This is a genomic window from Polaromonas sp. P1_F8 (assembly GCF_056405635.1).
The window spans coordinates 1-110050 of sequence record NZ_JBFUBS010000006.1 but is presented as its reverse complement, the minus strand read 5'-3'; the positions used below and the strand labels follow the sequence as shown (position 1 = coordinate 110050).

The following is a 110050-nucleotide window of genomic DNA, read 5'->3' as shown; positions in this document are numbered from 1 at the left end:
TGATGGCTTTCATCTTGACGAGGTCGACCACGCCCTGGAAGTGGTCCTCGGCGCCGACCGGAATCTGCACCGGGACAGCCACGCCCTTCAGGCGCTCGCTGATCTGGCGCTGCACGCGGAAAAAGTCCGCGCCCACGCGGTCCATCTTGTTGACGAATGCCAGGCGCGGCACCTTGTATTTGTTGGCCTGGCGCCAGACGGTTTCTGACTGCGGCTGCACGCCGCCCACGGCGTCATATACCATCACCGCGCCGTCGAGCACACGCATGGAGCGCTCCACCTCGATGGTGAAGTCCACGTGGCCGGGAGTGTCGATGATGTTGATGCGGTGCTCGGGGTAGTTGCCGGCCATGCCTTTCCAGAAGGCAGTGGTCGCTGCCGAGGTGATGGTGATGCCGCGCTCCTGCTCCTGCTCCATCCAGTCCATGGTGGCCGTACCTTCATGGACTTCGCCGATCTTGTAGTTCACACCGGTGTAAAACAGGATGCGCTCGGTCGTAGTGGTTTTGCCGGCATCAATGTGCGCACTGATGCCGATGTTGCGATAACGCTCGATAGGGGTGTGGCGGGGCATGACGAACTCCTTTTTGTGCCGGCCAGCGCGTGTTGGAGTTGTGGCGTGGCCGGGCTCGCCAGTTTGCGCCAAAGCGCCGGTTTTTGCTCGGTTTTCCCCGAGCACCCACGTCAGGTGTGGGCCCTGCCGTCAGCCCGCAGCAGCATTTGCGCCATAAAGGCAGGCAAAGGCCTGCCGTCGGACAGCAGGTATTTCGCCATGGGGATCACCGTGCTCTGTACCGAAGGCCGCGCACTCATCCTGTCGCGCCATGCCAGCAGCAGCGGCGTAGCCGGTGTGAGGGGCGCGCCCTGGCGTTCGCCAAACACCATCGCCATATACAGCGCGATGTCGGCGAACGAGAAGGTTTCCATCATGAACTCCCGGCCAGCGAGGAGCTTCTCAAGCCGTGTGTAGAAGTCCTGCGCGCCGGCAATCGCAGTGACGGCTTGCGGGTCGTTCAGGTCGTGCTGCAAGCCCATGAGCCGGATGATATGGGGAAAGTAAACCTCGTCCGACATATGTTCCATCTGCCGGGCTCGCGCACGGGCGGCAATGCTGACGGGCCACAGCGCAGGCTCGGGCTGCAGGTCTTCCAGGTACTCCAGGATCTGCGTCGAGTCGAACAGCTCCAGGTCGCCATGGATCAGTACAGGTACCTGCTTTTTGGGATTGATGCGCACTACCTCCGGGTGCTTGGGCGAGTAGCCCTCGGTCTGCGTGAAGGGCACCATGACGATATCCAGCGGTATGCCTTTTTCAAACGCGGCGATCTGCACCTTGGCGCCGAACATGCTGAGGCGGGCTGAATAGAGACGAATCGCGGGCGTTTTTTCTGTAGGAGTGTGTGGCATGGGTGGGTGAGTTTCGTGGTGATGGGCGTTTGTTCAATGACTATGACGTGGAGGGCGGCGGCTCTCGGTCAAACAGGCCGGGTGCGCCGCCGATCTCGGCGCCTTCAATCAGTAGCATGCGCAGCTTGGTCGAGACACCACCAGGTGCGGAAAAGCCGCCCGACTGCGCGCCAGCCGCCAGAACGCGGTGACAGGGCACGATGATGGGAAACGGGTTGTGCCCCAGCGCCTGACCCACGGCACGCGCCGAGCCGGGTTCACCAAGCTCGGTGGCGATGTCGCCGTACGTGCGGGTCTTGCCTGGAAGAATCTCCTGCGCAATCGCGTACACCCGTCGGTTGAAAGAGGGGACGTGACGCAGATCCAGTGTGCAAAAGCGCAAGTCACGGGCCTCACCCGCCAGCAGGGCTGTCATGGCATCTATGGCCAATTGCATGCCGCGCGGCGGCGCGGCAGGAGCCAGCTGCGCAAACTCCCTGTGCAAACGGGACAGCATGCGACTCTCCGATGTTTCGGGCAGCCGCACGGCTGAAATCCCGTGTGCATTCCACACCAGCGCGCACTGCCCAACGGCAGTGCCAAAAAGTGCGAAGGCGTGAAGTTCACTGTCAGCGGCCATGGTGTCCGACATGCTACACGCGACCGGTATCTGGGGTTTGAGGCGTTTCGACATTGGAAGATCGGCGCTGCGACGGCAGCAAAAAAATCCATCGCATGTACCGAAACGAAGTGAGCGAATCTCCAGCGCCAATTGGATGGAGTTTCCTCATGTGTTGCTGGCCAGACGTAGGCGCGCGTAAGGTCTGTTGTTCTTGCCGCATCGTCAATGCAAACTGGTGAATGTAAGAATTAATTTCGTTACCTATCTTGCACACCACTGAAGCTTTTAATTTTCTGCAGACGTACCATGCGTTCTTTTTGAAGGAACTCACAATGGCAACACCGTTCTTTGGCAAGCGAGAAAACGAGACACCAACGGGCTTGCGTCATGGCCCGGGAAATGGTTATGGGACCACGGGCACGTCCAGTGCTTCCGGCGCGCTGCAGTCGGGTGCATCGTCCTCAAATGTGAACCAGCAAAACACCGCCAAGGCGGTCAATGAAGCGCCTGCGAGCACGGGAAAAGAAGGCGGCAGCAAGTTGACGGTCGGCCCCAACATCAAACTCAAAGGCGTGGAGATCACGGACTGCGATACGCTGGTGGTCGAAGGCCTGGTGGAGGCCACCATGGATTCGCGTGTGATCCAGATTGCCGAGCAGGGGGCGTTCAAGGGCTCCGCAGAAATCGACGTGGCGGAAATCCGTGGGGAATTCAACGGCAACCTTACAGTGCGGCAGAAACTGGTGATTTACTCGACCGGGAAAGTCACGGGCATCATCCGCTACGGCAAGCTGGTGATTGAAGAGGGCGGCCAGCTCTCAGGCGAAATCCTGTTCGGTGCGCTGGCTGCGGCCAAGCCGGCGAGCGTGGTCAAACCAGGTTTGCAGGCGGTGTAGGAGACTTAAAGCAACAACAGGGCGCGTTTCTAACGCGCCATCGAAACCTCCACATCACCTCCCTGTTGCTCGCGGCAGGAAGGTGATGCGGAGTTTTTGTATTTGCGGTTCGGGCTACAGCCACCGGAACGCCAGCGGTATCAGTGCGGACGCCAGAACCACCTGCAGGCCCAGCGCCAACCCGGCGTAAGCGCCTGCGTCGGCGTTGACCTGCAAGGCCCGCGCGGCGCCCAGCCCGTGAGATGCCGTGCCCAGCGCAAAACCACGCGCGGCCCAGCCCGCTGCGTCTACGGGAATTCGCAGGGCGTCAAACAGGTATTTGCCGCAGAGCGCACCCACGAGGCCAGTGACCACGGCAAACACAGCCGCCAGGGCGGGGATCCCGCCGATCTTTTCCGCAATACCCATGGCGACCGGTGCGGTGACAGATTTGGGCGCGAGCGACAAGGTAACTTCGGCGGGCAAGCCTGCGGCCCACCCCAGCAACAATGCCGATCCGCTGGCCGCAGCACCACCGGCCAGGGCGGCAAGCAGCAGCCGGCCCCAGCGCCTGCGCAGTTCTTCGCGCCGCAACCACAGGGGCCATGCCAGTGCCACCACCGCAGGGCCGAGCAGAAAATGGATGAACTGGGCGCCCGCAAAATAGGTGGGGTAAGGCACGCCGGTGGCCAGCAGGGTGCCGGCCAGGCAAATGACCGTCCACAACACGGGATTGGCCCAGGGCGCTTGTCCGAGACGAGCGTAAACGGCTTGCGCGAGCACATACACCACGAGCGTCGCGGTCAAGCCAAACAGGGGTGTGGCCGACAGGTAGACCCACAACTCCACAAATTTAGGCATGTGGAGGCTCCTGGGGAGGTGTGTCGCTGCGGTCCCGCAGCAGGTGCAGCATTAGCACAGTCACGAGCAAACCCGCCAAAGTGGACGCCACCACGACCAGCAGCATGCGTGCGCCGTACTGGCTGACCAGTGAAAGATGGGTCATCACCCCAACGCCGACAGGTACAAAGAGTAACGAAAGGTGCGAGAGCAGGAAGTCTGCGCACACTGCCACAGGGCCGCGCACCGTGTCTGACTGGAGGCCGAGCAGAAGCAAAACCATGCCAATCACGGGGCCCGGAAACGGCAGGGAAAAACCGCGAGAAAGAAGTTCCCCCGCGGACTGAAAGACGAGTAACCAGGCCAAACCCCGCAACGCTGTCATGGCATGGTTTCCACGGCAGGTGAGTGCACTCCCGATGCGAGGGCATCGCCCGGAATTGCCGGAATGGTCATGGCAATATTTATTCTGGAAAGTTTAAGGACTGGCAAAAAGATCCCCTTGCGGCCACTCCCGTACCGCATTGGCTGCGCCCCACAGTGCCTGGTCGATATCTTTGAAGAAGGCGCGGCGCCCGGATGGGTCCGGCCTGGAATTGAAGGCCACCACCCATGCATAGCCTTGCCGGGTCCGAAGTGCCAGGGTCTGCAGGCCCGGCTGGCTGCCTGTGTGCCACCAGTTATCGCCCTTGTCACTCCTGACGACGTGGATGCCTGCCGCATAAAAGCTGCGCGGATTGCCATCTTTTTCCAGCGTCGGCTCGCTGCGCATGGTTTGCAACGATTCCTCATTCAGAAGGCGTTTTCCCCGTGCACCGTCGATCGCCAGGAAAAACTTCAGCACATCTGTTGGCGTCGCGATCCAGGCGCCAAGTGCGTCCATGTTTTCGACGGAGTAGGAGCCGTAAGGACTGGGTACATTCGCGTTCGTGACACCCGGTGCGCCCCGCTGCAGCGGCTCTCCGGGATACGCGTAGTACTTCGTCTCGCCCTGCCGGCTCTCGGTGCTGCTTGCGACCTGGAAGCCTTTGCCGGTGGACGGCATCAGAAACTCCCGGCTGCTGAAGGCGCGGTAGGATTCGCCGGTGACGATTTCCACAACCCTTCCGAGCATGCAGTAACCGGTATTGGAATAGGCGAAGCGCTCGCCGGGCGTGAAGTCCAGCTTGTCCTGCAGGGAATCCCGGATGATCGCATCGCAGGTGACGGGCGCAACGCCTTGCCGGCGGGCTACGTCCCTGAGCCGGGGCTGAAAAAACGGATCACCCGAGCGCTCGCGATCGAACCCGCCTGAATGCTGAAGCAGGTGCCGGATGAGGATGTCCTTGGCGCGCGGGTCAGCGGGGGAGCCGGACGCTATCCCGGCTCTCTCGAAAAGGGGCAGCACCGGGTCGTCCAGTTTCAGCTTTCCATCCTCTGCCAGCTTGAGCACCATGACCGCCGTCAAGGTCTTGTTGATGCTTCCCATGCGGAACAGGGTTTGCGGCGTCATGGCGTCCGGCTTGTCCCTGTCGGCATAACCGTAACCTTTGGCAAGGAGCAGCTTGCCGTCCTTTGCCACGGCCAGGCTGGCGCCCGGGACATCGTGTTTTTTCATGACCTCCAGCATGGCCCTGTCGAAGGGTTCGAGGTGGGGCAGTGACTGCCCTGCCTCGAGGCACCAGCCCCACTGCGGGACGAACGCCAGCAAGGCGACCGACAGGCCGCGAGAGAGTTGGCGGCGTATGGTGGGAAAACCGCTGGACGGTACTGCATGCATTTTTTTTGCTTGGGTTGTCCGCGCAATCTACGAGGTTGCCAGGCGACTGCGTCGTTCGCCTAAAAGCGCGGTAAGTCGGGGTGCTTGATCTGCCCGCCGCGTACCAGCATTTTTCCGTATTCGGCGCAACGGTTCAGCGTCGGGATCACCTTGCCTGGGTTGAGCAGGCTTTTGCTGTCGAACGCGCGTTTGACACCGAACATCTGCTCGTTTTCTTCAGCGGAGAACTGCACGCACATGGAGTTGAGCTTTTCCACGCCCACGCCGTGTTCGCCCGTCACGGTGCCGCCCATCGCGACACTGGTTTCCAGAATGTCTGCGCCGAAGAGTTCGCAGCGGTGCAACTGGTCGGGGTCGTTGGCATCGAACAGGATCAAGGGGTGCAGGTTCCCGTCGCCCGCGTGGAACACATTGGCGCAGCGCAACTGGTATTTCTTTTCCATCTCTGCGATAGCCAGCAGGATGTCGGTCAGGCGCTTGCGCGGGATGGTGGAGTCCATGCACATGTAGTCGGGGCTGATGCGTCCCGATGCGGGGAAGGCGTTTTTGCGGCCGCTCCAGAAGCGCAGACGTTCAGCTTCGTTCTGGCTCACGGCAATGGCCGTGGCGCCACAGCGGCGCAGCACATCGGTCATGCGGCCGATTTCTTCTTCAACTTCTTCCGGCGTGCCATCGCTTTCGCACAGCAAAATGGCTTCGGCGCTGAGGTCGTAGCCGGCGTGCACAAAGTCTTCCACTGCGGCCGTCATCGGTTTGTCCATCATTTCGAGGCCGGCTGGAATGATGCCCGCGGCAATCACGGCGGCCACCGCATCGCCGGCTTTACGCAGGTCGTCAAAGCTGGCCATGATGCAACGCGCCAGTTGGGGCCTGGGTATCAGTTTCACCGTCACTTCAGTGGTCACGGCCAGCATGCCTTCGCTTCCGATGATGATGCTCAGCAGGTCATAGCCTGCTCCATCGAGTGCATCACTGCCGAATTCAACTTCCTCTCCTTCAATGGTGAAGCCTCTGACCTTGAGCACGTTGTGTACCGTCAGCCCGTACTTGAGGCAATGCACGCCACCCGAGTTCTCGGCCACGTTGCCGCCTATGGTGCAGGCTATTTGGCTGGAAGGGTCGGGCGCGTAATAAAGGCCCAGCGGCGCGGCCGCTTCGGAAATGGCGAGGTTGCGCACGCCGCCCTGCACCACGGCCGTGCGGCTGATGGCGTCGAGTTTGAGAATCTTGTTGAACTTGGCCAGCGATAGCGTGACGCCCAGCTTGTGCGGCATGGCGCCGCCGGAAAGCCCGGTGCCGGCGCCGCGCGCGACCACAGGCACTTCCAGCGCATGGCAGCTCTTGAGCACGGCCTGCACCTGGTCATAGGTCTCGGGCAAAGCCACAACCAGCGGCCGCTGGCGGTAGGCGGTCAGGCCGTCGCACTCGTAAGGTGTGGTGTCTTCGTTGTTCCACAGCAGGGCATGAGCCGGCAACACCGCCCGCAGCGCTCGCACGACCTGCGACTGCCGTTCCGAGCGTTCAAGCTGGCTTTGCTGTTTGAGCGAGGCGGGGGCGTTCATGGTCTGTCTGGCTCCGGGGTTGAAACCAGACTGTAGGGCAAGCGGCGGCGGCCGGGTTGAAGAAATTTAATGCCGGGTGTGAAATGCCGGCCGCCAGAATCCGCTCAAAACGGGAAGAGCTTCAAGACTTCGTTCCCGGAGCCTTGCCGGCGCCGGGCGTGTCGTAAAACTTGACCTTGCCGGTCTTCACGTCGTACATGGCCCCCACGATCAGGATTTCTCCCTTTTGCTCCATCTCGCGCAGGATGGGGCTCTTCTCGCGAATCGTTTCCACTGTGAGATGCACATTGCTCTCCGCCACCATCTCGACAAAGGCATAGTTCTTGGACGTGCGGTCCTTGATGTCGGCGGAGACCAGGTTCGCGGCCGGCTTGATTTTGCCGATGAGTCCCGTCAGGTTGCCCAATTGGGCGTCGTCGCAAGCACCCTTGATGGCGCCGCAGCTGGTGTGACCCATCACCACCAGCAGTTTGGCACCCATGACTTTGTGCGCGAATTCCAGGCTGCCCAGGATGTCTTCGTTGACGATGTTGCCTGCCACGCGTGCGTTGAAAAGGTCACCTATGCCCTGGTCAAACACAATCTCGGCCGGTGCGCGCGAATCAATGCACGACACCACGCTGGCCAGCGGAAATTGGCCGTCCGCCGTGGCCTTCATTTCCTTGAGGTAGTTCTGGTGGCGCGGCTTGCCGGAAACGAAACGCGAATTACCGGCCTTGAAGCGCGACAGGATTTGCGTGGGCGTCACGGCTTCCTGGCATGCCTTGGCGTCCTGGATGGTACAGAAGGTGCCGGGTTTGACAGCCTTGGCTGCGGCGGCCTTGCCTTCGGCGTGAACCGCAGGCGAAAGTGCGAGCATGGAGAACAGGATGCCGGCCACGCCGGCGGCCAATTGATTTTTCCTCATAAGAATTTCCCTCGTTGAACAGGTTGGTTTTTTTGACTATGTGCAGTCGGCCGGACCCTCACCCGGTATCACTGCCAGCCCATCATAGGCATGAGCCGGTACGGACGCAAAACCACCTATCGGACGGCGTCAGGAGCGTTAATGCTGTTGCAAGTCAAAAGGCCTTGAGCAAGGCACAAAACGCTGGCGGGTACGTCCCCGTCAAGGCATTTGAAATGCCGAGTGGCGGCTTTCTCGCTAACGGCCCTGGGGTTCTAACCCAGGCTTTTGCGCAGCCAGTCGGCAAAAGCCGCGCATTCCCAGCGGTCCATGGTGCCGGTGCGCCAGCACAGGTAATGTGCGTGCGGGCTGGGAATATTACCGGCGAACACGGCGTTGCTGCCCAGCCGCACCAGCGAGCCGTTTTCCAGCCAGGGCGCGCCCAGTTTGAGACGTATCAACGCGATGCCCATGCCGGCCGCGGCGGCATCGCACATCAGACCGATGTCGTTGAACTGGGAGCCGTCGGCGGGTTCGGGCCAATCAAGTTTGTGGGCGGCAAACCAGGTGCGCCAGGGTTCCAGCGGCGAGCGCAACAGGCTTTCGCCTTCGAGATCTTCAGCCGCCTCAAAGGGGCCGTGTTCGCGCACAAAAGCCGGTGAGGCGAGTGGCGCGACCTCGTCCTTGCTGAGGCAGACGTGCTCCAGGTCCGCATAGCGGCCGGTGCCGAAGCGCACGATGAGGTCGGCATCCTCGGCCACCACGTCCAGCAGCGGGATGGACACCTGCAGCGTCAGGTCGATTTCAGGATAGGCATCGGTGAACTGGCGCAGGCGCGGAATCAGGATGGAACGTGCGAACGTGGGCGTGACCGCCAGCCGTAACTTGCGCTTGCCGGCGGTAGTACTTTGCCCGGCCGCACCGGGAAATTTCTGCAGTGTGGCCAGGCCTTCGCGCACATGCGCCAGGTATTCGCTGCCTTCGGTGGTCAATGAAAAATCGGCACGGCCAAACAGCTTGGTGCCTATGATCTGCTCCAGCTGCTTGACGCGGTGGCTGACCGCGCTGGGCGTGACGCAAAGCTCCTCGGCCGCCTGCGTCACGCTGCGCAACCGCGCCAGCGCTTCAAAGGTCAGCAGGCACTGAATGGGCGGGATTCGGGCAGGAGTAGCCATGTCTACTGGTGAACGCTACACGTCGTTTGCGACGCTTCTTTGCAAGCAGGGGCCGCGGGACCGGCTTTGCCGGACCGCAGGCGTAGCGGCCCCGGAGGGGCTGGAGCCTGCGGCTCCAAAGCTGCTTGAGCAGCTTTGGACAGGCGACAGAGGCGAAGCGTCTCGCGAGCCGCGGCCTGCAAGGCCTCGGAAGCTACACGCAGTGAGCGACCGTGGGGGCTCATGGTTATTTAAAGATGACAGTCTTGTGGCCGTTCAAAAGCACACGATGTTCACTGTGCCACTTGACGGCGCGTGCAAGTACCCGGCTTTCGGTGTCCTTGCCGCGGGCGGTCAGGTGTTCGACGGTGTCCTTGTGATCAACCCGGGTCACATCCTGTTCGATGATCGGGCCTTCATCAAGGTCTGCCGTGACGTAATGCGCCGTCGCGCCTATCACCTTCACACCGCGTTCATGTGCCTGGTAATACGGTCTGGCGCCCTTGAAGCTCGGAAGCATGCTGTGGTGGATATTGATGGCACGCCCCGAGAGTGATCCGCACATCTCGTTGCTGAGTACCTGCATGTAGCGCGCCAGCACGACCAGCTCGGCACCTTCTGCCTCGATGATCTCAAGCTGCTTCGCCTCGGCCTGCGCCTTGGTGGCCGCCGTCACCGGGATGTGATGGAAAGGAACGTTGTAGCTTGCAGCCAGCTGGTAAAAATCTCGGTGATTGCTGATGATGGCGCGCACATCCAGCGGCACCATGCCGGACTTCCAGCGAAACAGCAGGTCGTTGAGGCAATGGCCGTCGCGGCTGACCATGATCACGGTACGCATGGCTGCTTCTGTCGAGTGAAGCTTCCACTTCATGCTGAAAGGTGAGGCGAATGCTTCGAGTTGCGTCTTCAGTTCTTCCTGGGTCAGCTGGTCGCAGGCAAACTGAACCCGCATGAAGAAAAGGCCGGTGTCATGGTCGTTGTATTGCGCGGCTTCTTCAATATTGCCGCCGTTCTGCAACAGGAAACCAGAGACAGCGTGAACAATGCCCATACGGTCCGGGCAGGACAGGGTAAGGATATAAGCGTGATTCATAGGGGGTGAATTGTCGCAGGTGAAGGCTGTGTCTGCCCGGCCGGCGGGCAATTGAAGGTGCAGGGCGGCGGCAAGAGTGCCAGAATGCAAGATCAAGCGCTGCTATCCCAGCTTCACACCTTTCGACGCAGGAAACCACCATGGCCTACCAGAATTTCAACATGGAGCACCAATGGCTCCCGTTCACGCCCAACCGCAGCTTCAAAAAAGACCCGCGCGTGTTTGTGGCCGCAGACGGCATGCATTTCACGACGCACGACGGGCGCCAGGTGATCGACGGTATTTCCAGCCTGTGGTGCGTGGGCGCCGGCCATAACCGAAAGCCCATCAACGAAGCCATCAAGAAGCAGCTCGATACGCTGGACTACGCGACCGCTTTCCAGGCCAGCAACGATCAGGCCTTCAAGGCCGCCGAGATCATCGCGGGTATGGCGCCCGGCGACCTCAACAAAGTGCTGTTTTGCAATTCGGGCTCGGAGGCCGCGGACACGTCGTTGAAGGTCGCGCTGGCTTACCACCGTGCGCGGGGCGAAGGCCACCGTAATGTATTCATCGGCCGTGAAAAGGGCTACCACGGCGTTGGCTTCGGCGGCATGAGTGTGGGCGGCATTCCGGCCAACCGGAAGGTGTATGGCGCCGCGCTGCTGCCTCGCGTGGACCACATGCGCTTCATCCATGACCCGGTCAACCACGCCTATATCAATGGTGCTGAGCCCGTGTGGCAGGAAGACCTGCTGCTGGAGCTGGAAAATCGCATCCTGCCGCTGCACGACCCGAGCAACGTGGCTGCCGTCATCGTCGAGCCGGTGTCAGGAAGCGCCGGATGGTACCTGCCGCCCAAGGGCTACCTGAAACGGCTGCGCGAAATTTGCGACAAGCACGGAATCCTGTTGATTTTTGATGAAGTCATCACGGGCTTCGGCCGCCTGGGTACCGGTTTCGGGGCGGACTATTACGGTGTGGTGCCCGACATGCTCAACTTCGCCAAATGCGTGACCAACGGTGTCATCCCGCTGGGCGGTGTGATCTGCTCCGACCGCATCTATGACGGCATGATGAACGCCAATGCCGGTGCGCCCGAGCACGCCGTGGAGTTCTTTCACGGCTATACCTACTCCGGCCACCCGGTCGCTTGCGCGGCCGCTATTGCGACGCTGGAGCTGTTCAAGGAAGAACAGCTGTATGAACGTGCCGGCCAGATGGGCAAGGTATTGGGCGACGCGATGCACAGCGGCCTGAAGGGCCTGCCCAATGTGATCGGTATTCGCAGTCTGGGGCTGGCCGGCGCGGTCGAGCTGGCGCCGGTGGCGGGTGTGCCGGGCAAGCGCGCCTATGACATCTTCATGGACTGCTTCCACAACGGTGTGCTGGTGAGGCCGGCGGCTGACAACGTCGTGGTCTGCCCGCCCTATATCGTCGAAAAAGAACATATCGACCGCATCGTCAATGTGGTCGCCGACGCCATCCGAAAAAACGCCTGATTCACCGATGGAAGAGCCTCAAAAGGCTCTTCAGGGTTTGGGTGCCAGCTGCTTCTGCAGGCCCGCGCAATAGTCGGTCTCCGGGAGCGGGGCCGTTGCCCACACAGCATCGAAAGCGTCTGCCCTCTCAGCATTGGCAGGGTTCCCGGCAAGCAGGCGCACTGCTTTGGCCTTTACGTCCGTCGGCAGATGTTGCGGCACGCCCAGTTGCCGGTTCGCATGGCCGCTTCCGGCCAGCAGCAGCACTGTCTTGCCGGGCAGCACGGCCTGACCCAAGGTATTGGCCATGGTGATGTCTTTGGCAATCTGGATGCGTGTCATGGGCGTGATCTGGCTCTCGGGCAACAGGTTGCAGTGGCCGAGACGGATCAACTGCTGCTGGGCCTTGAGGGCGGGGCCTGGCAAGCGCGTGTCAAGCCGGCTGTCAGCCATACTGTCTGGCATCTGCACCCGGGGCAGATTGGCGCCCATCACGGGGACACCGGCGCGCACGGCGGTCATCACGGCAGGCCCGTAGGCTGTCCAGGGCCAGCCCTTGTCGTTCCAGTTGAGCGCATTGCGCACCTGCTGCTCGGTGGCGCTGGGCCTGAGCGCGGAAGTGCTTGCACCCGTGTCGGCCATCTCAAGGGCTACCGCAGCCAGCGCCCCTTTGGCCGCCAGGGCGGCGACCACCTGCTGTTCGATTGTCTGGTGCTCAGCGGCGTCGTGCTGCTCCCCGAGGATCAGGACGTCGGCAGGGAGCAGCGCCTCCAGCCGGGTGGATGTCTGTGCGGCTTCGCTGCCCGGCGCCTGCAGGATGGGCGCTTCGGGCCGTCCCGCGCAGCCTCCCGCCAAAGCCGTCGTGGCGGCGCAGACAAGGCATGCCAAAGCACGAGGGGTGAGGAGATGGGGCATCGGTGGATACTACCGCTTCCAGGCCTTCCTTGCCCCATCGCACCGCCCAGTCCCGCCCGTGCGTGTCGTCCTGACCTTGTTGCCGGCCTGGGGTGCCGCTTCTCTGTGTATTGCGCTGCGCACGCCTTTGGCCTTTGCCCTGGATGATCGGCCGCCTTGCTGGCGGCGACGATGGTTTCAGTGCTGAGTGGAACCACGGCCCACTGGACGCCGCTGCGGAACGTCGGGCAATGGATCATCGGCTGCGCACTGGGCTGCACCTCACGCCGCTGGTGGTGCAGGCAGAAAGCCCACCAGGCGATTGATTGGGCAGAAAGACACACCCAGCGGGGGACTCTCTTTCAAGTAGGGGCCGCGGGACTGGTTTCGCCAGGCCGCAGGCGCGGCGGCCCCCTCGGGGGCAGGGAGCTACACGAGGTGAGCGATCGTGGAGGCGCTACTTCTAATGAAGCGATATCGGCGTGTTGGCAAGGCCGCTGTAGCCTTCCAGCGTGTCTTCGATTTCTTCCTGCGTGGGAGTATTTTGCGCCCAGGCGCTCAGGCGCAGCTGAAACATTTCAGCCCAGGAGCCGTCCAAGTAGACCTCTTTGCCGGAGCGCTTGTCCACAATTTCAAAGCCGTGACGGGCCAGTTGAGGCACTGCGGGCGCGGGCGCGGATTCTTCCGGTGCGTTCGCGTGAATCTGCATCACCACAAAAGAGTCTGAGTCGTATAGCATTTGCATGATTTTGTCCTTTCTCCTTACATAGCAACGATGGTGCCAAGTTCAAGAGGACAGGGTAAGCCGCAATACGCCGTATAAACAGGCAGAAAGTCACGTGAGGGCATTTATGGCAACTTGCGCAGCCGTTTTCAGAATTTATTCACGGCATTGTGTTGCTGGGCGACAAAATCGCCGTTGTGCTGCGTGATTTGTTGCGAACCGGCAAGCCGCCCAGGGGGCATACCAGACTTCGACTTTTTGGTCGAATTCGCGACGGGGTTGTCGGGTCAGCTAGAGGCGCCGAGCCGGCGCATAGCAGCGCAAGGGACGCAAGTTAAAGCAGGGGCGTGCGGACGTTGAGGAAAGAAAAGTCGATTTGGCGTGCCCCGCCCCTCTCATGGTTTGCTTAGCTCCGAAAGTTGCTGGTCGAGGAACTCCCCGTTGGACTGGGTGATCTTGTTGCGAACCGGCAGGTAACCCAGCGACGGGGCATACCAGACCTCGACTTTGGTATCGAACTCCCGCCGGGGCTGTCGGGTGAGTTTGAGGGTGTCGGTTTCGCCAAAAGGCAGGCGGAGTTTTTCTTCGGTCTCCACCAGGAAAGTCCAGGTATCGGCATCGCGTGGCCCGACGGTGTAAAACGAAATGGTGGATCCCACCGGAAACGCCGGTGGATTGGCGGCCAGCATGCCGGCCATTTGGAAAAATACGCTGGTGCGGTCCTGCGCACCCTTTACCCAGGGCGCCGTGGGTGTGTTGGCGCTAAAGATGATCAGGCCCTTGTCGGGTTCGAAATGCGCGGCGACCTCGCTGCGTGATTTCTCGAAATAGCGTGTGGGGGCGAGCCCCTCGGTATTGATCTGGCCGGCGCTGCCCACGCTGCGCGAGCCGAGACCCCAGGCACTGGCGTCGATGCGGGCTTCGTAACTGTCGCCGCGGTTTTGCCAGTTCAACTGAGCGGTCGCATGCCACGACAAGCCCCGCGCATTGCTGGTCATCTTGTATTCCAGGATGGTGCTGGCAGGCAGCGTCATGGCTGTCGCCGGCGTCAGGGCAGGGTCGCCGGTGGGCATAGACACAGGGGCACTGGCCGCCGCGATTGCGGGCGTTGGCTGGCCGGGCGTGCTTTCCGGACTTTCCGCCTGAGGCATGCTCGGTGCCACCGCATCAGGAGGCAGGTTTGCTATTAAATCAGTAGCTGGTTGCGTCGGACTTTCTTGGGCTACAGCGGGTTTCCTCTTCAAAGTATCTGGTTTCGGAGGTGGTAGGGAAGGCGTGGGGGCAAGCGCGGCCGGTGCAGGAGTTGATGTGATGCTGCGCGTTGCGAAAACCTGGCTGCGGGCGAAGGCGGCAGTTTGCTCGGGGCCGAATCGTACCGGCGATGACTTCAGCATCAGCGTGTGGACCGCCAGCACCCCTGCAGCCAGTGCTGCAAGCACACGCCAGCGAGGCGCCGAAGGATAGCGGTCGGTGGACGTGGTCACGCCTGTGTGAATCCAAGATCACCGGAAAGTTGCCGGGCGGCGGCGGCCAGCGGCCGTGCCACCGCGCCGTCCCAGTCCGGATCAAACGTTGCAAGCGAACCCAGCGCCACAATGCCGAGTGCGAGGTGGCCGTCGGCATCGAACACCGGCGCACAGAAGCCGGCTACGCCGGGCAGCAGGGTATTGACTGCGCGCGCCATGCCGCGGCGGCGGATATCTTCCAGCAAGGCATTCAGTTCGGCCATGGTGGCGGGAACATCTTTGCGCGCCAGCTTCTGGTTGCGTGCCAGTTCAGCCCTGACCAGCAGCGCCAGCCTCCCTTGTGGTTTGGCTTTGGCCTTGGGCAGGTTCGAAGACAAAAATGCGGCAAAGCACAAGCCCGTGGCGGACGACAGCAGCGGCATGACATCGCCCAGCCGCAGGTTGACCGTCACAGACTGCGGCGATTCTTCCCAGTGGACGAGGGTCGGTCCCTGGTTGCCCCAGACCGCCAGTGCGAGGGTCTGGCCGGTTTGCATCATCAGGCGCGGCATGAGCTGGCGGGCCAGCTTCACGCTGTCCAATCTCGAAAGGGAAGCGAGTCCTAACTTGAGCGCAGCCGGGCCGAGGTCGTATCGGGCGGTTGCCTCGTCCTGGACGACCAGCGCCAGCCGCTGAAAACTGACGAGATAACGGTGCGCCTTGGCCGCGCTCATGCCCGCGGCGGCTGCCAGGTCGCGAAGCATCAGTGGGCCGGGTGAGGTAGAGAGTGCCTCCAGCAAGCTGAAGCCGACCTCGACCGACTGGATACCCGCGCGTTGCGGCGGCAGGCTGCTGCGTGCTGTGGCGGGGGCGCCTGGGCTTGCTTTCATGGCTTGTCTAGAATTTCGGGTTAGCCGTCGGTCAATGAATGCAGGGATCGTAACGCGAGGGGGGCGCAATGCCGGCCGGTCGCCAGCCACGGCACAATTGGCCCTTCGGTAACACCGACAGCCACCAATCAGGATATTGATGAAACTTGCCACTTACAAAGACTCTTCACGCGACGGCCAGCTGGTCGTGGTGTCGCGCGATCTTTCAACAGCCCATTATGCGACGGGCATCGCGGGCAAATTGCAGCAGGTGCTGGACGACTGGAACTTCATGTCGCCGCAGTTGCAGGACTTGTACGAAACATTGAACCAGGGAAAGGCGCGGCACGCCTTTCCGTTTGAGCCATCGCGCTGCATGGCACCGCTGCCGCGCGCCTACCAGTGGGCCGACGGCTCGGCCTATATCAACCACGTGGAACTGGTGCGAAAGGCGCGCAATGCCGAAGTGCCGGAAAGTTTTTACACCAACCCGCTGATGTACCAGGGCGGCAGCGACGATTTCATTGGGCCCTGCGACGATGTGGTGGTGGCGAGCGAGGAGTTCGGCATTGACTTCGAGGCCGAGATCGCCGTGATCACCGGCGATGTGCCCATGCGCGCCACGCCCGAGCAGGCACTGGAAGGCGTGCGCCTGCTGATGCTGGCCAACGACGTGTCCTTGCGCAACCTGATTCCCGATGAGCTGGCCAAGGGTTTCGGCTTCTTCCAGAGCAAACCGGCAACCGCTTTCAGCCCGGTGGCAGTGACGCTGGACGAAGTCGGCGACGCCTGGGACAAAGGCCGCCTGCACATGACCCTGCAAAGCACCTGGAACGGCCGCAAGGTCGGTATGTGCGAAGCCGGCCCAGAGATGACATTCAGTTTCGGCCAGCTGATCGCCCACATCTGCAAGACCCGCAATGTGCGCGCCGGCAGCATCATCGGTTCAGGCACCGTCAGCAACAAGGACTGGAGCCACGGCTACAGCTGCATCGCCGAAAAGCGCGCCATCGAAACCATCGAGGATGGCAAGCCCAAAACCGAGTTCATGAAGTTCGGCGACACCATCCGCATTGAAGCCAAGGGCAAGGATGGGCTCTCAGTATTTGGCGCCATCGACCAAAAAATTGTCGAGAACGTCTGAGCTACCCCGAATAAAACCAGCAGGGGCCGCGGAACCGGCTTTGCCGGGCCGCTGGCGCCGCCCCCTCGAGGGGGGAACAGGCTACACGCAGTGAGCCTGGACGGGGGTGTTATCTTGAATAGGCCTTGCGTGAACCGTCTTCGAACACGGCGTCGTCACGTGAGGGCTTGCCCTCGTCGTCCCAGGTTCTCTCGCGCGTGATGCGGCCGCGCTCGTCGTAGCTCGATTCGGCCACCAGCCTGCCGGCTTCGTTAAAGCGCTGGTGCGTACCCTGGGGCAGTTGCCGGTAGCGGTTGGAGGCTGTGTAGCGGCCGGTGGCGGCGATTTTTCCGCTGTCGAAGAAGTCGGTAGTTTGCAGCCAGGCGGTGTCGCCTTCGCCACCGTACTCGGTTTTGCTGCGCGGCTGGCCGTTCAGGTAGTAAGTCTGGTCGCTGACCGGCTTGCCGGCCGACCAGCGCCTGTCGCGCGTCAGGGCGCCGCTGTCGGCGAACTCCTGCTCGCGTTCCTTGAACGAGGTTTTTGACGGGTTGGTCTCCAGCAGCCACTGGATTTCGCGGCGTTTCACGCCAGCGTTAGTGAAATAGCGTTCAGTGCGAATGTTGCCCGACACTTCATCCAGGTAATCTGGTTTTCCACCGTCACCCAGCGTTTCATGGCGAATGCGTTTACCGGCCAGGTAACTGCTGGTGCCGTTCAGCACGCCCTTGCTGCTGAAGAGTTCGATTTTTGAGGCGCCTCCCGAAAAACCGCACCAACGGGCGTCCTCGGCCGGCGCTGCCAGCAAAGGCTTGTCGCCGCAGCGCAAGGCCTGGAGCTGGCCGCGGTCATTGAATTCGGCATAGGCTTGCTCGACGCTGCCGCCTGCGCGCGGCCCGTAAAACACGATGCGCCGCAACTGCCCATTGGTGTGAAAGCTGCGCGCCAGGCCGGCCTCGGTGCCGTTGTCGTAGATGGAGTCGCGCAGCACCTGGCCGTCCGGTGCGAATTCACGCGCGCGGCCATGGCGGTTGCCGCGCTCGTTTTCGCCGTATTCCCGCTGTAGCTTGCCATTCTGGTAGTAGCGCATCAAGCCCATGAACTTGCCGCCCTGCAACTCCTGTTCACGTGTCAGCTGGCCCGAATCGCGGTCCTTGCAGCGCATGATGCCGGTCTTGCCGGCGGTGGTGCCACCGTGGTTGGGGTTGACGCTTTCGCCGTTGACTTCGCAGTCCTGCACCGCATGTGCCCAGACCGGGGCCAGCAGGCAGAGGCAGAGCAGGGCCAGCCGGTGCGCGGCAATCATGCGGCTCCCCCGGTCTGGGTGATGAACAGCCGTATGCCGCGCAGCAACATTTCAACTGAAATGGCCACGAGGATGAGGCCCATCAGGCGCTCGAAGGCCATCATGACGCGGTCGCCCGCCACCCGCTGGATCCGCTCGGACAGCACCAGCACCACAGCGCACACCGCCATGGTCACGCACAGCGCCGCGATCCATTCGAGCCGCCGTGCCGGCGCCTGGGACACCAGCAGCATCACCGTGGCCAACGCCGAGGGGCCGGCTAGCGCGGGAATCGCCAGCGGCACAATCAGCGGCTCGCCCTGCAGCGGCGCGGCCTCGGGCTGGTCCGACGGGAAAATCATGCGCAGCGCGATCAGGAACATGACGACGGCGCCGGCGATCTGCAGCGACAAATCGCTGAGGTTCATCAGGCGCAGGAAACCGTCGCCGACAAACATGAAAGCCAGCAGCAGCAAAAACGCGATCAGCACCTCGCGCAGGATGACGCGCATGCGCCGCTCCGGCGCCACACCCTTCAGGGCATTGACAAAAATCGGGATATTGCCGAACGGATCGGTGATCAGCAGCAGCAACACCGTAGCGGAAGCAAAGGTATAGGCCATATATATCTCAGGCCGGGTTGGCCGAGTAAAGGGCTTCAAGTGATTTGAAACCCTTGATCTCGATGGGGTTGCCAAAGGGGTCGCAGAAAAACATGGTCCATTGCTCGCCGGCTTCTCCTGCAAAGCGCACTTGCGGCTCCAGCACAAACTCCATGCGGGCCGCTTGCAGGCGCTGCGCCAGGGCCTGCCAATCGGCCAGGGCAAGCACCAGGCCGAAATGCGGCATGGGCACGAGCTTGTCGCCGACATGGCCGGTGCGCTCTGTCTTGAACGGTTCGCCCAAGTGAAGCGACAGCTGGTGTCCGAAAAAGTCGTAGTCGACCCAGGTAGGGGCCGAGCGACCTTCCGCGCATCCCAGGACCCCGCCATAAAACCGGCGGGCCACGTTGAGGTCTCTGACATTGAAGGCAAAGTGAAAGAGGCTTTTCATGGTGCAAGCTTATCAGGGCATTGCCCGAAAGAGACGCTTTTGCAACCTGGCCGGCAACAGGCATGGCGTCAGGCTTGCCGATGAATGCTATGAAATGGATAGCTGCTTGCGCCCGTCAATAAAGGTTCGTGGGCTTTTTTTGCTTGAATCTATATCGAGATCGATTCGACGCCGGTGTTTGCTTGCTGAAAACACAAAAAGCGGTTGACGCGCTGCTGCGGCGTTGCACAATGAAGGCGTGCGCTGGATCATCCAGCCGCCCGATGCAAATCGTGCACAACCTGCCAGGAGACATTCATGAGTGACGCGGACAATCCTTCCTTCCCCGGTTTCGGCAAGCTGGTGCCCGGCTTTGACTTTTTGCAGAACCTGGCCAAACAGGCGGCAGGCAGCGCCACACAAAGCATTCCGCAGTTGCCCAACCTCGGCAACTGGGTAGCGCCCACGCTGAATGTCGAAGAGCTCGACAAGCGCATCGATGAACTCAAGGCCGTCCAGTTCTGGCTTGACCAGAACGCCACAGCGCTCAAGGCGACCATCCAGGCGCTGGAGGTGCAGAAGATGACGCTGGCTACCCTGAAAGGCATGAACTTCAACATGGGCGACGTGGCCAATGCCTTCAAGCTCAAGGTGGCCGACAGCGTGGCCGGTGGCGTGCAGCGTGTGGCCGACAAGGCCCGCACGTTTTCGGGGCTGGAGGTCCCGCCAACGAGCTTTGGCGCGGACAAGCCGGCCGCCAAATCCAAGGCACCCGCCGCAGCCAAGGACGGCGCGCCGCCGGCCGGCGTGGTCGACCCGATGCAGTGGTGGGGTGCCCTGACCCAGCAGTTCCAGACGATTGCGGCAGATGCCATGAAGGATGCCGCCAAAAAAACGGCCATGGACACCACCAAAAGCCTGGCGACCGGCCTTGCCAAGGACGCGATGAAGACCGCCACCGGCATGGCAACGGGCATGGCCCGCAACATGGCGGAGTCCGCCGGTAAAACCGTGGCGGGCGGCGCACGCGCGGCCATGAACACGGCCCTGCGCAGCAGCCAGGCCTGGCCTACACCGGTCGCCGGCAAAACTGCCGCCAAAACGAAACCCAGGGCCAAGGCGCCAGCGCGTAAGGCTGCAACTAAAACCGCACGCAAAACCACGCGTTGATACAGGCTGGCTTTTCGCTGAATTTCACCAGGACCCCATGAAGCTTTTTCCCTACGGGCACGCCACCCATCCGCAATGGCAGATGGCGGCAGGCCTTGTGCTGGCGCAGCTGCGCGCCTACCTCGCATTGCCCGGCTACGCCAAATCGCCCACGCTGGCGCTGCTCTACATCACCGATCACTATGCGGCACATGCGCAGGACATTCTTGACCATCTGAGCGCCGAATTGCCCGACATCACCGATTGGAGTGGCACGGTGGGTGTGGGTATCGCCTCCAACAATGTCGAGTACTTTGACGAGCCGGCGCTCACGGTCATGTTGTGCGAGCTTCCGCACGACCAGTACCGTGTGTTCTCTGGAGTCTCGCCCTTGCCCCCGGCCAGCCTGGGAAGGTTCAAGGCGCATACGGCGCTGGTGCATGCGGACGCCACGACGCCCGACGTCGCCGAATTGATCGACGAAATGGCGCAGCGCACCGGCAGCGGTTATGTGTTTGGCGGCCTGGCCTCCAGCCGTTCCAGTACGGTGCAGTTTGCCCTCAGCGGGCATGGCAATGTCAAGGGGCAGGGTGCGGCCGGCGGTGTCTTCACGGGTGGTCTCAGCGGTGTGGCTTTTGGCCAGGGTGCGGCGCTGATGTCGCGCATTACCCAGGGGTGCAGGCCCGTGTCTGCGCATCATGAAATCACGGCCTGCGAGTCCAATGTGGTGACGGAGCTCGATGGACAGCCGGCACTGGAGGTGATGCTGGCAGACCTGGACGTGTCGCTTGATGAGCCGCGGGAGGCCCTGGCCAAAGTGCGGACCACGCTGGTCGGCCTGAGCCGCCCGGCAGACATTCCCCATGACGGCGCCGGGCGGCACGGCCAGTTTGGCGCAGAGGTGCTGGTGCGTCACCTGATCGGGCTGGATCCGGCGCGCAAGGGGATTGCCATTGCGGAGGTGCCCGTCGTGGGCATGAAGCTGGCTTTCTGCGAACGCAACATGGAAGCCGCGCGCGCCGACCTGGTGCGTGTGTGCGCCGAGATCCGTGAGGAACTGGAACCGGAAGAAGTCACGCTGGAAGTTGCCAGCGCCTTGAGCGCGTCAGAGGCCGAGTCCGCGCCGCATGCGGCCCGGCGCATTGCGGGCGCGGTGTACGTCAGTTGCTCCGGCCGTGGCGGCCCGCACTTCGGCGCGCCCAGTGCCGAACTGCAGATCGTGCGGAGGGCCTTGGGCGATGTGCCGCTGGTTGGCTTTTTCGCCGGCGGCGAGATCGCCCGGCACCACCTTTACGGCTACACCGGCGTGCTGACGGTGTTTACGGCGCCTGGATAGGCTTACCCCTATCGGACGCTCACTGCGTGTAGCGCCTTTTCCCCTTCCAGGGGACGGCGCTTGCGGCCCGGCAAAGCCGGTTCCGCGGCCCCCACTTGAAGTTGCCGTGGGACGCTATAAAACCTGAGCTTCCAGCAATTCAACAGGGTCGCCATAGCGCGCTGCCATCGCCACCACCGACGGGTCGCGCAGCGCGCACAAAAAACCGTCCTTGATCAAGGTCTGATTGCCTGCGGTCACGGTGCCGTCCAGCGTGATGAGGTCCATGTGTACGGGCGGCTCTTCCCAGTCAGGCATGACGCGGCGTATGTAGTCGCTGGGTTGCGCCAGGTCGATGCCGAAGTGCAGCGCGCCGGGCGCGTTCGAGCCGGCGGGGTACACCGTGTGGCGCGGCGCCTTGGGGTTGAAGCCGCAGCCGCCGCCTTCGATCATGCGGCCGCCGACCAGCATCTCGCGCAGGATCACCGCTTCTTCTGAAATTCCGTCGACCGAGGAAATCGTGTCGCCTTCAAAATGCACGGCGATTTTTTCCTCAAACGGTTTGGCAAAGCCGACAGCCCATTGCGGGTAAAGCACGCCCGCCATGGGCACCACGGCCTTGAAGTCGTTTTTGACCGAGTTGTGGTCCCACAGGTTGGGGCCGTGTGTCGGCAGGTAGTGCACATAGCAGCCGTCTTCCTCGGCCGTCATCTGGCCGCGCCAGCGGTTGGTGGCGAGCTGGTTCGCGCGCATCGCCTGCGTGAAGCTGATGCGGAAGTCGCTGCCCCGCGGATCGGTGAAGCGCAAGTCAAAATCGCCTTCGGCCGGGTAACGGCTGGCCGTTTGGCGGATGATCTCGCCGATGAGGTCGACCGGAAAGCGCGCCTGCGGCGTGTGCAGCAGATCCAGGTTGCGAAAATAGGTGATCTTGACCCAGCGCTGGCCGGCGCGGCGCAGGTTGATGCACAAAGGGTCGAGGATGGAGCAGAACCAGGTTGAGACCACAAAGGTGGCCTTCTTCAGCATGGCGTGTACTTCTTCGGGCACGGCAGTCACCTGCGTGCTCGGCTCCATGTAAATGCGCACTTCGGCGCCGCGTGACTTGGCAATGCCGATCACGGCGTCGATCACACGCGGGTCCAGCAACGGATCAGCCAGTATCAGGACCCGGTCCCCGGGGCGTATCGCCATCACGCGCGAGAAGTTGTCCAGCGCCTGGAAGAAGTACTTGGTGTCGGTCAAATTGACCGCAACCGGGATGGGAAGGCCAACGTAGGTGGAGATGGGGTTCATCGTGCTTCTGATGGAAATTGCATGCATAAATCAGTCTTGCAGGCTGAAATTCGCTGAATATTACCAGTAAATTCCGTTTTTTCTTAGCCAACTAATATAATTGCGTGCAATGGGCTCGGGCGGCGACCTGAACTGAATACCAGCAGGCCCCGCGGAACCGGCTTTGCCGGGCCGCAGGGGTCGCCCCCTTGAGGGGGGAGCAGACTACACGAAGTGAGTCTGAACGGGGGTGCTACCTACGGAGCGCAGCGAAGGCCTCGAACTCCCAGCTCCGCATCGCCAGCAGCAAGGTGAATCCTTCGCGGTCCTTGTCGCCCAGCTTCTGGTCGGTCTGGTGCTGTTGGGCAAAGTCCTGCGCCACTCGCTGCATGCGCTCAAGGAACGAAGGCGCCAGGCCGCGGCTGATGGAGCCATGTACCAGCAGCAGGCCTTCGCCATTGCCGTCAAATCCACCGGAAAAATAGTCAAGAAGGGCGTTTTCGCGGAAGTAGTCCATGACCGGCCCGTGCGGTCGCCAGCGGAAGGTCTTGGCGAGCTTGAGCCGGTAGCGGTTCAGCGGCTTGAGCTCGATGATGCCGATGCGGTCGAGTTGCGCGAGGTATTTGATGCACTCGGCTTCGGTCAGCCGGTAACTGGTGGTGATTTGCTCCAGCGTCCATTGCGACAGCACGCAGATGGCGGCCAGCAACAGCTTCTTGTCGGCCACCACGGCTTTTTCCTGTGCTTCGGTCAGTTCGGCCAGCAGGGGCTGGGTGTCGGCGATGCGCCTGGCCAGGTCGGCAAAGTCCAGCTTGAGCGCGCGGCAGATCGCGTCGATACGCGAGAGGGGCATGTCGCCCCTGGCCAGCATGCGCTTGACGCTTGACTCGGCCATGCCAAGTTTGACGGCCAGGTCGGCGTACGTCATGCGCGCCGCCTTGAGCTCTTTTTTGAGGGTGGTGATCAGATCTGCGGTAGTGCTCATAAGTATCGATTATCGGTACTTTAAGGCTGAGCGGCGAGAACTGGTTCTAATTTCGGTGCTTTTTCGGAAGATGGCCTGCACAGTGCGGCTTCATTCACACAGGAGCTGCCCATGCCAATCAGCCTGAAAACCGCCCACCGCCGCGTTGTGCCACCACCTTCCTGGTTCGCGCAGATGAAGGTATCGGGCTGGAAAGGACCGGCCTGCCGCCGCGAATGCGCGCTCGCCGGCGTGTTGCTTGCGATGCTGGCGGCGGCATTGCTGGGGCCGTCGGTGGCGCAGCCTTTGCACTATCACGACTTCGCCGACCAACGAGCCTGGGGATGGTTGCCGCATGCGATGGACGTCCTCAGCAACCTGCCGTTCGCGCTGTGGGGTATGGCGGGTGCCTGGGCCCTTGTGCGGGCGGTGAAGGCGCGGGCTGTCAGCGCCGCAGCCGCAGGTTTCGCAGGGCTGTTCTTTGCCGGCCTGGCCCTCACCTCCGTGGTTTCTGCGGCCTACCATCTGCAGCCGGGAGATGCCGGGCTGGTCTGGGATCGCGGCGGCATGGTGTTTGCCTTCGCCGGCCTGCTCGGGCTTGGCACCATGCAGGCCGTCAGCACCCGTGCCGGTATGGCGGTTGCTGCAATGGTCCTCGTTCTCGGACCGTTGTCCGTGCACCTGTGGTCGCAGACGGGCAATGTGCTGCCCTGGGCCGTTTTGCAACTCGGTGGCATGTTGCTGATTGTCGGCGTCGCCTGTTTGCGGCCCACGCTGGCAGGGCGGGTGTTGCCCATCCGCTGGATGCTGGTGGTGGCCATTTATGCGCTGGCCAAGCTGCTCGAGCTGGGTGACCACGCGGTGTTCGAATGGACGGGCCAACTGGTTTCGGGCCACACCCTGAAGCACATGGTGGCCAGTTGTGCTGCCTGGCCCGTCGTTGCGGCGCTTCTGGACGCCCGAAAATTCAAGGCAGAATCCACAGCAGCATTAAAAAACAGAGCAGGCAGGCCATCTCGCCACAGCTTGCCGCACAACAACTGAAAAGAGGAGTCAAGCATGCCTGTTGATATGGCCGCCGCGGTGTCGCCACCCCCCGTTCACGAGCATCCGAACCAGTTCGCGCTCCTCAAGCAGCGCCGCTTTGCCCCTTTCTTCTGGACGCAATTTTCAGGCGCCGCCAACGACAACCTTTTCAAGTTTGCCTTCACCGTGATGGTGACCTACCAGCTCAGCGTGAGCTGGCTGCCTCCCGCGCTAGCGGGGCTGGCCATCGGGGCATTGTTCATCTTGCCGTTTTTGCTGTTCTCTGCTACCAGCGGGCAGCTCACGGACAAGTTTGAGAAGACGCGCGTGATCCGCTTTGTCAAGAATCTGGAAGTGGTGATCATGCTGATCGCTGCGGTCGGCTTCATGAGCAGCAATGCCAATGTCCAGGTGCCCGTGCTTTTGGGTTGCACGTTTTTAATGGGGTTGCATTCCACGATATTCGGCCCGGTCAAATTTGCCTACCTGCCGCAGGCGCTCAACGAGCGCGAGCTGACCGGCGGCAACGGCATGGTTGAGATGGGCACCTTTGTGGCCATTTTGCTGGGCCAGGTGGTGGGCGGGCTGATGGTGGCCGTACCCCAGGTCGGGCCGGACTATGTGGCCATTGCATGCATCGGCCTCGCACTGGTTGGCCGGCTTGTCTCGCAGTTCATTCCGCTGACGCCTGCGACTGACCCGGGCCTGAAAATCAACTGGAACCCGGTGACAGAAACCTGGCGCAACCTCAAGCTTGCCAACGGCAACCTGGTGGTGTTCCGCTCCATGCTGGGTATCAGCTGGATGTGGTTTTTTGGCGCGGTATTCCTGAGCCAGTTTCCGAGTTTTGCCAAAGAGGTGCTGCACGGCAATGAACAGGTGGCGTCTTTGCTGCTGGTGGTGTTTTCCATCGGCATCGCGACCGGATCGCTGCTCTGTGAGGTGCTCAGCAAACGCCACGTCGAGATAGGGCTGGTTCCTGTGGGAGCCATCGGCATGAGCGTGTTTGCGGTTGACCTTTACTTCGCCTCGCGCGGCTTGCCGTCAGCGCCCGTCATGACCTTGGGCGCCTTCATGCCGCAGCCTGCGCATTGGCGCGTAATGATCGACCTGGCCTTGCTCAGCCTCTTTGCCGGCCTTTACAGCGTGCCGATGTACGCGCTGATCCAGCTGCGCAGCCAGTCCACGCACCGGGCGCGCATCATCGCGGCAAATAACATTCTCAATGCGCTGTTCATGATCGTCAGCGCTATCCTGGCCGGCGCCCTGCTCAAGGCCGGGTTCAGTATTCCGCAAATATTCCTGTTCGTTGGACTGGCCAATGCGGTGGTGGCGTTCTACATCTTCATGCTGGTGCCCGAGTACCTGCTGCGTTTTATCGCACTGATTGCTTCGCGCCTGGTCTACCGCTTCAAGATCACCGGCGACGACAACATCCCTGCCGCCGGCGCCGCCGTGCTGACCTGCAATCACGTCAGCTTTGTCGACCCGGTGCTGCTGATGGCCGCCAGCCCGCGCCCCATCTACTTTGTGATGGACCACCGCATCTTCAAAATGCCGGTTCTGGGCTGGCTCTTCCGGCTGGCCAAGGCGATCCCGATTGCACCGCGCACGGAAGACCCGGCGTTGTACGAGGCGGCTTTCGAAGCCGCCGCCAAGGTGCTGCGTGACGGCGACTTGCTCGCAATATTTCCCGAGGGCGGCATTACAAAAAATGGCGAACTGCAGGAGTTCAAAGGCGGCGTCATGAAGATTCTGGAGAATGCCCGGCGTGATGGTGTGCAGGTCAATGTGGTGCCGATGGCGCTGACCGACTTATGGGGCTCCTTTTTCAGCCGCGCCGAAAAAGGAGTCGCCATGACCAGACCCTTTCGGCGCGGGCTCTTCAACCGGGTGGGCCTGAATGTAGGCATGCCAATTGCTGCGGACAAAGTGGAGCCTTCGGATCTGAGGGCGAAGGTGGAACAACTTCTGGGACAGGACAAGACATGACTGCGCTTCAATTTTTCAAGGCTGGCGGCAGGCTTTCTCGCGGTGGCTTCTGGCTGCATGGCCTCATCGCGTGGATGGTTTTGTACCTGGCCTGGGCGGCCGCAGGGCCGGCCCCTTCGGTGGTGCTGGCCTGGCTCATCAATGGTCCGGTACTGGCGGCGCTGGTATTGCTCTGCATCCGCCGCCTGCATGACCGCAACCGTTCGGGCTGGTGGCTGCTGCTGGTCCTGGTGCCGGTGGCCGGTGCGTTGTGGCTGGCGTGGCAACTGGCTTTCAGGCGCGGCTTGCCGCAAGACAATCGTTGGGGCCCCGACCCATTGGCGCCGCGCGGCGACTATCTGGTGGTGCGGTAGAGGATGACGCGGGACCACCACATGCACAACAACACTTTGATCGTGAACGATGTGACCGGCCTCAACCCGGTTGCCGTCTGGGCCATCAGCAAACCCAAAACCGTGGACGAGGTGTGCGATGCCGTGCGCCGTACCGATGGCCCGCTGTCGGTGGGCGGCGGGCATTTCAGCATGGGCGGGCAAACCGCCAGCCCCGGCAGCCTGCACCTGGACATGCGTGAACTCAACCAGATCATCCGCTTCTCGCCGATGGAGAAAACCATACGCGTACAGGCTGGCATTCGCTGGTGCGACATACAGCGCTTTGTCGATCCGCACGACCTGGCCGTGAAGATCATGCAAACCTATGCCAACTTCACGGTGGGTGGCGCGCTGAGCGTCAACTGTCACGGCCGCTACATGGGCCTGGGCGCAGTAGTGATGTCGGTGCGGGAGATCCGGGTGGTGCTGGCCGACGGCAGCGTGCAGGATGCTTCTCCTTCCGTCAATGCGGAACTCTTTTACGCCGTGATCGGCGGCTACGGCGGTGTGGCCGTGATCGTTGAGGCCGAACTGGACCTGGCAGACAACACCAAGGTCAAGCGACTGGCCCGCAAGATGAGTGCGGCCGAATACATCAGCCACTTCAAGGCCAAGGTCAGGTATTTTCAGGATGCTGTTTTCCACAATGCCGACCTGTACCCGCCGCATTACCGCAAGGTGCGCTCCGTCACGTGGGCGCGCACTGACGAAGCCACCACCGAGCCAAGACGTTTGCAGCAAGGCGGCGAAACCTATCCTGTGAACCGCTACTTTGTGTGGGCCGTGACCGAAACCCCCCTGGGTAAATGGCGGCGCGAATACCTGATTGACCCCCTCCTTTATCTTTTCCGCAAGGTGCACTGGCGCAACTTCGAGGCGGGTTACGACGTGGCGGAGCTTGAACCGGCTTCGCGCAAGTACACGACCTATGTGCTGCAGGAATACTTCATTCCGGTGGAACGGTTTGACGACTTCGTGCCGATCATGGCGGAAATCCTGCAGCGCTATCGCGTCAATGCGCTTAACGTGTCGGTGCGGCATGCGCGGCCCGACCCTGGCACCCTGCTGGCATGGGCCCGGGGTGAGACCTTTGCGTTTGTTCTCTATTACAAGCAGCGCACCCGCGACAACGCGATCAACCGCGTTTCGGTCTGGACGCGGGAGCTGATTGATGCGGCCATCCGTGTCGGCGGCAGCTACTACCTGCCCTACCAGCCGCATGCAACGGCGGAGCAGTTCCATGCTGCCTATCCGCGGGCCAAAGAGCTGTTCGCGCTGAAACGCAAGCTCGACCCGCAGTTCCGCTTGCGCAATGTGCTCTGGGACAAATACTACGCCCCCACACTGAACCCCACATTGAATGCCTCCAACACCTGAACGACAGGACCTGCCATGACCACCACCTCACCCGTCTCGGAATTTCGCGCCGTTTTCAGCGTCACCCGCTGGCACGACGGCTTTTACAAGTTTCTGCAGAACATCTACCGCCTTTATCCCGAGGACCGCTTTCACACACTGATAAAGAACACCTCGGCCGAGCTTGACAACGATGAAGCCATTTACCGCAGGCTCCAGCGTGAGCTGCCGAAGATCAAGCCCTTTATGGCGGACCTGACCCTGGCGTTGCCGGCGCTCTTCAAGCAGAAGAAGGAGATGGCCGACCAGACCCAGCGGCTCCTGGGCGACAAAAAGCAGGTTGACGGTTATGTGGAGATCGGCTCCACCGGCCGCTATATCAGCGAACTGAAGAAGCGCATCAAGGTCAATGGCCCCATTACCCTGATGAACGATGTGGCGCCCACCAACTCGCCGGTGGACATCGCCGAGCGCGGCGGCCTGTTAAAGATCGGCAGCTTTGTGCCGATGAACGACTATGACCCGCTGCCGGCGAGCATTCCCGATGCCAGCGTGGACCTGGTGACCTGCTATATCGGCCTGCACCACTGCCCGCTGGACAAGCTGGATGCCTATGTTGCCTCCATCGTGCGTGTGCTTAAACCGGGCGGCGTGTTCATCCTGCGCGACCACGACGTCACGACGCCCGAGATGTTTACGTTTGTCTCGCTGGTGCACACCGTCTTCAATGCCGGCCTGAACGGCGCATGGGAAACCAACCAGCGAGAGCTGCGCTACTTCCGTCCCGTCGCCGAGTGGGTGGCTTACCTTGGCGAACGTGGACTGAAGGACAGCGGCAAGCGCGAGCTGCAGGCGCACGATCCTTCCGACAACGTGCTGCTGGCGTTCACAAAATCCAGCGGGGCTGCCGCATGATGCGCTGGCTGCGCAATCTCGCGGTCGCAAGTGCGTTTGCCGTGCTCGTGGGTGTGACGCCGGCAGCCGGTCCTGCACCGGTTGCGGGGCCCGAGCATGTGCGCGGCGTCGAGCAGACGCTGCTCACTTACCCCGAGTGGTTCCTGGTGTTCAGCCCCTATGAGTACGGCGAGTTCATAGGTACCAGTGCGCCCAGCCGCTTTCCTTTTTATGGCCACATCGGCCAGTTCTGGGAAAGCTACAAAGCCGTCTTTGACGAGACGAGCCGCCGCGGGCTCGACCTCAACCCCGGCTATCACCTGATGATCATGGTGATAGGCACCAGCACGACGGTGGAATATGCGCTCAAGTCGGCCTATGAGACGCTCGTCGGACGGCTCGCCGAATCACTGGCCGGCCGGCCCACGCCCGAGGACAGGCATGCGGCCAGCGTTGCGCAGGACTATGTGCGGTTTATCCGCGTAGAGCCCTGGTACCTGTATGACTTCGACAAGGCGCTGGCAGGCCTTTGGCGCGATGTGCCTCTCACCGGGCCGGACATGGTCCGCAAGTGGGAGCGCCGTTTTGCCCTCACGACCGAATACCTGGTCAAGGCGGGTTATGCCCGGCTGATCAAGCTGGGTACGCAGACGATCTACGATGCGCCCTTGCCGGTCACTGCCGTGGTGGCAAAGCCTGTGCCGCGGGCCGACGCCGCGCTGCCGGAACTCAAAGTGCTCTCACCGAAGCCCGACGGTTCGGCCCTGGTCACCATCCCCCGCTATGAGGCATTCATGCGCTATGCCCAGGCATTGGCGGTGCAAGGCGTCAATTTCAGCGAGATCGCAGGCAATGATTCATTCATCCTGGTCAGCGTACTGGCGCCAGGCACCTGGGAGCCCACCAGCCCCGCCACGCCACTGCTGAGGCAACCCATCCTCACCCGGCCCGGCATCCAGCGGGTGGTGTTGACGGTGCCCGTCAAACACCTGGCCGAGTCGTTGCGCCAGTGGCAAGCCGGCAATCTGCAGGTGGAGCACATTTTTGACTATTAAGCGGCGAGAGCAGAAGCCAGGGCGCACCTGGCTTTTTTACCCGTGGCGCGTACTCATGGCGCTGGTGGCCTGCCTGTTGCTGGTTGTGGTTTTTTCCTGGGCCCGCATGCTGTGGGTTGAGGAGCACAGCCCGCGCGAGGCGGCACCCAGGGAAGGGCGCTGGCTGCATGCGCATGACGTGGACCTGTATGTGCAGGAATTCGGCGACCCGGCCGCGCCGCCCCTGGTACTGACCCACGGCACCGGCGCATGGAGCGGCACCTGGGACCAGAACGTGAAGGCCATGGCGGCCGCCGGCTATCGCGTCATTGCGGTGGACCTGCCGCCCTTCGGCTTCAGCACGCGGCCTGCTGCGCGCGACTACAGTCGCAACGCACAGGCGCGCCGCATCATCGGCTTGATTGATGCACTGAAGCTTGGCCCGGTGACACTGCTGGGCCACTCCTATGGCGGCGGGCCCGCGGCCGAAGCCGCCATGCTGCAACCCGACCGCGTGCGCCATCTCATCCTGGTCGACGCGGCAATCGGCCTGATGGAATATCCCGCACCAGCGAAAAGCGGCGGCGTGGCGGCGAGCCTCTTTGGCATTCGCCCGCTGCGCACGGCACTGATTGCCACGGTGGGCACTCAGCCCTTGTTCAGCGAATTCTGGTTGCGCCAGTTCGTGGCTCGCAAGGAGGTGGTCACGCCTTCGCGCACGGCAATTTATCGGCAGCCTTTCGTGCTGGACGGCTTCACCGCCAGCCTGGGCGACTGGGCCGCGCAATTTGCCAGCGAGAGCGGCAAGTCCTTGAGCGAGAAACCTGAAGGTTTCCGCGAGCTGCCCATGCCGCTGACCTTGGTCTGGGGGCAAGAGGACACGATCACGCCGCTGTCCCAGGCCGAAACCCTGCAGCGCCTGGTCGCCGGATCAAGACTGCTGGTATTGCCTGGCGTCGGCCACATTCCACAGATTGAGGATCCAGCGCTGTTCAACCAGCGTATGGCTGAAGTGCTCAAACCTTGATCGTTCGCGAGTGCCGCTTCTGCCGGCTTTACAGGTTTTATTTGCTATGAAATCAGGAGCTGCTTGCGCCCGATTAACGTGGCTTCCGGCTACTATTCGCTGAAATTTAGCCGCTCACACGACTGGCCGCCCAAAAAATGGGTAACCCGGGTCGTTGTAGCCGTGGCTGGACGCGTGGCCGGGCACGACCAGATCATCAATAAAGATTTCGTCGTCCTTGTCCAGCACCAGTTCCACCGCACCATACACATCTTCCAGGTGCGGCAGGGTGCGCGGGCCGACGATGACCGAACTGATCAGTGGATTGGTCAGCACCCAGGCTGCGGCGAACTGGCCGGGCACTTGTCCCCGGGCTTCGCAGCGCGCCTTGATCTTCTGCGCGATAACGAGTGACTCTTCGCGGAACTCGGTCTCCAGGATGCGCTTGTCGCCGCTGCCCGCGCGTGTGCCTTCGGCCGGCGGCTGGCCGGGCGGGTACTTGCCGGTCAGCACGCCGCGTGCCAGCGGGCTATAAGGCACCACTCCAATGCCGTAGTGGCCACAGGCCGGCAGGATTTCAACCTCCGGGCCGCGGTTGAGCAGGTTGTAGTACGGCTGGCACACCACGGGCTGCGGCACGCCCAGCGCTTTGCACAGGTGCACCACCTCGGCGATGCGCCACCCCCTGAAATTGGACAGGCCGAAGCTGCGGATCTTGCCCGCGCGAATCAGGTCGCCCAGCGTGCGCACCGCCTCCTCCAGGTTGGCGTCGTGGTAGTCACGGTGCAGGTAAAGAATGTCCAGGTAGTCGATTTGCAGCCTGGACAGAATGGCCTCGGTTTCCTGCACCAGCCAACGGCGGGAGTAGTGGCCTTCGTTGACAGCCTCGCTGACAGGGTTGCCCAGCTTGCTGGCCAACACCCAGTGGTTCCGCTGGCCCGCGAGAAGCTTGCCCAGGTCTTTTTCGGACTGCCCTTGGTTGTAGACATCGGCTGTGTCGATGAAGTTGAGCCCGTGCTCGCGCGCCGACGCCACGATGCGGCCTGCTTCTTCAAACGGTGTCTGCTTGCCGAACATCATGGTGCCCAGGCACAGGACGGAGACTTTGAGGTTGCTGTTTCCAAGGCGGCGGTATTGCATGGTCATCTTCGCAAAAAAAGTGAGCGGGATCGCTGATAGTGCCTGAGCCTGAATCTTTGCGCTGCACGTCGGCTATTTGGCGATTGCGGCCCCCCGCCATGAAGACTTGCTGTCTATATGTCGGTTTTCGATGAAGTACCTTTATTTGATGCTGATCGTACTAATTTAATGATCTTGTATCTTTAAACGAAACTTTTAAGGTATTCCGCTCCACACTGCCTCTACAAGCATGTGCTTGGGCCTTCGGGTTATTTATGAAGATCGACTCTTCCCTGTTCTCCCTGTCACGCCTGACGCGTCGCACGGCTTTGGCCGCTGCGGTGTTGGGTGCCACTGCCCTGACGGGCTGCTACGTCGTGCCGGTCCAACCCGGCCATCCGCCGGTTTCCTCCACGGTGTATGTCACACCGGCCATGCCGGCAAGCACGACCTTTGCGGCGCGGCTGTACCCGGCGAACGACGCTGCCCAGGCCTACGGCATGGTGGGCGCGGTGGTGACCAATGACATGAACGGGCGCGGCACCTTCACCACCAACATCAACGGTGAAAGCTTTAACGGGGAAGCTACGCGCATCGCGGGCTCTTCAACGCGTGAAGGAGTGGCCAACGGCTCCGGCAGCCGGGGCAGCTATATCAGCTGCCGCTACCAGATGAACTCGTCAACGATGGGGACGGGGCAGTGCAAGCTCTCCAACGGCGCGCAGTTCACGATGCACATCGGCGGTTGAATCAACTGAAGTGGCCGTCGTCATAACGACCGCAACAGCGGCGCCGGCTACTGCTGCATCTGCTCGACAGCGACGATCTGGGGCGCCGCCTTGAGGTGCCCCACATACCGCAGCGGCTTGTGAATCATGATGGAGGGCACATCGCCCTCCCGCATGTGCAGCAGGTCGCCGGGGTTGATCAGCCGGGGGTCGGCGTCGGTCAGCGGCAGGCCGGCGCTGCGGTAGGCCTCCAGGATGAATTGCGAACAGAAGAACTGGTCATTGCGACCCAGCCCCAGCTGCACGGCTGCGATGCCGCGAATACAGAAGTCGCGCACCATGGAAGGCACCAGCGGCAGCTCGCACATGCGGCGCTCCAGCGCAAAAGGCGCCTGCAGCATCACGCCGACATAGTTGTATTTCTTGCCTTCATGGCTGGCCGCGAAGGTGTTGATCTTGATGGCCTGTTCGGCGGTAAGGTCGGGATGGCGAAACGCCACCACCGTCGCCTCATCATTGAGCAGCGCGTCCATGCTGCGCACGCGGATACCCGAGCCCACGGCTTCGGCGATCTGCCGGTTACCCATATATATCGCAGCATGGCTGACCGGCGATAGCGTGATCAGGCGAATACCCACCGAGTTGATGCCGTTTTCGGCGGTAAGGATGATGTCGCCCGGCAGCAGGACATCGGGCCTGATCAGCTCTCCACCATTGCCCGGGTTCAGGGCCATGTTCTGAAAACCCAGCATAGGCGCACCGGTCTCCGCATGCGGCTTGATGGCCGTGGCGCAGCCGCCAAGCGCAAGGAGCAAGCCGCCCAGGACAGTCACCAGGGACAGCAGACGGGCCATCGCGGCCTGCGGTGAGGTTTTCGGCATGCGCAGGGCTCCAGTCAAATACGGGGTTGGAATGAACAAAACAAACAGCGGACGCTCAGGGCGCGGCGCGCTCGACCAGGTATTCTTGGGCATACCAGAAGGTTTCGGGCGACTTGAACGCGCCCAGCGTGCCTTCTTTTTCGTCCTGCCGTGAGCGCAGGTCCCAGCGCTGGTCGATGATGCGGCAGCCGTCGCAGGGCTTTTGCCCGGCACGCCGCTGCACCAGGGCGTAGCGCGTGTTCTTGAACAGCGCACTCACGTCTTCGTAGTCCACCGGCTGCGCGGCAAAGTAAGGAACGATTTTGGCGCCCGGGATGATGAACTCATAGCGCTCAAAGTGCCCGTTGAAATTGCTTGGCACCGACACGGACTGGCCTTTGAGCAATGCATCGGTATCGGCGCGGAAATGGCCCATGTCGCCGTTGAAGGGCAAGGTCACCCATGCGAGCGCAAAGAGTACGGCGAAGCTGCTCAGCGCAGCGATCGGACGCGTGAAGGCGGGCTTGAACATGCCTGCTACGCAAGCAAGCGTCAGTGCTCCCAGGAAGAGCCAGTAGAGCGGTGAGTACAGCCATGGATCCTGTGTAGCCCGCATCCCGCCAAAGCCGATCAGTCCCATGGCCAGCGCGCCGCCCAGGCAGATCAGCAGGGTCAGGCTGAACCAGATGCGCGAGATACGCTCCCAGTACAACGCGATCAGTACCGCCAGCGCGGGCATGGCGGGGATCAGGTAACGGGTGGAGCGCTGGGTGGGAACCATGAACACCAGCGCAAAGGCCAGCATCCAGAGCCACATGGCTTTTTCTGCATCACTGACGGTCTGGTCGGCGCCCTTGCGCTGCCGCCAGGCGCGCCACGCCGCCACAAAACAGCCCACGGCAACGGGTAGCAGGAAAAGGGCGTTGGAGAAGTAACCCGTCAATATCGTCAACACGCCGCTGCTGCCGCTCAACGCAATGGCAAAGTAGCCCTTGGACGAATTCATCTTGCCGGCATTTTCGCCGACGACGAACTCGCGCCAGACTTCTCCCGGTTGCGGGTCGATGGCAAACCACAATCCGAAGATTGCAAGTGCCAGCACGCAGATGGCTGTGACCTTGATGCCGTCGGTGATGATCCCGGGCCGGGAAATTGCCCAAGGGGCTTTTTGCGCACCCACCATCTGGTAACACAAGGCCAGGCCGAACCCGACCGGCACCACCATGACAAATGATTTGTAGAGGCAGCCTATGCCGATGGCCAGGCCGGCGAGCAATGGAAATTTCCAGCGCGAGGCCAGCAGCTTTGCCGGCGCCCAGGCAACGGCAAACATCACGCCAAACAGCCAGAAAGTTTCGGGCGCGCTGGTGAGGTAAGGCCTGCCATAGCGGTAGGTGCTGAAGAACGACAGGTACACGATGGCCGCGATGGCGCCCATCGTCAGGGCATGGCGGCTGTTGCCGGTTGCAGCGGCCCGGCCGGCCGGCTCTTCAGCACCGGTGACCGTGCCGGTAGCCGTGTTGCGAACGATCTTCCAGGTCAGCAGCCCGACCATAAGCGAAATTGCCCACGTATAGACCACGCTCGGCAGGCGCAGATTGAGCAGCGTCCAGTGCCCGCCCCATCCGCCGGCGACCATCGCCTGCCAGAACAGCACGGGTGGCTTGGTGTTGCGCATGAAATCGTAGGAGCTGACCAGTGGCAGCCACTTGCCGGTCGCAGCGGTCAGCCGGGCGATATGGGCATAGACCAGCTCGTCGCCGTTGCGCGGAATGTGGTCACCGGCCAGGCCAAACAGGTAAGCCAGCGCGACCAGTAGCGCCAGCGTTATCCAGATGCGGTGGGCCGGGATACGATTTTTCAGGGACTCAGGGCTTGTCATGGGTATCGGTGGAGGGCGGCGCAGCGCCATCGGCATCAGGGGTCACGATTTTCGCGCGCCGCCGGCGAAATGTCATGCGGTCATTGGCCACAAAGTTACACACGCTGGACAAGGCAATCGCCAGCACGTTGGCCAGGATGTAGTGCATGTACAGCGCCAGCCATTTGGTCAGCAGTGACTGCAGCACGATGGCCAGGCCGGCCGCCATGACGTACTTGGAAAACAGGAAAAGTGCCGAGTGATGCACCTCATGCTTGCGGTCGCGCCAGGTCAGGCGCCGGTTCCAGTAGAAATTGCTGATGGTGGCGATGGTTATGGCCAGCGCAATGGAGTAGTTCAGCCGGGAATGGAAGTCGGCAATGTGGCTGAACAGGAATTCCTGGGCAACGTACAGCACGGCGACATTTACCACCGTGCCGCTGGCGCCCACCACGCCGAACTTGATGAAGCGCCAGCGCGCCATGGGTTGCAGGCGCTCAGGCAGGCGGCTGATGACAGCCTCTGCTATGGATCGGAGTGTTGTCATCGGAATGGGGTCAGGGCGTTGCCAGGCACTCGCGCGCCTTGGCCAGTACGGCTTCGGGCGCAATGACCTTCAGGCACTGGTTGTCGCCGTCGCAATAGGACGAGCGGTGGTTATAGGCAGTGAGGCAAGGCGAGCATGGCCACTGGCTGTAAAAGGAATGGCACTGCGGTGTGAGCGGCGCATACAGGCCCGGGGTCTCGGGGCCAAACAGCATCAGTGTCCAGATGGGCGTGAGCGCCGCGAACTGCCCAGGCCCACCGTCGTTGGTGACCAGCAGGCGAGCCACATGAAAGAGCGCCAGCAGTTCGGAAATGGACCGCGTATAGCCGGTCAGGTCAATCACGGGGCTGCCCGGGAAGGCAGCCTGCACATTGGCCACCAGCTGCTGCGCCAGTACCTGGTCGTCTTTCAGGCCGATCACGGCCACGGCGCAGCCGTCGGCCACCAGGCCTTCACACAACGCGGTGTAGGAAGCCAGTGGCCAGGCCCGTATCGGCAAGATGCCCCCGCCCGGGTAGACCAGCACGAGAGGCTTGCCGGCAATCGCGGGAAAGTCCTGCGCCAATCGCGTCCGGATGCCTGGCACCAGCGCGGCATCCAGCTGTACGTGCGGCGGTGGTTTTCCGGTGCCTGCCGCGGCAAGATTCGCGGGCAGTTTGGATTTGGGAACGGCCGTGGAATCAATCGCGCGCGCCAGCGTCAGAAACTGGGCGCTGATGTGCTGGTAAGGGTTGTAGGGAACGGGCCGGTTGATGTGCGAGCCCCGATACAGGCCTTCCTGCGTGTGGCGGTGAAAGCCCACGCGGATGCGCGCGCCGCTGGCATACGACAGCAGGCTGCTGATCCGCGAGAACAGCTCGCAGTCAATCGCCACGTCAACATTCGCGCGCCGCAGCTCGCCAATCGCTTTCCATAAACTGGAGAGCAGGCCGCCCAGCGACTTGTCGTCCACCGTGTGCACGTTGGCCGGCTCAAGCACCTGCATGAGGTCGAGGATTTCGCGGTTTTTGCCGAAGAGCAGGGCATGCAGCGGCGCGTCGGGATACCGCTGCTTCAGGCGTGCGAACATGTCGTGGGCCAGCACCAGGCTGCCCATCTCCGACAGCAAAATTACCACGATGGCGCGCGGCGCGGGGTCGGCGCCGGAGCGGAATTGCCGCAGCACGGCATCAACACCCGATACCGCAGCACACAGCGGAATGCCGACCCAGCGGTCAATCCAGCGTTGCAGGTTGATGTTCATTACACGCCTCGCTGCCGGTCGGCGCGGAACTGCGCGGTGAACTCGCCAAAGCGCCCCGCATCGAGCGCATCGCGGACTTCTTGCATCAGGTTGAGGTAGTAATGCAGGTTATGGATGCTCGACAGCATGGGCCCCAGCATCTCGCCGCAGCGGTCCAGGTGATGCATGTACGCGCGGGAGAAATTCTTGCAGGTGTAGCAACTGCAGGTGGCGTCAACGGGCTGGTCTTCGGTCTTGTAGCGCGCATTGCGGATTTTCAGGTCGCCGAAGCGTGTGAACATATGGCCATTGCGCGCATTACGGGTCGGCATCACGCAGTCGAACATATCGACGCCGGCGGCCACGCCTTCGACGAGGTCTTCAGGCGTACCCACTCCCATCAGGTAGCGCGGCTTGTTTGCCGGCAGGCGATGCGGCGTGTGCGCCATGATGCGCTGCATTTCTTCCTTGGGCTCGCCCACGCTCACGCCGCCTATGGCGTAACCGGGCAGGTCCAGTTCAACCAGCGCTTCGAGTGATTCCTGGCGCAGGTTCTCAAACATGCCGCCCTGCACAATGCCGAACAGCGCGTTTGGGTTCTCAAGCTTTTTGAATTCGGCGATGCAGCGGCTGGCCCAGCGTAGGCTCAGCTCCATCGAGCTGCGCGCTTCGCCTTCGGTGGTGATATGGCCTTTGGTGTCGTAAGGCGTGCACTCGTCGAATTGCATCACGATGTCGCTGTTGAGCACGGTCTGGATCTGCATCGAGATTTCGGGCGTCAAAAAGAGCTTGTCGCCGTTGACGGGCGAGGCGAACTTCACGCCCTCTTCGGAAATCTTGCGCATCTCGCCGAGCGACCAGACCTGGAAGCCGCCGCTGTCGGTCAGGATGGGCTTGTTCCAGCTTTCAAACTTGTGCAGGCCGCCGAACTGCTGCATCACATCCAGGCCGGGGCGCATCCAGAGGTGAAAGGTGTTGCCCAGGATGATTTGCGCGCCCATGTCGTGCAGCGACTGCGGCATCACGCCTTTGACCGTGCCATAGGTGCCGACCGGCATGAAGATGGGGGTTTGCACCTCACCGTGGTTGAGTGTCAGCTTGCCGCGCCGGGCGTACGAACCGAGGTAGGCGCCGGCGCCTTCGCCAGCCGGAGCATCGGTCTTCAGAACTTCAAATTCGAGCATCTTGGGATTGTCGCAGGTGTATAGGGGTGTATCAGGCGCCTGCCAGAGGGGTTTTACGGGCCAGCAGCATGGCATCGCCATAGCTGAAAAAGCGGTATCGCCCGGCAATCGCATGGCGGTACAGCGCCATGATGTGTTCGTAGCCCGAAAACGCGCTGACCAGCATCATCAGCGTGCTTTTGGGCAGGTGAAAGTTGGTCAGCAGCAGGTCAACCACGGCAAATTCAAAGCCCGGGGTGATGAAGATGTTGGTGTCGTTGCAGTCGGGGCCGAATTTGGCGTGCGACTCCAGCGCCCGCACGGTGGTGGTGCCCACGGCCACCACGCGGCCACCACGCGCCTTGCAGGCGGCGATGGCCTGTTGCGTCGCTACGGGAACCTCAAAACGCTCGAAATGCATGGTGTGGTCGGCAATGTTTTCGGCCTTGACGGGTTGGAAAGTGCCGGCACCCACGTGCAGCGTCACGCTCGCGTGCTGGGTGCCGCGCGCTTCGAGTTGCGCCAATATGACTTCATCGAAGTGCAGCGCGGCGGTGGGGGCGGCCACGGCGCCCGGGTTTTTGGCAAACACCGTCTGGTAGCGCTGCTCGTCGTCCGCGGAGTCGGTATGGGTAATGTAGGGCGGCAGCGGCACGTGGCCGTGCTGCGCCATCAGCGCATACGGGTCGCTGCTAAGGCGGAAGCGGTACAGAGGCCCGCTTTCCTCGGGCCAGCGGCCCAGCAGCGTGGCGGTGAAACCGCCATCCATTTGCAGCACTGCGCCCGGCAGGGGCTTTTTGCTGACTTTCATGTGGGCGGCGACTTCATGGCCGGCATCCGCATGGGGCGACAGCACGCGTTCGATCAGCAGTTCCAGTTTGCCGCCGCTGGCTTTCTGGCCGAAGAGCCGGGCTTTGACGACTTTGGTGTCGTTGAAGACCAGCAAGTCGCCCGGCAGCAGCAGGCCGGGGAGTTCGGTGAACCGTCGGTCCACTGGCAGGTCTTCACGCCCGTCAAGCAGGCGCGAGCCGCTGCGCTGGGCGGCAGGGTGTTGGGCAATGAGTTCTTCGGGCAGCGTGAAATCAAAATCGCTGAGGCTGAAATGGGGCTTCATAAACCTAGAAACCGCAGTTGGATGCGCCCGAGTGTGCCGCCCGCGCTGCGCCAGGCAAGGCGCGACAACGCTGTGGGCTGTTGCCCACAAGGCGGAGCAACGCCGCATGATGCTGTGCGGGTGGCGCAATCGGGTGCATAGCGTTGTTATGCACAAGCTGAGTGCCAGCGAAGGGAGGGGTGACGGTATTCAAGCGGATTCTGAGAGGTTTACAAGCGGTCAACTGCGGTTGCTAGGTTGACGGCACAATTGTCCCATGTCGCCACCCGGTGCCTCCGTCCGAAAAACTGTCCCGCCTGAGGCCGCGGCCGGGAACACGGCCGCGCCTCAGGCCAAGGCTGAAAAAGCCTCGCCCAAATCACCCGCGCAAAAAGCGCTGGAGAAGCTGGGCCTGCGCCGCGACATCGATCTGGCCTTGCACCTGCCGCTGCGCTACGAGGATGAAACCCGCATCGTGCGGCTGGCGGACGCGCGGGACGGCGAGCTGGTGCAAATCGAAGGCCAGGTGACGCACAGCGAGATCGCCTTTCGCCCGCGCCGACAGCTACGGGTGACGGTAGACGACGGCAGCGATACCTGCGTGCTGCGCTTCATCAATTTTTACCCGGCTCACCAGAAAACGCTGAGCACAGGCGCCCATGTTCGGGTGCGGGGTGAAATCCGCGGCGGCTTTCTCAGCCGTGAAATGATCCACCCCAGCTTCAGGCTGGCCGGCGGCGAGCTGCCCGGCGCGCTGACGCCGGTGTATCCCACCGTGGCCGGACTGCCGCAAACCTACCTGCGCAAAGCTGTGCTCAGTGGTCTGGCGCGGGCTGATCTCCGCGAAACCTTTCCGCCCGAAGTTTTGGGTGGGAACAGGCTGCAGCCCTTATGGAACCTGCGCGAGGCGCTACAGTTTTTGCATCACCCCACGCCAGATGTCTCGCTGGCCACGCTGGAAGACCGCAGCCACCCGGCCTGGCAGCGGCTTAAAGCCGAAGAGCTGCTGGCCCAGCAACTGTCGCAGCTGCAGGCCCGGCGCATACGCGCAGCCATGCGCGCACCTTCGCTGGCAGGCCCACCCATGCGCGGCACGCAGTGCACGCTGCATGACCAATTGCTGGAGCGACTGCCTTTCCGGCTGACCGCCGCCCAGCAGCGCGTGTGCGATGAGATTGAAGCGGACCTGAAAAAAAATATCCCCATGCACCGCCTGTTACAGGGCGACGTGGGCGCCGGCAAAACCGTGGTGGCGGCGCTGGCTGCGGCACGCTGCATGGATGCGGGCTGGCAATGCGCGCTGATGGCGCCTACGGAAATCCTGGCCGAGCAACACTTCCGCAAGCTCATCGGCTGGCTGGAACCGCTGGGCATCAAGACCGCCTGGCTGACCGGCAGCCAGAAGACAAAAGAGCGGCGCGAGATGCTGGCGCTGATCGAGAGCGGGGAGGCGGGCCTGGTCATAGGCACCCACGCCGTGATCCAGGACAAGGTGAAGTTCAAAAACCTGGCGCTCGCCATCATCGACGAGCAGCACCGTTTTGGCGTGGCGCAGCGGCTGGCCTTGCGCATCAAGATGACTGAGGGCGGGCAGGAACCCCATCTTTTGATGATGACCGCCACACCGATTCCGCGCACGCTGGCGATGAGTTATTACGCCGACCTCGACGTCTCCACCATCGACGAGCTGCCACCCGGCCGCACCCCCATTGTGACCAAGGTGGTGAGCGACGCGCGTCGTGATGAAGTGATCGTACGCATACGCGGCCAGTTGGCGGAGGGGCGGCAGATTTACTGGGTCTGCCCACTGATTGAGGAAAGCGAGTCCATCGACCTGGTCAATGCCACGCAAACGCATGAAGCGTTGAGTGCGGCCTTGCCAGGCGTCAGCGTGGGGCTGCTGCATTCGCGCATGCCGGTTGCAGAAAAGAAGGCCGTCATGAGCCAGTTCACCGCCGGGAAAATGGGCGTGCTGGTGAGTACGACGGTGATTGAGGTTGGCGTTGACGTGCCCAATGCTTCGTTGATGGTGATCGAGCATGCCGAGCGCTTCGGCCTGAGCCAGTTGCACCAGTTACGCGGCCGTGTCGGGCGCGGCGCGTCGGCGTCGGCCTGCGTGCTGCTGTATTCGACCGGCGATGCGTCCCGACTCGGCGAGATGGCGCGCGAACGCCTCAAAGCCATGGCGCAAACCAATGACGGCTTCGAGATTGCCCGGCGCGACCTGGAAATCCGCGGGCCCGGCGAGTTCCTGGGAGCGCGGCAATCGGGCGCGCCGCTGCTGCGGTTTGCCGATCTCGAGACCGATGCCGCGCTGCTGGCCTGGGCACGCGAGCGGGCGCCGCTGATGCTGGACCGGCATACGGAACTGGCTCACCGGCACATCCTGCGCTGGCTGGGCGGCAAAGCCGATTACCTGAAGGCCTAAGCAACATCCGGCGATGCAGCGATTGAGAAAAGCAGCACAATAAGCCCATGACGCTGACCGAACTCAAATACATCGTCGCTGTTGCGCGGGAAAAGCATTTCGGCAAGGGCGCCGACGCCTGTCACGTCTCGCAGCCCACGCTCAGCGTGGCTATCAAGAAGCTGGAGGAAGAGCTGCAGGTCAAGCTCTTTGAGCGCAACGCCAACGAAATCACCGTGACGCCTCTGGGCGAAGAAATCGTGCGCCAGGCCCAGAGCGTGCTGGAGCAAGCCGACAACATCCGTGAAATTGCCAAGCGCGGCAAAGACCCGCTGGCCGGTGCGCTGCGGCTGGGCGTGATCTATACGATTGGCCCCTACCTGTTGCCCGATCTGGTGCGCCAGGCGATTGCGCATACGCCGCAGATGCCGCTGATGCTGCAGGAAAACTTCACCGTCAAGTTGCTTGAAGAGTTGCGTACCGGTGAAATTGACTGTGCCATCCTGGCAGAGCCCTTTCCCGACACCAACCTGGCCATCGCGCCGCTGTATGACGAACCCTTCATGGCGGCGGTGCCCAGCGCCCATGCGCTGGCGTCACGCAAGAGCGTGACGGCCGAGGAGCTCAAGAAGGAAACCATGCTGCTGCTGGGTACCGGCCATTGCTTTCGCGACCACGTGCTCGAGGTTTGCCCCGAATTTGCACGCTTTTCCAGCAGCGCCGAAGGCATCAGCAAAAGCTTTGAAGGTTCGTCGCTGGAAACCATCAAGCACATGGTGGCGGCGGGCATGGGCATCACGCTGGTGCCTCGACTGGGCGTGCCCAAGGAGGCTCTGGCAGAGCAGGCCGCAGCTGCCAGGAAGCCCGCCAAGGGAAAAGCCGCCGCAAGCCGCAGCAAGGTGGCGGCAGAGCAACCGTCGTTCATCAAATACCTGCCGTTTGACGGCGATGTGCCGAGCCGGCGCGTGGTGCTGGCCTGGCGCCGCAGCTTCACGCGATACGAGGCTATTGCCGCGCTGCGCAACGCTATTTACGCCTGCGAGCTGCCCGGGGTCATCCGCCTGTCTTGAATCCCGTCTATGACCGGCATTGACGGCGGCTGTTGCGGCCGTCGTCCTGATTTCGTTAAAGTTATCCCTGAATTTTAAAAAAGGAAACACCATGGCCAAGTCTTCCGCCAAACCTGCCAGTAAAGCCGCACCGTCCATCAACATCGGCATCAATGAAAAAGACCGCGCGGCGATCGCCAAGGGCCTGAGCCGCCTGCTGGCCGACACCTACACGTTGTACTTGACTACCCATAACTTCCACTGGAACGTGACGGGGCCGATGTTCAACACGCTGCACCTGATGTTCATGACGCAGTACACCGAATTGTGGGCAGCGGTAGACCCCGTAGCGGAGCGTATCCGCTCCCTGGGCCATCCCGCGCCGGGCTCGTACGCACAGTTCAGCAAACTGGCCTCCATTCCGGACGTACCGGTGGTGCCGCCCAAGGCGCTGGAAATGGTGCGCATCCTGGTGCAGGGCCATGAAGCCGTGGCACGCACGGCGCGCGAGCTGTTTCCATTGGCCGACAAAGCCAGCGACGAGCCGACGGCCGATTTGCTGACACAGCGCCTGACGGTGCATGAGCAGACGGCCTGGATGCTGCGTTCTTTGCTGGAAGACTGACGCGCTCCTCGCTTGTTGAAGCAAAAGCTTGACCTCTACCTTCAACTGATCCGCTGGAATCGCCCGGCGGGTTGGTTGCTGCTGCTGTGGCCCACCCTGTCGGCGCTGTGGGTAGCTTCGCACGGCTTTCCGGGCTCGCATCTGCTGGCCGTGTTTACCTTGGGCACCTTCCTGATGCGCAGCGCGGGTTGTTGTGTCAACGATGTGGCCGACCGCGATTTTGACCGCCACGTCAAACGCACGGCCGAGCGGCCCGTGACCAGCGGCGCCGTCTCCGTCAGAGAGGCGCTGTTGCTGGGTGCAATGCTGGCCCTGTTGGCTTTTGGCCTGGTACTCACCACCAATACCGTCACCATCGCCTGGTCATTTGCCGCGCTGGCGGTCACGCTGGCCTATCCCTTTGCCAAACGTTATGTCTCCATGCCGCAGGCGGTGCTGGGGGTCGCTTTCAGTTTCGGCATTCCGATGGCCTTTGCCGCCGTGCAGTCGCGCGTGCCGATGCTGGCCTGGGTGCTGTTGCTGGGCAACCTGTTCTGGGTGATTGCCTACGACACGGAATACGCCATGGTCGACCGTGACGACGACCTGAAGATCGGCATGAAAACGTCGGCCATCACATTGGGGCGGTTCGATGTGGCGGGTGTCATGCTCAGCTACCTGGTTTTCCTATCGATTTGGGCTGTAGCCCTTATGGATCGTGCGCAACCAGCTATTTATCTGATAGCGATTGGGGTGGCGCTCGGGCAGGCGCTGTGGCACGGCTGGCTGATCCGCAAGCGCGAGCGCGATGACTGTTTCAAGGCATTTCGCCTCAACCATTGGCTGGGTTTTGCGGTATTTGCGGGAATTGCGCTGTCTTACCTGGGCCTTTGAGCCTGCTGCGCCGAAACAGACTGCCACAAAAAAGCCCGCATGCGCGGGCTTTTTTTAATCCTGCCGTTGCCGGATCAAGGGCTCAGCGGAACTTCATCCGGCTAATTACACCGATTTTTTGGCTTTTGCCTTGGCCTTGTGCTTGACCTTGTGTTTGGCTTTTGCCTTGGCTTTGGCGGGAGGGGTTGCTTTTTCAGCAGGTGCGGCAGCGGGAGCTGCTGCGGGTGCGGCGGCCTGGGCAGCTGCTGGCGTGGAGATCACGGCCAGGGGCATGGCGAGGACGGCTGCGCTGATGAGGGTGGACAGTAATTTGTTCATGTGAAGCTCCGGATGTTGGAAAAGTTATGGTGCGGGTGTTGCCGGGTGAACTGTCCACGAAGGATCAGGATAGCCGTGACAGACGCCCTTCTTCAACGTCTTCCATCACAGGGCGGTTGACTTGCCCGGTGGTGGTCACCCGTGCTAATTCCCTGGCCCTGTGCCGCTGCGGCACAAGAATCATTCTGCTATCAAATAGATAGCTGCTTGCGCTCATCCATATTGGATTTCAGGCGGTTTTTTCTAAATCATTTCAGCCCGCGCCAAACTCATCACCTAATTCACCGGCACGTTGCCTTGCTGTGTGGATGGCACGCATGAACTGCATCTTGACGCGGTCCTGCTCCATGGAGGTCAGTGCGGCGTAGGTGGTGCCCCCTTTGGATGTGACCTGGGCACGCAGGGCCTGTGGCGTCTCGTCGGACGCCTGCAGCAGCGCCGAAGCGCCGGCAAAGGTGCCAACGGCAAGCTTGCGTGCCTGTTCGGGCGAAAGGCCCATATCCGTCCCGGCCTCGATCATGGCTTCCACAAAGTAAAAAACGTAGGCCGGGCCGGAGCCCGAAATGGCGGTGACGGCGTCCAGGTGGGCTTCTTCGGTGAGCCACAGGTAGTCCCCTGTGGGCTTGACCACTTTCTCGACGGCCAGCCTGTCGGCATCTGTCACGGCATCCCGCGCAAACAGCGCCGTCATGCCTTTGCCGACCAGCGCCGGCGTGTTGGGCATGGCGCGCACCACGCGTTCGGTGCCCAGCCAGCGCGCGATGCTGCTGGACCGCACACCGGCTGCCACGCTCAGGTGCAGGGCGGCCCTGGTATGAAAGCGTGTTTGCAGCGCTGCGTCCTTGAAAGTCTGCGGCTTTACGGCCCAGACCACCAGGCCGGCGCTGGCCAGTGGAGCGCCCGGTTTTTCATGCACCTGCACGCCGAATTGCCGGGTGAGCTTGTTGCGTTGCTCCTCAAAAGGCTCGACCACCTGGATCTGGCTGGCTGGCATGCCTTGTTTAAGCAGGCCGCCAATGACGGCGCTGGCCATGTTGCCGCCGCCTATGAAGGCGATGTGTTCGTTGCTTGCGCGGGAAGTGGAGGTCATGCGTTGTCAATCCAAAAATTCAAAGGCCAGCCACTGGCTGATTTGCCGGGAGCTGAAATTGTCGTCGCTAATGAAGACCAGGCTGCGATTTCCGTTGGGCAGTACCGGCCCCCAGGCCATGCCCTCCGTATTGTCCAGACGCTCCAGCCGGAGGCCGGGGCCCGGGCCGGTGAAGGCGGAAAAGTCGGCGATCAGTGTTTTGTCGACCGCGCGGTAGGTGCCGGTCTGCAGGACAGGCGTTGCGAGCGTGTCGGATCCCTGCCGCGTGTCGATGAGGTACAGGCGCAGCGAGTTACCTGCTTGCGGGCCCCATCCGGCCATATAGGCCCGCTCCAGCACCAGCATGCGGTCAGCGTCGAGCATCAGGATTTCCACCACGCCATTGTCCGCATGGGTGGCCGGTGGGACAGGTGCGCGCGGAATGGCGTCGGGCACATACGCGATTTGCCGCAATGCTTTCCCGCTGGCAAGGTCAATTTGGGTGAAGCGGCAGGGCCCGGCCTTCGCTTTCACCGTGGGTACGGGTCCATCTTGACGGAAAGCGTTTTCCATGGCGATCCAGGCTGTCTTGTCATCGGGTGTCAGCGCCAGGCCTTCCAGCGCCAGATTGACGCGCGGCCCCCGGATGAGATGAAACTCAAACATGGGCGGCAGCGTAAATTCGCGAACCATCGTGCCGTCAGCCCGGCTTTCGCGCAGCTCCGGCGCCACGCCCGCCAGGGAGTGCCCCTCACTGGTCCACAGCAGCGTCTGGCTGGTGGGGCGCCAGCGAATCGCCTCCGGGTCGGGAATCTGGATGCCCCGCAATACGGCCGCATACGCGTCGCCATCGCCTTCGCGCAGGGTGGTGACGCTCAGCAATTCCGGCTGGCCCAGGCTGTTCATGTCCAGCGCGATGCGTGCGGTGTAAAACCGCGCGGGGTTGATGTTGGAGGCGTCGTCGCTGATCAGGTAATACAGGTTGTTGGCGGCGTCGTAGTCAATGCCTGATAGCCCGCCCACCGTGGTGCCCTGGAATTGCAGGCGGTATGGAATGCGGGATTCACCAATCAGGCGCAGGCGTGTATGAGGCGGCGCGGTGGCTGCAGCTGCCGGCTGCGGTGCCCTGGCGCTGGCCAGACCCAGCACTGCGGCTGCGCTGGCCCCAAGGAGCAGCCGGCGCCTGGAGGGTGCTGTGGCATCTGTGACAGAAGGGTTCATGCAGCCAAGTCTAGCGGCCGCGCTTGTGGGAATTGTGACGGCGGTGACAAGCGCAGGGCGCGCAGGCCGCGCCGGGCATCCGTGCTTACTGCAGGACGGTTTGCCGCACTGCCTGTTCCCACCGCGCCATCAGCTCGGCGGCCCGGTCCGCGCCCAGCGTGGGCAAGAACTTGCGCTCGGCGCGCCACATGCCGGAGAGCTCGTCGGTGCTGCCATAGACACCACTGGAGAGCCCCGCCAGGTAGGCGGCGCCCAGTGCGGTGGTTTCAATCACGGCCGGACGGATCACCGGTATGCCGAGCAGGTCGGCCTGGAACTGCATCAGCAGGTCGTTGACGCAGGCCCCGCCATCGACGCGCAGTTCAGCCACGGGGGCCGCGCCGGCACTGACGGCGTCTCGGCTCATGGCCTGCAAAAGGGCGGCGCTCTGGTAGGCAATGCTTTCGAGCGCAGCGCGCGCAATGTGGGCCACCGTGGTGCCGCGTGTCAGGCCGGTGATGGTTCCACGCGCATCCGGTTTCCAGTAGGGCGCGCCCAGGCCGGTGAAGGCCGGCACCATCATCACGCCACCCGAGTCGGGCACGCTTTCGGCCAACCCCTGCACTTCGGCGCTGCCCTTGATGGCGTGCAGGCCGTCGCGCAGCCACTGCACCACGGCGCCGCCGACGAAGACGCTGCCTTCGATGGCGAACTGGGTTTGGGCTGTTACCTGGGCTGCGCTGGTGGTCAGCAGGCCGTTGCGCGAGGTTTGAAATTGATTGCCCGTGTGCATCAGCATGAAGCAGCCGGTGCCGTAGGTGTTTTTCGCCATGCCGGCCTTGAAGCAGGCCTGGCCGAAGAGCGCGCTTTGCTGGTCGCCGGCGACGCCGCCAATGGCAATGGCGTGACCCAGCAGGTCGGGCTTCACCTCACCGTAATGCGCGCTCGACGGCAACACCTTGGGCATGAGCGAGGCCGGGATGCCCAGCAGCTCCAGCAGTTCGTCGTCCCACTGGTTGGTATGCACATTGAACAGCATGGTGCGGGACGCGTTGCTGACGTCGGTGGCATGCAGCGCGCCGCCGGTGAGCTGCCACATCAGCCAGCTGTCGATGGTGCCAAAGGCCAGCTCGCCGCGCTCGGCTTGCGCACGCGCGCCGGGTACGTTGTCAAGCAGCCATTTGAGTTTGGTGCCGGAGAAGTAGGCGTCGATCAGCAGGCCGGTTTTGGACTGGATCAGCTTTTCCTTGCCCTGCTCGCGCAACGCGGCGCAAGTGGCTTCGGCGCGCCTGTCCTGCCAGACGATGGCGTGGTGAATCGGCTGGCCGGTTTTGCGGTTCCAGACTGCGGTGGTTTCCCGCTGGTTGGTGATGCCCAGTGCGCGGATGTCGCCGGCCTTGATGTTCGCCTTGACCAGCACTTCGCGCGCCGTCGCCAGCTGGGTGCGCCATATCTCATTGAGGTCGTGCTCGACCCAGCCGGGCCTGGGGTAGATTTGCGGCAGCTCTTGCTGAGCCAGGGCCACGATGTGGCCATGTTCGTCAAACACGATGCTGCGGGAGCTGGAGGTTCCCTGGTCGAGTGCGAGAAGGTATGTCATGCGCTGGAGTGTATGAAAGGGTGGCAGGCGCGCACAAGTGCGCGGGGCTCAGGAATGGGCCACTTCACAGTTGACGTCCGCCTCTTCCAGCAAGGTTGGAAACGGCTCGGGCGGGGGCATGTCGGTGAACAGCCGGTCAATTTGGGAGAGCGTGGCCAGCTCCACCATGGCAGGCCGGTTGAACTTGCTGCTGTCGGCTGCCAGCCAGACTTCGCGGGCATGCTCGATGATGGTCTGGGCAACTTTGACTTCGCGGTAGTCAAAGTCGCGCAGGGAACCGTCGGACTCGATCCCGGAGATGCCGATGACGGCGATGTCGACCCGGAACTGGCGTATGAAGTCGACCGCCGCCTCGCCCACGATGCCTCGGTCGCGCGCACGCACCACGCCGCCCGCCACGATGACCTCGCAATCGGTATTGCCGCAGAGGATGCCCGCCACATTCAGGTTGTTGGTGATGACCCGCAGCCCCTTGTGGTGCAGCAGGGCCTTGGCGATGGCTTCGGTGGTGGTGCCGATATTGAGGATCAGCGAGCAGTCGTTCGGAACACGCCTGGCCACTGCGCGCGCGATGCGGGCCTTGCCTTCGGCATGAAGGCTTTCACGCTGGCGGTGCGCAATGTTTTCGATGGTGGAACTGGGCACCCGCACGCCGCCGTGAAAACGCGTCAACAGGCCGGCTTCCGACAGGCGCTGCACATCCCGCCGGACGGTCTGCAGGGTCACGTCCAATTTTTCTGCAAGCTGCTCGACGGAGGCCGACCCGTGGGTTCGCACGACGTCAAGGAGCTTGATTTGCCTGGGATTGGAGTTCACGCGGATTCAAGTTTGAGGGAATCGTGGAGGTCTGGAAACTTTATATCGAAACAAAAGGAAACAGATAAGGGAAAACAAGTAGATAAAACAATCATAAAAGAAGAAAAATAGAAAAAAACCGAACTTCATTCCAAGTCTCGCCGGGAGCCTCTCTCTTGTTTATTGCTTCTTTTTGTTTGACTGCCGCCGCTTTGACACCGAGGCGTCACCGTCATTTCGGGCCGCTGCGGCGTTTGTGCCATGGCGTGGTGTATGGGAAGGGCGCGTGATGCAGCTGGCCCTGGACCGCATCAGCAAAAAAGTCGGGGCCGAACAATGGCTTTACGAGCTGAACCTGGCGCCGCGCAGCGGCGAAGTGACGGTGCTGCTGGGGGCGACGCAGGCCGGAAAAACCAGCCTGATGCGCATCATGGCGGGCCTGGATGTTCCTACGCATGGGAAAGTCCTGGTGAACGAAATTGACGTGACCGGCATGCCGGTTCGTGAGCGCAATGTCGCCATGGTCTACCAGCAGTTCATCAACTATCCCTCGCTGCGGGTGGCGGACAACATCGCTTCGCCCCTCAAGTTGCGCGGCGAAAAGAACATTGACCAGACGGTGCGAAAACTGGCCGAGCGCCTGCATATCGAGATGTTTCTGGACCGCTACCCTGCGGAGCTGTCGGGCGGGCAGCAGCAGCGGGTGGCCCTGGCGCGTGCACTGGCCAAGGGGGCTCCCCTCATGCTGCTGGACGAGCCATTGGTTAACCTGGACTACAAGCTGCGCGAGGAACTGCGTGAAGAGCTGACCCAGCTTTTTGCAGCCGGCGATTCCACCGTGATCTACGCCACCACCGAGCCTGGCGAAGCCCTGTTATTGGGGGGCTACACCGCCGTGATGGACGGTGGGGAGCTGCTGCAGTACGGCCCGACCGCCGATGTCTTCCACTCGCCGCGGTCCTTGCGCGTTGCGCGTGCCTTCAGCGACCCACCGATGAACCTGATGGCGGCACTGCCCTTGGCGCAAGGCCTGCAGCTGGCGGCAGGGCCCACCCTGGCGCTGGCCTTGCCCGATGCGCCGGCGCAAAGCCTGACCACCCTCACGGCCGGTGTTCGCGGGAGTGCCCTGCGCGTCGAAAAGCGTGAGGGTGATGTGGCGTTGCCGGGAAAGGTCGAGTTGGCCGAAATTTCGGGCTCCGACACTTTTGTCCACGTTGCCACGGCGGTGGGTGAGCTGGTGGCCCAACTGACCGGCGTGCATTACTTCGAGCTGGGTGCGCCCATCACCTTGTTTCTCAGCCCCGCCCAGGTGTATGTCTTTGATGCGACCGGTGCCTTGCTTTTGGCGCCAGAGCGCAAGGGAGGACTTGCATGAAGCACCTTTTTGCAACGACTTCTGTGCTGCGGAGGCCTTATGGCGCGTATTGATCTCGACCTGGCCCATGCCTACCGGCCGAATCCGCGCGAAGACAGCGACTACGCGTTGCTCCCGCTCACCATGAGTTTTCGCGATGGCGGCGCTTATGCGTTGCTGGGCCCGTCGGGCTGCGGCAAGACCACCATGCTGAACATCATGTCGGGCTTGCTGGTGCCGTCGCAGGGCACAGTCAAATTCGACGGGGTGGATGTGACACATGCGACGCCGCAGCAGCGCAATATCGCGCAGGTGTTCCAGTTCCCGGTGATCTACGACACCATGACAGTGGCTGAAAATCTGGCGTTTCCGCTGCGCAACCGCAAGGTGCCGGAAGATCAGATCAAAAAACGCGTCGGTGAAATTGCCGAGATGCTGGACATGAGCGGCCAGCTCAACCACCGCGCGGCTGGGCTTGCGGCAGATGCCAAGCAGAAGATCTCGCTGGGCCGCGGCCTGGTGCGGCCTGACGTGTCGGCCGTGCTGTTTGACGAGCCACTGACGGTGATTGACCCGCACCTGAAATGGCAGCTGCGGCGCAAGCTCAAGCAGATTCACCATGAACTCAAGCTGACCCTGATTTATGTGACACACGACCAGGTGGAGGCGTTGACCTTTGCCGAAGAGGTGGTGGTGATGACGCGCGGCCGCGCTGTGCAGACCGGCTCGGCCGATGCGCTGTTCGAGCGCCCCCGCCATACGTTTGTAGGCCACTTCATCGGATCGCCCGGCATGAACTTCTTGCCGGCCACCGTCGTCGGTGGCGCGCTGCGCGTCGCGGAGCGGCCGTTGGCGCTGCCACCTGAACGAGCCATGCCCGACGGCGAGCTCAAGCTGGGTGTGCGTCCTGAATACGTGGTGAAGACGGCGCCGGGTGACCCGGCGGCGCTGCCATTCACTGTCACGCTGGTGCAGGACATCGGAACCCACTGGATGCTGACGGCCCGGATCGGCGAACACACCCTGAAGGCCCGGTTGAACCCGGCTTCTCGCGCGCCGCAGGTGGGTGAGGAAGTCTGGCTGCAAGTGATGGGGCCGCATACCTGCCTTTACCTCAATGATGAATTGGTGGAAGCATGAGCGCAGCGCAGAATCGCTTCAAGCAAGCGTCCGCCCCCTCGGGGGGCAGCGTAGTACACGCAGTGACAAGCGTGGGGGTAAATCCATGAGCACCACAACCAAACCGGTGAATCAAAAAGCATGGCTGCTTGTCTTGCCGGTCATCATCTGTGTGGCGTTTTCCGCCATCCTCCCGCTCATGACGGTCGTCAACTACTCGGTGCAGGACATCATTTCGCCTGAGCGGCGCGTGTTTGTCGGAACTGAGTGGTTTGCATCGGTGATGCGCGACGAAGAACTTCATGCGGCCTTGTGGCGGCAGCTCACATTTTCGCTGGCAGTGCTGGCAGTCGAGATCCCCTTGGGCATTGCGCTGGCGCTGTCCATGCCCGCTCAAGGCTGGAAGGCCTCGCTGGTGCTGGTGCTGGTGGCGTTGTCGCTGCTGATCCCCTGGAATGTGGTGGGCACTATCTGGCAGATCTATGGACGGGCCGACATCGGCCTGCTGGGGGCCATGCTGCAGAAAATGGGGTTTGACTACAGCTACACCGGCAACGCCGTGCATGCCTGGGTGACGGTGCTGCTGATGGACGTGTGGCATTGGACGCCGTTGGTGGCGCTGCTGGGCTACGCAGGCTTGCGCTCCATTCCCGACGCTTACTACCAGGCCGCGCGCATCGACGGCGCCAGTAAATTTGCGGTGTTCCGTTATATCCAGCTGCCCAAGATGCGTGGCGTGCTGATGATTGCCGTGTTGCTCCGCTTTATGGACAGCTTCATGATTTACACCGAGCCTTTTGTGTTGACGGGCGGCGGGCCGGGCAATGCCACGACATTCCTGTCGCAATACCTCACGCAAAAAGCCGTCGGCCAGTTTGACCTGGGCCCGGCAGCGGCTTTCTCGCTGATTTACTTTTTGATCATCCTGCTGCTGTGCTTCATCCTCTATAACTGGATGCAGCGTGTCGGCACGCAAGAGAAGGAGGGCGTGGAATGAACTCACCAAACACTCCAAAATTTCAGGCGCGCACGCTGTTCCTGATCGCGTACATCTTGTTTGCGCTCTTGCCCATCTACTGGATGGTCAACATGAGCTTCAAGACGAATTCTGAAATTCTGTCGAGCTTCTCGTTCTTTCCCCAGGACTTCACCTGGAACAACTACAAGACCATCTTCACCGACCCGTCCTGGTATTCGGGCTATATCAATAGCCTGATTTATGTGGCTATCAATACCGTGATTTCGGTCACTGTGGCCCTGCCGGCCGCCTATGCGTTTTCGCGGTACAGCTTTTTGGGCGACAAGCATGTGTTCTTCTGGCTGCTGACCAACCGCATGACGCCGCCGGCAGTGTTTTTGCTGCCCTTCTTCCAGCTCTACACCACGGTGGGGCTGATGGACACCCACATCGCGGTGGCCCTGGCGCATCTGCTGTTCAACGTGCCGCTGGCGGTGTGGATCCTGGAAGGTTTCATGAGCGGCATCCCGCGCGAGATTGACGAGACCGCGTACATCGATGGCTATTCCTTCCCGCGCTTCTTTGTGCGCATCTTCCTGCCCCTCATCAAGGCCGGTGTCGGCGTGGCGGCGTTCTTCTGTTTCATGTTCAGCTGGGTCGAGTTGCTGCTGGCGCGCACGCTGACCAGCGTTAACGCCAAACCTATCGTCGCGACCATGACTCGCACTGTGTCGGCATCCGGCATGGATTGGGCGACGCTGGCTGCAGCCGGGGTGCTGACCATCGTGCCGGGCGCCATCGTGATCTGGTTTGTGCGCAACTACATCGCCAAAGGCTTTGCCATGGGCAGGGTCTAAAAGGAGTCAATATGTTTGAGTGGATGGCCTGGACAACGCCTGTGGCGATTTTTTTCACCTGCATCGTGTTGATGCTGGTGGGCATGACGGTATGGGAGCTGAAATCCCCGACAACGATGCGGCGCGGTTTTTTGCCGCTGGAAACCACCCGCGGCGACCGGCTTTTTATTGGCCTGCTCAGTGCGGCCTATGTCAACCTCATCTTTGTGGGCATCAGCGGCAAGCTGGCCGGGTGGCTGGGCCTGGACGGCGATCCGTCGATCTGGATCAGTTTTTTACTGTCGATGGCCCTGCTCGCGTTTGTCATGCGCAAGGGATAGAAATCAAAAAAGGAACCCGGCTCATATTCCCCGGAGCCGAACAAGCCTTCAACCACGGGGAGTGAACCAATGAGGAGACAAATCATGAAGATGCGTTATACGGCCCTGGCAGTGGCCGCAGTGTGTGCCATGGCCAGCCCGGGGTGGGCCGACGAGGCGGCTGCCAAGAAGTGGATTGACAATGAATTCCAGCCCTCTACCCTGAGCAAGGACAAACAGCAGGCGGAAATGAAATGGTTCATTGACGCGGCCAAGAAACTGCAGGCCAAGGGCGTGAAGGAAATCTCGGTCGTGTCCGAGACCATCACCACCCATGAATACGAATCGAAGACGCTGGCCAAGGCCTTCGAGGAAATCACCGGCATCAAGGTCAAGCACGACCTGATCCAGGAAGGCGACGTGGTCGAGAAGCTGCAGACTTCCATGCAGTCCGGCAAGTCGATTTACGACGGCTGGATTTCCGATTCCGACCTGATCGGCACCCACTACCGCTATGGCAAGGTGATGAACCTGACCGACTACATGGCGGGCAAGGGCAAGGAATACACCAATCCGGGCCTGGACCTCAAGGACTTCATCGGCACGAAGTTCACCACCGGCCCGGACGGCAAGCTGTATCAGCTGCCCGACCAGCAGTTTGCCAACCTGTACTGGTTCCGCGCCGACCTGTTCGCGCGCAAGGACTTGCAGGACAAGTTCAAGGCCAAATACGGTTACGAGCTGGGCGTGCCGCTGAACTGGAGTGCCTATGAAGACATCGCCGAGTTCTTCACCAACGACGTGAAGACCATCGACGGCAAGCCGATTTACGGTCACATGGACTACGGAAAAAAGGATCCATCGCTGGGCTGGCGTTTTACGGATGCATGGCTCTCGATGGCCGGTACGGCCGACATCGGCACACCCAACGGTTTACCCATCGACGAATGGGGCATTCGGGTGGCGGCCGACAAGTGCACGCCCGTCGGCGCCTCGGTGGCGCGAGGCGGCGCGACCAATTCACCGGCTGCTGTTTACGCGCTGACCAAGTACGTGGACTGGATGAAGAAGTACGCGCCCAAGGAAGCCACCGGCATGACCTTCGGGGAAGCTGGCCCGGTGCCGGCCCAGGGCCAGATCGCCCAGCAAATCTTCTGGTATACGGCCTTCACCGCCGACATGACCAAGAAGGGTCTGCCCGTGGTGAATGCCGACGGCACGCCGAAGTGGCGCATGGCTCCCGGCCCCAATGGGCCGTACTGGAAGCAAGGCATGCAGAACGGCTATCAGGACGTGGGTAGCTGGACCTTCTTTGCCGCGCATGACGAGAACAAGACGGCAGCCGCCTGGCTTTATGCGCAGTTCATCACCGCCAAGACCACCTCGCTGAAAAAGACCATCGTCGGCCTCACGCCGATCCGCGAGTCGGATATTCAGTCCAAGGCGATGACCGACATGGCGCCCAAGCTGGGCGGCCTGGTGGAGTTCTACCGCAGCCCCGCCCGAGTGGCCTGGTCGCCGACTGGCACCAACGTGCCTGACTATCCCAAGCTCGCGCAGTTGTGGTGGAAGAACGTGGCGCAGGCTGTGACGGGCGAAAAGACGCCCCAGGCCGCCATGGACACTCTGGCAGGCGAGATGGACGACGTGATGGGGCGCCTGGAGCGAGCCGGCATGGCCAAGTGCCCGCCTAAACTCAACCCCAAGGGAGATCCCGCCAAATGGCTGAGCGACAAGGCCGCCCCCTGGGCCAAGCTGAGCAATGAAAAGCCCAAGGGCGAAACCATCAACTACGACAAGCTGCTGCAGGCCTGGAAAGACGGGAAAGTACGCTGATCGGATGGCCGTGCGGTGCGCGAGCGCTGCACGGCTTTTTTTTCTGGATTCAGGTTATTGCAACAAGCGCAGGGTAAGCTCGGCGCACTTTTTACCAATGGGTTTGTATGGAAACGGGAAGCAAAGCCCATGACGACTGAATTAGCGCCCGCGCAGACGCGGCGCCAGGATTTAATGGCCCGGTTTGCCGAGCCGCACCACTACGACATCGCGATCATTGGCGGCGGCGCTACCGGCCTGGGAGTCGCACTGGATGCGGCCGCCCGCGGGTTTTCCGTCGTGCTGGTCGAATCGCACGACTTTGCCAAGGGCACATCGTCCCGCGCCACCAAGCTGGTGCATGGCGGTGTGCGCTACCTCGCGCAGGGCAATATCTCGCTGGTGCGTGAGGCCTTGCATGAACGCACCACGCTGCTGGCCAACGCGCCGCATCTGGCGCAGCCCTTGCCCTTTGTCATGCCTTCCTACAAGTTCTGGGAGGCGCCGTTCTACGGTATCGGGCTCAAGATGTATGACGCGCTGGCTGGCAAGGCGGGTCTGGGCGCCACGGAATTCCTGAACCGGCAAGAAACTCTTGCCTGCCTGCCGACAGTGCAGGCTCAAGATCTCAAGGGCGGCGTCAAGTACTGGGATGGCCAGTTTGATGACGCGCGGCTGGCGTTGGCGCTGGCCCGCACGGCGGCGCGGCAGGGTGCGTTGCTGGTGAATTACTGCGCGGCAACGGGCCTGATCCATGAGGGCGGCAAGCTGGTCGGCCTGCATGCGCGCGACCAGGAAACAGGCCGTACGTTTGAGCTCAGGGCAAATTGCGTGGTGAACGCGGCGGGTGTCTGGGTGGACCAGTTGCGGCTGCAGGATGGACAGGCCATAGGCCGCGACGCCAAGCCCATGGTGGCACCCAGCCAGGGTGTTCATATTGTGGTGGATCGCTCGTTTCTGCCTGGCGACCACGCCCTGCTGGTGCCCAAGACGGCCGACGGCCGGGTGCTGTTTGCAGTGCCATGGCTAGGTAAAACCATTTTGGGAACCACGGACACGCCGCGCCACGACCTGGCGCGTGAGCCGTTGCCTTTCCGGGAAGAAGTCGACTTCATCTTGCGCGAATCAGCCCGCTACTTGAGCCGGGCTCCCGGTCCGGCTGACATCAAAAGCATCTGGGTGGGATTGCGGCCCCTGGTCAAGCCGCCGGATGAGGATGCCGGAAGCACCCAGGCGTTGTCGCGTGAGCACACGGTGCTGGTCAGCAAAAGCGGCCTGGTCACGGTGACGGGAGGGAAGTGGACCACTTACCGGGCGATGGCGGAAGACGTGCTGGACAAATGTTTTGGCGCGGCGTTGCTGCCAACACGCGGGGCCGGCGTCACCACAAACTTGAAGTTAGTTGGTGCTCACGATTCGAATCACAAAATCAGCGAGGCGCCAGGGGCTCATCTGTATGGCAGCGAGGCGTCGGCCATGGAAAACCTGCCGGGTGCCAGCCGCGAGTTAGGCGGTGGGCTGACGGAGGCAATGGTGCGTTTCGCTGCGCGCCATGAATATGCCCGCACCGTTGAAGACGTGCTGGCACGGCGTTCCCGTCTGCTGTTTCTCGACGCGGCACTGGCCAGAACCCTGGCGCCGGAAGTAGCCACTCTGCTACAGCAGGAAAACGGCGTGGATCCCCAGCTGGACGAATTCCTGACGCTGTGTGGCCAATACCTCAGCCTGCCAGCCTGAATTGCCGCCAGTTGCCGTCCTGCAAAGGAGGCGGGCGAAATTGGATGCCCGGGCAGATTTTTGCTCTCTTTTTGATAGCTGCTTGCGCCCATCCCTATTGGCCAAAGGCCGAATTTAATGCCGAAAATCCGCCCGCGGCGTAAGCGCGAAGCGTGGCCGGTACCCGAGGGCTCCCCGGCTTCTGGAGGGACCGCTGCTTTATTGTGGGGATATTTTCACAACAAGCGGTTGACAGTGGCTTTTCGCTCAGTCATAATCGTGGGCTTCGCTCTAAAAAGGCGAGGAATTCTGCCTAACGGAAACACTACAAGTGGTTTGTGGTGTGGACGACGGGCCCAAGACTGATTGGTTGGTGATCTCAAGGGGTTGCCTTCCGGTGCAAGTTGGGAACACATTTAAATGATTCAAACGCAATCCAAACTCGATGTTGCTGACAACACGGGTGCCAAGTCCGTGATGTGCATCAAGGTTCTGGGCGGATCCAAGCGCCGGTACGCCAGCGTTGGTGACGTCATCAAGGTGAGCATCAAAGAAGCCGCTCCGCGTGGCCGCGTCAAAAAAGGCGAGGTTTACAGCGCTGTGGTCGTTCGCACCGCCAAGGGCATTCGCCGTGGCGATGGTTCGCTCGTCAAATTCGACGGCAACGCAGCAGTGTTGCTTAATGCCAAGCTGGAGCCAATCGGCACCCGCATCTTCGGACCAGTGACGCGCGAGCTGCGCACTGAAAAGTTCATGAAGATCGTGTCCCTGGCTCCTGAAGTTCTGTAAGGACTCGCCATGAACAAAATCCGTAAAGGCGACGAGATCATCGTGATCGCTGGTCGCGACAAAGGCAAGCGCGGCAAGATTTCGCTGCGCAAAGACGACAGCTATGTGCTGGTGGATGGGGTCAACCTGGTGAAAAAACACACCAAGCCCAACCCCCTCAAGGGCACCACCGGCGGCATCGTCGAAAAAAGCATGCCGATTCACCAGTCGAACGTGGCAATTTTCAATGCCGCTACCGGCAAGGCGGATCGCGTTGGCATCAAGCTCCTGGCAGACGGCAAAAAAGTGCGCGTCTTCAAGTCCAGTGGCGAAGAAATCAAGGTTGCATAACATGGCAAAGACCGCACCTGTACAAGCCGCTTCGCAGGCACGCCTGCAAGCCCAGTACCGCGAAAAAATCGCCCCCGGCCTGATTGAGAAATTCGGCTACACCTCGCCCATGCAGGTTCCCCGTATCACCAAGATCACGCTCAACATGGGTGTGAGCGAGGCTGTTGCCGACAAGAAGGTCATGGACAACGCCGTTGGCGACATGACCAAGATTGCCGGCCAGAAGCCTGTCGTGACCAAGGCCAAGAAGGCTATCGCCGGTTTCAAGATCCGCGAAGACCTGCCTATCGGCTGCATGGTGACCTTGCGCGGCGTGAAGATGTATGAGTTCCTCGATCGTTTCGTTACCGTGGCCCTGCCCCGTGTGCGTGACTTCCGTGGTATTTCCGGCCGGGCCTTCGATGGCCGCGGAAACTACAACATCGGCGTGAAAGAGCAGATCATTTTCCCTGAGATCGAGTACGACAAGGTTGACGCCTTGCGCGGCCTGAATATCAGCATCACCACAACGGCAAAGACCGATGAAGAGTGCAAGGCACTCCTCACCGCCTTCCGTTTTCCGTTCAAGAACTGAGGCGGGACATGGCAAAACAAGCTTTACTGCAACGTGAACTGAAGCGCGAGAAACTCGCCGCAAAGTTCGCCAAAAAATACGCTGAACTCAAGGCGACGTCCAACGACGCCAAGCGTTCTGACGAAGAGCGTCAGCTGGCTCGCCTCGAGCTGCAGAAACTGCCCCGCAATGCGAACCCGACCCGCCAGCGCAACCGCTGCGCGATCACGGGCCGCCCACGCGGTACTTTCCGTCAATTCGGTCTGGCTCGCGCCAAGATCCGTGAGTTGGCTTTTGCTGGTGATATCCCTGGTATCACCAAGGCAAGCTGGTAAGCATAGGAGAACCACAAAATGAGCATGAGTGATCCTATTGCCGACATGTTGACCCGCATCCGCAATGCACAGATGGTTGAAAAAGCCGTCGTGCTGGTGCCTTCGTCAAAAGTCAAAGTTGCCATCGCGCAGGTATTGAAGGATGAGGGCTACATTGATGGCTTCTCCGTCAAGACCGACGAAGGCAAGTCCCAGCTGGAAATCGCCCTGAAGTATTACGCAGGCAAGCCCGTGATTGAGCGCATTGAGCGCGTCAGCCGCCCAGGCCTTCGTGTTTACAAAGGCCACGGCGCCATCCCCCAGGTCATGAATGGCCTTGGTGTGGCAATTGTCACGACTCCGCAAGGCGTCATGACCGATCGTAAAGCCCGCGCTACCGGTATCGGTGGTGAAGTGCTTTGCTACGTGGCCTAACGGCGGCATTGAGGAGAAACTGAAATGTCTCGTGTAGGAAAAATGCCAGTGACCGTACCTCAGGGTGTGGACGTGGCCATGAAAGCAGACCAGATCAATGTCAAGGGTGCTCTCGGCACCCTGGCGCTGACGCAGAACGCGCTTGTCACCATCAAGAACGATGCGGGCAAGCTGACTTTTGTGCCGGCCAATGATTCGCGTGAAGCCAATGCCATGAGCGGCACGATGCGTCAGCTCGTGAACAACATGGTGACTGGTGTGACCAAGGGCTTCGAAAAGAAGCTCAGCCTGGTCGGCGTGGGCTACAAGGCCCAGGCTCAGGGCGCCAAGCTGAACCTGACCGTGGGGTATTCGCACCCTGTGATCATGGACATGCCTGCTGGTATCACCGTTGCAACCCCGACTCCCACGGAAGTGGTGATCAAGGGTTCCGACCGCCAGCGCGTCGGCCAGATCGCCGCTGAAGTTCGTGCTGTTCGTCCTCCCGAGCCTTACAAGGGCAAGGGCATCCGCTATGTGGATGAGAAGATCACGATCAAAGAAACCAAGAAGAAATAAGGAGCTGCATCATGTTGACCAAAAAAGAGCAGCGCCTTCGTCGTTCACGCCAGACCCGCATTCGCATTGCCACGCAAGGTGTTGCCCGTCTTACCGTGAATCGCACCAATCTGCACATCTATGCCAGCGTTATTTCTGGCGACGGCACCAAGGTTCTGGCTGCTGCTTCCACCGCGGAAGTGGAAGTCCGCAAGGAAATCGGCGCCTCGGGTAAAGGTGGAAACGTTGCTGCTGCGCAAGCCATTGGCAAGCGCATTGCCGAAAAGGCAAAAGCAGCAGGTGTTGAAAAAGTGGCGTTTGATCGCGCCGGTTTTGCGTACCACGGCCGCGTCAAAGCGCTGGCTGAGGCGGCTCGCGAAGCTGGTTTGCAGTTCTAAGCAGACTGGAATTAAGTATGGCTAAGTTTCAAGCAAAACAGCAAAACGACGCTCCAGACGATGGTCTGAAGGAAAAAATGATCGCGGTTAACCGCGTGACCAAAGTCGTAAAGGGCGGCCGTATCCTCGGTTTCGCCGCATTGACCGTCGTGGGTGACGGCGATGGCCGCGTCGGCATGGGCAAAGGCAAGTCGAAAGAAGTGCCAGCAGCCGTGCAAAAAGCGATGGAAGAAGCGCGTCGCAACATGACCAAGGTTTCGTTGAAAAACGGCACCATCCACCACAATGTTTTCGGCCATCACGGTGCAGCCAGCGTCATGATGGCGCCGGCTCCCAAGGGTACCGGCATCATCGCTGGCGGCCCAATGCGCGCCGTTTTCGAAGTCATGGGCATTACCGACATCGTGGCGAAGAGCCATGGTTCGAGCAATCCTTACAACATGGTGCGTGCCACCATGGATGCACTGAATAATTCCACGACCGCTTCTGAAATTGCGGCCAAACGTGGCAAATCGGTCGAAGAGATCTTCGGCTAAGGCGGCATTGAAATGACCAAAGAAACCAAAGTCAAAGTCCAGCTGGTTCGCAGCCCGATTGGCACCAAGGAATCGCATCGCGCCACTGTGCGCGGTCTGGGCCTCCGTGGCGTCAACAGCGTCAGCGAATTGCAGGATACGCCCGCAGTGCGCGGCATGATCAACAAGATCAGCTATCTGGTCAAGATTGTCTGAGCGGAGACTCAAAATGGAATTGAACGGAATCAAGCCTGGCCAAGGCGCCAAACATGCCAAGCGACGCGTCGGTCGTGGCATTGGCTCTGGTCTGGGTAAAACATCTGGACGCGGCCACAAAGGCCAGAAATCACGTGCTGGTGGCTACCACAAGGTCGGCTTCGAAGGCGGTCAAATGCCTATGCAGCGCCGTTTGCCAAAGCGTGGCTTCAAGTCGCATCTGCTCAAGTTCAACGCCGAGGTTACCCTGAGTGCGCTGGAGCAACTGGGCCTGGCCGAAGTCGATCTGCTGGCGCTGAAGACTGCTGGCCTGGTGGGTCAGCTCGCCAAGAATGTCAAGGTCATCAAGTCGGGTGAGTTGTCCAGGGCTGTCAAGCTGAACGGCATCTCCGCCACGGCGGGTGCCAAGGCCATTATTGAAGCCGCCGGCGGCTCTGTCGCTTAAATACCTGACTGGAAAATCAGTGGCAACCAACTCAGCTCAAATTGCGAAGACCGGCAAGTACGGTGATTTGCGTAACCGGCTTGTGTTTTTGCTGCTGGCTCTCGTGGTGTACCGCATTGGCGCGCACATCCCGGTGCCAGGGATTGATCCTGGCCAGCTCAAGGAGTTGTTCAAGGGCCAACAAGGCGGCATATTGAATTTGTTCAATATGTTTTCTGGTGGTGCCCTGTCGCGCTTTACGGTATTTGCCCTGGGCATCATGCCGTACATCTCGGCATCGATCATCATGCAGCTGCTGACGTACGTCGTTCCGACGTTCGAGCAGATGAAAAAAGAAGGCGAAAGCGGTCGGCGCAAAATTACGCAGTACACACGTTACGGCACGCTGGCCCTAGCCTTGTTCCAATCGATGGGGATTGCGGTAGCGCTGGAAAGTTCACCGGGTCTGGTGTTGATGCCTGGCTTTGGTTTCCGCATGACTGCCGTATTCAGCCTGACGGCCGGCACGATGTTCCTGATGTGGTTGGGTGAGCAGATTACCGAGCGTGGTTTGGGTAACGGCATTTCGATCCTGATTTTTGCCGGTATTGCGGCAGGCTTGCCGAATGCCATGGGTGGTTTGCTCGAATTGGTTCGCACCGGCGCCATGAGTATCCTGGTAGCCATCGTGATCGTCGCGGTGGTTGTGCTGGTGACGTATTTCGTGGTGTTCGTGGAGCGTGGGCAGCGCAAGATTCTTGTGAACTATGCGCGGCGACAGGTGGGTAACAAGGTTTACGGCGGACAGTCATCGCACTTGCCGTTGAAGTTGAACATGGCGGGCGTGATTCCACCGATTTTCGCTTCATCGATCATTTTGCTGCCTGCCACGGTTGTAGGCTGGTTTAGCGCCGGTGAAAGCATGCGTTGGCTCAAGGACATCGCCAGCACGCTGACGCCGGGCCAGCCAATCTACGTAATGCTGTATGCCAGTGCGATTGTGTTTTTCTGCTTCTTCTATACGGCGCTGGTGTTCAACAGCCGTGAAACGGCGGACAACCTGAAAAAGAGCGGGGCGTTCATTCCGGGTATTCGGCCGGGCGATCAGACGGCCCGCTACATTGACAAAATCCTGGTGCGTTTGACGCTGGCGGGTGCGGTTTACATCACATTCGTGTGCCTGTTGCCGGAGTTTTTGATTTTGAAATACAACGTGCCGTTCTATTTTGGCGGTACGTCGTTGATGATTATTGTCGTGGTGACCATGGATTTCATGGCCCAGGTGCAGAACTACATGATGTCGCAACAGTATGAGTCGTTGCTTAAAAAGGCGAACTTCAAGACGTCACTGGGCGGTTAACTGGGTATTTGATGGGATATGTCTAAAGACGATGTGATCCAGATGCAGGGCGAGGTTGTAGAAAACCTCCCCAATGCAACTTTCAGGGTGAAGCTGGAAAATGGACATGTTGTACTGGGACATATCTCGGGAAAAATGCGTATGCACTACATCCGCATTCTTCCCGGTGACAAGGTAACGGTTGAGTTAACGCCTTACGATTTATCGCGCGCACGAATTGTTTTCCGTGCCAAGTAGCACAGAGTGAAAGTTTAGGAGTAATAGAAATGAGAGTTTCAGCTTCGGTCAAGAAAATTTGCCGTAACTGCAAAGTTATCCGTCGCAAGGGCGTTGTCCGTGTGATTTGCACGGATCCGCGTCACAAACAGCGTCAAGGCTGATTTCAAGAGTTTTAGAGGACGAACATGGCTCGTATCGCTGGTATCAATATTCCGCCGCAGCAACACGCCGAAATCGGCTTGACTGCTATCTTCGGCATCGGTCGCACACGCGCTCGCAAAATTTGCGAAGCATGTGACATCGCTTACGCCAAAAAGGTCAAAGACCTGACCGATGGCGACCTGGAAAAAATCCGTGAGCAGATCGCCCTGTTCACCATCGAAGGTGACTTGCGTCGTGAAACCACGATGAATATCAAGCGCCTGATGGACATCGGCTGCTACCGCGGTTTCCGCCACCGTCGCGGCTTGCCGATGCGCGGCCAGCGCACCCGGACCAATGCCCGTACCCGCAAGGGCCCGCGCAAGGCCGCTGCAGCTTTGAAGAAATAATTGAGAGGTCGTCATGGCAAAATCACCAAGCAATAACGCCGCACAGCGCGTTCGCAAGAAAGTTCGCAAGAACGTGGCCGATGGTATCGCCCACGTCCACGCTTCTTTCAACAACACGATCATCACCATCACGGATCGCCAGGGCAATGCTTTGTCCTGGGCATCTTCCGGTGGTCAGGGTTTCAAGGGCTCGCGCAAATCCACCCCATTCGCAGCGCAGGTCGCTTCCGAAGTGGCTGGTCGTGCCGCCATTGAGCAAGGCATCAAGAATCTTGACGTCGAAATCAAGGGTCCTGGTCCAGGTCGTGAATCATCTGTTCGCGCTTTGGGCGCACTCGGCATCCGGATCAATTCGATTGCCGACGTGACCCCGGTTCCGCATAACGGCTGCCGCCCGCAAAAGCGCCGCCGCATTTAATTCCCCGTGCCCAGGCATCCGACGGTTGTTTCAGCCCGTCAGATACCAGGCATTTTTACCAAGCCCACCGCCGCAGGTTACGACCTCCGGCTCCTGCAATTTATTGCAGCAGATGACAAAAGGACACTCAAGTGGCACGTTACCTAGGCCCCAAGGCCAAACTATCCCGCCGTGAAGGCACCGACCTGTTCCTGAAAAGCGCACGCCGCGCCATCAGCGACAAGGCCAAATTCGACTCCAAGCCAGGCCAGCACGGCCGTACCTCCGGTACCCGTACTTCCGACTTCGGCTTGCAATTGCGCGAGAAGCAAAAAGTCAAGCGCATGTATGGCGTGCTCGAAAAGCAGTTCCGCCGTTATTTCGAAGAAGCGGATCGTCGCAAGGGCAACACCGGTGCCAATCTGTTGTTCATCCTGGAATGCCGCCTGGACAACGTGGTGTACCGCATGGGCTTCGGTTCGACCCGTGCTGAAGCGCGTCAGCTGGTTTCGCACAAGGCCATCACGGTCAATGGCGGATCTGTCAACATCCCTTCGTACATGGTCAAGGCTGGCGACATCATCGCCGTGCGCGACAAGTCGAAGAAACAGACCCGTATCACCGAAGCCCTTGAGCTTGCAAAACAGGTTGGCCTGCCCGCCTGGGTCGATGTGAACGCCGACAAGGGCGAAGGCACCTTCAAGAAGGTGCCTGACCGCGACGAGTTTGCCGCCGACGTCAACGAATCGTTGATCGTCGAGTTGTACTCACGCTAATTTTTCGTTCCTGCGATACGGGGCACCGTATCGCCAGGGTGTGCTTCGCCGGCCTTATCGGTGTAACGAACCGAGGGTATTGAGAGGAAGACTGCATGCAGACCAATTTGTTGAAACCAAAAACCATTAATGTTGAGCAGCTTGGCGCCAACCGTGCCAAGGTGACTCTGGAGCCGTTTGAGCGTGGCTACGGCCATACGCTGGGCAACGCGCTGCGCCGCGTACTGTTGTCTTCCATGGTCGGCCACGCCGCCACCGAAGTCACCATCGCAGGTGTCCTGCACGAATACTCATCCATCGACGGTGTGCAGGAAGACGTCGTCAACATCCTGTTGAACCTCAAGGGTGTGGTGTTCAAGCTCCACAACCGCGACGAAGTCACGCTGAGCCTGCGTAAAGACGGCGAAGGCCCAGTCACTGCCGCTGACATCCAGACTCCGCACGACGTGGAAATCATCAACCCTGAACACGTGATCGTGAACCTGTCGCACGGCGGCAAGATCGACATGCAGATCAAGGTGGAAAACGGCCGCGGCTACGTGCCGGGCAACCAGCGCCGCTATGGCGATGAGTCGCCAAAGTCGATCGGCCGTATCGTGCTGGACGCGTCGTTCTCGCCCGTCAAGCGCGTGAGCTACATCGTCGAAAGCGCCCGCGTTGAGCAGCGCACCGACCTCGACAAGCTCGTGCTGGAAATCGAAACCAACGGCGCGGTGACGGCCGAAGATGCTGTCCGTGCCTCGGCCAAGATCCTGGTGGAGCAGCTGGCTGTGTTCGCACAGCTCGAAGGTAATGAACTGGCCGCGTTTGACGCACCCGTTCAGCGCAGCTCGCAGCAGTTCGATCCGATTCTGCTGCGCCCTGTCGACGAACTCGAACTTACCGTTCGTTCGGCGAACTGCCTCAAAGCGGAAAACATTTACTACATCGGCGATCTGATCCAGCGCACTGAGAATGAACTGCTGAAGACGCCGAACCTGGGCCGTAAATCGCTCAACGAAATCAAGGAAGTGCTTGCATCGCGCGGCCTGACTCTTGGTATGCGCCTGGAAAGCTGGCCACCCGCCGGTCTCGACAAGCGTTAATTTGAACCACAAGATCCCGCCCGAAAGGGGATCTCGCACGGGCAGTACCTGATACGGCTGCCTGGATTTTAAAAAAGGAAACACTATGCGCCACGGACACGGATTACGTAAACTCAACCGCACCAGCGAGCACCGCCTCGCCATGCTGCGCAACATGATGAACTCGCTGCTTCAGCACGAAGTCATCAAGACCACCCTGCCCAAGGCCAAGGAATTGCGCCGCGTGGTCGAACCCATGATCACCCTCGGCAAAGAGCCTACTCTGGCCAACAAGCGCCTGGCATTTGACCGCCTGCGCGATCGTGATATGGTCGTCAAGCTGTTCGCAGAGATTGGCCCACGCTACAAGGCACGTCCCGGCGGCTACACCCGCATTTTGAAGATGGGCTTCCGCGTTGGCGACAATGCGCCCATGGCACTGGTTGAATTGGTGGACCGTCCTGAAGTGTCAGAAGACACTACAGCTGACACGGCCAAGGCAGAGTAAGCTACAATACACACATACCGCGCGGTGGAGCAGCCTGGTAGCTCGTTGGGCTCATAACCCAAAGGTCGTAAGTTCAAATCTTGCCCGCGCAACCAACACGTTAGCCTCTCGAGGCCAACAGCAAAACGCCTGCATCAAGCAGGCGTTTTGCTTTCCGGCTTACATCGGCGTTCAGCGATTCTGCTGCCAGTGACGTCGCCGGCAGTCGTTGCTTGCAGCAGGCCTGTATAGCTGTTGCTCAGTCCGGCACAGCCGCCGTCACTTCAATTTCCACCTGGGCGCGGTCTTCAACCAGTGCCGCAACCTCGACACATGTCATGGCCGGAAAATTCTTTCCCATGACTTCGCGGTAGACAACACCCAGTTCCTTGAGCCTGGCCACGTACTCGACACGATCCACCACATACCAGGTCATGCGGACCATATGTTCGGGTCCGGCGCCACCGGCCTTCAGCACGGCCGCAATGTTCAGCAGCGCCTGGCGCGTCTGCGCGATGAAATCGTCGCTCTCGAACTGTTGCTGCGCATTCCAGCCAATCTGGCCGCCGACAAACAGCAGGGCGCCGCGTGCAAGGATGCCGTTGGCATAACCTTTGGGCTCGGCCCAGCCGGGCGGTTGTAGTTTCTTGATCATGAGCTTCCTGAGGGTGTTTTTAAATAAGGTAACAGGGCGCTGCGCATTCGTTCGGGAAGCGGCAGGGGTTTGCCATTGGGGAGCTCTGAATAGACCACCACGCCATGCGCTTTCAGCTTGATGGCTTCGGCGCCGCCCGGCGTGGCTGGGCTGCCGTGGATCTCGTAGTGCATACCCATGCTGGCGTTGCCGAGGCGAGTCAGTTCCAATGTAATTTCCAGTGGGTCGCCATGGCGGCACATACCCAGAAATTCGACCTTCAAATCCACAATCGGCACGCCCGTGCCTCCGGCAATCAGAACATGCTCGGGAAAGCCGATATGCGCCAGGAAATCCTCTTGCACCTCATGCAGCAGATAGAGAAACTGCGGGTAAAAAACGATGCCGGCCGGATCGCAATGGTGAAACCTGACGAGCTTTTGCGCGGTGAATTTCATGATTCGCGCAGCTTGAAGCGTTGCAGCTTGCCGGTTTCGGTGCGCGGCAGTTTGGTAACGAATTCGATCTGACGGGGATATTTGAAAGGCGCAAGCGCCGCCTTGACGTGGTCTTGCAGGGCCTTTGCCATGGCGTCATTTGCTGCCTGGTCAGGCTTGAGCACAACAAAGGCCTTGACGACCATCCCCCGGTCGTCGTCGGGCAAGCCCACAACACCGCATTCAGCCACGGCAGGGTGCTTGAGCAGGGCATCTTCCACCTCAGGGCCCGCCACGTTGTAGCCCGCGGTAATGATCATGTCGTCGGCGCGCGCCTGGTAGAAGAAATAACCGTCGGCGTCCTGCATGAAGGCGTCGCCCGGGTAGTTCCAGCCGTCCTTCACATAGTTGCCCTGGCGCGCATCGTCCAGGTAGCGGCAGCCCGTGGGCCCCACCACCGCCAGCTTGCCGATGGCGCCGCGCGGCACTTCCGCGCCGGTGTCGTCCACCACCTTGGCGGTGTAGCCTGGCACCACCTTGCCGATGGCGCCGCGGCGCACGTCGGCGCCGGCTGCGGAGATAAAGATGTGGAACATCTCGGTCGCGCCTATACCGTCGATCATCTCAATGCCGGTAGCGTCCTTCCATAGCTGCCGCGTGGCGTCAGGCAGGCTCTCGCCGGCACTCACGCACATCCGCAAGCCGGGCACGCCGTGCTGTTTGGCGAACGCAGCCATCTGCCGGTAAAACGTCGGTGCCGTGTAGCAGACCGTTGCGCCGACCTGGTTGATCAGCTTGACCATCGCTTCTGGCGTATAGGCAATGGAGGGGTAGTAAACAGAGGCACCGGCCCACATCGGGAAAATCAGCATGCCGCCCAGGCCAAAGGTAAAAGCCAGCGGTGGCGAGCCGATGACGATGTCGTCCGGCTTGGCCTTGAGCACATGGCGCGGCCAGGCTTCGCAAGCGGCCAATACATCGCGATGTGTGTGCACCGCGGCTTTGGGCTTGCCGGTGGTGCCGGAGGTAAACGCCATCAAGGCGATGTCGTCGGCGGCTACCGGGCAGGGCGTGAATTCGCCGCCCTTCTGCGCCGACAGAACCGCGAGCGAGCCCGGTGCGTCCATCAGGTTGAAGGGCACGATGATGGGCAGCGTATCGCTTTGCGCTTGCGCCATCTGCAATTCCTCCAACAGGCCGGCATCGCACAAAGCCAGCGCAGGCCTGGCTTTTTCTATGATCTCGCCCAGCTCCTTTGCGCGCAGCAGCGGCATGGTCGCCACCGCTATCAGCCCGGCCTGCACCACGCCCAGCCAGGCCAGTGCCATGCCGATCGAGTTGCCGCCGCGCAGCAACACCCGGTTGCCGGGCTTCAGGCTGAAGTTTTCCGTCAGTACCTGCGCGATGCGGTTCACTCGATCCAGCGCATCGGCGTATGTCAAAGTGATCTTGTCCGAACGCAGCAGCGGCTTGCCTGCGTGTCCCTCCCGAAACGCCTTGTCGAACAAGGCCTGCACCAGGTTGGCCTGCGCCGGGATGCACAGCTCGGGCAGTGCGTACACCATGCGGGGAAGCTGCTCATACGGCGGCAAACGGTCGTGTACAAAGCGGTCCGTCTGTGCGGACGGTACCGCGGCAACACTTTCGATGGAGTCGGAGACGGAGGTGCTCATGATTGCAATACGGCCTTTCCAATGATGAGTTGCTGCACTTCGGTCGCGCCTTCGTAAATGCGCAATGAGCGTATGTCGCGGTACAGGCTTTCCACCTTGGTGCCAACCTTCACGCCCAGGCCACCATGCATCTGCAGCGCCATATCGATGACCTTCTGGGCGTTTTCGGTGGCCGTCATTTTGGCCATGGCCGCTTCGGCAGTGATGCGCGCACCGCTGCCCAGACGTTCGCTTTCGTCGCGCATCCAGGCGGCGCGATAGGTCAGCAGCGCGGCCGCATCGATCAGCGCCGCCATCTCGCCGAGCTTGGCTTGCGTGAGCTGGAAGTCGGCCAGCGTCTGGCCGAACATCTTCCGTTCCTTCGAGAAATGCACTGCCTCGGCCAGGGCACGGCGCGCCATGCCCAGCGCGGCAGCGGCCACGGAGGCGCGGAAGATGTCCAGCGTCTGCATCGCCAGCTTGAATCCGCCGTGCAGCGTGCCCAGCTGCGATTCCCGCGGCAGCTTGCAATGCGCGAACTTCAGCGTGGCCAGCGGGTGTGGCGCCATCACAGCGATGTGTTCGCTGCTGTCCAGGCCCTTGCTTTCCGCATCGACGATGAAGGCCGTAATGCCGCGCGTGCCGGCCTGCGGGTCCGTCTTGGCGAAGGTCACGTAAAAATCCGCGATGCCGCCATTGCTGATCCAGGTCTTGCTGCCGTTCAAGGCCCAGCCCTCACCCGTGTCTGTGGCGGAGGTCACCATGGCACCGGCGTCCGAGCCAGCGTCGGGTTCGCTCAGCGCAAAAGCCGCGATCCTCTTCCCGTTGGCTACCAACGGCAGGTAAGCCGCTTGCTGTGCCGGCGTCCCCGCCAGCGTGATCGCGCCACTGCCCAGCCCTTGCATCGCAAACGCGAAATCGGCCAGCGGCGAATGAAAAGCCAGCGTTTCGCGCAGGATGACGAGCGCGCGGGAATCCAATTTTTCAAGCGCGCCGCCCAGGGCGCCGTCCTTTCCCGCCGGCACGCAGTAGCGCAGCCAGCCGTTGGCGCCCAACAGACTCACCCACTCCCTGCAAGCCCTGCGGTCGTCGCTCTCGTCGATGTGCTGATCCGGCGTCCAGTCGGCCAGGCGCTGCGCCAGGTCGCGGTGAACCTCGTCAAAAAAAGGCAGCGCCAGATGGGCGGTGGTTGATCTCATGCGTGATCCTTGTCGTCCTGCCGCGCTCAGTCGCCGCGGAACACCGGTTTCTGTTTGGCTGAAAAGGCCTCGTACGCCCGTGTGAAATCTTGCGTCTGCATGCAGATGGCCTGGGCCTGCGCTTCGGCCTCTATCGCCTGGTCCAGTGTCATGGCCCATTCCTGGTGCAGCATGGTTTTGGTCATGCCGTGCGCAAAGGTCGGGCCGTCGGCCAGCTCTTGCGCCAGCTTTTGCGCCTGCGCCAGCACATCTTTCGGCTCGTGCAGCGCGTTGAAGAAGCCCCACTGCAAGCCTTCCTGCGCGCTCATGGATCTGCCGGTAAACAGCAGTTCCGATGCCCGCCCCTGTCCGATCAGGCGCGGCAGCAACGCGCAGGCACCCATGTCGGCACCGGCCAGGCCAACGCGCGTGAAGAGGAACGCCGTCTTCGCCTGGGACGTGCCCAGCCGCATGTCGGCGGCCAGCGCCATCATGGCACCGGCGCCGGCGCAAATGCCGTCAATCGCCGCGATGATGGGCTGCGGGCACAGGCGCATGGCCTTGATCAGGTCACCCGTCATGCGCGTGAACTCCAGCAGTTCGGGCATGGTCATTTTTGTCAGCGGGCCGATGATCTCGTGCACATCGCCGCCCGAACAGAAGTTGCCGCCCGCGCCGGTGATCACCACGGCTTTCACGTCGGTGGCGGTGTTCAGCGTGCGGAACAGATCGCGCAGCTCCGCGTACGAGTCGAAGGTCAGCGGGTTCTTGCGCTCGGGCCGGTTCAGCGTCAGCGTCGCGACGCCGGCGTCGAACGCATAAGCGAAATGCTCCGCCTGGTGATGGGCCAGCGCATCAAACTGCGCATGCATGGGGTTGGCCAGGCCGATGTAGTGTTTCATGTCGTTTCCAGTTTGCTGTCGGCCAGCAGGGCGTTGTGGTGTTGCTTGACCTTGCCCAGCAGTTTGTGCAGGGACTCCACCTCGCGTGGTGACAAAGCCTCAAAGGCCGCGACGATCCAGGCTTCATGCTCGTTGGCCATTTCGTCGAACAGTTTTCGTCCGCGCGGGGTCAGTCGGACGCGATAGGCCCGGCGGTCACCCTCCACATCCACGCGCTCCACCAGCCCTTCATTCACCAGCTGGTCGGTAATACCCGTGACGTTGCCGCCGGTCACCATCATGCGGCGCGACAGCTCGTTCATCTTCAGCCCTTCCGGGCTGCGCTCAAGTTGTGCCATCAGGTCAAAGCGCGGCAGGGTGGTGTCGAACTGCTCGCGCAATTGGGTACGCACCTGCTTCTCGACCAGCTGCGTGCAGGTCAGCATGCGCAGCCAGAGCCGCAAGGCCTCGGGGTGTTCGCTGTGACCTCTTGCTTCCATGTCCATGGCTTGTCTCCTTGATGATGCTACTTGTTGGTGCTATTTATTTGATAGCTGCCTGCGCCCGGTCTTCCTGGTCTGCAAGCTCTTTTTTCTTCGAGAGTTCGCGGTAGAGCTGGTCGCGCCCGCTCAGGTAGGGCAGAGGCCAGTCCACATGCCGGCTTTGCAGCCTGGCGGCCTCGTGCAGTGTCCAGGCGGGGTCGGCCAGGTGCGGGCGGGCAATGGCGCACAGGTCGGCGCGGCCGGCGGCGATGATGCTGTTGACATGGTCGACTTCCGAGATCGCGCCCACGGCGATGGTCTGTATGCCCACTTCGTTGCGGATGCGGTCGGCAAATGGCGTCTGGTACATGCGGCCGTAAACCGGCTTGGCCGCGCGCGTGGTCTGGCCCGACGACACGTCGATGAAGTCGCACCCTGCGGCCTTGAACATCCGGGCGACGGCAACGGCATCGTCGGCTGTGTTGCCGCCCGGCGCCCAGTCGTGCGCGGAGATCCGCACGCTCATCGGCAGATGCGCAGGCCACACTTCACGCATGGCGGCAAACACCTCCAGCGGAAAGCGGCAGCGGTTTTCCAGGCTGCCCCCGTACTCGTCCGTGCGCTGGTTGGTCAGCGGCGTGATAAAGCTCGACAGCAGGTAGCCGTGGGCGCAGTGCAGCTCGAGCCAGTCAAACCCGGCTTCGGCCGCGTAGCGGGTGGACTGCACGAACTCAGTCTTGACGCGATCCATGTCGGCGCGCGTCATGGCTTTCGGCGCCTGGTTGGTGGGGCCGTAAGCCACGGCGCTGGCCGCCAGAAGCGGCCAGTTGCCGGCGACGAGCGGTTCATCGGGGTGCTCCCAGCCGACTTGTGTCGAGCCTTTGGGGCCGCTGTGTCCCAGTTGCATGCCGATCCTGGCGCCGGCACCTGAGGCATGCACAAAATCCACGATGCGTTTGAAGGCCTTGGCCTGCATCTCGTTCCACAAGCCCGGGCAACCCGGTGTGATGCGGCCCTCTGCGCACGGTGCGGTCATCTCGACAAACACCAGCGCAGCGCCACCCAATGCGCGCGCGCCAAGGTGAACCAGATGGAAGTCCTGCGGCACGCCGTCTACCGCGCTGTAGGTAGCCATGGGCGAGACGACGATACGATTTTTCAATGAAAGCTCGCGTACCTTCAGCGGCAACAGCATGGGCGGGGGCGCCGGCTTGTTATCGGCTTGGCGTGCCAACCACTGCTCATAACCCTGCAGCCAGGCGGCATCGCGCACTCGCAGGTTCTCGTGGCTGATGCGCTGCGAGCGTGTGAGCAGCGAATAAAAGAACTGCTCGGCCTCCATGCCACTGTAGCGGTCCACGTTCTCAAACCACTCGGTGGAGTTGCGCGCCGCGTTCTGGATCTTCAGAACTTCGACTGAACGCAGCGCTTCATAGGTTTTTAGCGCCCCAGCAGCGTCGCCGTGCTGTGCGAAGCAGTTGGCCAGCTCAATCGCATCTTCGAGCGCCAGCTTGGTACCACTGCCGATGGAAAAATGCGCCGTATGCGCAGCATCGCCCATGAGCACGATGGGAACCTGTTTGCCGTTGATGGAAGCCTCATGCACCCAGCGCTCGCACACCACACGAGGAAAGCGTATCCAGATCGCCGAACCGCGCACATGCGTGGCGTTGTTCATCAGCGCGTTGCCGTCCAGGTATTTGGCAAACAGGCGCTCGCAAAATGCGATGCCGTCTTCCTGGCTCATCTGGTCCAGGCCGTGCGCCTTCCACACGGCCTCGGGTGTCTCGACGATGAAGGTCGAAGTGTTCTCGTCAAACTTGTAGGCATGCGCGGCGAACCAGCCATGCTCAGTCTGCTCGAAGGCGAAGGTGAAGGCGTCGAACGTCTTGTGCGTGCCCAGCCAGACAAAACGGCAGGCGCGCAGCTCCACGTCGGGCTTGAAGGTCTCCGCATACCGGTTGCGTATGCGGCTGTTCAGGCCGTCGCTGGCAATCACCAGGTCGGCGTTATATTGCGCCGCAATCGCCTGGTCGTCCTGCACATCGATTTCAAACACCAGGTCCACACCCAGCGTGATGCAGCGCTCCTGCAGGATGTTGAGCAGGCGCTTGCGGCCTATGCCGCAGAAGCCGTGGCCGCCGGAGCGCACCGATCGGCCCTTGAAGAACACCTCCACGTCATCCCAGTGGTTGAAGGCGTCGCCGATCAGCTGTGCGCTGACCGGGTCGGCCATGCGCAGGTTGCCCAGCGTCTGGTCCGACAGCACCACGCCCCAGCCGAAGGTGTCAAAAGGCCGGTTGCGCTCGACCACCGTCAGCTGATGCGCCGGATTCTGCAGCTTCATCAGCAGGGCGAAATACAAGCCTGCGGGACCACCGCCCAGGCAAAGAATGTGCATGAATGCGTACTCTCTGGATTAATTTAACCTTAATTGTTTAGGTTTAAACTAAATCCGTCAAGCGGGTTTTCCGGTGTTTTTCGCAACACCGGAAAACGGGTGTTACCGCAGCGGTGCAGAGGCATGCCGGTATTTACGGCTGCCCCGCCTGCCGGATATCAGGGGGCCTGAAAGCCTGCTGCCCGGTAAGTGAGCACCAGCGTATCCCGAAAACTACTGCCGGCCTGATCGTCTGCCGGCAGGATGGGCGTGGTCTCGTGAATGACCCGGGCATCGTCCAGCAGAAGCGCCGTCAGGGGCTCCCGCATCACAAAGCGCACACCATGCGGGCCGTTGGCATCGAACACCCGGGTTTCGCCGCCTTTGACGCCGTGCCGCGCCACCATCATCACCACCACGAAGTCCACGCCGTCGCGATGTGCGCCTTCTGGCGTGGGCCGGCCTACCCCGCCCGCGGTGTCGATGCGGAACTGGTGCGCTTCAATATGCCAGCGCCCGGCGGGTTGCACTTGCGCAAACAGCTTGCCCAGGTTGGCCAGCAGGTCCGTCCATGCCGGGGCTGTGGCTACCGCTGGCTCGACCGGGTCGAACCAGCGCTCGAAGCCGCCGTGCAGGGCGTTGTAGTCGGTGGGTTGCCAGTGGGCACGATGCGGGGTTTGCGTGAGTGTGCCTTCGGCCAGCTCCTGGACGAAGCAGGAATGGCGGCGCTTGCGGTAGTGGCCACCGTCTTTCAGATGAGCGTCAGGCGGCAAGCGGTTCCAGGAGTCTGTCAGCGCCTGCCAGCCTGATGTCCAAGCCGGCGTCGGCAGTTCCAGCGTGGCCGTCAGCTCGGCAGGGTTGAGCAGGCTCAGCCCGTCCTGGCTGAGCGCCTGGCGAGCCGACTTGGGGACAGTGGCGATATTGAACATGGGCCCTATTTTGCTTGAGCCGCGCGGCCGGCCCGGCAGCCGCAGCCGGAACCCCGTGGCCGCAACAGGTGAAACCTGCCTACATACAGAGCCCCGGAAACTTTCCATAATGGCCTGTCTGACTTTCCAACTAGAGGAGCAATCCAACATGCTTTACAAATTCAAATCCAAAGACGCCGGCGACGTGATCATGCTCGAAGCAAACGGCCGCAAAGTCCTCGAAATCATCGGCAAAGACCCCGCCCCCAAAGGCATCATCCTGCCCGAGCAAATGCCCGCCGCGATCGCCGCCCTGCAGGCAGCGATCGCGCACGAGGAAGCCCACGATGCCAATGCCGAGGATGGCGTTGTCCCCGGCGACGGGCTGGGTTTGCGCCAGCGCGCCGTGCCCTTTATCGACATGCTGCAGCGCAACCTGAAGTCGGGGCATGAGGTGGTTTGGGGCGTTTAGGCTCAGCAGTCGCGCCGGCCCATAAAAAAGCCCTGGTGACAGGGCTTTTTGCATGGTGAGTTGATATGCGCTCAGTCCACCTTCGCCCCCGAAGCCTTCACCACCTGCGCCCACTTCTTGTGCTCGGCGTTGATAAAGGCCGAGAACTGGGCCGGCGTGTTGCCGCTGGGAATCGCACCCTGCGCGAGGAGCTTCTCTTTCATCGCAGGCGTGCCCAGCGCCTTGGCGGCTTCCTGCTGGATGCGGTTCACGATGTCGGGCGGCGTGCCGGCGGGGGCGAGCAGGCCGAACCAGGAGCTCGCGTCAAAGCCTTTCATCGCCGGGCCGCCGGCCTGTTCTATGGTGGGGACGTCGGGCAGGGCGGCCGAACGCTCCGAGCTCGTCACGGCCAGTGCCTTGAGTTTGCCGGACTTGATGAGCTGCATGGAAGACGGCAGGTTGTCGAACATCACATCCATATCACCGCCCACCAAAGCCAGCAGCGCGGGACCGGATCCGCTATACGGGAAGTGCGTCATATAGGTTCCGCTCATGGTTTTAAACAGTTCGCCCGCCAGGTGAATGGACGTGCCGTTGCCGCTCGAGGCCATGTTGAAAGTGCCGGGCTTGGCTTTGGCCGCGCGTATGAAGTCCGTGACGTTGTTGATGCCCGCGGCTTTGGCTTTTTCGGTGTTGACCACCATGACGTTTGGCACGCCCGCGACCAGCGTGATGGGTGCAAAGTCTTTTTGCGGGTCGTAGGCCATTTTGGAATACAGCGATTTGTTGATGCCGTGTGTGCCCACGGTGCCCATGAGCAGGGTATAGCCGTCAGGCGTGGATTTGGCGACCACGTCGGCGCCAATGTTGCCGCCGGCACCGGCACGGTTCTCAACCACAAAGGGCTGGCCGAATGCCTTGGAGAGTTCCGGCGCCATGGCGCGGGCCAGGATGTCGGTGGTGCCGCCTGGCGCGAAGGGCACGACGATTTTGACGGGCCTGGCCGGCCAGCCGGCGCTTTGCGCCCAGGCGGAGGGCGTGGCCATAAAGGTGGCGACGGCGGTCAGCGCGGTGGCCAGGAAGGCACTGTAGCGACGGGAAAGAAAGGGCTTGCTGTTGTTCAAGAGGAGCTCCAGGGGATGGCCGGCGCGCGGCCGGGGGTCACATGAAGATAGCGTGCGTGGGTCCATGCTTCAAGAGGGTTTCAACCCAGCCACCCCAAAAAAGAAAAGCCACCCGGCGGGAACCGGGCGGCTGGCAATCCAACAGTCAACAGATCAGTCGGCGAACTTGCCGGCGGCATCGATCACGGGCTTGAGCTTGTTGATCTCGGCGGATACAAAAGCCTTGTGGGCGGCGGGTTCGACGCGCTTGTCGGTCACCACCACGGCGCCAAGGCCTTCCTGCTTCTTGATGAAGTCGGGGTCTTTGAGCGCCACTTTCAGCGCATTGTTGAGCTGGGTCATCACGGCCGGCGGCGTTCCCTTGGGGGCGTACATGCCATGCCAGATCGTCAGGTCAAAACCCTTGAGGCCCATTTCCTGCAGCGTCGGGTAGTCCTTGAGCAGCTTGTTGTTCTTCAGCGGTTTGGCGGTCGTGACCGCAAACGCCTTGACACGGCCGGCTTCAATCTGGCCGGTGGTGTTCGTGGTCTGGTCGCACATCATGTCGACCTGTCCGCCTACCAGTGCATTCATGGCTGGTGCCGTACCGCCGAAGGGGATGGTGGTCATCGCGTCTTTGGCGTTGATGGCTGCCTGCCACATCAGGCCACAGAGGTGCGATGCCGAGCCCAACCCTGCATGGGCGATGTTGAGTTTGCCGGCATTGGCGCGAATGTAGTTCTCGAAATCGCGGTAGTTGTTGGCCGGCAGCTGCGGTTTGCCGATGATGGTCATGGGCACTTCGTTGATCATGCCCAGGAACTCGAAGTCGTCCAGCACCTTGTAGGGCAGCTTGCGGTACAAGGCCGGCGCAGCCGCCATGCCGATGTGGTGCACCAGCAAGGTGTGGCCATCAGGTGTTGCGCGGGCTACCTTGGCCGCACCGATAGTGCCGCCGGCGCCGTTGACGTTTTCCACCACGAAGTTGGCGCTGCCGCCCATGGCTTTGCGCATGGCTTCGGCCAGGTCGCGTGCCACACGGTCGGTTGGGCCGCCGGCCGCGAATGGGACCACCAGAGTGACTGGCTTGGAGCCGGGGAAGGCGGGGGCTTGCGCGTGGGCTGCAAACATGGCCGTTGCAGCAGCGGCGAGGACTAACAGGCGTTTCATGAGCGTCTCCTTGTGATGAACGCGCCAAGTTTACGGTCCGCTTACTGCGCAAACATCGCGGGAACTACGTAAGGGCTAGCCCCCGGTCGCTTTGCGGGCAGCGCGCAACCCCGGGCTTTGGGAGTTCAGGCCAGCAGGGGCCGCGGGACTGGCTTTGCCAGACCACAGGCGCAGCGACAAGCGTGGGGCTCTACTTGTAACTACGTGCATCCTCAATAACCTTTCCGTCGTTGGGGAGACTTCCTGGGGTCATTAGCTGGACCGTTCCACGCAGTTTGGTGACGTCACGGATGGCGTCGCCGATACGCTGGTCCAGGCCATCCGGAGCGGACGCGGTTTCTACCTGGAAATGCATGTTGTCGCTTGCCATCTCTCCGCTGACGACCAGCCTGGCCTTGATCACTTCCGGAAAGCGCCGGGCGATATCGGCGACCTGTCCGGGGTGTACAAACATCCCGCGGACCTTGACGGTCTGGTCGGCTCTTCCCATCCAGCCCTTGATGCGCGCATTGGTGCGTCCCGTGGGGCAGGTGCCCGCAAGGATGGCGGAAAGGTCGCCCGTGCCAAAGCGAATCAGCGGATAGCCGGGATTCAGGGTGGTCACCACCAGCTCTCCCACTTCGCCCTCAGCCACCGGGTCACCCGTTCCAGGGCGCACGATTTCCACGATCACGCCTTCATCCAGAACCAGCCCCTCACGCGCTTCGGTTTCATAGGCAATCAGGCCCAGGTCGGCCGAGGCATAACACTGGTAGCCCGCAATGCCGCGCTCACCCAGCCAGTCGCGCAGGCTGGGGGGAAACGCCTCGCCTGAAACCAGGGCACGCGTCACGGTCGGCAGTTCCACCTTCATTTCGGCGGCCTTCTCCATGATGATTTTCAGGAAGCTTGGTGTGCCGATGTAGCCGGCCGGCCTGAGTTCCGCCATGGCGTGTACCTGCTGCTCCGTCTGGCCGGTGCCGCCCGGGAACACGGTGCAACCGAGGGCATGCGCGCCGGTTTCCATCATGGAGCCTGCGGGCACAAAGTGGTAGCTGAAACTGTTGTGAATCAGCTGGCCGGCGCGAAAGCCCGCGGCATACAAGGCCCTGGCCATGCGCCAGTAGTCTTTGCGCTTGCCGCCGGGCTCGTAAATGGTGCCAGGGCTGGCAAAAACATGGGGCATGTGCGCGCCGTAACGCAAGGCGCTGAAACCGCCAAATGCATTGCCACTGCCACCGGGCGCGCGCTCGGCCTGCTGGCGCTCAAGGAGCTCATGCTTGCGCGTGACGGGCAATCGCGCCAGTTCCGCGCGTGATGTGATGGCTTGAGCGTCAACGTCCTTGAGAATGGCGGTGAAGGCAGGCGCCCGCGTCTTGGCATGCGCGATCTGCTGCGGCAAGGCCGTCAGCAGCGCCGCCTCGCGTTCCGAAGGGCTTCGCACTTCCAGTGAGTCGTAATGTGTTGTCATTCGCGATCTTCCAAATCCTGTCAATACTCAGTACGTACGATGCGAACGCGACGCCGGCCGCGCCGTAGTTGCATTGACCCGCTCAAGGACACCATGCCAAACAAGGGCGGTCTTAAACCAGCCGGGGCCGCAGGCGCAGCGGCCCCCTCGGGGGGGCAGCGCAGTACACGAAGTGACAAGCGTGGGGGCCATTCAGGCCAGCCACCGCTTGCGGCGCTTGTAGCTCTTCACGTCTTTAAAGCTCTTGCGCTCGCCACCGCCCACGCCGAGATAGAACTCTTTCACATCCTCGTTGTTGGCCAGATCGCTCGCTGCACCGTCCATCACCACGCGGCCGCTTTCCATGATGTAGCCATAGTCGGCGTACTTGAGCGCCATGTTGGTGTTCTGCTCGGCCAGCAGGAAGGTGACCTGCTCCTTCTGGTTCAGGTCCTTCACGATGTTGAAGACTTCTTCGACGATCTGCGGCGCCAGGCCCATGGAGGGCTCGTCCAGCAGCACCATCGATGGGCTGGCCATGAGCGCACGGCCGATGGCGCACATCTGCTGCTCACCGCCCGACGTATAAGCCGCCTGCGAGGTGCGCCGGGTTTTCAGGCGCGGGAAGTAGTTGTAGACCTTTTCGAGGTTGGCCGCCACTTCAGCCTTGCTGCTGCGTGTGTAGGCGCCGGTCAGCAGGTTTTCCTCGATGGTCAGGTGGGCAAAGCAGTGCCGCCCTTCCATCACCTGTACCACGCCGCGTTGCACCAGGTCGGCCGGCGAAAGGTTTTCAATGCGCTCGCCGCGCAGCTCGATGGAGCCTTTGGTGACTTCGCCGCGCTCGCCCCTGAGCAGATTGGAAATCGCGCGCAGTGTGGTGGTCTTGCCTGCGCCGTTGCCGCCCAGGATGGCAACGATGCGGCCCTGCGGAACCTGCAGCGAGACGCCCTTGAGCACCAGGATCACGTGGTTGTAGATAACCTCGATGCCGTTGACGTTGAGAACGATGTTAGGTGTGTCCATATTTTTTCCTGACCAATTGGAAGGCCTGCGTGCAGGCCTTCCAATTGGCGGCTCGCGAGAGCCGCACCTCTCCCGCCAGGCGGGAGGATTGCAAGGCAAGGGCACCGTGGATCCGGCTTTGCCGGTCCGCCAGTGCCGCCCCTTGAGGGGGAGGCGGCGCAGAGCGCCGCCACGGGGGGGGCCTAGCTTTGGCAGTCAGCGGGTGTTCGCGCCGTCAGCTTTTTCTCTGTGGCGTACTTGGCGGCGGTCGACTTGACCAGGGGTTTGATAACCTGCTCATCGGCCTGCAGCCAGTCGGAAGTGAACTTCCACTCCTTGCCGTCCCAGGTATGGATGCGCGCCCATGCCGAACCCATGTGGTCGGTGCAAGAGGTGCTGATCGGGCGCATCACGCCGGCAAAACCCAGCGCGTCCAGCTTGGCCTGCGTCAGATTCAGGTTTTCCAGGCCCCAGCGCACTTGCTCGCCGGTCATGATTTTTCCCTTGCCGAAACGATCTTGTGCAGCGCGAAGGCCTTCCACGCCCAGCATCGCGCTCATGGCGCCACGCATGTAAAGCACCTGGCCGACTTCTTCCTTGGGGCCCGTGCCCTGGCCTTTGCCGTGCACCAGGGTCAGCATGTCTTTGGCCAGCTTGGAGTTCGGCTCGGCGCCGTGCTGCATCGTCACGGCGTTGTAGCCCTTGGCGCCTTCAGCCACGTCTTTCACGTCAGGCTCTGCGCCGGCCCACCACACGCCGTACATCTTCTCGCGTGGGTAGCCGGTGGCTTGCGCTTCCTTGATGGCGGTGGTGTTCATGATGCCCCAGCCCCACAGTGCAACGTAGTCAGGGCGCGACTGGCGAACCTGCAGCCAGGTGGCTTTTTGCTCGACGCCGGGCGCGGTAACAGGCAGCAGTTGCAAGGTAAAGCCGTGCATGGCGGCACGTTCCTGCATCAGCGGGATCGGTTCCTTGCCAAACGGCGAGTCGTGATAGACCAGCGCGATCCGCTTGCCTTTGAGTTTGTCGAAGCCGCCTTCCTTCTTGGCGATGGCTTGCAGGATGGCGTCAGCAGCAACCCAGTAGGTGCCTGCGATTGGGAAGTTCCACTTGAAGATGGATCCGTCCGCGCTCTCGCTGCGGCCGTAGCCCACGGTCACCACCGGAATTTTGTCGACGGGGGCTTTCTCAGTGATGGCAAACGTCGCGCCGGTAGACAGCGGTTGCACCAGCGTGGCGCCGCCGTTTTTGCCTTTCAGGCGTTCGTAGCATTCCACGCTGCGGGCTGTGTCGTAGCCGGTTTCACACTCTTCAAACGAGATTTTCACGCCGTTGATGCCGCCGCGCGCGTTAACCAGCTTGAGGTAGTCCACGTAGCCGTTGGCCCAGGGCACACCGTTGGGCGCGTAAGGCCCGGTGCGGTAGGACAGCACCGGGAAGAACTGCTCCTTCGCCTGGGCGAATGCGCTGGTCGCCACGAGGGACGAGGCGCCGGTGGCGAGGATTGCCACCGCCAACATCAATTTACGAATCTTCATTGTTGTCTCCTGGAAAATTTATAAACACCGTGAAAAAACTGACACCTCAGTAAACGACCTAACAATCCATTGCGCATTGGTGATTTCGAGTAATCCTTAACCCTATGAATAATTGCTCTGACGATCTCAATGTGGGAAAGGCCACAGCCGCAATTTTTGTTTGCCCACGGCCCACAGCTTGGCCAACCCGTGCGGTTCGACAATCAAAAACCACACGATCAACCCGCCGAAAATCATCAGTTCCGCGTGCGAGATGCCCGCCGTGGAGATCGAGATGCCCAGCCAGCCAGCAAGTACCGGCAGCAACTGGCTCAGCACAATCGGCAGCACCACGATGAAGGCCGCGCCGAAGAAGCTGCCCATGATGGCGCCCATGCCGCCGATGATCACCATGAACAGCAGGCGGAAGGAGTAGTCCACTGAAAAAGCGGCGGGCTCCCAGGCGCCCAGGTAAATGAAGGCCCACAGGCCGCCTGCGATGCCGATGATGAAAGAGCTGACCGCGAACGCGCTGAGCTTGGCGTACATGGGGCGTATGCCGATCACAGCGGCGGCGACGTCCATGTCGCGAATGGCCATCCACTCGCGGCCGATTGCGCTGCGCACCAGGTTTTTTGCCAGCAGGGTGATCACCACCACGATGGCCAGGCAAAACAGGTATTTGCTCAGTGCGCTTTCGATGGGCAGGCCGAACACCTGCAGGTTGGACACCGACACCGAACCCGAAGGCGTGTCCATCGTGAACCATTTGATGCGCAAAAACATCCAGTCGCTGAAAAACTGCGCAGCCAGCGTGGTCACCGCCAGGTACAAACCCTTCACGCGCAGGCTGGGCAGCCCGAACAGGATGCCAAACAGCATGGCGCACAAACCGCCCAGAATCAGCGCCGGAATCAGCGGCATGCCGGGTATGCGCACAAAAAAGTTGTAGGCCCCGTAAGCGCCGACGGCCATGAAGGCGCCCGATCCCAGTGAGATTTGCCCGCAATAGCCCACCAGGATGTTCACGCCCACTGCTGCCAGCGAGAAGATCAGGAAAGGAATCAGGATGGCGCGGAACAGGTAGTCGCTGGCCAGCAGCGGCACAACCACGAAGGCAAACGCCAGCAGCAGTCCGATGGCGATGCGGTCCTGCAGGATTGGGAAGATCTGCTGGTCCGCCCGGTAGTTGGTTTTGAACTGGCCGTTTTCTCTGTAAAACATAAAGGTGAGCCGCCGTTAGATCGCAATAAAAGAAGTTGTGCGCTGGGCTTTGCCGCGCCGTAGGCGCATCGGCCCCAATTCACATGTAAGGGGCAGCGCGCCGAAGGCTCGAAGTGACAAGCGTGGGGGCTTCATGTCTATACGCGATCGATGATTTTTTCGCCGAACAAGCCCTGAGGCCGAACGAGCAAGACACAAAGCGCAAGCACATACGCGAACCAGATTTCAATACCACCACCGACATAGGGCCCGAGAAACACTTCGGCCAGTTTTTCACCAACGCCCAGAATCAGCCCGCCCACAATCGCGCCAGGCACCGAAGTCAGGCCGCCCAGAATGACCAGCGGCAGCGCCTTCAGCGCCAGCACCGAGAGTGAAAACTGCACGCCCAGCTTGCTGCCCCAGATCACGCCGGACACCAGCGCGACGAAACCGGCAACGCTCCAGACAATGACCCAGATGCGGTTCAGCGGAATGCCGATGGATTGCGCGGCCTGGTGGTCGTCTGCCACGGCGCGCAGCGCACGTCCGGTGCTGGTGTACTGGAAGAAGGCGGCCAGTGCGGCCACAAGGGCGGTAGCGATCAGCGCGGCGACCAGGTCTTCCTGGTTCACCAGCAGGCCGCCCTGGAAGACACCTTCCAGCAGGAACATCGGATCCTTGGGCATGCCCACGTCGATCTTGTAGATGCTGGAGCCAAAGATGGTCTGACCAAAGCCGTCAAGGAAATAGGAAATTCCCAGCGTCGCCATCAACAGCGCGACACCTTCCTGGTTCACGAGCTTGCTGAGCACCAGCTTTTCAATCAGCCAGGCCACCACGACCATGATGGCCAGCGCAGCGGCGAACGCCAACGCGTTGTTGATGAACTTGCTGTCCAGTCCGGTCCACTGCGGTATCCATTCGGAGAACCGCGCCATGGCTAGCGCCGCGAACAGCACCATGGCGCCCTGGGCGAAATTGAAGACGCCCGAGGCCTTGTAGATAAGTACAAAGCCCAGCGCGACCAGTGAATACAGCATGCCCGACATGAGGCCGCCAATAATGGTCTCAAGAAATGAACCCATGTTATTGGCTCCCCCCTGTTGCGGGCTTACTTCGTGAGAACGTGTTGCACACCCCCGTTGCCGACTCACTTCGTGTAGCGGCCTCCCCCCTTGCAGGGGGCGCCGCTTGTGGCCCGGCAAAGCCGGTTCCACGGCGGCCGCTGGATCTGGTTTGTTGGTGTTTATGCATATTCAGTGGCTGGTTCCGAGGTAGGCCCGGATCACGTCTTCGTTGTTGCGTACTTCGTCGGGGGTGCCGTCGCCGATTTTTTTGCCGTAGTCGAGCACCACGACGCGGTCGGAGATGTCCATCACCACGCCCATGTCGTGCTCGATCAGCACGACGGTGGTGCCGAACTCGTCGTTCACGTCGAGTACGAAGCGGCACATGTCCTGTTTTTCTTCGACGTTCATGCCGGCCATGGGTTCGTCGAGCAGCAGCACCTGCGGCTCCATCGCCAGCGCACGGCCCAGGTCAACGCGTTTTTGCAAGCCGTAGGGCAGTTGCCCGACGGGCGTCTTGCGATAGGCCTGGATTTCCAGGAAGTCGATGATTTTTTCCACCGCCTCGCGGTGCATGATTTCTTCTTTTTCGGCGGGACCTATGCGCAGCGCCTGCAGCAGCAGGTTGCTTTTGATCTTTAGGTTGCGGCCCGACATGATGTTGTCGAGCACGCTCATGCCCTTGAAGAGCGCCAGGTTCTGGAAGGTGCGCGCCACGCCCATGACCGCCACCTGGTGGCTGTTCATGTGCTTGAAGGTCTGGCCGCGAAAGGTGATGGAGCCCTGCTGCGGCGCATAGACGCCGTTGATGCAGTTGAGCATGGAGCTTTTGCCGGCGCCGTTGGGTCCGATGATGGCGCGGATTTCATGCTCTTTCACATTGAAGGAAATATCGGACAGCGCTTTCACGCCGCCAAAACTGAGGCTGATGTTGTTGACGTCGAGGATGACATCGCCGATTTTTTTTGTCATGCTGCCCCCACGCTTGTCACTGCGTGTACTGCGCTGCCCCCCGAGGGGGCCGCCCGCCTGCGGCCCGGCAAAGCCGGTTCCGCGGCTCGAGCTGGTATCTGGGGGACTTGCTGTCGCTTGTTGTTCATGCTGCTGCCTTTACTGGCGCAAAAGTCTGGGTATCACTGATCTTCAGCGTCGCACTGACACTGCCTGATCGACCGTCTTCAAATTTGACGACGGTTTCAATGAACTGTTCGGTCTTGCCGCCATAAAGCGCATCGATCAGCGGCTGGTATTTCTCGGCGATAAAGCCGCGCCGCACCTTGTTCGTCCGTGTGAGCTCACCGTCATCTGCGTCCAGCTCCTTGTGCAGCACCAGGAAGCGGCTGACCTGTGAGCCGGCCAGCAGCGCATCCACGCTGAGGTCGGCGTTGACTTTTTCGACACATTCCTTGATGAGCTGGTAGACCTCGGGCTTTTGCGCCAGGTCGGTATAGCCGGCGTAGGGCAGGTTGCGGCGCTCGGCCCAGTTGCCCACGGCGTCGAAGTCGATGTTGATCATCACGCAGACTTTTTCGCGGCCATCACCGTAGGCCACGACTTCCTTGATATGCGGGAAGAATTTGAGCTTGTTCTCCACATACTTGGGCGCGAACATGGCGCCGTCGTTGGCGCCGCCCTTGATGCGGCCCACGTCTTTCACGCGGTCGATGATCTTGAGGTGGCCGCTGGCGTCGATAAAGCCCGCGTCGCTGGTGTGATACCAGCCGTCGGCGCTCAGCACCTCGGCCGTCGCCGTGGGGTTTTTGTAGTATTCCTTGAGCAGGCCGGCGGACTTGACCAGGATTTCCCCGTTGTCGGCCACCTTGATTTGCACGCCGCTGATCGGCACCCCTACCGTATCGGCACGCGCCTCGTTGTCCGGCTGCAGGCACACAAACACGGCGGTCTCGGTCGAGCCGTACAGCTGCTTCAGATTGATGCCGATGGAGCGGTAGAACGTAAAGAGGTCCGGGCCAATAGCCTCGCCTGCGGTGTAGGCCACACGCACGCGCGAAAAGCCCAGCGTATTGCGCAGCGGGCCATAGACCATCACGCTGCCCAGCGCATACAGCAGGCGGTCAAGCCCGCCCACCGGCTTCCCGTCCATCAATGCGGGGCCGGCGCGTTTGGCCACGCCCATGAAATAGTTGAACATGCCGCGCTTGATGCGGCCCGCGTCTTCCATGCGAATCATCACGGTGGTCAGCAGGCTCTCGAAAATCCGCGGTGGCGCAAAGTAATAGGTGGGGCCGACTTCTTTCAGGTCAATCGTCACGGTGCTCGCGCTCTCGGGGCAATTCACCACATAGCCGCAGGCCAGCCACTGCGCATAGCTGAAGATGTTCTGGCCGACCCACGCGGGTGGCAAGTACGCCAGCACTTCCTCGCCGGAGGTGAGTTTGTCGAAATCGGCGCCGGCCCTGGCGCGGTCCAGCAGGGTGTTGTGGGTGTGGACCACGCCCTTGGGGTTGCCCGTGGTGCCCGAGGTGAAAAACATCGCGGCCACGTCGTGCGGCCCGGCCTTTTCGACTTCAACCTTGAAGAAGCTGGGTTGCTTTGCGGCAAAGGCCCCGCCTTTTTCCAGCAATGCGTCAAGCGACTGCAGGCCGTCTTCGGCATAGTTGCGCAGGCCGCGCGGGTCGTCATAAATAATCTGCGCCAGCTGTGGGCACTGGGTGCGAATCTCCAGCAGCTTGTCCACCTGCTCCTGGTCTTCGACCAAGGCAAAGCGCACGTCGGCGTTGTTGATGGGATAGACGCACTCGGCGCCCACGGCGTCCTGGTAAAGCGGAATGGGAATGGCGCCCAGCGACTGCGCGGCCAGCATGGTGGCGTACAGGCGCGGGCGGTTGGCGCCGATGATCACCATGTGCTCGCCGCGCTGCAGGCCGGCTTCATGCAGGCCGCAGGCGATGCGCTCCACCAGCTGCGCCATACCGGCCCAGCTGTGCGCTTGCCAGATGCCGTACTCTTTTTCGCGCATGGCGGCGGCGCCCGGGCGCTCGGCTGCGTGTTTGAGCAGCAATCTTGGGAACGTGGTCTGCATTCGCTTTCTTGTCTCCGTTTTGTTGCGGCCTTCTTCGAGGAAAACCGCTGATATGGGATGAATAGTAGGACCAGCTTTGACGCTATGGTGTCATTGCGACGACAATTTCCGGGTAAGTCCTACTGGGGTGTGCCCGGGGTCGGCGCGGTTTATCGGATAAAGCGCCCGTCGCGCGAAACCATGGTGAGCTCCACAAAGCGCGAGGCATTGCGGGCCGAGTCGCTGAAGCTCACTTCAAAGCCGCCCAGGTCATAGCGCTTCAAATTCCAGGTGCCGTCGATGAAGCCGGCGCGTGTCGGGTTTTTGCCCGCACGCCGCAGCGCCTCGGCAAATACGCGGGCATTGATGTAACCCTCCAGCGCCAGGTGTGAAGGCTCCAGCGCCACGCCCGCGGCCTTCCACGCCTGCTGGAATTCGCGCACCATGGGCACCACGGTATTGCCCGGCAAGGGCACGACTTGAGACACGGCAATGCCGGTGGCGTCGTCACCCATGGCTTTGAGTGTGGCGGCCGCGCCCATGATGGATAGTGCATAGAGAGGCAGTCCCTTGCGCTGCACGCGTATTGCTTTCACGAAGTCGATGGTCGGCTTGCCGGCCAGGCCCACCAGCACGGCTTCCGGGTTGGAGCCCGCAATTTTTACCGCTGCCGGGCCGGTATCCGAGGAGTTGTTTTCCACCGTGACAATCGCGGTCGCTTCCAGCTTGTGTTTGGTCATGGAGCGCTGGGTGGCGTCGAACACTTCTTTGCCGAAGGAGTTGTTCTGGTAGACGATCGCGATGCGCCGGATGCCGATGGTTGCCAGGTGCTGCACCAGCTGCTCGGCTTCGTCGGCGTAACTTGCACGGATGTTGAACACGTTGCGCGCGTTGGCGGGGCGCGCCGACAGCGCACCGGAAAACGGTGCGAAGAAAGGCATGCCCGACTCGATCACCTGCGGCAGCATGGCCTCGATCATGGGTGTCCCCATGCAATTGAAGAGCGCGAAATTGCTTTTGTCGTCGATGAAGCCTTTCACATTGGTCAGCGCGCGTTTGACGTCGTAGCCGTCGTCGGCCACTGTGAGTTCTATCGGCCTGCCATTGACGCCACCCTTGGCATTAATGCTGGCAAAGCACGCTTTGGCGCCCTGGTGCATGGCCTGGCCCAGTTCGCCCAGCGGCCCGCTCAACGCGATGGATTGCGCGATGCGCACCGGGCCGGTGTCTTGCGCGTGCGCCGTTCCGTAGAGCGCGGCGGGTACGGCGGCAAGCGCGCCCAGCATGCGGCGGCGTGTCAGCTGTGTGTGCGGCCGGGCGGCGTGTGCGGGGAATAAATCGGGCGATGGGCGTGTGCGGTTGTCGGTCATGGCGGGTCTCCTGGCTGTCGTTATCGGCTTGTTGATTTGCTGTCTCAGCGGGGCCGATGCTATGCTTTGGATTGGCAATGAAATGTCTATCCGACGACAATCCAAGGGTTGCGCCCGCCCCGGACTTTCCCTGACCTTTCACTGACTTTCACCCGAATGTTGTGAGCCATGTCCACTGAACCGCCTCTTCACCAGCGCCGCAGGAACCCCACGCCCGACGAGCTGCGCGGCATTCCCTGGCTGCCCTTGCTGCAGCCTGAAGAAAGAGCACGTGCGTTAGCCGGGCTGCAGGTGGGCGACGCCGCGCCGGGCGACTATGTGTGCCGTGTCGGCAAGCCGGTGACCTACTGGTTTGGCGTGGTCGAAGGCCTGCTCAAGATGAGCAGCGACAACGAGCAGGGCATGACCATGACGTTCACCGGCGTGCCGCCCGGCGGCTGGTTCGGCGAAGGCACGGCGCTCAAGCGCGAGCCCTACCGCTACAACATCCAGGCGCTGCGCAAAAGCGTGGTGGCGGGTTTGCCCGTGGAAACCTTCCACTGGCTGCTGGACCACTCCATCGGCTTTAACCGCTTTGTGATGAACCAGCTCAACGAGCGGCTCGGCCAGTTCATCGCCGCGCGCGAAATCGACCGCATGAACAACCCCGACATCCGCGTGGCACGCAGCCTGGCCTCGCTGTTCAACCCGGTGCTGTATCCGGGCGTGGGCGAAATCCTGCGCATCACGCAGCAGGAACTGGCTTACCTGGTGGGCCTGTCACGCCAGCGCGTGAACGAGGCGCTCAACGCCTTGCAGGCCCAGGGGCTCATCCGCATCGAATACGGCGGCCTGCGCGTGCTGGACCTGGGCGCCCTGCGGTCCAGTGTTTTTTCAAGCAAATAAGGGCTGCAGGCCAATGGTGGCGAGCGCAAGCAGCTATTGAATTAGTAGCAAACGTGTTCGGTGGCTTGAACTGCCCGGGGAGCCATTTTGGGCGTTTGGGGTGCGGTTTGGGGCGCTTTTCAGGTGCCAAAAGTGCCTGCAGACCAATCAGAACGGGCGCAAGCAGCTATGAAATCAGGAGCGCTTGGTGTGACCAGTACAGCCGCCGTCCTCAGGAAAGAAACAAAATAAAGATGGAAACCGCTTCGACCACCCAATTGGCGCGGTTTGCAGCCTGGGCGTTTTCCTTGAGGATTGGCCAAAGCACTTCGCGTTGCCATGCCCACAGGTTGTAGGCCGCCGCCAGCAGTGCACCCGACAACCCGGCCAGCCATGAGTTGGTCAAGAAGCCGGCAAGGACGGCAATCACCAACAGGACGGATGTGAGGACAAATGTGCCGCCCGCAGCGCTGGCCAGAACATGCGAGAGCCCTCCGCACAAGGTGCAGGTGGCGGGGTTGCCTCGGCTGGAGAGACGTTTTTCCCAGGTTTTGATTCCGGCCTGGTGGCAATGGGGGCAGATGTTCATGGTGCTGAAGGGGTGGTTGCCGAAGTCGTGCCGGCAATCGCCCTGCACAGGTTCTCGCGTGCACGTGCTTCCAGTGTTTCGTGGAAATGCGCCGTGCTGTAGATCACAGGCCGGTCCAGAAAGCCCTGAAGGATCTCGCCCCGTTTTTGCCGGAACAGGGCCGCGGGCACAAAAGCGTATTCGTCCCGGATCTGCTGCTCGTATTCGGCAAACCTCTCCGCGCCGGCGCCCAGGATGGACAGGTCGATATCGACCAGCAACTGTTCGTCAGCCGAGGCCGGCAGCGCCGTATGGCGGGTGGCCATGACCAGGTCGTGAACGCGCTGCGCGGCGGCTTCAGCGGTGCCATGCGCCAGCAGCACCTCGCGAGCCCAGTCGGCGCTTTCTTCCTCGTTGTCGTGGCGTTGCGTGTCGTAAATCGCATCATGGAACCAGAGCGCCATCTCGACCTCTGCGGGCTGTTCGGCCAGGTCGCGGGCGGCCTCGAAATGCGAGAGGCATTCCCTGAGGTGCTGCACGGTGTGGTACTTGCGGTGCAGCTCTGAGTAGCGCGCCACCAGTTCGTCGAACACCGCCCGCCCGATTGGCCGGACGGCAAGGGCATCAGCGCAAAGCCGCCAGGATCTGGCCAGCAGGTCTGTGGGGTCAGGGGTTTGCATGGGCATGACTTTATCGTTTGGGAGTTTTGTGCGTGTGTGGGCGCTCCGGCGGGGCGGCAGGCGCGCACAGGGACTCGACCAGTCTCAGCGCCGGCAGCGACAGCTGGTCAAAGCGGCGCGCGCAGATCAGCAACTGCCGGTCGGCCCAGGTGTCGGTCAGCTTGAGGATGCGCAGCTTGCCTGCCTCCGCATGGCGTTCGGCCGCGATGGCCGGCACCACGGCCACGCCGACCCCGGCCTCCACCATGCGGCAGACCGCCTCAAAGCTGCGAAGCCGTATGCGGGTGCGCATGCGCAGCCCCAGGCGTACGGCCTGCAGGTTCAGGTGCTGTTGCAGCGCGCTGTCTTCTCCCAGGCCGACGAAGTCGTGGGTCAGGGCTTGCTCAAACAGAATCTGGCGCTGGCGGCCGAATCCGCTGCCGGGCGGGACCACCAGCACCAGCTGGTCGTGCCGGAAAGGTTTGGATTCAAGGCTGGAGACGTCGGCGGAGTCGGCCACGATGCCGAGGTCGGCCGTCTGGGCCAGCAGCTGCGACACGATCAGGTGGCTGGGGCGCTCCTCCAGGTCAACGTCGATGGCCGGATGGGTGTTGAGGAAATCCGCGAGTGCTTGTGGCAGGTAGTCGGTGATGGCGGCGGTGTTCGACAGCAAACGCACCTTGCCGGCCAGCCCGCCGGCATAGTCGCCGATCTCGCCGTGCATGCGCTCAAGCTGCTGCAGCATCAGCCGCGCATGGTGGGCCACGGCCAGGCCGGCCTTGGTCGGCTTCACGCCGGCGCGCAGGCGCTCCAGCAGCGGGACACCCAGGGCGTCTTCCATGCCGCGTATGCGTGCGCTGGCCGAGGCGAGCGCCAGGTGCGAGAGCTTGCTGCCCGCCGTGATGCTCCCTGTATCAACGGTGTGCAGAAACAGCCGAAGGTCGATGAGGTCAAAGCGAAGAGTGGCGGGCATGGGCTGCAGGCGTTTTAGCCTTCGGCAACGGCGAAGGCTGTAAACGGATATTACCGCTTGAGCGCCAGCGCGCCGCTGCGCAGAATCGGCGCATGAACTCGATGAACAACTTCGTGAGCGCAGGGAACGACACCCTCTTGATGGCCGCCGTCGCCGGCGTATTCCTGCTGGCCGGCCTCGTCAAGGGCGTGGTGGGCCTGGGGTTGCCGACGCTCTCCATGGGCTTGCTGGCCGGCGTGATGCCGCCTGCGCAGGCAGCCGTCATCCTGATCCTGCCTTCGTTGCTGACGAATGCCTGGCAGATGTGGGACGGCGCCGCGCTGGCAAGCCTGTTGCGGCGCCTGTGGCCGCTGCAGGCTGGCGTGATCGCCGGAACGTTGTGGGCACCGGTCAGCCTGGTCACCCTTGATGCGGACCTCGCCTCGGCAGGTCTGGGCGCCGCGCTGATCATTTATGCGCTGCTGGGGCTGTGCGCGCTGCCGCTGGTGGTCACGCCGCGCGGCGAGCGGGTTTCTTCCTTCGCTGCCGGCCTGGCGACCGGCGCCATCACCTCGGCCACCGGCGTGTTTGTCTTTCCGGCCGTGCCTTACCTGCAGGCCTTATCGCTCAAGAAAGACGAGCTGGTGCAGGCGCTTGGCCTGTCTTTTACCGTTTCTACTGTCGCACTTTTTCTGCGCCTGGTGATGGAGGGCTCTTTTGCCATGGGCAGTATGCCGGGTGGCTGGAGTTTGCTGCTGCCATTGCCCGCTGCCTTGTTGGGCATGGTCGTCGGCCAGAAGCTGCGCGGGCGAGTGGGCGAGAAGGGTTTCAGGCGCCTGTTTTTCACCGGTCTGCTGCTGATAGGCGTTTACATGGTCACCCGCAGCGCGATGCGATAGCCACGCCGGTGCGATGGAAAACCACAGCGAGGTTTCGCAGGCTATGGAGGCGCTCCATGCCAAAGCCGCGCGTCTGGTCTTGCTGTTGGAGGAAGCGGGCGATCAGGGTGATCCCTTGCTGCCTTTGGCCTCGTCCCTGCTGGACGACATTGACGCCCTGCGCGCGCTGCACCTGCGCGTGGTGATGCGGTCTCACGCATCGGCTTGAACAGGGTTTAAACCCCTAATTTTTACGCTTTCTTTATACCGGCTACCGGTCTTTCATCCCCGTTTTTACACGTCGGATCCGAAACTTCTTCCATCGTTTGTTGTTGGAGAAAGTCATGGATCTCGCGTTTATTCTTGGCGCCGCCGCCCTCTGGGGTGTGATGGTCTTGCTGGTCTGGGGCTTCCAGAAGCTTGAAAAATCCGAAGGAGGCCGTTCATGATCAGCCTCGACGTTTTGTACGGCTTCGGCGGCGTCTGTGCTGTCCTGCTGCTCACTTACCTCGTCTATGCGCTGATCTGCGCCGAGGAGTTTTGATGAGCAACGTGTCATGGGGGCTCCTCGCCCTCTTCCTCGGTGCGCTGCTGGTCACGGCCTGGCCGCTGGGTATCTGGCTGGCCCGCCTGTATTCCGGTAGCCTCCCCAACTGGATGCATAAGGCGGAAGCGCCGCTGTATCGCCTCGCCGGTACATCGGCCGATACCAACATGAAATGGTCGCAGTACGCGTTGGCCTTGCTGGCCTTCAACGCGCTCGGCGTGCTGGCTGTCTATGCCCTGCAGCGCCTGCAGGTCTGGTTGCCGCTCAACCCTGCCGGCATGGCCGCGGTGACGCCCGACTCGGCCTTCAACACCGCCGTCAGCTTTGTTTCCAATACCAACTGGCAAGGCTATGCCGGCGAGTCCACCATGAGCTACCTCACGCAGATGTTGGTGTTGGCTGTGCAGAATTTCTTCTCCGCAGCCACCGGTATCGCCGTGGTGTTTGCGTTGTTCCGCGGTTTTGCCGCGCGCGCGACCCGCGCCATCGGCAACTTCTGGGTGGACATCACGCGCATCACGGCCTGGCTGCTGCTGCCGTTGTCGCTGGTGTTTGCCGTCTTTCTTGTGGGGCAGGGCGTCATCCAGAACTTTGATGCCTACAAAGACGTGAGCACACTGGAAGTGACCAGCTATCAGCAGCCGAAAAACGGCCCTGATGGCCAGGCGCTGAAAGACGACAAGGGCAATCCCGTGATGGAGGATGCCAAATCCGACAATCAGACCCTGGCCATGGGCCCGGTCGCGTCTCAGGAAGCCATCAAGATGCTGGGCACCAACGGCGGCGGTTTCTTCAACGCCAACTCAGCCCACCCTTACGAAAACCCGACGGCGCTGAGTAATTTCTTTCAGATGCTGTCCATCTTCCTGATTCCGGCGGCGCTGTGCTTCGCCTTCGGCCGCGCGGTGGGCGACCAGCGCCAGGGCTGGGCCGTGCTCGCCGCCATGACGGTGATGTTTGTGATCGCGGTCGTGGCCATCACGCCCGCCGAGCAGGCCGGCAACCCGTTGCTCCCGCCTTTGGATGTGGACCAGACGGCCAGCGCGCTGCAGGCCGGCGGCAATATGGAAGGCAAGGAAACCCGCTTCGGCATCAATGCCTCCAGCCTGTTTGCGGTCATCACGACGGCGGCTTCTTGTGGCGCAGTCAACGCCATGCATGATTCCTTCACACCGCTGGGCGGCATGGTGCCCGTGGTGATGATGCAGCTGGGCGAAGTGGTGTTCGGCGGCGTCGGCACGGGCCTTTATGGCATGCTGATCTTCGCCATCCTGGCGGTGTTCATCGCCGGCCTCATGATTGGCCGCACGCCGGAATACCTGGGCAAGAAGATCGAGGCGCATGAGATGAAGCTGACCTCAATCGCCATCCTGGTCACGCCTGTCCTGGTGCTGGCCGGCACCGCCATCGCCGTATTGGCCGGCGCAGGCAAGGCGGGCATTGCCAACCCCGGTGCACACGGTTTTTCTGAAATCCTTTACGCGCTGAGCTCGGCCGGCAACAACAATGGCAGCGCCTTCGCGGGGCTGTCGGCCAACACGCCGTTCTACAACACGCTGCTGGGCATCGTCATGTGGCTGGGCCGCTTCGGCTTCATTGTTCCGGTGCTGGCTATTGCCGGTGCGCTGGCCGCCAAGAAGCGCCTGCCGGTCACGGCCGGCACCATGCCCACGCACGGCCCGCTGTTCGTGGCGCTGTTGATAGGCACCGTGCTGCTGGTGGGCTTGCTCAATTACGTGCCAGCCCTGGCGCTGGGCCCGGTGGTCGAGCACCTGATGCTGTGGCCAGGCCAATAACCGCGAGGCTCAAAGAGAAACCCATATGAGTACCAAAAAAACTTTAGTGCTGCTGGATCCCGCGCTGCTCAAGCCGGCCATCGTGGCTTCATTCACCAAGCTGAGCCCGCGTGTGCAGTGGCGTAACCCGGTCATGTTTGTCGTCTACATCGGCAGCATTCTCACGACCTTGCTGGGCCTGCAAGCCCTGCAAGGCCAGGGCGAAGCACCGGCCGGATTCATCTTTGCCGTGGCCGTCTGGCTGTGGTTCACCGTGCTGTTCGCCAACTTCGCCGAAGCGCTGGCCGAGGGCCGTAGCAAGGCGCAAGCGGCGTCGCTGCGGAGCCTGAAAAAAAGCACCTGGGCCAAGAAGCTCAAGGAACCCCGGCATGGCGCCACGTTCCTGCCGCAAGAAGCTGAAAATCTCCGGAAAGGGGACGTGGTGCTGGTCGATGCCGGCGACATGATTCCGCTGGACGGAGAAGTGATTGAAGGCGTGGCCTCGGTCGACGAAAGCGCCATCACCGGCGAATCGGCCCCGGTGGTGCGCGAGTCGGGCGGCGACTTCTCCGCCGTGACCGGCGGCACGCGCGTGCTGTCAGACTGGCTGGTGGTGCGCATCACCGTCAATCCCGGCGAGTCCTTCCTGGACCGCATGATCAGCATGGTTGAAGGCGCCAAGCGCCAGAAGACGCCCAATGAAATCGCACTCACGATTTTGCTGGTGGCGCTGACCATTGTTTTCCTGGTGGTCACGGTCACGTTGCTGCCGTTCTCCGTGTTCAGCGTGGGTGCGGTGGGGGCGGGCAAGGTGGTGAGCATCACCGCGCTGGTGGCGCTGCTGGTCTGCCTGATCCCGACCACGATTGGCGGCCTGCTGTCGGCCGTGGGTGTGGCCGGCATGAGCCGCATGATGCAGGCCAATGTCATCGCCACTTCGGGCCGCGCGGTCGAGGCTGCCGGCGACGTGGATGTGCTGCTGCTGGACAAGACCGGCACCATCACCCACGGCAACCGCCAGGCTTCGAGTTTTTTGCCCGCGCCCGGTGTGTCTGAAAAAGCGCTCGCCACCTGCGCCATGCAGGCCTCCTATGCCGATGAAACACCGGAGGGCCGCAGCATCGTGGCGTTGGCCCTGAAGCTGGCCGTCAGCCAGCCGGCCATGCAGGCCGTGACCGAGGTTCCCTTTACTGCGCAAACCCGCATGAGCGGAATGGATACCTTGAACCCCGATGGAAGCAAGCGGCAACTGCGCAAGGGCGCGGTCGATGCGATTCGCAAGCATGTGGAAGCACTGGGCGGCAGCGTGCCGGCCGAGGTGCTGCGCGCCTCCGACGAAGTGTCGCGCCGCGGCAGCACGCCGCTGGCTGTGGCCGACGGCAGCACGGTGCTGGGCATCGTGGAGCTCAAAGACATTGTCAAGGCCGGCATCAAGGAACGCTTCGGCGAGCTGCGCCGCATGGGCATCAAAACGGTGATGATCACCGGCGACAACAAGCTCACGGCCGCCGCCATCGCCGCCGAGGCGGGTGTTGACGACTTCCTGGCCGAGGCCACGCCGGAAGACAAGCTCAAGCTGATACGCGAGTACCAGGCCGAAGGCCGGCTGGTGGCGATGACGGGCGACGGCACCAATGACGCGCCGGCCCTGGCCCAGGCCGACGTGGCGGTGGCCATGAACAGCGGCACCCAGGCTGCCAAGGAGGCCGGCAACATGGTGGACCTCGACTCCAACCCCACCAAGCTGCTGGAGATTGTGGAAACCGGCAAGGCCTTGCTGATGACGCGCGGCTCGCTCACCACGTTTTCAATAGCCAACGACGTGGCCAAGTACTTCGCCATCATTCCGGCGATCTTTGTGACCACCTACCCGCAGCTAGCCGCGCTCAATGTGATGCGTCTGGGCAGTCCGTCGTCGGCGATTTTGTCGGCGGTGATTTTCAACGCCCTGATCATCATGTTCCTGATCCCGCTCGCGCTCAAAGGTGTGAAATACCGCGCTGTGGGCGCCGCTACGCTGCTGCGCCGCAACCTGCTTATTTACGGCCTGGGCGGTCTCATCGTGCCCTTTATCGGAATCAAGGCGATTGACTTGCTGCTGGTAGCAATGAACCTCGCCTGAACACCTGCATATCAAGGAATCCTCATGACAAATATTCTTCGCCCCGCAATTGTGATGTTCACCGTGCTGACCCTGGTCACCGGCGTGGCTTATCCCCTGGTGGTGACCGGCGCCGCGCAATCGTTGTTTCCGGCGCAGGCCGGCGGCAGCCTGATCCAGCGTGACGGCAAGGTTGTCGGCTCTTCGCTGATCGGGCAAAACTTCAGCGATCCCAAAAACTTCTGGGGTCGCCCATCGGCCACGGGGCCCATGCCTTACAACGCATCGGCTTCCAGCGGCTCCAACCAGGGCCCGCTGAATCCTGCGCTGGTCGACGCGGTCAAGGGCCGTGTCGAAGCGCTGAAAGCGGCCGATCCGGGCAACACGGCCCAGGTGCCGGTGGACCTGGTCACGGCGTCTGCCAGCGGGCTGGACCCGCACATCAGCCCGGCTGCGGCGCGCTACCAGGTGGCTCGTGTGGCTAAAGCACGCGGCCTGGCGCCTGAGAAGGTTCAGGCCCTGGTCGGGCAGCACACAGAGCAGCCCTTGCTGGGCTTTCTGGGCGAGGCCCAGGTGAATGTGCTGCAACTCAACCTCGCGCTGGAAGCGCTTCGTTAAGAGAAATTTCCATGAACTCTGATCTTCTGCGGGTCTTGTGTGCGCTGGCCGCCTTTGGCGTGCCGCTGGCGGTGGCCTGGTGGATCGCGGGCCGTAGTGAAAGGCAGGAGTCCGGCATGCCAAAAGATGGCGAGTCAGGCGAACAGGAAAAACACACCCGGTGTTACCCTTTGCGAGGCGATCTTTGAAACTTTTGAATCACCCAGGAATAGCGCAACGGCATGGCCAGTTTTTCCGACTCCCGCCCTGACCCCGACGAACTCCTTGACCGTCTGCGCGGCGAGGAGGAAAAAGCGCGCCGGGGACGTTTGCGCATCTACTTCGGTGCCAGTGCCGGCGTGGGCAAGACCTACGCCATGCTCAGCGCCGCGCAGCGCGAGCGTAAGGCCGGGCGGGATGTATTGGTCGGTGTGGTCGAAACCCATGGCCGCAGTGAAACCATGGAACTGCTGACCGGGCTTGAGCAACTGCCCTTGCAGGAGGTAGCCTATCGCGGGCACAGGTTGAAAGAGTTCGACCTGGACGCGGCGCTGGCGCGCAAGCCGGCACTTCTGCTGGTCGACGAGCTCGCCCACAGCAATGTGGAGGGCTCGCGCCATGCCAAGCGCTGGCAGGATGTGCAGGAGCTGCTGGAAGCCGGCATCGACGTCTGGTCAGCGGTCAATGTGCAGCACCTGGAAAGCCTCAACGGCACGGTGGGCGCCATCACCGGCATACGCGTGCATGAAACAGTCCCGGACACGGTACTGGACGGCGCCGATGAAATCATCCTGGTCGACGTCACGCCCGACGAGCTGATGGCGCGGCTGAAGGCCGGCAAGGTCTACCTGCCGCAGCAGGCCGAGCGCGCGGCGCAGAACTTTTTCCGCAAGGGCAACTTGATCGCGCTGCGCGAGATTGCATTGCGGCGCACGGCCGAGCATGTGGAAGACGACGTGCGCAGCTACCGCGTCGAGAAATCCATAGCACCGGTCTGGAACACCGAGGGCGCCATCCTCGCCTGCATAGGCCCGCGCGAAGGGGCTGAGCAGACCGTGCGCACGGCGGCGCGCCTGGCCGGCCAGCTCAATGTGCGCTGGCACGCAGCGTATGTGGAAACGCCGCGCCTGCAGCTGCTGGAGGTCGCCAGGCGCGACCGCATCCTGGCCGTCATTCAGCTGGCCGAAGAACTGGGCGCGGCCACGGCGGTACTGACCGGCAGCGATCCCGCAGCCGAACTGGTAGCGCAGGCGCAGCAACTCAATTGCGCCACGCTGGTGGTGGGGCGCCCGCAGCTGCCGGGCTGGCGCGCGCTGTGGGCCGGCTCCACCATGACGCGCCGGCTGGCGACGCTGGCGCCCACACTGGACATCGTGGAGGTGGGTCACGCCGACAGTGCCCGGCGGCTGACGCGCGCCGTGCAGCGTTCTGCGGACGATGATGCTGCCGCGGCCTGGCAGGAGAGCCTGCCGCGATACGCATGGGCTGCGGCCGGCAGCGCAGCCGTCACCGTGCTGGCTTTGCCCTTGCTCAGTTTTTTTGACCTCGCCAACATCGTGATGCTGTTTCTGCTCTGCACGGTGCTGGTGGCGCTGAAGTTCGGGCGTGGACCGGCGGCGCTGGCGGCTTTCCTCAACGTGGCCGCGTTTGACTTTTTCTTCGTGGCGCCGCGCCTGTCGTTTGCCGTCAGCGACGTGCAGTACCTGCTGACATTTACCGTCATGCTGGTGGTGGGCCTGCTGACGGGGCAGCTCACGGCGGGCCTGCGTTTTCAGGCGCGCATTGCGGCCAGCCGCGAGCGCCGCGCGCAATCGCTGTTCGAGCTCACGCGCGACCTGTCGGCGGCGCTGCTGAGTGAGCAGGTCATGGAACTCGGCGAGGCGGCCGCGCAGCGCAACTTCGGCGGACAGGCGCTGGTGATGGTGACCGACAGCCACGACCAGTTGGTGCCGCCAGAGAAGCCACCAGCGGATTTTGATGCCAGTGTGGCCGACTGGGTGTTTCGCAACGAACAGCCGGCGGGGTTGGCCACCGCTACCTTATCGGCCCAGGCATGGCATTACATCCCGCTCAAGGCGCCGATGCGCGTGCGCGGCGTGCTGGCGCTCAAGCCTGCGCAGGCGCGCTGGCTGCTGATTCCCGAGCAGATGCAGCAGCTCGAAACCCTGGCGCGGCAGATCGCCATCGCGCAGGAGCGCGTGCACTATGTGGAGGTGGCCCAGCAGGCGGTGGTGCAGATGGAGTCCGAGAAATTGCGCAACATGCTGCTCGCGGCGATTTCGCACGACGTGCGCACGCCGTTGACCGCGTTGATCGGCCTGGCCGACTCCCTGCAGCGCACGGCGCCGCCACTGAGTAGCGAACAGTCGCAGGCGGCGCGCGCCATCGCCGGCGAAGCGCGCCACCTGAGCGCGCTGGTCAACAACCTGCTGGACATGGCGCGGCTGCAAAGCGGTGCCGTTAACCTGAGGAGCGAATGGCAGTCTGTCGAGGAAATTGTCGGTTCGGCGATCCGCCAGGCGCAGCACGCGCTGGCCGGCAAGGCTGTCACGGCTGCGCTACCCGCCGATCTGCCGCTGGTCGAATTTGACGCGGTGCTGATGGAGCGCGTGCTCGTCAACCTGCTGGAAAACGCCGCCAAGTACGGGCGGTCGCCTATAGAAATCAGCGCAGAGGCGACGGAGCAGGCGCTGATGCTGGCGGTGCGTGACCACGGGCCCGGCCTGCCCGCCACCCTCAAGGGCCGCGAGCACGAGCTGTTCGAGAAGTTCACGCGCGGCGAGACCGAATCGGCCACGCCGGGCGTGGGGCTGGGCCTGGCCATCTGCCAGGCGGTGGTGCAGGCGCACCGCGGGCAGATCACAGCCGCCAATGCGCCGGGCGGTGGTGCAGAATTCACCATCACCCTGCCGCGCCGCCCGCCGCCGCAGGGCCTGCCCGAAACCGCCTGACCTTTCTTCCTCTTTGCCCATGTCCCACCCCACACCCGTTGCCGTTGTGATTGAAGACGAGCCGCAGATACGCCGCTTTGTGCGCGCAGCGCTGGAGGCCGAAGGCTGGCAGGTGTTCGAGGCGGACACCGGCAAGCGCGGGTTGACCGAGGCCGGCACGCGCAAGCCCGACCTGCTGGTGTTGGACCTTGGCTTGCCCGACGGCGACGGGCTGGAGGTGATTCGCGACGTGCGCGGCTGGTCGGCCGTGCCGATTGTGGTGCTGTCGGCGCGCGCCGACGAGGCCGACAAAATCGCCGCGCTGGACGCCGGCGCCGACGACTACCTGACCAAGCCCTTCGGTGTGGGCGAACTGCTGGCCCGGGTGCGTGCCAACCTGCGCCGCCCGCGCGCTGCCAGCGCTGACGGAACGCCTGACGAGCCGCTTTTTACCTTTGGCGATGTGGTGGTGGACCGCCAGGCGCGGCTGGTGCGCCGCGGCGGTGTGGAGGTGCATCTCACGCCGATCGAATACCGCCTGCTCACCGTGTTGATGACCAACGCCGGGCGGGTGCTGACGCATCGCCAGCTGTTGCGCGAGGTGTGGGGTCCCGCCCATGCCGGGCAGAATCACTACCTGCGCATTTACATGGGCCACCTGCGCCAGAAGCTCGAGGCCGATCCGGCGCAGCCCAAACACCTGCTCACGGAAACGGCTGTGGGATACCGCCTTTGGGTAGCCTGAGGGCCGTACCAGGCGGCATTTAAGTGCCAAATACGCCTGTAGCCCACGAATAACCTGCGCGAGCAGCTATAAAATAGATAGCAAATGACTGAACCTCTCAAACCCGGCCCGAGGCCTGTCGGCGGCGCCGTACGAATCCAGAAAGCCGCGCCAGCAGCGGCTGCACCAGGCGCACCGGCCGCCACCGTGCGGCTGAACAAACGCATGGCCGAACTGGGCCTTTGCTCGCGCCGCGAGGCTGACGACTGGATCGCCCGCGGCTGGGTGCGTGTGAACGGTGCGCCGGCCGTCATGGGGCAACCGGTGGCCGTGGATGCACGCATCGAGATTGACCGCCAGGCCGAGCAGCAGCAGCGCCAGCAGGTCACCATCCTGATCAACAAGCCGGTGGGGTATGTCAGTGGCCAGGCGGAAGACGGGCATGAGCCGGCCGTGGTGCTGGTGCAGCCGCAAAACCGCTGGCGCGAATGCAACAGCCGCATGCGCTGGGGCCACGAGCAGTTGCGCGGACTGGCGCCGGCCGGGCGGCTGGACATTGACTCCATCGGGTTGCTGGTGCTGACGCAGGACGGCCGTGTGGCGCGCCAGCTCATCGGTGAAGATTCGGAGATCGAAAAAGAGTATTTGGTGCGTGTCAGCTACAGAACTGAAAAAGGGGACGAAACCGCCAACGTGCAGGCCTTGTTCCCGCGCGAAAAGCTGGCCTTGCTGAACCACGGCCTGAGCCTGGACGGCCAGGCGCTCAAGCCCGCGCAGGTGTCATGGCAAAACCCCGAGCAACTGCGTTTTGTGCTCAAGGAAGGTAAAAAACGCCAGATTCGCCGCATGTGCGAGCAGGTGGGCCTCTTTGTCACCGGACTGAAGCGCGTGCGCATCGGCAATGTCAACCTGGGCCACCTGCCGGTCGGCCAATGGCGCTACCTGGCGCCGCACGAGCACTTCTAGCCTGCACGCTCGGGCTTACCCGAGCGTGCCCCTGTCCTACCCGGATGTGCGCCAACGGATGGCAGTTTCCCGTGTGCCGCGGCCTAAAGTGGGTTGTATGGCACTTATTACTTACCTGGTAGAAGACAACGAGATCGTTCTTGAGAACCTGATAGAGGCGCTCAAGGAGATTGCCGCTGTCCAGGTAACGGGCCACGGCGCCACCCAGACCGAGGCCACCCGCTGGCTGAAGCTTCACAACGGTGAGTGGCATCTGGCCATCGTGGACCTTTTCCTGAAAGAAGGCAGCGGGCTGGGCGTGCTCGCAGGTTGCCGCAATCGCGAGCCTTACCAGAAGGTGGTCGTTTTGAGCAACTACGCGACGGATGAAATCCGCAGGCGCGCCGCCGAACTCGGGGCCGATGCGGTGTTCGACAAATCCAGCGAGCTCGAAGGACTGTTTGATTATTGCCAGGAACAAACGACCTTGCACTAGACAGAACGGCACGCTGCAATGCGGCACTTTGCTGTCGCACGGCTAGCCTCTGTTAACGGTGTTTGCTGAAACCTGTTGCTATTAAATTGGTAGCTGGTTGCGCTCGCTCTGCTTGCCTTAACACCGCTTTTTATCTGTAAAACTGCCGCTACGGCACTACCCGCTGGCGCATGGGCGCCTATGGCGCCACAATCGCGCCATGAGCACACCAGAACGGCTTGACGCCACGGCAACCATCCCCAAACCCGGGTCTTTCAGGTTGCCGACCTGGCTACATGTTTCCGACATCCAGGGGCTGGCCCAGCTTGCCACGCAGGCCACCCTGGGCGTCACAGGCCTGGCAGAAACCGTGCAGGGCAATGTGTACAAGGCTGTTGCCGCGCCGTTTGGCCTGCTGGGTTCAAGGTTCGTCGACAGCGCGCCGGGAAGCAGCGGCGTCAAGCCTTCCGGCATCACGGGCTGGGTCTACGGCAGCATCAGGGGTGTCACGCGGCTGGCAGGAGGGGCGGCCAATGCGGTGTTGTCGCGGGCAGTGCCGCTGGCCGGCGCGCAGGCTTCTTCACCGCAGCGCGAGGCCATGCTTTCGGCCCTGAACGGCGTGCTGGGAGACCTGCTGCTGGACACCGCCAATCCGCTGGCCATCCGCATGAGCTTGCGCCATGAAGGCCAGCCGCTGGCGCTGGACCCGCAAGCGCTGGCCGCGCGGCTGCCGCAAGCGACGGGAAAGATCCTGGTGATGGTTCACGGGCTGTGCATGAATGACCTGCAATGGAGCGGCAACAGCGCGCTGCCGCAGGGCCATGGGGGGCAACTGGCGCGCGAGCTGGGTTACACGCCGGTGTACCTGCACTACAACACGGGGCTGCATACCTCGGCCAACGGCGAGCAATTTGCCGGCCTGTTGCAGCAGCTGGTCAAGGCCTGGCCGCAACCGGTGCAGGACGTGACGCTGCTGGTGCACAGCATGGGCGGCCTGGTTGCGCGCAGCGCCTGCCACCACGCAGCCCAGGCGGGCCACAGCTGGCTGCAGCAGCTCAAGGCCATGGTGTTTTTGGGAACACCCCATCACGGCGCGCCGCTGGAGCGGCTGGGCAGCTGGGTCGACGGCGTGCTGGGCAGCAACCTGGTGACGCGGCCCTTTGCCAGGATCGGCCAGGTGCGCAGTGCCGGCATCACCGACCTCCGCCACGGCAACGTGCTGGAAGCCGACTGGCGGCAGGCGGGGCGTTTTGAGCGTGGCCCCGACGTGCGGGAGGTCGTCCCCCTGCCCGCGGGCGTGGATTGTTATGCGGTCGCCGCCACCACGCTGTCAGCCGGCCGCGGCCCGCTGGTCCCGGTCAGGGAGGCACTGGCGCGCAAGATGGTGGGTGATGGGCTGGTGTCGCTGGAAAGTGCCCTGGGCCTGCATGAAGAGGCGTCCCGCACGCTGGCGTTTGCGCCGGAAAACCAGTGGGTGGCGCAGGGCATGAACCACATGGAATTGCTGGGCCGCCCCGAGGTGACGCGCCAGCTGGTGCAATGGCTGGGCCGCTAGCCTTCCTGGCGGCCGGGGGTTTTACGCAATCTGGTCAGGGGGTGACCAGGCTCACACTGACGGGCCAGCTGAAGTTGGCGGCCGGGGCGTCTGTGTTGGGTTTGCGTTCCTTCAGGCTGAAGGCGTGTTGGAGGGCCAGTTCAAAACGGCCAGGACGCAGTGCGCAGACCCGGTAGCCGCCATCAGCCGCCTCGACGCGTGTGCCCGCGCTGCCGCTGACGTTCATTTGCCAGCCGGCGACCTGTTCCTGGTTGAGCTGCAAGTCCATGCAGAAGCCCTTGCCCAGGGTCGATACCAGCACCATGCGCTGCGTGGCGGAAATGAGGGATCCCGTTGTGTCGGCAGAGAACAGGGCTGCCGGGTGGCTGTTTTCCAGGATACGAAGCACAGCCGGAATGACGATGGCGAAATCCAGCTTCGTGCTGGCCTGGGGTTTGTCAACACTCAGCATCTCGCCAGCACGTGAACTCTGCGCTACGCAGAACATGGCCACCAGCAGCGCCGACAGCGCCATGAGGCGGCTGAAAGACGTTGGGTAGGTGCGGCAGGAGGACATTGGGGCTGAACCAGAAAATGATTAAGTACGCCCTCATAGTAACTAAATTGATAAAAGTGATGCAAGATATTAATGACAGTAAATATGTGACTTATTTACCGATTTATCTGGTTTTTCAGCAAATTTCAGCTTGTTTTTGATTGTTTTATCAAATTTTGGCCGGACGGGGCCATTGATTTGTCAATTTTTGCGTTTGCGGGGGACTGCTGCTGCCCGGAACCCAGACGTTCTGAGGATAGAAGCCAGGTATCTCCGCTCACGTGGGCTCTCCGTGGAGCGCGGGAGGCGGTGTTTTCAGCGTTCGCGCTGCACGGCGAAGTCGAGCGAGTTGGTTTGGCGTACCAGGATGACCGTCTTCGCAGGATCGCGAAGAACCGGGCTCCAGGGCAGCGGGACGTTGTCCGGAGAAACTTCGATCAAATGCTCTCCGGCCGCGACGTAGGGAAACTCGTAGCGGCCCTGGCTGTCGGTTCGTGTCACATAGCGCCTGTCAAGGATGACGGTGACGCCAGGCACGCCGCCTTCGGAGGCTTCCCTGCGGCCATTGCTGTCTGCGTCGAAAAACACCGTGCCTGTCAGTCCGCCGGAGCCGGTTCCGGGCAGGCCGCCCAGCGGTGCCGTGGAAGTGCCGGCCCGGTCTTCGTAGCGCAGCAGCAGCTGGATGCTGCGGTTGGTCTGGGTGGTTGCAATGGCCTGCTGCGTTGCTGCCGTCAGGGCCGAGACCACCAGCGCCGGAAGCGGTTCCTGCCCGCGTGATTCGGTATACCGAAGGGTGAGCGACCAGCCGATATAAGGCTGCCAGCTCACCCCAACGTTTGCATTGACCGACTCGCCGCCGTCGCTGCGGCGTGCACCCCGCACCGACCCATCCAGCGACCATTGCGACCACGGCGACAGGGTGCCGAGAATGCCCCAGATCAGGCCTGTGGTGGGGCTGACATTGCCGCTCATCCGCTCCCATGCCAGCGAGGTGCCGAAAGTGGCCGGCAAGACAACCGGCCAGCTTTGGTCTACCCCGAGCCGGGTTGTCCGGACGCCGGATGCATTGGCCAGATCGGCGCGCCATTGTGTCTGGCCCCAGTCGCTGGCGCGGCTCCAGGACAGCTGCGCCGACTGGCCGGGGCTGGTGATGGCGCGAAAGCTCAGGGCCGCGCCCACCGAGTTGCGCGAATCGAGCAGGTAGCGGCCGTTGACGTTGATGAAGGCACTGCGTCCCGACGCACTGCTGCCTGCGCCGGCGCGGCTCACGCTGTCGCTCAGCTCGACCGCATACCCGGCTTGCCACTGCCGGGTGGAGGTGTCGGCCTGCCAGTAGACGCCTTGCAGGTCGCTGGCGAGAACTGTTGTGCCCCAGCGCAAATTGGGTTCAAAGCGAAAAACACCGGCTGTGGTGCGCCAGCGCTCGGTTCGCCATGCGGCGTCCAGCCAGAGGCCGGTCGCGACGCCGCCCTGCGTGCTGTCACTGCGTACCACGTTGGCCTGCATGCGCAAGCCGCCGACGCGATCGCTGGGCGACCCATAGCCGGTAGCCACTCCCGTGCCCCACGGCGCTGCGCCTTCCCAGGACGCCGCAGCAAAGTAAGCGCGGGTGTTCAGTGCGTTGCCGAAGCCCGCGCCGTCCGAAATGTTTTTGCCGTCGATCAGCTGGAATGCGGCGTCAGTGCGGCTTCCTGCCCCCAATGCGTCACCGGTGGGAAGGCGAAATTGCGCACCGGCAGACCCGATGCTGCCGCCGGAGGTCTGGAACCCGACGGCATCCAGCCCGCTAAAAAGGCCGGTACGTCCCGCGGCTGCGTTCAGGTCTACGGCGTCGTTCAGGTACCACTGTCCGCCAACACCCCGGATGGGCGTGGCCGGCACCGACACCCTCCCGGTACCGCGGGCGAGCCTGGTGCTGACGGTATTGATGTCGCCCGCGTTGTGGTTGGCAAACCAGCCGCCGTCCAGCGGCAGGGCGCGCTGGTCAATCCGCCAGGTGCTGCCGCTGTTTTGGGCCTGGTTGCCCGGCGCATTCGACTGCTGCTGGACCAGGTTGGCATTGATCGACAGTGCGCCGTGGTTCGGTGTGTCCAGGAAGCCGCCTATGCCCAACGCGCGGGATGTGGTGTCGCCACCGCCGCCGTTCTGCTTGAACAGGGAATAGTCAACACGCCAGCTTCGCGGCCAGCCGGCTTCGTTGTATTCGCTGGCCTTCAGCTGAAGTCCGCCGTCAGGGTCCGGCAGGCCCTCCATGACGCGGTCCACATAAGGCTGGCCCTCGGCGGGCGGAGCCGTTCCCTGGGCCAGGGCCGCAGCCGTCGCAAAACCGGCCCCAAGTCCCGCAAGGCCGAAGCGCCACCACTTGAGTGGCAAGGAAAAAGGGATGATCGGCGTGTGCGCTCGTCGCTTCATGGGGCGAAGCGCTGCTCAATACTTTGTGTTTGGCCTTTGCCCCATTCGAGCTTGCCGCGCACCGTGACGGGATAGCGGATTTGCGCCGCCGTGTCCTGGTCTCCCGGGCGAGTGGCGCTCAGTGGAATGGTGCGCGTCTCGCCGGGCAGTATGGGGGTGTTGGCCGGCGAGAATTCCAGGGAGGTATTGGACGCATCAGTGCCGTTCAGGAAGCCGGTGACACGGCCGTGGGCCGTGCCGCTGTTGCGGATCTGCAGGACGGGTGTGGGCTTGCCGTTCACGGTCTGCACGCCCGAGCCGGCCACGCTCAGCTCTGGTGTGGCGCCGCCAATGGCGATGTAAACCACCACGCCGAGACGGGCTGAAAAAGGAATAGGCGGGCCCGACTCCATGCGGGTAACCTGCTCCTGGCCTTCCAGCATGATGGCAAAGCGGCATTCACCGGGCTTTGCGTCGGGCGGCACGTTGACCTCAAAACGAAACCGGTAAGGACGTCCGCCCGCGATGGTGAGTTCGCGCCGCTCGATGGCCACCCATGGTCGGCAGCTGCCGGGCCCCAGTTCATCATTAAAAGTGACGGAGTTGTCCATGCCAAGCCGCCAGTCCGCTGTCCTGATGCTGAACGAGGTGGATGCTGATGATGCGTTGGTGATTTCCATGATCTGGCGCAGGCGCTCGCCGGGTTTGACTTCGAGTTCAAACCGGGGAGGCGACACTGCCAATGCAAATTCGCTTGCCATTGCGCCAGGCGCAACCAGGGCGAAGGCCAGACCAAGAAAGCCAGCCGCGCACCGTGGCAGGGCAGGTAACCGCAGACGGGTCATGGGGTGTCTACCTCGAAATAAAACTGCAGGGCTTGGGAAGACGTCAGCGCACGCCCATCGGTTCTGAGAATCAGCTCAACGGTTTCTTCCAGAGAGGCCGCGCCAACAACACCGTCAAAGATCAGGGTACGGCCGCCAGATCGCAGTGAGCCCGGCAGCAAACGCCCCTGGGTTCTCCAGGTGACAAAGATGGGCTCGCCCGCGACCGGGGCGAGCCCCATGTAAAGCCTGACCGGCTGGTTCAGCCAGCGAGAGAGGTTCAGGCGCAGGGCGACCCGCAGGCTGGCCTCCACCGAGTTGTCGGCCCCGCGGCCGGGAACCAGCTGCCGCCAGCGCATGGGGACGACGCTCTGGGTGGCCACGGTGCCGGTGTCATCCACGCGGGTCGTGGTGGCGGCTGCGTGTTGCGCAGTCAGTGCGTTGGCAAGCAGCAGGAGGGCGGCAAATCCGATGAGGTGTGACAGGCTGACCGGTCTTTTCATCATCATGGGGAGGTCAGGGTGTAGCTGACGCGTCCGGTAAAGGTGCCCGAACCCACCAGTTGGGTATTGGCGTAGTTGAACTGCAGGCAGCTTTCAAACCAGGTATTGCGTGTAACGCTGAGCAGCGTTTGCGATGCCCCGCCTACAAACGTTCCGCTGGGGATGGTGGGGGTCGGGTCTTGTGCGCCGCCGGAAACCCAGGAGATGGTATTGAAGGGAATGGTGTCGCCCGTGGCATTGACCAGAGAGGCCGGCGCGGTGGCGGTGAGTGTGGCGTTGGCGCCGGTGCCCGGTGTGCGGTAAAAGCCGCCGACGTAAACCTGCGCGGGCACCGTGCAAAAGGCAAAGCTGTCATAAGGGCTGGCCGTAACGGTGCTGTCGGTTGTCATGGCGCTGGTGCCGGCTCCGATGTTGGCTGCTGGAATGGTGACCGAAACACGGTTGATGGTGGAGTTGTTGCCGGGCGTGCCCCCGGAATTGAAGTTGCCGCCGGTCATGGTTCCTGCGCCCACCTGCAAAAACAATGACTTGGTGCCTGCTGTGATGGTGACGACAAAGGCCTGGGCGCCTGCACAGGCCAGAGCGCCGGCCACCAATGCGGCGACGCGCAGCACTTGCAACACACTGCTGCGAGCGGGTACGAAGAACAGGGATTGGGTGCGCATAAGTACCACTTTACGCTAACTAAGAAATATCAACAAAAAATAAAAATGGCCCCGACAAGCGGGGCCATTTAAGGATTTATGTAATCAGAGTTGTGTAGCGGTGTAGGTAACGCGGCCATTCTTGACGATGGTGCCGCCGTAGGTACCGGCTGCTGGCAAGGTTGCATTGAGGTAGGTGTAGGTCCACTTGCCTTCGACGCGGACAAGCTTGTTGGTAGCGGTCAACGTGGTGGCGGTACCGGCTCCGCCGCTTGCGCCCAGGTTGAATGC

The 110050-nt window shown here is 61.9% G+C and carries 113 protein-coding genes, 1 tRNA gene and 1 pseudogene (1 of these 115 cut by a window edge); 57 read left to right on the top strand and 58 right to left on the bottom strand.

The window, feature by feature from the left end; translation table 11 throughout:
- The 3 genes from fusA to AC1D1J_RS18750 all read right to left on the bottom strand — a co-directional run.
- Positions 1–574, bottom strand: the beginning of a protein-coding gene (gene fusA / locus AC1D1J_RS18760; protein WP_477695531.1) for an elongation factor G. It extends 1532 nt beyond the left edge of the window; only the first 574 of its 2106 coding nucleotides appear in the window; it begins with the start codon at positions 572–574; its stop codon lies off the left edge, out of view.
- Between the two features lie 110 nt (positions 575–684).
- Entirely contained in the window at positions 685–1407 is a 723-nt protein-coding gene (locus AC1D1J_RS18755; RefSeq protein ID WP_477695530.1) for a glutathione S-transferase family protein, read from the bottom strand.
- A gap of 40 nt (positions 1408–1447) precedes the next feature.
- Complete coding sequence (locus AC1D1J_RS18750) at positions 1448–1903, bottom strand: methylated-DNA--[protein]-cysteine S-methyltransferase (RefSeq protein WP_477695529.1); 456 nt, start codon at positions 1901–1903, stop codon at positions 1448–1450.
- Positions 1904–2340: 437 nt separating this feature from the next.
- Here AC1D1J_RS18750 and AC1D1J_RS18745 point away from each other — a divergent pair, with 437 nt between their 5' ends.
- A complete protein-coding gene (locus AC1D1J_RS18745; protein ID WP_477687084.1) occupies positions 2341–2904 on the top strand; it encodes a bactofilin family protein in 564 nt (187 codons plus the stop codon).
- A gap of 114 nt (positions 2905–3018) precedes the next feature.
- On the opposite strand, the gene AC1D1J_RS18740 is transcribed toward AC1D1J_RS18745, so the two are convergent.
- From AC1D1J_RS18740 to purU, 7 genes are all read right to left on the bottom strand, one after another.
- Complete coding sequence (locus AC1D1J_RS18740) at positions 3019–3744, bottom strand: LrgB family protein (protein ID WP_477687085.1); 726 nt, start codon at positions 3742–3744, stop codon at positions 3019–3021.
- Positions 3737–4108 carry a CidA/LrgA family protein gene (locus AC1D1J_RS18735; RefSeq protein WP_477687086.1) on the bottom strand — a complete coding sequence of 124 codons (372 nt, stop codon included), beginning with the start codon at positions 4106–4108 and terminating at the stop codon, positions 3737–3739. Before AC1D1J_RS18735 ends, AC1D1J_RS18740 begins: the two co-directional genes overlap by 8 nt.
- A gap of 93 nt (positions 4109–4201) precedes the next feature.
- Positions 4202–5482 (bottom strand): serine hydrolase domain-containing protein, encoded by a 1281-nt coding sequence (locus tag AC1D1J_RS18730; protein WP_477695528.1) that lies wholly within the window; start codon positions 5480–5482, stop codon positions 4202–4204.
- A 59-nt stretch (positions 5483–5541) separates the two neighbouring features.
- Complete coding sequence (locus tag AC1D1J_RS18725; protein ID WP_477695527.1) at positions 5542–7044, bottom strand: FAD-linked oxidase C-terminal domain-containing protein; 1503 nt, start codon at positions 7042–7044, stop codon at positions 5542–5544.
- Between the two features lie 121 nt (positions 7045–7165).
- Positions 7166–7951: a carbonic anhydrase family protein gene (locus AC1D1J_RS18720; protein WP_477695526.1), complete on the bottom strand. Its 786-nt coding sequence runs from the start codon at positions 7949–7951 to the stop codon at positions 7166–7168.
- Positions 7952–8205: 254 nt separating this feature from the next.
- A complete protein-coding gene (locus AC1D1J_RS18715; RefSeq protein WP_477687090.1) occupies positions 8206–9105 on the bottom strand; it encodes a LysR substrate-binding domain-containing protein in 900 nt (299 codons plus the stop codon).
- Between the two features lie 226 nt (positions 9106–9331).
- A complete protein-coding gene (gene purU, locus AC1D1J_RS18710; protein ID WP_477646659.1) occupies positions 9332–10180 on the bottom strand; it encodes a formyltetrahydrofolate deformylase in 849 nt (282 codons plus the stop codon).
- Between the two features lie 140 nt (positions 10181–10320).
- Between purU and aptA the strand changes: the two genes are divergently transcribed.
- On the top strand, positions 10321–11661 hold the full coding sequence (gene aptA, locus AC1D1J_RS18705) for an omega-aminotransferase AptA (protein ID WP_477687091.1): 1341 nt from the start codon (positions 10321–10323) through the stop codon (positions 11659–11661).
- A gap of 30 nt (positions 11662–11691) precedes the next feature.
- Here aptA and AC1D1J_RS18700 read toward each other — a convergent pair whose 3' ends face one another.
- The 4 genes from AC1D1J_RS18700 to AC1D1J_RS18685 all read right to left on the bottom strand — a co-directional run bounded on the left by AC1D1J_RS18700 (position 11692) and on the right by AC1D1J_RS18685 (position 15551).
- Entirely contained in the window at positions 11692–12555 is an 864-nt protein-coding gene (locus AC1D1J_RS18700; RefSeq protein WP_477695525.1) for a ChaN family lipoprotein, read from the bottom strand.
- A 442-nt stretch (positions 12556–12997) separates the two neighbouring features.
- A complete protein-coding gene (locus tag AC1D1J_RS18695) occupies positions 12998–13279 on the bottom strand; it encodes a BTH_I0359 family protein (RefSeq protein WP_477695524.1) in 282 nt (93 codons plus the stop codon).
- A 374-nt stretch (positions 13280–13653) separates the two neighbouring features.
- On the bottom strand, positions 13654–14409 hold the full coding sequence (locus AC1D1J_RS18690) for a DUF3108 domain-containing protein (RefSeq protein ID WP_477695523.1): 756 nt from the start codon (positions 14407–14409) through the stop codon (positions 13654–13656).
- A gap of 329 nt (positions 14410–14738) precedes the next feature.
- A complete protein-coding gene (locus tag AC1D1J_RS18685) occupies positions 14739–15551 on the bottom strand; it encodes an IclR family transcriptional regulator (RefSeq protein WP_477687164.1) in 813 nt (270 codons plus the stop codon).
- Between the two features lie 181 nt (positions 15552–15732).
- Between AC1D1J_RS18685 and AC1D1J_RS18680 the strand changes: the two genes are divergently transcribed.
- The gene (locus tag AC1D1J_RS18680) at positions 15733–16716 is read left to right on the top strand and encodes a fumarylacetoacetate hydrolase family protein (RefSeq protein WP_477687095.1); all 984 of its coding nucleotides are present in this window, start codon (positions 15733–15735) and stop codon (positions 16714–16716) included.
- Positions 16717–16825: 109 nt separating this feature from the next.
- Here AC1D1J_RS18680 and AC1D1J_RS18675 read toward each other — a convergent pair whose 3' ends face one another.
- From AC1D1J_RS18675 to AC1D1J_RS18665, 3 genes are read right to left on the bottom strand one after another with little or no spacing between them, the layout of a single operon-like run.
- A complete protein-coding gene (locus AC1D1J_RS18675; protein WP_477695522.1) occupies positions 16826–17998 on the bottom strand; it encodes a toxin-antitoxin system YwqK family antitoxin in 1173 nt (390 codons plus the stop codon).
- A complete protein-coding gene (locus tag AC1D1J_RS18670; protein WP_477687097.1) occupies positions 17995–18600 on the bottom strand; it encodes a MarC family protein in 606 nt (201 codons plus the stop codon). Before AC1D1J_RS18670 ends, AC1D1J_RS18675 begins: the two co-directional genes overlap by 4 nt.
- A gap of 7 nt (positions 18601–18607) precedes the next feature.
- Positions 18608–19030 carry a VOC family protein gene (locus tag AC1D1J_RS18665; protein ID WP_477687098.1) on the bottom strand — a complete coding sequence of 141 codons (423 nt, stop codon included), beginning with the start codon at positions 19028–19030 and terminating at the stop codon, positions 18608–18610.
- 297 nt (positions 19031–19327) lie between these two features.
- Between AC1D1J_RS18665 and AC1D1J_RS18660 the strand changes: the two genes are divergently transcribed.
- Both AC1D1J_RS18660 and AC1D1J_RS18655 read left to right on the top strand, forming a co-directional pair.
- On the top strand, positions 19328–20179 hold the full coding sequence (locus AC1D1J_RS18660; RefSeq protein ID WP_477695521.1) for a PhaM family polyhydroxyalkanoate granule multifunctional regulatory protein: 852 nt from the start codon (positions 19328–19330) through the stop codon (positions 20177–20179).
- A gap of 37 nt (positions 20180–20216) precedes the next feature.
- Entirely contained in the window at positions 20217–21494 is a 1278-nt protein-coding gene (locus AC1D1J_RS18655; RefSeq protein ID WP_477687100.1) for an FIST signal transduction protein, read from the top strand.
- Between the two features lie 114 nt (positions 21495–21608).
- Here AC1D1J_RS18655 and AC1D1J_RS18650 read toward each other — a convergent pair whose 3' ends face one another.
- On the bottom strand, positions 21609–22766 hold the full coding sequence (locus AC1D1J_RS18650) for a hypothetical protein (protein ID WP_477695520.1): 1158 nt from the start codon (positions 22764–22766) through the stop codon (positions 21609–21611).
- Positions 22767–22998: 232 nt separating this feature from the next.
- A complete protein-coding gene (locus tag AC1D1J_RS18645) occupies positions 22999–23730 on the bottom strand; it encodes a helix-turn-helix domain-containing protein (protein WP_477695519.1) in 732 nt (243 codons plus the stop codon).
- A gap of 111 nt (positions 23731–23841) precedes the next feature.
- On the opposite strand from AC1D1J_RS18645, the gene AC1D1J_RS18640 reads away from it, so the two are divergent.
- From AC1D1J_RS18640 to AC1D1J_RS18610, 7 genes are read left to right on the top strand one after another with little or no spacing between them, the layout of a single operon-like run.
- Complete coding sequence (locus tag AC1D1J_RS18640) at positions 23842–24753, top strand: hypothetical protein (protein ID WP_477695518.1); 912 nt, start codon at positions 23842–23844, stop codon at positions 24751–24753.
- A gap of 15 nt (positions 24754–24768) precedes the next feature.
- Entirely contained in the window at positions 24769–26727 is a 1959-nt protein-coding gene (locus tag AC1D1J_RS18635; protein ID WP_477687104.1) for an MFS transporter, read from the top strand.
- Positions 26724–27080, top strand: a complete 357-nt coding sequence (locus AC1D1J_RS18630; RefSeq protein ID WP_477695517.1) for a DUF805 domain-containing protein — start codon at positions 26724–26726, stop codon at positions 27078–27080. The genes AC1D1J_RS18635 and AC1D1J_RS18630 overlap by 4 nt, the downstream gene beginning before the upstream one ends.
- Before the next feature lie 21 nt (positions 27081–27101).
- On the top strand, positions 27102–28478 hold the full coding sequence (locus AC1D1J_RS18625) for an FAD-binding oxidoreductase (protein ID WP_477687105.1): 1377 nt from the start codon (positions 27102–27104) through the stop codon (positions 28476–28478).
- A 15-nt stretch (positions 28479–28493) separates the two neighbouring features.
- Positions 28494–29372: a methyltransferase domain-containing protein gene (locus AC1D1J_RS18620; RefSeq protein WP_477695516.1), complete on the top strand. Its 879-nt coding sequence runs from the start codon at positions 28494–28496 to the stop codon at positions 29370–29372.
- Positions 29369–30406: a hypothetical protein gene (locus tag AC1D1J_RS18615; protein WP_477695515.1), complete on the top strand. Its 1038-nt coding sequence runs from the start codon at positions 29369–29371 to the stop codon at positions 30404–30406. The genes AC1D1J_RS18620 and AC1D1J_RS18615 overlap by 4 nt, the downstream gene beginning before the upstream one ends.
- A gap of 55 nt (positions 30407–30461) precedes the next feature.
- Positions 30462–31412, top strand: a complete 951-nt coding sequence (locus AC1D1J_RS18610) for an alpha/beta fold hydrolase (RefSeq protein ID WP_477695514.1) — start codon at positions 30462–30464, stop codon at positions 31410–31412.
- 114 nt (positions 31413–31526) lie between these two features.
- On the opposite strand, the gene AC1D1J_RS18605 is transcribed toward AC1D1J_RS18610, so the two are convergent.
- Complete coding sequence (locus AC1D1J_RS18605) at positions 31527–32531, bottom strand: aldo/keto reductase (protein ID WP_477695513.1); 1005 nt, start codon at positions 32529–32531, stop codon at positions 31527–31529.
- Between the two features lie 254 nt (positions 32532–32785).
- On the opposite strand from AC1D1J_RS18605, the gene AC1D1J_RS18600 reads away from it, so the two are divergent.
- Positions 32786–33259 (top strand): hypothetical protein, encoded by a 474-nt coding sequence (locus tag AC1D1J_RS18600; protein ID WP_477695512.1) that lies wholly within the window; start codon positions 32786–32788, stop codon positions 33257–33259.
- A 47-nt stretch (positions 33260–33306) separates the two neighbouring features.
- Here the strand turns inward: AC1D1J_RS18600 and AC1D1J_RS18595 are convergent, their stop codons facing one another.
- Genes AC1D1J_RS18595 through queA form a run of 6 tightly spaced genes read right to left on the bottom strand, consistent with a single transcriptional unit; the run spans position 33307 to position 40005 of the window.
- Positions 33307–34119, bottom strand: a complete 813-nt coding sequence (locus AC1D1J_RS18595) for a YiiX/YebB-like N1pC/P60 family cysteine hydrolase (protein WP_477687111.1) — start codon at positions 34117–34119, stop codon at positions 33307–33309.
- Positions 34120–34174: 55 nt separating this feature from the next.
- The gene (locus tag AC1D1J_RS18590; protein WP_477695511.1) at positions 34175–35980 is read right to left on the bottom strand and encodes an ArnT family glycosyltransferase; all 1806 of its coding nucleotides are present in this window, start codon (positions 35978–35980) and stop codon (positions 34175–34177) included.
- Entirely contained in the window at positions 35967–36506 is a 540-nt protein-coding gene (locus AC1D1J_RS18585) for a GtrA family protein (RefSeq protein ID WP_477687113.1), read from the bottom strand. The genes AC1D1J_RS18590 and AC1D1J_RS18585 overlap by 14 nt, the downstream gene beginning before the upstream one ends.
- 10 nt (positions 36507–36516) lie before the next feature.
- Positions 36517–37749, bottom strand: a complete 1233-nt coding sequence (locus AC1D1J_RS18580) for a glycosyltransferase family 9 protein (RefSeq protein ID WP_477695510.1) — start codon at positions 37747–37749, stop codon at positions 36517–36519.
- Positions 37749–38912, bottom strand: coding sequence for a tRNA guanosine(34) transglycosylase Tgt (gene tgt / locus AC1D1J_RS18575; protein ID WP_477687115.1), 1164 nt, complete (start codon positions 38910–38912; stop codon positions 37749–37751). The genes AC1D1J_RS18580 and tgt overlap by 1 nt, the downstream gene beginning before the upstream one ends.
- Positions 38913–38943: 31 nt before the next feature.
- Complete coding sequence (gene queA / locus AC1D1J_RS18570) at positions 38944–40005, bottom strand: tRNA preQ1(34) S-adenosylmethionine ribosyltransferase-isomerase QueA (protein WP_477695509.1); 1062 nt, start codon at positions 40003–40005, stop codon at positions 38944–38946.
- A 256-nt stretch (positions 40006–40261) separates the two neighbouring features.
- Here queA and recG point away from each other — a divergent pair, with 256 nt between their 5' ends.
- The 4 genes from recG to ubiA all read left to right on the top strand — a co-directional run bounded on the left by recG (position 40262) and on the right by ubiA (position 44938).
- Positions 40262–42412 (top strand): ATP-dependent DNA helicase RecG, encoded by a 2151-nt coding sequence (gene recG / locus AC1D1J_RS18565; protein WP_477695508.1) that lies wholly within the window; start codon positions 40262–40264, stop codon positions 42410–42412.
- A gap of 47 nt (positions 42413–42459) precedes the next feature.
- Positions 42460–43461, top strand: coding sequence for a LysR substrate-binding domain-containing protein (locus AC1D1J_RS18560; RefSeq protein ID WP_477695507.1), 1002 nt, complete (start codon positions 42460–42462; stop codon positions 43459–43461).
- Between the two features lie 91 nt (positions 43462–43552).
- On the top strand, positions 43553–44065 hold the full coding sequence (locus AC1D1J_RS18555; RefSeq protein ID WP_477695506.1) for a Dps family protein: 513 nt from the start codon (positions 43553–43555) through the stop codon (positions 44063–44065).
- 12 nt (positions 44066–44077) lie between these two features.
- A complete protein-coding gene (ubiA, locus tag AC1D1J_RS18550; RefSeq protein ID WP_477695505.1) occupies positions 44078–44938 on the top strand; it encodes a 4-hydroxybenzoate octaprenyltransferase in 861 nt (286 codons plus the stop codon).
- 105 nt (positions 44939–45043) lie between these two features.
- On the opposite strand, the gene AC1D1J_RS18545 is transcribed toward ubiA, so the two are convergent.
- From AC1D1J_RS18545 to AC1D1J_RS18525, 5 genes are all read right to left on the bottom strand, one after another.
- Positions 45044–45256, bottom strand: coding sequence for a hypothetical protein (locus AC1D1J_RS18545; RefSeq protein WP_477687121.1), 213 nt, complete (start codon positions 45254–45256; stop codon positions 45044–45046).
- Between the two features lie 253 nt (positions 45257–45509).
- The gene (gene proC / locus AC1D1J_RS18540; protein WP_477687122.1) at positions 45510–46346 is read right to left on the bottom strand and encodes a pyrroline-5-carboxylate reductase; all 837 of its coding nucleotides are present in this window, start codon (positions 46344–46346) and stop codon (positions 45510–45512) included.
- 6 nt (positions 46347–46352) lie between these two features.
- Complete coding sequence (locus AC1D1J_RS18535) at positions 46353–47546, bottom strand: esterase-like activity of phytase family protein (RefSeq protein ID WP_477695504.1); 1194 nt, start codon at positions 47544–47546, stop codon at positions 46353–46355.
- Between the two features lie 85 nt (positions 47547–47631).
- The gene (gene glpK / locus AC1D1J_RS18530) at positions 47632–49125 is read right to left on the bottom strand and encodes a glycerol kinase GlpK (protein WP_477695503.1); all 1494 of its coding nucleotides are present in this window, start codon (positions 49123–49125) and stop codon (positions 47632–47634) included.
- Positions 49126–49173: 48 nt separating this feature from the next.
- Entirely contained in the window at positions 49174–49941 is a 768-nt protein-coding gene (locus AC1D1J_RS18525) for a DeoR/GlpR family DNA-binding transcription regulator (protein WP_477687125.1), read from the bottom strand.
- Between the two features lie 268 nt (positions 49942–50209).
- Here AC1D1J_RS18525 and AC1D1J_RS18520 point away from each other — a divergent pair, with 268 nt between their 5' ends.
- The 26 genes from AC1D1J_RS18520 (at position 50210) to AC1D1J_RS18395 (ending at position 67519) form a co-directional block, all read left to right on the top strand.
- Complete coding sequence (locus AC1D1J_RS18520) at positions 50210–51295, top strand: ABC transporter ATP-binding protein (RefSeq protein WP_477695633.1); 1086 nt, start codon at positions 50210–50212, stop codon at positions 51293–51295.
- Positions 51296–51334: 39 nt separating this feature from the next.
- Positions 51335–52414, top strand: a complete 1080-nt coding sequence (locus AC1D1J_RS18515; RefSeq protein ID WP_477687126.1) for an ABC transporter ATP-binding protein — start codon at positions 51335–51337, stop codon at positions 52412–52414.
- Between the two features lie 85 nt (positions 52415–52499).
- Positions 52500–53390, top strand: a complete 891-nt coding sequence (locus AC1D1J_RS18510; RefSeq protein ID WP_477646620.1) for a carbohydrate ABC transporter permease — start codon at positions 52500–52502, stop codon at positions 53388–53390.
- Positions 53387–54208 carry a carbohydrate ABC transporter permease gene (locus tag AC1D1J_RS18505; protein WP_477687127.1) on the top strand — a complete coding sequence of 274 codons (822 nt, stop codon included), beginning with the start codon at positions 53387–53389 and terminating at the stop codon, positions 54206–54208. The genes AC1D1J_RS18510 and AC1D1J_RS18505 overlap by 4 nt, the downstream gene beginning before the upstream one ends.
- Before the next feature lie 11 nt (positions 54209–54219).
- Positions 54220–54528, top strand: a complete 309-nt coding sequence (locus AC1D1J_RS18500; protein WP_477695502.1) for a DUF2160 domain-containing protein — start codon at positions 54220–54222, stop codon at positions 54526–54528.
- A gap of 84 nt (positions 54529–54612) precedes the next feature.
- Positions 54613–56343 (top strand): ABC transporter substrate-binding protein, encoded by a 1731-nt coding sequence (locus AC1D1J_RS18495; protein ID WP_477687129.1) that lies wholly within the window; start codon positions 54613–54615, stop codon positions 56341–56343.
- A 129-nt stretch (positions 56344–56472) separates the two neighbouring features.
- On the top strand, positions 56473–58059 hold the full coding sequence (locus tag AC1D1J_RS18490) for a glycerol-3-phosphate dehydrogenase/oxidase (protein ID WP_477695501.1): 1587 nt from the start codon (positions 56473–56475) through the stop codon (positions 58057–58059).
- Between the two features lie 399 nt (positions 58060–58458).
- On the top strand, positions 58459–58827 hold the full coding sequence (gene rplN, locus AC1D1J_RS18485) for a 50S ribosomal protein L14 (protein ID WP_007869247.1): 369 nt from the start codon (positions 58459–58461) through the stop codon (positions 58825–58827).
- A 9-nt stretch (positions 58828–58836) separates the two neighbouring features.
- Positions 58837–59157 (top strand): 50S ribosomal protein L24, encoded by a 321-nt coding sequence (gene rplX, locus AC1D1J_RS18480; RefSeq protein ID WP_477687131.1) that lies wholly within the window; start codon positions 58837–58839, stop codon positions 59155–59157.
- Position 59158: 1 nt separating this feature from the next.
- The gene (rplE, locus tag AC1D1J_RS18475) at positions 59159–59731 is read left to right on the top strand and encodes a 50S ribosomal protein L5 (protein WP_092130238.1); all 573 of its coding nucleotides are present in this window, start codon (positions 59159–59161) and stop codon (positions 59729–59731) included.
- 8 nt (positions 59732–59739) lie between these two features.
- The gene (gene rpsN, locus AC1D1J_RS18470; RefSeq protein WP_188709725.1) at positions 59740–60045 is read left to right on the top strand and encodes a 30S ribosomal protein S14; all 306 of its coding nucleotides are present in this window, start codon (positions 59740–59742) and stop codon (positions 60043–60045) included.
- A gap of 18 nt (positions 60046–60063) precedes the next feature.
- Positions 60064–60459: a 30S ribosomal protein S8 gene (gene rpsH, locus AC1D1J_RS18465; protein ID WP_371436766.1), complete on the top strand. Its 396-nt coding sequence runs from the start codon at positions 60064–60066 to the stop codon at positions 60457–60459.
- A gap of 24 nt (positions 60460–60483) precedes the next feature.
- The gene (rplF, locus tag AC1D1J_RS18460; protein WP_457281396.1) at positions 60484–61017 is read left to right on the top strand and encodes a 50S ribosomal protein L6; all 534 of its coding nucleotides are present in this window, start codon (positions 60484–60486) and stop codon (positions 61015–61017) included.
- 11 nt (positions 61018–61028) lie between these two features.
- Entirely contained in the window at positions 61029–61394 is a 366-nt protein-coding gene (gene rplR, locus AC1D1J_RS18455; protein WP_457281395.1) for a 50S ribosomal protein L18, read from the top strand.
- Positions 61395–61411: 17 nt separating this feature from the next.
- Complete coding sequence (gene rpsE / locus AC1D1J_RS18450; RefSeq protein WP_457281394.1) at positions 61412–61930, top strand: 30S ribosomal protein S5; 519 nt, start codon at positions 61412–61414, stop codon at positions 61928–61930.
- 12 nt (positions 61931–61942) lie between these two features.
- Positions 61943–62125: a 50S ribosomal protein L30 gene (gene rpmD / locus AC1D1J_RS18445; RefSeq protein WP_122954340.1), complete on the top strand. Its 183-nt coding sequence runs from the start codon at positions 61943–61945 to the stop codon at positions 62123–62125.
- Positions 62126–62138: 13 nt separating this feature from the next.
- Positions 62139–62570, top strand: coding sequence for a 50S ribosomal protein L15 (gene rplO / locus AC1D1J_RS18440; RefSeq protein WP_477687132.1), 432 nt, complete (start codon positions 62139–62141; stop codon positions 62568–62570).
- Positions 62571–62589: 19 nt separating this feature from the next.
- The gene (gene secY / locus AC1D1J_RS18435; protein ID WP_477695500.1) at positions 62590–63909 is read left to right on the top strand and encodes a preprotein translocase subunit SecY; all 1320 of its coding nucleotides are present in this window, start codon (positions 62590–62592) and stop codon (positions 63907–63909) included.
- 18 nt (positions 63910–63927) lie between these two features.
- Positions 63928–64146 (top strand): translation initiation factor IF-1, encoded by a 219-nt coding sequence (gene infA / locus AC1D1J_RS18430; RefSeq protein WP_007869286.1) that lies wholly within the window; start codon positions 63928–63930, stop codon positions 64144–64146.
- A gap of 29 nt (positions 64147–64175) precedes the next feature.
- Positions 64176–64289, top strand: a complete 114-nt coding sequence (gene rpmJ, locus AC1D1J_RS18425; protein WP_028820150.1) for a 50S ribosomal protein L36 — start codon at positions 64176–64178, stop codon at positions 64287–64289.
- Positions 64290–64313: 24 nt separating this feature from the next.
- Positions 64314–64679 carry a 30S ribosomal protein S13 gene (gene rpsM / locus AC1D1J_RS18420; protein ID WP_074579313.1) on the top strand — a complete coding sequence of 122 codons (366 nt, stop codon included), beginning with the start codon at positions 64314–64316 and terminating at the stop codon, positions 64677–64679.
- A gap of 13 nt (positions 64680–64692) precedes the next feature.
- Positions 64693–65097: a 30S ribosomal protein S11 gene (rpsK, locus tag AC1D1J_RS18415; RefSeq protein WP_007869288.1), complete on the top strand. Its 405-nt coding sequence runs from the start codon at positions 64693–64695 to the stop codon at positions 65095–65097.
- A 131-nt stretch (positions 65098–65228) separates the two neighbouring features.
- A complete protein-coding gene (gene rpsD / locus AC1D1J_RS18410; RefSeq protein ID WP_348045240.1) occupies positions 65229–65852 on the top strand; it encodes a 30S ribosomal protein S4 in 624 nt (207 codons plus the stop codon).
- Positions 65853–65947: 95 nt separating this feature from the next.
- Entirely contained in the window at positions 65948–66937 is a 990-nt protein-coding gene (locus AC1D1J_RS18405; protein ID WP_122954336.1) for a DNA-directed RNA polymerase subunit alpha, read from the top strand.
- An 85-nt stretch (positions 66938–67022) separates the two neighbouring features.
- On the top strand, positions 67023–67424 hold the full coding sequence (gene rplQ, locus AC1D1J_RS18400) for a 50S ribosomal protein L17 (RefSeq protein WP_122954335.1): 402 nt from the start codon (positions 67023–67025) through the stop codon (positions 67422–67424).
- A gap of 18 nt (positions 67425–67442) precedes the next feature.
- Positions 67443–67519, top strand: a tRNA-Met gene (locus AC1D1J_RS18395).
- A 143-nt stretch (positions 67520–67662) separates the two neighbouring features.
- Here the strand turns inward: AC1D1J_RS18395 and AC1D1J_RS18390 are convergent.
- From AC1D1J_RS18390 to AC1D1J_RS18355, 8 genes are all read right to left on the bottom strand, one after another.
- Entirely contained in the window at positions 67663–68058 is a 396-nt protein-coding gene (locus AC1D1J_RS18390) for a RidA family protein (RefSeq protein ID WP_477695499.1), read from the bottom strand.
- On the bottom strand, positions 68055–68495 hold the full coding sequence (locus AC1D1J_RS18385; RefSeq protein ID WP_477687134.1) for an acyl-CoA thioesterase: 441 nt from the start codon (positions 68493–68495) through the stop codon (positions 68055–68057). Before AC1D1J_RS18385 ends, AC1D1J_RS18390 begins: the two co-directional genes overlap by 4 nt.
- Positions 68492–70147 (bottom strand): AMP-binding protein, encoded by a 1656-nt coding sequence (locus AC1D1J_RS18380; RefSeq protein ID WP_477695498.1) that lies wholly within the window; start codon positions 70145–70147, stop codon positions 68492–68494. Before AC1D1J_RS18380 ends, AC1D1J_RS18385 begins: the two co-directional genes overlap by 4 nt.
- On the bottom strand, positions 70144–71325 hold the full coding sequence (locus AC1D1J_RS18375) for an acyl-CoA dehydrogenase family protein (protein ID WP_477695497.1): 1182 nt from the start codon (positions 71323–71325) through the stop codon (positions 70144–70146). The genes AC1D1J_RS18380 and AC1D1J_RS18375 overlap by 4 nt, the downstream gene beginning before the upstream one ends.
- A 26-nt stretch (positions 71326–71351) precedes the next feature.
- Entirely contained in the window at positions 71352–72206 is an 855-nt protein-coding gene (locus AC1D1J_RS18370) for an enoyl-CoA hydratase family protein (RefSeq protein ID WP_477687137.1), read from the bottom strand.
- Positions 72203–72691 (bottom strand): MarR family winged helix-turn-helix transcriptional regulator, encoded by a 489-nt coding sequence (locus AC1D1J_RS18365; RefSeq protein WP_457281386.1) that lies wholly within the window; start codon positions 72689–72691, stop codon positions 72203–72205. The genes AC1D1J_RS18370 and AC1D1J_RS18365 overlap by 4 nt, the downstream gene beginning before the upstream one ends.
- Before the next feature lie 37 nt (positions 72692–72728).
- Positions 72729–75068 (bottom strand): bifunctional salicylyl-CoA 5-hydroxylase/oxidoreductase, encoded by a 2340-nt coding sequence (locus AC1D1J_RS18360; protein WP_477695496.1) that lies wholly within the window; start codon positions 75066–75068, stop codon positions 72729–72731.
- 158 nt (positions 75069–75226) lie between these two features.
- Positions 75227–75976 (bottom strand): 2OG-Fe dioxygenase family protein, encoded by a 750-nt coding sequence (locus AC1D1J_RS18355; RefSeq protein ID WP_477695495.1) that lies wholly within the window; start codon positions 75974–75976, stop codon positions 75227–75229.
- A 148-nt stretch (positions 75977–76124) separates the two neighbouring features.
- Between AC1D1J_RS18355 and AC1D1J_RS18350 the strand changes: the two genes are divergently transcribed.
- Entirely contained in the window at positions 76125–76427 is a 303-nt protein-coding gene (locus tag AC1D1J_RS18350; RefSeq protein ID WP_436156923.1) for a DUF1840 domain-containing protein, read from the top strand.
- 71 nt (positions 76428–76498) lie between these two features.
- Here the strand turns inward: AC1D1J_RS18350 and AC1D1J_RS18345 are convergent, their stop codons facing one another.
- The 10 genes from AC1D1J_RS18345 to AC1D1J_RS18300 form a co-directional block, all read right to left on the bottom strand.
- Positions 76499–77452 carry a Bug family tripartite tricarboxylate transporter substrate binding protein gene (locus tag AC1D1J_RS18345; RefSeq protein WP_477695632.1) on the bottom strand — a complete coding sequence of 318 codons (954 nt, stop codon included), beginning with the start codon at positions 77450–77452 and terminating at the stop codon, positions 76499–76501.
- Positions 77453–77683: 231 nt separating this feature from the next.
- Complete coding sequence (locus tag AC1D1J_RS18340; RefSeq protein WP_477687139.1) at positions 77684–78679, bottom strand: tripartite tricarboxylate transporter substrate-binding protein; 996 nt, start codon at positions 78677–78679, stop codon at positions 77684–77686.
- A gap of 190 nt (positions 78680–78869) precedes the next feature.
- Entirely contained in the window at positions 78870–80129 is a 1260-nt protein-coding gene (locus AC1D1J_RS18335) for a phenylacetate--CoA ligase family protein (protein ID WP_477695494.1), read from the bottom strand.
- Positions 80130–80321: 192 nt separating this feature from the next.
- A complete protein-coding gene (locus tag AC1D1J_RS18330; protein WP_457281381.1) occupies positions 80322–81131 on the bottom strand; it encodes an ABC transporter ATP-binding protein in 810 nt (269 codons plus the stop codon).
- A gap of 182 nt (positions 81132–81313) precedes the next feature.
- Positions 81314–82648, bottom strand: a complete 1335-nt coding sequence (locus tag AC1D1J_RS18325; protein ID WP_477687141.1) for an ABC transporter substrate-binding protein — start codon at positions 82646–82648, stop codon at positions 81314–81316.
- A 126-nt stretch (positions 82649–82774) separates the two neighbouring features.
- Complete coding sequence (locus AC1D1J_RS18320) at positions 82775–83851, bottom strand: branched-chain amino acid ABC transporter permease (protein ID WP_457281379.1); 1077 nt, start codon at positions 83849–83851, stop codon at positions 82775–82777.
- A 137-nt stretch (positions 83852–83988) separates the two neighbouring features.
- Positions 83989–84918, bottom strand: a complete 930-nt coding sequence (locus tag AC1D1J_RS18315) for a branched-chain amino acid ABC transporter permease (protein ID WP_477695493.1) — start codon at positions 84916–84918, stop codon at positions 83989–83991.
- A 171-nt stretch (positions 84919–85089) separates the two neighbouring features.
- Complete coding sequence (locus AC1D1J_RS18310; protein ID WP_457281377.1) at positions 85090–85872, bottom strand: ABC transporter ATP-binding protein; 783 nt, start codon at positions 85870–85872, stop codon at positions 85090–85092.
- A 124-nt stretch (positions 85873–85996) separates the two neighbouring features.
- Positions 85997–87943 carry an AMP-dependent synthetase/ligase gene (locus AC1D1J_RS18305; protein WP_477695492.1) on the bottom strand — a complete coding sequence of 649 codons (1947 nt, stop codon included), beginning with the start codon at positions 87941–87943 and terminating at the stop codon, positions 85997–85999.
- Positions 87944–88092: 149 nt separating this feature from the next.
- Entirely contained in the window at positions 88093–89292 is a 1200-nt protein-coding gene (locus AC1D1J_RS18300) for an ABC transporter substrate-binding protein (RefSeq protein WP_477695491.1), read from the bottom strand.
- A gap of 168 nt (positions 89293–89460) precedes the next feature.
- Between AC1D1J_RS18300 and AC1D1J_RS18295 the strand changes: the two genes are divergently transcribed.
- On the top strand, positions 89461–90177 hold the full coding sequence (locus AC1D1J_RS18295) for a Crp/Fnr family transcriptional regulator (protein ID WP_457281374.1): 717 nt from the start codon (positions 89461–89463) through the stop codon (positions 90175–90177).
- Positions 90178–90388: 211 nt separating this feature from the next.
- Here AC1D1J_RS18295 and AC1D1J_RS18290 read toward each other — a convergent pair whose 3' ends face one another.
- From AC1D1J_RS18290 to AC1D1J_RS18280, 3 genes are read right to left on the bottom strand one after another with little or no spacing between them, the layout of a single operon-like run.
- On the bottom strand, positions 90389–90745 hold the full coding sequence (locus AC1D1J_RS18290; RefSeq protein ID WP_477668652.1) for a hypothetical protein: 357 nt from the start codon (positions 90743–90745) through the stop codon (positions 90389–90391).
- The gene (locus tag AC1D1J_RS18285) at positions 90742–91410 is read right to left on the bottom strand and encodes an HD domain-containing protein (RefSeq protein ID WP_477695490.1); all 669 of its coding nucleotides are present in this window, start codon (positions 91408–91410) and stop codon (positions 90742–90744) included. Before AC1D1J_RS18285 ends, AC1D1J_RS18290 begins: the two co-directional genes overlap by 4 nt.
- Before the next feature lie 4 nt (positions 91411–91414).
- Positions 91415–92356, bottom strand: coding sequence for a LysR substrate-binding domain-containing protein (locus AC1D1J_RS18280; RefSeq protein ID WP_477695489.1), 942 nt, complete (start codon positions 92354–92356; stop codon positions 91415–91417).
- A 92-nt stretch (positions 92357–92448) separates the two neighbouring features.
- Here AC1D1J_RS18280 and AC1D1J_RS18275 point away from each other — a divergent pair, with 92 nt between their 5' ends.
- From AC1D1J_RS18275 to AC1D1J_RS18220, 12 genes are all read left to right on the top strand, one after another.
- Positions 92449–93234: a sulfite exporter TauE/SafE family protein gene (locus AC1D1J_RS18275; protein WP_477687147.1), complete on the top strand. Its 786-nt coding sequence runs from the start codon at positions 92449–92451 to the stop codon at positions 93232–93234.
- A gap of 13 nt (positions 93235–93247) precedes the next feature.
- Entirely contained in the window at positions 93248–93442 is a 195-nt protein-coding gene (locus tag AC1D1J_RS18270; RefSeq protein ID WP_477649103.1) for a hypothetical protein, read from the top strand.
- A 216-nt stretch (positions 93443–93658) separates the two neighbouring features.
- Positions 93659–93757, top strand: a complete 99-nt coding sequence (locus AC1D1J_RS18265) for a potassium-transporting ATPase subunit F (RefSeq protein ID WP_457281368.1) — start codon at positions 93659–93661, stop codon at positions 93755–93757.
- Positions 93757–95556: a potassium-transporting ATPase subunit KdpA gene (gene kdpA / locus AC1D1J_RS18260; RefSeq protein ID WP_477695488.1), complete on the top strand. Its 1800-nt coding sequence runs from the start codon at positions 93757–93759 to the stop codon at positions 95554–95556. The genes AC1D1J_RS18265 and kdpA overlap by 1 nt, the downstream gene beginning before the upstream one ends.
- Positions 95557–95581: 25 nt before the next feature.
- Entirely contained in the window at positions 95582–97657 is a 2076-nt protein-coding gene (gene kdpB / locus AC1D1J_RS18255) for a potassium-transporting ATPase subunit KdpB (protein WP_477695487.1), read from the top strand.
- Between the two features lie 24 nt (positions 97658–97681).
- Entirely contained in the window at positions 97682–98254 is a 573-nt protein-coding gene (gene kdpC / locus AC1D1J_RS18250) for a potassium-transporting ATPase subunit KdpC (protein WP_477695486.1), read from the top strand.
- Between the two features lie 11 nt (positions 98255–98265).
- On the top strand, positions 98266–98442 hold the full coding sequence (locus AC1D1J_RS18245) for a hypothetical protein (RefSeq protein ID WP_477695485.1): 177 nt from the start codon (positions 98266–98268) through the stop codon (positions 98440–98442).
- Between the two features lie 33 nt (positions 98443–98475).
- A complete protein-coding gene (locus AC1D1J_RS18240; RefSeq protein WP_477695484.1) occupies positions 98476–101184 on the top strand; it encodes a DUF4118 domain-containing protein in 2709 nt (902 codons plus the stop codon).
- A 19-nt stretch (positions 101185–101203) separates the two neighbouring features.
- Positions 101204–101908 carry a two-component system response regulator KdpE gene (gene kdpE / locus AC1D1J_RS18235; protein WP_457281362.1) on the top strand — a complete coding sequence of 235 codons (705 nt, stop codon included), beginning with the start codon at positions 101204–101206 and terminating at the stop codon, positions 101906–101908.
- An 84-nt stretch (positions 101909–101992) separates the two neighbouring features.
- Entirely contained in the window at positions 101993–102853 is an 861-nt protein-coding gene (locus AC1D1J_RS18230) for a pseudouridine synthase (RefSeq protein WP_477687153.1), read from the top strand.
- A gap of 97 nt (positions 102854–102950) precedes the next feature.
- On the top strand, positions 102951–103328 hold the full coding sequence (locus AC1D1J_RS18225; protein WP_457281360.1) for a response regulator: 378 nt from the start codon (positions 102951–102953) through the stop codon (positions 103326–103328).
- Between the two features lie 199 nt (positions 103329–103527).
- Positions 103528–104862 carry an esterase/lipase family protein gene (locus AC1D1J_RS18220; RefSeq protein WP_477695483.1) on the top strand — a complete coding sequence of 445 codons (1335 nt, stop codon included), beginning with the start codon at positions 103528–103530 and terminating at the stop codon, positions 104860–104862.
- Positions 104863–104896: 34 nt separating this feature from the next.
- Here AC1D1J_RS18220 and AC1D1J_RS18215 read toward each other — a convergent pair whose 3' ends face one another.
- From AC1D1J_RS18215 to AC1D1J_RS18190, 6 genes and pseudogenes are all read right to left on the bottom strand, one after another.
- Entirely contained in the window at positions 104897–105418 is a 522-nt protein-coding gene (locus AC1D1J_RS18215; protein WP_477687155.1) for a hypothetical protein, read from the bottom strand.
- Between the two features lie 294 nt (positions 105419–105712).
- Positions 105713–107809 carry an SdrD B-like domain-containing protein gene (locus AC1D1J_RS18210; RefSeq protein WP_477687156.1) on the bottom strand — a complete coding sequence of 699 codons (2097 nt, stop codon included), beginning with the start codon at positions 107807–107809 and terminating at the stop codon, positions 105713–105715.
- Entirely contained in the window at positions 107806–108633 is an 828-nt protein-coding gene (locus tag AC1D1J_RS18205) for a COG1470 family protein (RefSeq protein ID WP_477695482.1), read from the bottom strand. Before AC1D1J_RS18205 ends, AC1D1J_RS18210 begins: the two co-directional genes overlap by 4 nt.
- Complete coding sequence (locus AC1D1J_RS18200; protein ID WP_477695481.1) at positions 108630–109121, bottom strand: hypothetical protein; 492 nt, start codon at positions 109119–109121, stop codon at positions 108630–108632. The genes AC1D1J_RS18205 and AC1D1J_RS18200 overlap by 4 nt, the downstream gene beginning before the upstream one ends.
- Positions 109118–109780, bottom strand: coding sequence for a hypothetical protein (locus AC1D1J_RS18195; RefSeq protein WP_477695480.1), 663 nt, complete (start codon positions 109778–109780; stop codon positions 109118–109120). The genes AC1D1J_RS18200 and AC1D1J_RS18195 overlap by 4 nt, the downstream gene beginning before the upstream one ends.
- 84 nt (positions 109781–109864) lie before the next feature.
- A pseudogene (locus AC1D1J_RS18190) lies at positions 109865–110050 on the bottom strand (hypothetical protein); the annotation flags it as partial.

What these genes read in the sequence shown, in the direction of transcription:
- AC1D1J_RS18755 (WP_477695530.1), bottom strand. Translation starts at nt 1,407, where the DNA reads ATGCCACACACTCCTACAGAAAAAACGCCCGCGATTCGTCTCTATTCA.
- AC1D1J_RS18750 (WP_477695529.1), bottom strand. Translation starts at nt 1,903, where the DNA reads ATGCTGTCCCGTTTGCACAGGGAGTTTGCGCAGCTGGCTCCTGCCGCG.
- AC1D1J_RS18745 (WP_477687084.1), top strand. Translation starts at nt 2,341, where the DNA reads ATGGCAACACCGTTCTTTGGCAAGCGAGAAAACGAGACACCAACGGGC.
- AC1D1J_RS18740 (WP_477687085.1), bottom strand. Translation starts at nt 3,744, where the DNA reads ATGCCTAAATTTGTGGAGTTGTGGGTCTACCTGTCGGCCACACCCCTG.
- AC1D1J_RS18735 (WP_477687086.1), bottom strand. Translation starts at nt 4,108, where the DNA reads ATGACAGCGTTGCGGGGTTTGGCCTGGTTACTCGTCTTTCAGTCCGCG.
- AC1D1J_RS18730 (WP_477695528.1), bottom strand. Translation starts at nt 5,482, where the DNA reads ATGCATGCAGTACCGTCCAGCGGTTTTCCCACCATACGCCGCCAACTC.
- AC1D1J_RS18725 (WP_477695527.1), bottom strand. Translation starts at nt 7,044, where the DNA reads ATGAACGCCCCCGCCTCGCTCAAACAGCAAAGCCAGCTTGAACGCTCG.
- AC1D1J_RS18720 (WP_477695526.1), bottom strand. Translation starts at nt 7,951, where the DNA reads ATGAGGAAAAATCAATTGGCCGCCGGCGTGGCCGGCATCCTGTTCTCC.
- AC1D1J_RS18715 (WP_477687090.1), bottom strand. Translation starts at nt 9,105, where the DNA reads ATGGCTACTCCTGCCCGAATCCCGCCCATTCAGTGCCTGCTGACCTTT.
- purU (WP_477646659.1), bottom strand. Translation starts at nt 10,180, where the DNA reads ATGAATCACGCTTATATCCTTACCCTGTCCTGCCCGGACCGTATGGGC.
- aptA (WP_477687091.1), top strand. Translation starts at nt 10,321, where the DNA reads ATGGCCTACCAGAATTTCAACATGGAGCACCAATGGCTCCCGTTCACG.
- AC1D1J_RS18700 (WP_477695525.1), bottom strand. Translation starts at nt 12,555, where the DNA reads ATGCCCCATCTCCTCACCCCTCGTGCTTTGGCATGCCTTGTCTGCGCC.
- AC1D1J_RS18695 (WP_477695524.1), bottom strand. Translation starts at nt 13,279, where the DNA reads ATGCAAATGCTATACGACTCAGACTCTTTTGTGGTGATGCAGATTCAC.
- AC1D1J_RS18690 (WP_477695523.1), bottom strand. Translation starts at nt 14,409, where the DNA reads ATGCCTCAGGCGGAAAGTCCGGAAAGCACGCCCGGCCAGCCAACGCCC.
- AC1D1J_RS18680 (WP_477687095.1), top strand. Translation starts at nt 15,733, where the DNA reads ATGAAACTTGCCACTTACAAAGACTCTTCACGCGACGGCCAGCTGGTC.
- AC1D1J_RS18675 (WP_477695522.1), bottom strand. Translation starts at nt 17,998, where the DNA reads ATGATTGCCGCGCACCGGCTGGCCCTGCTCTGCCTCTGCCTGCTGGCC.
- AC1D1J_RS18670 (WP_477687097.1), bottom strand. Translation starts at nt 18,600, where the DNA reads ATGGCCTATACCTTTGCTTCCGCTACGGTGTTGCTGCTGCTGATCACC.
- AC1D1J_RS18665 (WP_477687098.1), bottom strand. Translation starts at nt 19,030, where the DNA reads ATGAAAAGCCTCTTTCACTTTGCCTTCAATGTCAGAGACCTCAACGTG.
- AC1D1J_RS18660 (WP_477695521.1), top strand. Translation starts at nt 19,328, where the DNA reads ATGAGTGACGCGGACAATCCTTCCTTCCCCGGTTTCGGCAAGCTGGTG.
- AC1D1J_RS18655 (WP_477687100.1), top strand. Translation starts at nt 20,217, where the DNA reads ATGAAGCTTTTTCCCTACGGGCACGCCACCCATCCGCAATGGCAGATG.
- AC1D1J_RS18650 (WP_477695520.1), bottom strand. Translation starts at nt 22,766, where the DNA reads ATGAACCCCATCTCCACCTACGTTGGCCTTCCCATCCCGGTTGCGGTC.
- AC1D1J_RS18645 (WP_477695519.1), bottom strand. Translation starts at nt 23,730, where the DNA reads ATGAGCACTACCGCAGATCTGATCACCACCCTCAAAAAAGAGCTCAAG.
- AC1D1J_RS18640 (WP_477695518.1), top strand. Translation starts at nt 23,842, where the DNA reads ATGCCAATCAGCCTGAAAACCGCCCACCGCCGCGTTGTGCCACCACCT.
- AC1D1J_RS18635 (WP_477687104.1), top strand. Translation starts at nt 24,769, where the DNA reads ATGCCTGTTGATATGGCCGCCGCGGTGTCGCCACCCCCCGTTCACGAG.
- AC1D1J_RS18630 (WP_477695517.1), top strand. Translation starts at nt 26,724, where the DNA reads ATGACTGCGCTTCAATTTTTCAAGGCTGGCGGCAGGCTTTCTCGCGGT.
- AC1D1J_RS18625 (WP_477687105.1), top strand. Translation starts at nt 27,102, where the DNA reads ATGCACAACAACACTTTGATCGTGAACGATGTGACCGGCCTCAACCCG.
- AC1D1J_RS18620 (WP_477695516.1), top strand. Translation starts at nt 28,494, where the DNA reads ATGACCACCACCTCACCCGTCTCGGAATTTCGCGCCGTTTTCAGCGTC.
- AC1D1J_RS18615 (WP_477695515.1), top strand. Translation starts at nt 29,369, where the DNA reads ATGATGCGCTGGCTGCGCAATCTCGCGGTCGCAAGTGCGTTTGCCGTG.
- AC1D1J_RS18610 (WP_477695514.1), top strand. Translation starts at nt 30,462, where the DNA reads ATGGCGCTGGTGGCCTGCCTGTTGCTGGTTGTGGTTTTTTCCTGGGCC.
- AC1D1J_RS18605 (WP_477695513.1), bottom strand. Translation starts at nt 32,531, where the DNA reads ATGCAATACCGCCGCCTTGGAAACAGCAACCTCAAAGTCTCCGTCCTG.
- AC1D1J_RS18600 (WP_477695512.1), top strand. Translation starts at nt 32,786, where the DNA reads ATGAAGATCGACTCTTCCCTGTTCTCCCTGTCACGCCTGACGCGTCGC.
- AC1D1J_RS18595 (WP_477687111.1), bottom strand. Translation starts at nt 34,119, where the DNA reads ATGCCGAAAACCTCACCGCAGGCCGCGATGGCCCGTCTGCTGTCCCTG.
- AC1D1J_RS18590 (WP_477695511.1), bottom strand. Translation starts at nt 35,980, where the DNA reads ATGACAAGCCCTGAGTCCCTGAAAAATCGTATCCCGGCCCACCGCATC.
- AC1D1J_RS18585 (WP_477687113.1), bottom strand. Translation starts at nt 36,506, where the DNA reads ATGACAACACTCCGATCCATAGCAGAGGCTGTCATCAGCCGCCTGCCT.
- AC1D1J_RS18580 (WP_477695510.1), bottom strand. Translation starts at nt 37,749, where the DNA reads ATGAACATCAACCTGCAACGCTGGATTGACCGCTGGGTCGGCATTCCG.
- tgt (WP_477687115.1), bottom strand. Translation starts at nt 38,912, where the DNA reads ATGCTCGAATTTGAAGTTCTGAAGACCGATGCTCCGGCTGGCGAAGGC.
- queA (WP_477695509.1), bottom strand. Translation starts at nt 40,005, where the DNA reads ATGAAGCCCCATTTCAGCCTCAGCGATTTTGATTTCACGCTGCCCGAA.
- recG (WP_477695508.1), top strand. Translation starts at nt 40,262, where the DNA reads ATGTCGCCACCCGGTGCCTCCGTCCGAAAAACTGTCCCGCCTGAGGCC.
- AC1D1J_RS18560 (WP_477695507.1), top strand. Translation starts at nt 42,460, where the DNA reads ATGACGCTGACCGAACTCAAATACATCGTCGCTGTTGCGCGGGAAAAG.
- AC1D1J_RS18555 (WP_477695506.1), top strand. Translation starts at nt 43,553, where the DNA reads ATGGCCAAGTCTTCCGCCAAACCTGCCAGTAAAGCCGCACCGTCCATC.
- AC1D1J_RS18545 (WP_477687121.1), bottom strand. Translation starts at nt 45,256, where the DNA reads ATGAACAAATTACTGTCCACCCTCATCAGCGCAGCCGTCCTCGCCATG.
- proC (WP_477687122.1), bottom strand. Translation starts at nt 46,346, where the DNA reads ATGACCTCCACTTCCCGCGCAAGCAACGAACACATCGCCTTCATAGGC.
- AC1D1J_RS18535 (WP_477695504.1), bottom strand. Translation starts at nt 47,546, where the DNA reads ATGAACCCTTCTGTCACAGATGCCACAGCACCCTCCAGGCGCCGGCTG.
- glpK (WP_477695503.1), bottom strand. Translation starts at nt 49,125, where the DNA reads ATGACATACCTTCTCGCACTCGACCAGGGAACCTCCAGCTCCCGCAGC.
- AC1D1J_RS18520 (WP_477695633.1), top strand. Translation starts at nt 50,210, where the DNA reads ATGCAGCTGGCCCTGGACCGCATCAGCAAAAAAGTCGGGGCCGAACAA.
- AC1D1J_RS18515 (WP_477687126.1), top strand. Translation starts at nt 51,335, where the DNA reads ATGGCGCGTATTGATCTCGACCTGGCCCATGCCTACCGGCCGAATCCG.
- AC1D1J_RS18510 (WP_477646620.1), top strand. Translation starts at nt 52,500, where the DNA reads ATGAGCACCACAACCAAACCGGTGAATCAAAAAGCATGGCTGCTTGTC.
- AC1D1J_RS18505 (WP_477687127.1), top strand. Translation starts at nt 53,387, where the DNA reads ATGAACTCACCAAACACTCCAAAATTTCAGGCGCGCACGCTGTTCCTG.
- AC1D1J_RS18500 (WP_477695502.1), top strand. Translation starts at nt 54,220, where the DNA reads ATGTTTGAGTGGATGGCCTGGACAACGCCTGTGGCGATTTTTTTCACC.
- AC1D1J_RS18495 (WP_477687129.1), top strand. Translation starts at nt 54,613, where the DNA reads ATGAAGATGCGTTATACGGCCCTGGCAGTGGCCGCAGTGTGTGCCATG.
- AC1D1J_RS18490 (WP_477695501.1), top strand. Translation starts at nt 56,473, where the DNA reads ATGACGACTGAATTAGCGCCCGCGCAGACGCGGCGCCAGGATTTAATG.
- rplN (WP_007869247.1), top strand. Translation starts at nt 58,459, where the DNA reads ATGATTCAAACGCAATCCAAACTCGATGTTGCTGACAACACGGGTGCC.
- rplX (WP_477687131.1), top strand. Translation starts at nt 58,837, where the DNA reads ATGAACAAAATCCGTAAAGGCGACGAGATCATCGTGATCGCTGGTCGC.
- rplE (WP_092130238.1), top strand. Translation starts at nt 59,159, where the DNA reads ATGGCAAAGACCGCACCTGTACAAGCCGCTTCGCAGGCACGCCTGCAA.
- rpsN (WP_188709725.1), top strand. Translation starts at nt 59,740, where the DNA reads ATGGCAAAACAAGCTTTACTGCAACGTGAACTGAAGCGCGAGAAACTC.
- rpsH (WP_371436766.1), top strand. Translation starts at nt 60,064, where the DNA reads ATGAGCATGAGTGATCCTATTGCCGACATGTTGACCCGCATCCGCAAT.
- rplF (WP_457281396.1), top strand. Translation starts at nt 60,484, where the DNA reads ATGTCTCGTGTAGGAAAAATGCCAGTGACCGTACCTCAGGGTGTGGAC.
- rplR (WP_457281395.1), top strand. Translation starts at nt 61,029, where the DNA reads ATGTTGACCAAAAAAGAGCAGCGCCTTCGTCGTTCACGCCAGACCCGC.
- rpsE (WP_457281394.1), top strand. Translation starts at nt 61,412, where the DNA reads ATGGCTAAGTTTCAAGCAAAACAGCAAAACGACGCTCCAGACGATGGT.
- rpmD (WP_122954340.1), top strand. Translation starts at nt 61,943, where the DNA reads ATGACCAAAGAAACCAAAGTCAAAGTCCAGCTGGTTCGCAGCCCGATT.
- rplO (WP_477687132.1), top strand. Translation starts at nt 62,139, where the DNA reads ATGGAATTGAACGGAATCAAGCCTGGCCAAGGCGCCAAACATGCCAAG.
- infA (WP_007869286.1), top strand. Translation starts at nt 63,928, where the DNA reads ATGTCTAAAGACGATGTGATCCAGATGCAGGGCGAGGTTGTAGAAAAC.
- rpmJ (WP_028820150.1), top strand. Translation starts at nt 64,176, where the DNA reads ATGAGAGTTTCAGCTTCGGTCAAGAAAATTTGCCGTAACTGCAAAGTT.
- rpsM (WP_074579313.1), top strand. Translation starts at nt 64,314, where the DNA reads ATGGCTCGTATCGCTGGTATCAATATTCCGCCGCAGCAACACGCCGAA.
- rpsK (WP_007869288.1), top strand. Translation starts at nt 64,693, where the DNA reads ATGGCAAAATCACCAAGCAATAACGCCGCACAGCGCGTTCGCAAGAAA.
- AC1D1J_RS18405 (WP_122954336.1), top strand. Translation starts at nt 65,948, where the DNA reads ATGCAGACCAATTTGTTGAAACCAAAAACCATTAATGTTGAGCAGCTT.
- rplQ (WP_122954335.1), top strand. Translation starts at nt 67,023, where the DNA reads ATGCGCCACGGACACGGATTACGTAAACTCAACCGCACCAGCGAGCAC.
- AC1D1J_RS18390 (WP_477695499.1), bottom strand. Translation starts at nt 68,058, where the DNA reads ATGATCAAGAAACTACAACCGCCCGGCTGGGCCGAGCCCAAAGGTTAT.
- AC1D1J_RS18385 (WP_477687134.1), bottom strand. Translation starts at nt 68,495, where the DNA reads ATGAAATTCACCGCGCAAAAGCTCGTCAGGTTTCACCATTGCGATCCG.
- AC1D1J_RS18380 (WP_477695498.1), bottom strand. Translation starts at nt 70,147, where the DNA reads ATGAGCACCTCCGTCTCCGACTCCATCGAAAGTGTTGCCGCGGTACCG.
- AC1D1J_RS18375 (WP_477695497.1), bottom strand. Translation starts at nt 71,325, where the DNA reads ATGAGATCAACCACCGCCCATCTGGCGCTGCCTTTTTTTGACGAGGTT.
- AC1D1J_RS18370 (WP_477687137.1), bottom strand. Translation starts at nt 72,206, where the DNA reads ATGAAACACTACATCGGCCTGGCCAACCCCATGCATGCGCAGTTTGAT.
- AC1D1J_RS18365 (WP_457281386.1), bottom strand. Translation starts at nt 72,691, where the DNA reads ATGGACATGGAAGCAAGAGGTCACAGCGAACACCCCGAGGCCTTGCGG.
- AC1D1J_RS18360 (WP_477695496.1), bottom strand. Translation starts at nt 75,068, where the DNA reads ATGCACATTCTTTGCCTGGGCGGTGGTCCCGCAGGCTTGTATTTCGCC.
- AC1D1J_RS18355 (WP_477695495.1), bottom strand. Translation starts at nt 75,976, where the DNA reads ATGTTCAATATCGCCACTGTCCCCAAGTCGGCTCGCCAGGCGCTCAGC.
- AC1D1J_RS18350 (WP_436156923.1), top strand. Translation starts at nt 76,125, where the DNA reads ATGCTTTACAAATTCAAATCCAAAGACGCCGGCGACGTGATCATGCTC.
- AC1D1J_RS18345 (WP_477695632.1), bottom strand. Translation starts at nt 77,452, where the DNA reads ATGGCCACGCCCTCCGCCTGGGCGCAAAGCGCCGGCTGGCCGGCCAGG.
- AC1D1J_RS18340 (WP_477687139.1), bottom strand. Translation starts at nt 78,679, where the DNA reads ATGAAACGCCTGTTAGTCCTCGCCGCTGCTGCAACGGCCATGTTTGCA.
- AC1D1J_RS18335 (WP_477695494.1), bottom strand. Translation starts at nt 80,129, where the DNA reads ATGACAACACATTACGACTCACTGGAAGTGCGAAGCCCTTCGGAACGC.
- AC1D1J_RS18330 (WP_457281381.1), bottom strand. Translation starts at nt 81,131, where the DNA reads ATGGACACACCTAACATCGTTCTCAACGTCAACGGCATCGAGGTTATC.
- AC1D1J_RS18325 (WP_477687141.1), bottom strand. Translation starts at nt 82,648, where the DNA reads ATGAAGATTCGTAAATTGATGTTGGCGGTGGCAATCCTCGCCACCGGC.
- AC1D1J_RS18320 (WP_457281379.1), bottom strand. Translation starts at nt 83,851, where the DNA reads ATGTTTTACAGAGAAAACGGCCAGTTCAAAACCAACTACCGGGCGGAC.
- AC1D1J_RS18315 (WP_477695493.1), bottom strand. Translation starts at nt 84,918, where the DNA reads ATGGGTTCATTTCTTGAGACCATTATTGGCGGCCTCATGTCGGGCATG.
- AC1D1J_RS18310 (WP_457281377.1), bottom strand. Translation starts at nt 85,872, where the DNA reads ATGACAAAAAAAATCGGCGATGTCATCCTCGACGTCAACAACATCAGC.
- AC1D1J_RS18305 (WP_477695492.1), bottom strand. Translation starts at nt 87,943, where the DNA reads ATGCAGACCACGTTCCCAAGATTGCTGCTCAAACACGCAGCCGAGCGC.
- AC1D1J_RS18300 (WP_477695491.1), bottom strand. Translation starts at nt 89,292, where the DNA reads ATGACCGACAACCGCACACGCCCATCGCCCGATTTATTCCCCGCACAC.
- AC1D1J_RS18295 (WP_457281374.1), top strand. Translation starts at nt 89,461, where the DNA reads ATGTCCACTGAACCGCCTCTTCACCAGCGCCGCAGGAACCCCACGCCC.
- AC1D1J_RS18290 (WP_477668652.1), bottom strand. Translation starts at nt 90,745, where the DNA reads ATGAACATCTGCCCCCATTGCCACCAGGCCGGAATCAAAACCTGGGAA.
- AC1D1J_RS18285 (WP_477695490.1), bottom strand. Translation starts at nt 91,410, where the DNA reads ATGCCCATGCAAACCCCTGACCCCACAGACCTGCTGGCCAGATCCTGG.
- AC1D1J_RS18280 (WP_477695489.1), bottom strand. Translation starts at nt 92,356, where the DNA reads ATGCCCGCCACTCTTCGCTTTGACCTCATCGACCTTCGGCTGTTTCTG.
- AC1D1J_RS18275 (WP_477687147.1), top strand. Translation starts at nt 92,449, where the DNA reads ATGAACTCGATGAACAACTTCGTGAGCGCAGGGAACGACACCCTCTTG.
- AC1D1J_RS18270 (WP_477649103.1), top strand. Translation starts at nt 93,248, where the DNA reads ATGGAAAACCACAGCGAGGTTTCGCAGGCTATGGAGGCGCTCCATGCC.
- AC1D1J_RS18265 (WP_457281368.1), top strand. Translation starts at nt 93,659, where the DNA reads ATGATCAGCCTCGACGTTTTGTACGGCTTCGGCGGCGTCTGTGCTGTC.
- kdpA (WP_477695488.1), top strand. Translation starts at nt 93,757, where the DNA reads ATGAGCAACGTGTCATGGGGGCTCCTCGCCCTCTTCCTCGGTGCGCTG.
- kdpB (WP_477695487.1), top strand. Translation starts at nt 95,582, where the DNA reads ATGAGTACCAAAAAAACTTTAGTGCTGCTGGATCCCGCGCTGCTCAAG.
- kdpC (WP_477695486.1), top strand. Translation starts at nt 97,682, where the DNA reads ATGACAAATATTCTTCGCCCCGCAATTGTGATGTTCACCGTGCTGACC.
- AC1D1J_RS18245 (WP_477695485.1), top strand. Translation starts at nt 98,266, where the DNA reads ATGAACTCTGATCTTCTGCGGGTCTTGTGTGCGCTGGCCGCCTTTGGC.
- AC1D1J_RS18240 (WP_477695484.1), top strand. Translation starts at nt 98,476, where the DNA reads ATGGCCAGTTTTTCCGACTCCCGCCCTGACCCCGACGAACTCCTTGAC.
- kdpE (WP_457281362.1), top strand. Translation starts at nt 101,204, where the DNA reads ATGTCCCACCCCACACCCGTTGCCGTTGTGATTGAAGACGAGCCGCAG.
- AC1D1J_RS18230 (WP_477687153.1), top strand. Translation starts at nt 101,993, where the DNA reads ATGACTGAACCTCTCAAACCCGGCCCGAGGCCTGTCGGCGGCGCCGTA.
- AC1D1J_RS18225 (WP_457281360.1), top strand. Translation starts at nt 102,951, where the DNA reads ATGGCACTTATTACTTACCTGGTAGAAGACAACGAGATCGTTCTTGAG.
- AC1D1J_RS18220 (WP_477695483.1), top strand. Translation starts at nt 103,528, where the DNA reads ATGAGCACACCAGAACGGCTTGACGCCACGGCAACCATCCCCAAACCC.
- AC1D1J_RS18215 (WP_477687155.1), bottom strand. Translation starts at nt 105,418, where the DNA reads ATGTCCTCCTGCCGCACCTACCCAACGTCTTTCAGCCGCCTCATGGCG.
- AC1D1J_RS18210 (WP_477687156.1), bottom strand. Translation starts at nt 107,809, where the DNA reads ATGAAGCGACGAGCGCACACGCCGATCATCCCTTTTTCCTTGCCACTC.
- AC1D1J_RS18205 (WP_477695482.1), bottom strand. Translation starts at nt 108,633, where the DNA reads ATGACCCGTCTGCGGTTACCTGCCCTGCCACGGTGCGCGGCTGGCTTT.
- AC1D1J_RS18200 (WP_477695481.1), bottom strand. Translation starts at nt 109,121, where the DNA reads ATGATGATGAAAAGACCGGTCAGCCTGTCACACCTCATCGGATTTGCC.
- AC1D1J_RS18195 (WP_477695480.1), bottom strand. Translation starts at nt 109,780, where the DNA reads ATGCGCACCCAATCCCTGTTCTTCGTACCCGCTCGCAGCAGTGTGTTG.